At 59.9% G+C, this 113,432-nt stretch carries 100 protein-coding genes and 1 tRNA gene (2 of these 101 only partly in view); 50 read left to right on the top strand and 51 right to left on the bottom strand.

Annotation, left to right across the window (positions count from 1 at the left end; all coding sequences use genetic code 11):
- Window positions 1–618, top strand: partial view of a nucleoid-associated protein YejK gene (yejK, locus tag ACJ8KE_RS01390; protein WP_004935779.1) — the 3' portion only. The gene continues 390 nt to the left of window position 1, outside the view; only the last 618 of its 1,008 coding nucleotides appear in the window; its start codon lies off the left edge, out of view; it ends in the stop codon at window positions 616–618.
- Between the two features lie 84 nt (window positions 619–702).
- Here the strand turns inward: yejK and rplY are convergent, their stop codons facing one another.
- Window positions 703–987 (bottom strand): 50S ribosomal protein L25, encoded by a 285-nt coding sequence (rplY, locus tag ACJ8KE_RS01395; protein ID WP_004935776.1) that lies wholly within the window; start codon window positions 985–987, stop codon window positions 703–705.
- A 162-nt stretch (window positions 988–1,149) separates the two neighbouring features.
- Window positions 1,150–2,907 carry a DEAD/DEAH box helicase gene (locus ACJ8KE_RS01400; protein WP_049300470.1) on the bottom strand — a complete coding sequence of 586 codons (1,758 nt, stop codon included), beginning with the start codon at window positions 2,905–2,907 and terminating at the stop codon, window positions 1,150–1,152.
- 319 nt (window positions 2,908–3,226) lie between these two features.
- Between ACJ8KE_RS01400 and rsuA the strand changes: the two genes are divergently transcribed.
- The 3 genes from rsuA (at window position 3,227) to ACJ8KE_RS01415 (ending at window position 6,117) form a co-directional block, all read left to right on the top strand.
- Window positions 3,227–3,940: a 16S rRNA pseudouridine(516) synthase RsuA gene (rsuA, locus tag ACJ8KE_RS01405; protein WP_016926969.1), complete on the top strand. Its 714-nt coding sequence runs from the start codon at window positions 3,227–3,229 to the stop codon at window positions 3,938–3,940.
- 41 nt (window positions 3,941–3,981) lie between these two features.
- Window positions 3,982–5,178: a Bcr/CflA family multidrug efflux MFS transporter gene (locus ACJ8KE_RS01410; protein ID WP_015378537.1), complete on the top strand. Its 1,197-nt coding sequence runs from the start codon at window positions 3,982–3,984 to the stop codon at window positions 5,176–5,178.
- A gap of 594 nt (window positions 5,179–5,772) precedes the next feature.
- A complete protein-coding gene (locus tag ACJ8KE_RS01415; RefSeq protein WP_004935763.1) occupies window positions 5,773–6,117 on the top strand; it encodes a YejG family protein in 345 nt (114 codons plus the stop codon).
- 8 nt (window positions 6,118–6,125) lie between these two features.
- Here ACJ8KE_RS01415 and yejF read toward each other — a convergent pair whose 3' ends face one another.
- From yejF to ACJ8KE_RS01455, 8 genes are all read right to left on the bottom strand, one after another.
- Window positions 6,126–7,736, bottom strand: coding sequence for a microcin C ABC transporter ATP-binding protein YejF (yejF, locus tag ACJ8KE_RS01420; RefSeq protein ID WP_016926971.1), 1,611 nt, complete (start codon window positions 7,734–7,736; stop codon window positions 6,126–6,128).
- Window position 7,737: 1 nt separating this feature from the next.
- Window positions 7,738–8,763 carry an ABC transporter permease gene (locus tag ACJ8KE_RS01425; protein ID WP_123867389.1) on the bottom strand — a complete coding sequence of 342 codons (1,026 nt, stop codon included), beginning with the start codon at window positions 8,761–8,763 and terminating at the stop codon, window positions 7,738–7,740.
- Window positions 8,760–9,851 carry a microcin C ABC transporter permease YejB gene (locus ACJ8KE_RS01430; RefSeq protein WP_016926973.1) on the bottom strand — a complete coding sequence of 364 codons (1,092 nt, stop codon included), beginning with the start codon at window positions 9,849–9,851 and terminating at the stop codon, window positions 8,760–8,762. The genes ACJ8KE_RS01425 and ACJ8KE_RS01430 overlap by 4 nt, the downstream gene beginning before the upstream one ends.
- Window positions 9,852–9,860: 9 nt before the next feature.
- The gene (locus tag ACJ8KE_RS01435) at window positions 9,861–11,669 is read right to left on the bottom strand and encodes an extracellular solute-binding protein (protein ID WP_123867391.1); all 1,809 of its coding nucleotides are present in this window, start codon (window positions 11,667–11,669) and stop codon (window positions 9,861–9,863) included.
- Between the two features lie 89 nt (window positions 11,670–11,758).
- Window positions 11,759–13,345 carry a cyclic di-GMP phosphodiesterase gene (locus tag ACJ8KE_RS01440; RefSeq protein ID WP_016926975.1) on the bottom strand — a complete coding sequence of 529 codons (1,587 nt, stop codon included), beginning with the start codon at window positions 13,343–13,345 and terminating at the stop codon, window positions 11,759–11,761.
- Between the two features lie 413 nt (window positions 13,346–13,758).
- Window positions 13,759–14,334, bottom strand: coding sequence for a bifunctional murein DD-endopeptidase/murein LD-carboxypeptidase (mepS, locus tag ACJ8KE_RS01445; protein WP_025303553.1), 576 nt, complete (start codon window positions 14,332–14,334; stop codon window positions 13,759–13,761).
- 410 nt (window positions 14,335–14,744) lie between these two features.
- Complete coding sequence (locus ACJ8KE_RS01450) at window positions 14,745–15,455, bottom strand: phosphatase PAP2 family protein (RefSeq protein ID WP_049300473.1); 711 nt, start codon at window positions 15,453–15,455, stop codon at window positions 14,745–14,747.
- A 77-nt stretch (window positions 15,456–15,532) separates the two neighbouring features.
- On the bottom strand, window positions 15,533–16,507 hold the full coding sequence (locus tag ACJ8KE_RS01455) for a CobW family GTP-binding protein (RefSeq protein WP_079452213.1): 975 nt from the start codon (window positions 16,505–16,507) through the stop codon (window positions 15,533–15,535).
- Window positions 16,508–16,825: 318 nt separating this feature from the next.
- Here ACJ8KE_RS01455 and ACJ8KE_RS01460 point away from each other — a divergent pair, with 318 nt between their 5' ends.
- Window positions 16,826–17,134, top strand: coding sequence for a type 1 fimbrial protein (locus ACJ8KE_RS01460; RefSeq protein WP_033635274.1), 309 nt, complete (start codon window positions 16,826–16,828; stop codon window positions 17,132–17,134).
- Between the two features lie 62 nt (window positions 17,135–17,196).
- Here ACJ8KE_RS01460 and ACJ8KE_RS01465 read toward each other — a convergent pair whose 3' ends face one another.
- Window positions 17,197–18,669, bottom strand: a complete 1,473-nt coding sequence (locus tag ACJ8KE_RS01465; RefSeq protein ID WP_079452214.1) for a mannitol dehydrogenase family protein — start codon at window positions 18,667–18,669, stop codon at window positions 17,197–17,199.
- Between the two features lie 293 nt (window positions 18,670–18,962).
- Between ACJ8KE_RS01465 and uxuA the strand changes: the two genes are divergently transcribed.
- Window positions 18,963–20,153 carry a mannonate dehydratase gene (gene uxuA, locus ACJ8KE_RS01470; RefSeq protein WP_079452215.1) on the top strand — a complete coding sequence of 397 codons (1,191 nt, stop codon included), beginning with the start codon at window positions 18,963–18,965 and terminating at the stop codon, window positions 20,151–20,153.
- A gap of 42 nt (window positions 20,154–20,195) precedes the next feature.
- On the opposite strand, the gene yeiP is transcribed toward uxuA, so the two are convergent.
- Window positions 20,196–20,768: an elongation factor P-like protein YeiP gene (yeiP, locus tag ACJ8KE_RS01475; RefSeq protein ID WP_004935725.1), complete on the bottom strand. Its 573-nt coding sequence runs from the start codon at window positions 20,766–20,768 to the stop codon at window positions 20,196–20,198.
- Between the two features lie 126 nt (window positions 20,769–20,894).
- Window positions 20,895–22,139 (bottom strand): tryptophan permease, encoded by a 1,245-nt coding sequence (gene mtr / locus ACJ8KE_RS01480; protein ID WP_097101656.1) that lies wholly within the window; start codon window positions 22,137–22,139, stop codon window positions 20,895–20,897.
- A gap of 263 nt (window positions 22,140–22,402) precedes the next feature.
- Between mtr and ACJ8KE_RS01485 the strand changes: the two genes are divergently transcribed.
- Window positions 22,403–22,657 (top strand): YkgJ family cysteine cluster protein, encoded by a 255-nt coding sequence (locus tag ACJ8KE_RS01485; protein WP_015378527.1) that lies wholly within the window; start codon window positions 22,403–22,405, stop codon window positions 22,655–22,657.
- Here ACJ8KE_RS01485 and ACJ8KE_RS01490 read toward each other — a convergent pair.
- The 4 genes from ACJ8KE_RS01490 to ACJ8KE_RS01505 form a co-directional block, all read right to left on the bottom strand.
- Complete coding sequence (locus ACJ8KE_RS01490) at window positions 22,654–23,829, bottom strand: sugar efflux transporter (protein WP_442517063.1); 1,176 nt, start codon at window positions 23,827–23,829, stop codon at window positions 22,654–22,656. The genes ACJ8KE_RS01485 and ACJ8KE_RS01490 overlap by 4 nt on opposite strands.
- A 155-nt stretch (window positions 23,830–23,984) precedes the next feature.
- Window positions 23,985–26,459: a trimethylamine-N-oxide reductase TorA gene (gene torA, locus ACJ8KE_RS01495; protein WP_442517064.1), complete on the bottom strand. Its 2,475-nt coding sequence runs from the start codon at window positions 26,457–26,459 to the stop codon at window positions 23,985–23,987.
- A 12-nt stretch (window positions 26,460–26,471) separates the two neighbouring features.
- A complete protein-coding gene (locus tag ACJ8KE_RS01500) occupies window positions 26,472–27,632 on the bottom strand; it encodes a NapC/NirT family cytochrome c (RefSeq protein ID WP_016926984.1) in 1,161 nt (386 codons plus the stop codon).
- Between the two features lie 214 nt (window positions 27,633–27,846).
- On the bottom strand, window positions 27,847–28,269 hold the full coding sequence (locus ACJ8KE_RS01505) for a nucleotide triphosphate diphosphatase NUDT15 (RefSeq protein WP_097101659.1): 423 nt from the start codon (window positions 28,267–28,269) through the stop codon (window positions 27,847–27,849).
- 247 nt (window positions 28,270–28,516) lie between these two features.
- On the opposite strand from ACJ8KE_RS01505, the gene fruB reads away from it, so the two are divergent.
- Genes fruB through fruA form a run of 3 tightly spaced genes read left to right on the top strand, consistent with a single transcriptional unit; the run spans window position 28,517 to window position 32,285 of the window.
- Window positions 28,517–29,650: a fused PTS fructose transporter subunit IIA/HPr protein gene (fruB, locus tag ACJ8KE_RS01510; RefSeq protein ID WP_033639846.1), complete on the top strand. Its 1,134-nt coding sequence runs from the start codon at window positions 28,517–28,519 to the stop codon at window positions 29,648–29,650.
- Window positions 29,647–30,588: a 1-phosphofructokinase gene (gene fruK, locus ACJ8KE_RS01515; RefSeq protein ID WP_015378523.1), complete on the top strand. Its 942-nt coding sequence runs from the start codon at window positions 29,647–29,649 to the stop codon at window positions 30,586–30,588. Before fruB ends, fruK begins: the two co-directional genes overlap by 4 nt.
- Window positions 30,589–30,599: 11 nt before the next feature.
- Window positions 30,600–32,285: a PTS fructose transporter subunit IIBC gene (gene fruA, locus ACJ8KE_RS01520; protein ID WP_033639847.1), complete on the top strand. Its 1,686-nt coding sequence runs from the start codon at window positions 30,600–30,602 to the stop codon at window positions 32,283–32,285.
- A gap of 61 nt (window positions 32,286–32,346) precedes the next feature.
- Here the strand turns inward: fruA and nfo are convergent, their stop codons facing one another.
- Entirely contained in the window at window positions 32,347–33,186 is an 840-nt protein-coding gene (gene nfo, locus ACJ8KE_RS01525) for a deoxyribonuclease IV (protein ID WP_049205268.1), read from the bottom strand.
- 98 nt (window positions 33,187–33,284) lie between these two features.
- Entirely contained in the window at window positions 33,285–34,358 is a 1,074-nt protein-coding gene (locus ACJ8KE_RS01530) for a YeiH family putative sulfate export transporter (RefSeq protein ID WP_016926989.1), read from the bottom strand.
- 193 nt (window positions 34,359–34,551) lie between these two features.
- On the opposite strand from ACJ8KE_RS01530, the gene ACJ8KE_RS01535 reads away from it, so the two are divergent.
- The 3 genes from ACJ8KE_RS01535 to ACJ8KE_RS01545 all read left to right on the top strand — a co-directional run bounded on the left by ACJ8KE_RS01535 (window position 34,552) and on the right by ACJ8KE_RS01545 (window position 37,423).
- Window positions 34,552–34,749 (top strand): hypothetical protein, encoded by a 198-nt coding sequence (locus ACJ8KE_RS01535; RefSeq protein ID WP_016926990.1) that lies wholly within the window; start codon window positions 34,552–34,554, stop codon window positions 34,747–34,749.
- 107 nt (window positions 34,750–34,856) lie between these two features.
- Window positions 34,857–35,723, top strand: coding sequence for a DNA-binding transcriptional regulator YeiE (gene yieE, locus ACJ8KE_RS01540; RefSeq protein ID WP_016926991.1), 867 nt, complete (start codon window positions 34,857–34,859; stop codon window positions 35,721–35,723).
- 221 nt (window positions 35,724–35,944) lie between these two features.
- The gene (locus tag ACJ8KE_RS01545; protein WP_028127733.1) at window positions 35,945–37,423 is read left to right on the top strand and encodes an amino acid permease; all 1,479 of its coding nucleotides are present in this window, start codon (window positions 35,945–35,947) and stop codon (window positions 37,421–37,423) included.
- 45 nt (window positions 37,424–37,468) lie between these two features.
- Here ACJ8KE_RS01545 and ACJ8KE_RS01550 read toward each other — a convergent pair whose 3' ends face one another.
- On the bottom strand, window positions 37,469–38,569 hold the full coding sequence (locus ACJ8KE_RS01550; protein ID WP_097101662.1) for a GGDEF domain-containing protein: 1,101 nt from the start codon (window positions 38,567–38,569) through the stop codon (window positions 37,469–37,471).
- A gap of 364 nt (window positions 38,570–38,933) precedes the next feature.
- Here ACJ8KE_RS01550 and ACJ8KE_RS01555 point away from each other — a divergent pair, with 364 nt between their 5' ends.
- Together ACJ8KE_RS01555 and ACJ8KE_RS01560 are read left to right on the top strand one after the other, a co-directional pair.
- On the top strand, window positions 38,934–40,016 hold the full coding sequence (locus ACJ8KE_RS01555; RefSeq protein ID WP_004935667.1) for a FecCD family ABC transporter permease: 1,083 nt from the start codon (window positions 38,934–38,936) through the stop codon (window positions 40,014–40,016).
- Entirely contained in the window at window positions 40,013–40,801 is a 789-nt protein-coding gene (locus tag ACJ8KE_RS01560) for an ABC transporter ATP-binding protein (protein WP_016926995.1), read from the top strand. Before ACJ8KE_RS01555 ends, ACJ8KE_RS01560 begins: the two co-directional genes overlap by 4 nt.
- Window positions 40,802–40,834: 33 nt before the next feature.
- Here ACJ8KE_RS01560 and ACJ8KE_RS01565 read toward each other — a convergent pair whose 3' ends face one another.
- From ACJ8KE_RS01565 to puuR, 5 genes are all read right to left on the bottom strand, one after another.
- Complete coding sequence (locus ACJ8KE_RS01565; RefSeq protein ID WP_016926996.1) at window positions 40,835–41,788, bottom strand: siderophore ABC transporter substrate-binding protein; 954 nt, start codon at window positions 41,786–41,788, stop codon at window positions 40,835–40,837.
- Window positions 41,789–41,843: 55 nt separating this feature from the next.
- On the bottom strand, window positions 41,844–43,832 hold the full coding sequence (locus tag ACJ8KE_RS01570) for a ligand-gated channel protein (RefSeq protein ID WP_016926997.1): 1,989 nt from the start codon (window positions 43,830–43,832) through the stop codon (window positions 41,844–41,846).
- Window positions 43,833–44,075: 243 nt separating this feature from the next.
- A complete protein-coding gene (locus tag ACJ8KE_RS01575) occupies window positions 44,076–45,071 on the bottom strand; it encodes an ABC transporter permease (RefSeq protein WP_016926998.1) in 996 nt (331 codons plus the stop codon).
- The gene (locus ACJ8KE_RS01580; protein ID WP_028128354.1) at window positions 45,068–46,579 is read right to left on the bottom strand and encodes a sugar ABC transporter ATP-binding protein; all 1,512 of its coding nucleotides are present in this window, start codon (window positions 46,577–46,579) and stop codon (window positions 45,068–45,070) included. Before ACJ8KE_RS01580 ends, ACJ8KE_RS01575 begins: the two co-directional genes overlap by 4 nt.
- Window positions 46,580–46,734: 155 nt before the next feature.
- Window positions 46,735–47,292, bottom strand: a complete 558-nt coding sequence (gene puuR / locus ACJ8KE_RS01585; protein ID WP_016927000.1) for an HTH-type transcriptional regulator PuuR — start codon at window positions 47,290–47,292, stop codon at window positions 46,735–46,737.
- Between the two features lie 395 nt (window positions 47,293–47,687).
- Here puuR and ACJ8KE_RS01590 point away from each other — a divergent pair, with 395 nt between their 5' ends.
- Together ACJ8KE_RS01590 and ACJ8KE_RS01595 are read left to right on the top strand one after the other, a co-directional pair.
- On the top strand, window positions 47,688–49,106 hold the full coding sequence (locus ACJ8KE_RS01590) for a glutamine synthetase family protein (protein WP_097101668.1): 1,419 nt from the start codon (window positions 47,688–47,690) through the stop codon (window positions 49,104–49,106).
- A 535-nt stretch (window positions 49,107–49,641) separates the two neighbouring features.
- Window positions 49,642–51,009 (top strand): APC family permease, encoded by a 1,368-nt coding sequence (locus ACJ8KE_RS01595; protein ID WP_004935642.1) that lies wholly within the window; start codon window positions 49,642–49,644, stop codon window positions 51,007–51,009.
- 72 nt (window positions 51,010–51,081) lie between these two features.
- Here ACJ8KE_RS01595 and sbcB read toward each other — a convergent pair whose 3' ends face one another.
- From sbcB to ACJ8KE_RS01610, 3 genes are all read right to left on the bottom strand, one after another.
- Entirely contained in the window at window positions 51,082–52,509 is a 1,428-nt protein-coding gene (gene sbcB / locus ACJ8KE_RS01600; protein WP_016927002.1) for an exodeoxyribonuclease I, read from the bottom strand.
- Window positions 52,510–52,599: 90 nt separating this feature from the next.
- On the bottom strand, window positions 52,600–52,788 hold the full coding sequence (locus tag ACJ8KE_RS01605; protein WP_016927003.1) for a DNA polymerase III subunit theta: 189 nt from the start codon (window positions 52,786–52,788) through the stop codon (window positions 52,600–52,602).
- Window positions 52,789–52,842: 54 nt separating this feature from the next.
- Window positions 52,843–53,049, bottom strand: a complete 207-nt coding sequence (locus tag ACJ8KE_RS01610) for a hypothetical protein (protein ID WP_016927004.1) — start codon at window positions 53,047–53,049, stop codon at window positions 52,843–52,845.
- 258 nt (window positions 53,050–53,307) lie between these two features.
- Between ACJ8KE_RS01610 and ACJ8KE_RS01615 the strand changes: the two genes are divergently transcribed.
- On the top strand, window positions 53,308–54,417 hold the full coding sequence (locus tag ACJ8KE_RS01615; protein ID WP_033641387.1) for an SDR family oxidoreductase: 1,110 nt from the start codon (window positions 53,308–53,310) through the stop codon (window positions 54,415–54,417).
- 34 nt (window positions 54,418–54,451) lie between these two features.
- Here ACJ8KE_RS01615 and ACJ8KE_RS01620 read toward each other — a convergent pair whose 3' ends face one another.
- Window positions 54,452–55,198, bottom strand: coding sequence for a S24 family peptidase (locus ACJ8KE_RS01620; RefSeq protein ID WP_019453597.1), 747 nt, complete (start codon window positions 55,196–55,198; stop codon window positions 54,452–54,454).
- Window positions 55,199–55,373: 175 nt separating this feature from the next.
- On the opposite strand from ACJ8KE_RS01620, the gene ACJ8KE_RS01625 reads away from it, so the two are divergent.
- The 10 genes from ACJ8KE_RS01625 to araD all read left to right on the top strand — a co-directional run bounded on the left by ACJ8KE_RS01625 (window position 55,374) and on the right by araD (window position 65,825).
- Window positions 55,374–56,141: an N-acetylmuramoyl-L-alanine amidase gene (locus ACJ8KE_RS01625; RefSeq protein ID WP_048796451.1), complete on the top strand. Its 768-nt coding sequence runs from the start codon at window positions 55,374–55,376 to the stop codon at window positions 56,139–56,141.
- 94 nt (window positions 56,142–56,235) lie between these two features.
- Window positions 56,236–57,303 (top strand): FUSC family protein, encoded by a 1,068-nt coding sequence (locus tag ACJ8KE_RS01630; protein WP_016927008.1) that lies wholly within the window; start codon window positions 56,236–56,238, stop codon window positions 57,301–57,303.
- 160 nt (window positions 57,304–57,463) lie between these two features.
- Entirely contained in the window at window positions 57,464–57,781 is a 318-nt protein-coding gene (gene tmaR / locus ACJ8KE_RS01635) for a PTS system regulator TmaR (RefSeq protein ID WP_004935612.1), read from the top strand.
- 354 nt (window positions 57,782–58,135) lie between these two features.
- On the top strand, window positions 58,136–59,203 hold the full coding sequence (locus ACJ8KE_RS01640; RefSeq protein ID WP_016927009.1) for an erythritol/L-threitol dehydrogenase: 1,068 nt from the start codon (window positions 58,136–58,138) through the stop codon (window positions 59,201–59,203).
- Between the two features lie 135 nt (window positions 59,204–59,338).
- Window positions 59,339–60,256, top strand: a complete 918-nt coding sequence (locus tag ACJ8KE_RS01645; protein WP_016927010.1) for an ABC transporter substrate-binding protein — start codon at window positions 59,339–59,341, stop codon at window positions 60,254–60,256.
- 54 nt (window positions 60,257–60,310) lie between these two features.
- Window positions 60,311–61,801, top strand: coding sequence for a sugar ABC transporter ATP-binding protein (locus ACJ8KE_RS01650; protein WP_028128353.1), 1,491 nt, complete (start codon window positions 60,311–60,313; stop codon window positions 61,799–61,801).
- On the top strand, window positions 61,798–62,787 hold the full coding sequence (locus ACJ8KE_RS01655; RefSeq protein ID WP_097101671.1) for an ABC transporter permease: 990 nt from the start codon (window positions 61,798–61,800) through the stop codon (window positions 62,785–62,787). Before ACJ8KE_RS01650 ends, ACJ8KE_RS01655 begins: the two co-directional genes overlap by 4 nt.
- Before the next feature lie 8 nt (window positions 62,788–62,795).
- Window positions 62,796–64,283, top strand: coding sequence for an FGGY-family carbohydrate kinase (locus ACJ8KE_RS01660; RefSeq protein WP_442517065.1), 1,488 nt, complete (start codon window positions 62,796–62,798; stop codon window positions 64,281–64,283).
- The gene (locus ACJ8KE_RS01665; RefSeq protein ID WP_282676989.1) at window positions 64,270–65,139 is read left to right on the top strand and encodes an L-ribulose-5-phosphate 3-epimerase; all 870 of its coding nucleotides are present in this window, start codon (window positions 64,270–64,272) and stop codon (window positions 65,137–65,139) included. The genes ACJ8KE_RS01660 and ACJ8KE_RS01665 overlap by 14 nt, the downstream gene beginning before the upstream one ends.
- Window positions 65,133–65,825 (top strand): L-ribulose-5-phosphate 4-epimerase, encoded by a 693-nt coding sequence (gene araD / locus ACJ8KE_RS01670; protein WP_079452226.1) that lies wholly within the window; start codon window positions 65,133–65,135, stop codon window positions 65,823–65,825. The genes ACJ8KE_RS01665 and araD overlap by 7 nt, the downstream gene beginning before the upstream one ends.
- A gap of 6 nt (window positions 65,826–65,831) precedes the next feature.
- Here araD and ACJ8KE_RS01675 read toward each other — a convergent pair whose 3' ends face one another.
- Window positions 65,832–66,836, bottom strand: coding sequence for a LacI family DNA-binding transcriptional regulator (locus ACJ8KE_RS01675; protein WP_318669799.1), 1,005 nt, complete (start codon window positions 66,834–66,836; stop codon window positions 65,832–65,834).
- A gap of 377 nt (window positions 66,837–67,213) precedes the next feature.
- Between ACJ8KE_RS01675 and ACJ8KE_RS01680 the strand changes: the two genes are divergently transcribed.
- Window positions 67,214–69,481 carry a hypothetical protein gene (locus tag ACJ8KE_RS01680; RefSeq protein WP_261419412.1) on the top strand — a complete coding sequence of 756 codons (2,268 nt, stop codon included), beginning with the start codon at window positions 67,214–67,216 and terminating at the stop codon, window positions 69,479–69,481.
- A gap of 329 nt (window positions 69,482–69,810) precedes the next feature.
- The gene (locus ACJ8KE_RS01685; RefSeq protein WP_442517066.1) at window positions 69,811–70,848 is read left to right on the top strand and encodes a hypothetical protein; all 1,038 of its coding nucleotides are present in this window, start codon (window positions 69,811–69,813) and stop codon (window positions 70,846–70,848) included.
- A 344-nt stretch (window positions 70,849–71,192) separates the two neighbouring features.
- On the opposite strand, the gene ACJ8KE_RS01690 is transcribed toward ACJ8KE_RS01685, so the two are convergent.
- Window positions 71,193–72,086 (bottom strand): LysR family transcriptional regulator, encoded by an 894-nt coding sequence (locus ACJ8KE_RS01690; protein ID WP_442517067.1) that lies wholly within the window; start codon window positions 72,084–72,086, stop codon window positions 71,193–71,195.
- A gap of 107 nt (window positions 72,087–72,193) precedes the next feature.
- Here ACJ8KE_RS01690 and ACJ8KE_RS01695 point away from each other — a divergent pair, with 107 nt between their 5' ends.
- Window positions 72,194–73,501 (top strand): serine hydrolase domain-containing protein, encoded by a 1,308-nt coding sequence (locus tag ACJ8KE_RS01695; RefSeq protein ID WP_442517068.1) that lies wholly within the window; start codon window positions 72,194–72,196, stop codon window positions 73,499–73,501.
- A 67-nt stretch (window positions 73,502–73,568) separates the two neighbouring features.
- Here the strand turns inward: ACJ8KE_RS01695 and ACJ8KE_RS01700 are convergent, their stop codons facing one another.
- The 8 genes from ACJ8KE_RS01700 to ACJ8KE_RS01735 form a co-directional block, all read right to left on the bottom strand.
- The gene (locus ACJ8KE_RS01700; protein ID WP_234212978.1) at window positions 73,569–74,318 is read right to left on the bottom strand and encodes a glycosyltransferase family 2 protein; all 750 of its coding nucleotides are present in this window, start codon (window positions 74,316–74,318) and stop codon (window positions 73,569–73,571) included.
- A gap of 103 nt (window positions 74,319–74,421) precedes the next feature.
- Window positions 74,422–75,501, bottom strand: coding sequence for an LPS export ABC transporter permease LptG (lptG, locus tag ACJ8KE_RS01705; RefSeq protein WP_234212977.1), 1,080 nt, complete (start codon window positions 75,499–75,501; stop codon window positions 74,422–74,424).
- A complete protein-coding gene (gene lptF / locus ACJ8KE_RS01710) occupies window positions 75,498–76,568 on the bottom strand; it encodes an LPS export ABC transporter permease LptF (RefSeq protein WP_116403500.1) in 1,071 nt (356 codons plus the stop codon). The genes lptG and lptF overlap by 4 nt, the downstream gene beginning before the upstream one ends.
- A 28-nt stretch (window positions 76,569–76,596) precedes the next feature.
- Window positions 76,597–77,163, bottom strand: coding sequence for a YtfJ family protein (locus ACJ8KE_RS01715; RefSeq protein WP_028127727.1), 567 nt, complete (start codon window positions 77,161–77,163; stop codon window positions 76,597–76,599).
- Between the two features lie 20 nt (window positions 77,164–77,183).
- Window positions 77,184–78,053, bottom strand: a complete 870-nt coding sequence (locus ACJ8KE_RS01720; RefSeq protein WP_016927024.1) for a hypothetical protein — start codon at window positions 78,051–78,053, stop codon at window positions 77,184–77,186.
- On the bottom strand, window positions 78,050–79,387 hold the full coding sequence (locus ACJ8KE_RS01725; RefSeq protein ID WP_004935553.1) for a lipopolysaccharide biosynthesis protein: 1,338 nt from the start codon (window positions 79,385–79,387) through the stop codon (window positions 78,050–78,052). Before ACJ8KE_RS01725 ends, ACJ8KE_RS01720 begins: the two co-directional genes overlap by 4 nt.
- Window positions 79,388–79,459: 72 nt before the next feature.
- Window positions 79,460–80,254, bottom strand: coding sequence for a hypothetical protein (locus tag ACJ8KE_RS01730; RefSeq protein ID WP_049298861.1), 795 nt, complete (start codon window positions 80,252–80,254; stop codon window positions 79,460–79,462).
- Window positions 80,255–80,284: 30 nt separating this feature from the next.
- On the bottom strand, window positions 80,285–81,010 hold the full coding sequence (locus tag ACJ8KE_RS01735) for a lipoprotein (RefSeq protein WP_033632594.1): 726 nt from the start codon (window positions 81,008–81,010) through the stop codon (window positions 80,285–80,287).
- 372 nt (window positions 81,011–81,382) lie between these two features.
- On the opposite strand from ACJ8KE_RS01735, the gene ACJ8KE_RS01740 reads away from it, so the two are divergent.
- Window positions 81,383–82,114 carry an ATP-binding protein gene (locus tag ACJ8KE_RS01740; protein WP_015378484.1) on the top strand — a complete coding sequence of 244 codons (732 nt, stop codon included), beginning with the start codon at window positions 81,383–81,385 and terminating at the stop codon, window positions 82,112–82,114.
- Window positions 82,115–82,184: 70 nt separating this feature from the next.
- On the opposite strand, the gene spt is transcribed toward ACJ8KE_RS01740, so the two are convergent.
- Genes spt through ACJ8KE_RS01760 form a run of 4 tightly spaced genes read right to left on the bottom strand, consistent with a single transcriptional unit; the run spans window position 82,185 to window position 86,286 of the window.
- Entirely contained in the window at window positions 82,185–83,357 is a 1,173-nt protein-coding gene (gene spt / locus ACJ8KE_RS01745) for a serine palmitoyltransferase (RefSeq protein WP_016927027.1), read from the bottom strand.
- Window positions 83,344–83,604, bottom strand: a complete 261-nt coding sequence (locus tag ACJ8KE_RS01750) for an acyl carrier protein (protein WP_016927028.1) — start codon at window positions 83,602–83,604, stop codon at window positions 83,344–83,346. The genes spt and ACJ8KE_RS01750 overlap by 14 nt, the downstream gene beginning before the upstream one ends.
- 31 nt (window positions 83,605–83,635) lie before the next feature.
- Window positions 83,636–84,550: an NAD-dependent epimerase/dehydratase family protein gene (locus ACJ8KE_RS01755; protein ID WP_016927029.1), complete on the bottom strand. Its 915-nt coding sequence runs from the start codon at window positions 84,548–84,550 to the stop codon at window positions 83,636–83,638.
- Window positions 84,547–86,286 (bottom strand): fatty acyl-AMP ligase, encoded by a 1,740-nt coding sequence (locus ACJ8KE_RS01760; protein ID WP_306376875.1) that lies wholly within the window; start codon window positions 86,284–86,286, stop codon window positions 84,547–84,549. Before ACJ8KE_RS01760 ends, ACJ8KE_RS01755 begins: the two co-directional genes overlap by 4 nt.
- Window positions 86,287–87,021: 735 nt before the next feature.
- On the opposite strand from ACJ8KE_RS01760, the gene ACJ8KE_RS01765 reads away from it, so the two are divergent.
- The 3 genes from ACJ8KE_RS01765 (at window position 87,022) to ACJ8KE_RS01775 (ending at window position 89,735) form a co-directional block, all read left to right on the top strand.
- On the top strand, window positions 87,022–88,146 hold the full coding sequence (locus tag ACJ8KE_RS01765; RefSeq protein WP_442517069.1) for an N-acetyltransferase: 1,125 nt from the start codon (window positions 87,022–87,024) through the stop codon (window positions 88,144–88,146).
- A 219-nt stretch (window positions 88,147–88,365) separates the two neighbouring features.
- Window positions 88,366–88,731 carry a diacylglycerol kinase gene (locus tag ACJ8KE_RS01770; protein ID WP_306376874.1) on the top strand — a complete coding sequence of 122 codons (366 nt, stop codon included), beginning with the start codon at window positions 88,366–88,368 and terminating at the stop codon, window positions 88,729–88,731.
- Between the two features lie 104 nt (window positions 88,732–88,835).
- The gene (locus ACJ8KE_RS01775) at window positions 88,836–89,735 is read left to right on the top strand and encodes a LysR family transcriptional regulator (protein WP_049298857.1); all 900 of its coding nucleotides are present in this window, start codon (window positions 88,836–88,838) and stop codon (window positions 89,733–89,735) included.
- On the opposite strand, the gene ACJ8KE_RS01780 is transcribed toward ACJ8KE_RS01775, so the two are convergent.
- Window positions 89,710–90,516: a substrate-binding domain-containing protein gene (locus ACJ8KE_RS01780; protein ID WP_048796852.1), complete on the bottom strand. Its 807-nt coding sequence runs from the start codon at window positions 90,514–90,516 to the stop codon at window positions 89,710–89,712. The genes ACJ8KE_RS01775 and ACJ8KE_RS01780 overlap by 26 nt on opposite strands.
- A gap of 27 nt (window positions 90,517–90,543) precedes the next feature.
- A complete protein-coding gene (locus ACJ8KE_RS01785) occupies window positions 90,544–91,839 on the bottom strand; it encodes an MFS transporter (protein ID WP_028127724.1) in 1,296 nt (431 codons plus the stop codon).
- Window positions 91,840–92,274: 435 nt separating this feature from the next.
- Between ACJ8KE_RS01785 and ACJ8KE_RS01790 the strand changes: the two genes are divergently transcribed.
- The 3 genes from ACJ8KE_RS01790 to ACJ8KE_RS01800 all read left to right on the top strand — a co-directional run bounded on the left by ACJ8KE_RS01790 (window position 92,275) and on the right by ACJ8KE_RS01800 (window position 94,558).
- Entirely contained in the window at window positions 92,275–92,628 is a 354-nt protein-coding gene (locus ACJ8KE_RS01790; protein WP_049298854.1) for a type II toxin-antitoxin system RelE/ParE family toxin, read from the top strand.
- A 4-nt stretch (window positions 92,629–92,632) separates the two neighbouring features.
- Window positions 92,633–92,935: an XRE family transcriptional regulator gene (locus ACJ8KE_RS01795; protein ID WP_016927038.1), complete on the top strand. Its 303-nt coding sequence runs from the start codon at window positions 92,633–92,635 to the stop codon at window positions 92,933–92,935.
- A 414-nt stretch (window positions 92,936–93,349) separates the two neighbouring features.
- Entirely contained in the window at window positions 93,350–94,558 is a 1,209-nt protein-coding gene (locus ACJ8KE_RS01800) for an aldose 1-epimerase family protein (protein WP_079449935.1), read from the top strand.
- Between the two features lie 73 nt (window positions 94,559–94,631).
- Here ACJ8KE_RS01800 and ACJ8KE_RS01805 read toward each other — a convergent pair.
- Window positions 94,632–94,707 (bottom strand) — tRNA-Asn (locus tag ACJ8KE_RS01805).
- Between the two features lie 455 nt (window positions 94,708–95,162).
- Between ACJ8KE_RS01805 and ACJ8KE_RS01810 the strand changes: the two genes are divergently transcribed.
- The 5 genes from ACJ8KE_RS01810 (at window position 95,163) to ACJ8KE_RS01830 (ending at window position 100,201) form a co-directional block, all read left to right on the top strand.
- On the top strand, window positions 95,163–96,281 hold the full coding sequence (locus ACJ8KE_RS01810; RefSeq protein WP_016927040.1) for a branched-chain amino acid ABC transporter substrate-binding protein: 1,119 nt from the start codon (window positions 95,163–95,165) through the stop codon (window positions 96,279–96,281).
- A 123-nt stretch (window positions 96,282–96,404) separates the two neighbouring features.
- Entirely contained in the window at window positions 96,405–97,319 is a 915-nt protein-coding gene (locus ACJ8KE_RS01815) for an ABC transporter permease subunit (protein WP_016927041.1), read from the top strand.
- Window positions 97,320–97,329: 10 nt separating this feature from the next.
- Window positions 97,330–98,616 carry a high-affinity branched-chain amino acid ABC transporter permease LivM gene (livM, locus tag ACJ8KE_RS01820; RefSeq protein WP_016927042.1) on the top strand — a complete coding sequence of 429 codons (1,287 nt, stop codon included), beginning with the start codon at window positions 97,330–97,332 and terminating at the stop codon, window positions 98,614–98,616.
- Entirely contained in the window at window positions 98,613–99,488 is an 876-nt protein-coding gene (locus tag ACJ8KE_RS01825; RefSeq protein ID WP_016927043.1) for an ABC transporter ATP-binding protein, read from the top strand. The genes livM and ACJ8KE_RS01825 overlap by 4 nt, the downstream gene beginning before the upstream one ends.
- The gene (locus ACJ8KE_RS01830) at window positions 99,485–100,201 is read left to right on the top strand and encodes an ABC transporter ATP-binding protein (protein WP_004928599.1); all 717 of its coding nucleotides are present in this window, start codon (window positions 99,485–99,487) and stop codon (window positions 100,199–100,201) included. Before ACJ8KE_RS01825 ends, ACJ8KE_RS01830 begins: the two co-directional genes overlap by 4 nt.
- 30 nt (window positions 100,202–100,231) lie before the next feature.
- Here ACJ8KE_RS01830 and ACJ8KE_RS01835 read toward each other — a convergent pair whose 3' ends face one another.
- Window positions 100,232–100,654: a winged helix-turn-helix transcriptional regulator gene (locus tag ACJ8KE_RS01835; RefSeq protein WP_016927044.1), complete on the bottom strand. Its 423-nt coding sequence runs from the start codon at window positions 100,652–100,654 to the stop codon at window positions 100,232–100,234.
- Between the two features lie 86 nt (window positions 100,655–100,740).
- On the opposite strand from ACJ8KE_RS01835, the gene ACJ8KE_RS01840 reads away from it, so the two are divergent.
- Window positions 100,741–101,688, top strand: coding sequence for an aromatic alcohol reductase (locus ACJ8KE_RS01840; protein ID WP_016927045.1), 948 nt, complete (start codon window positions 100,741–100,743; stop codon window positions 101,686–101,688).
- A 17-nt stretch (window positions 101,689–101,705) separates the two neighbouring features.
- On the opposite strand, the gene ACJ8KE_RS01845 is transcribed toward ACJ8KE_RS01840, so the two are convergent.
- The gene (locus tag ACJ8KE_RS01845) at window positions 101,706–102,392 is read right to left on the bottom strand and encodes an aspartyl/asparaginyl beta-hydroxylase domain-containing protein (RefSeq protein WP_442517273.1); all 687 of its coding nucleotides are present in this window, start codon (window positions 102,390–102,392) and stop codon (window positions 101,706–101,708) included.
- A gap of 260 nt (window positions 102,393–102,652) precedes the next feature.
- Between ACJ8KE_RS01845 and ACJ8KE_RS01850 the strand changes: the two genes are divergently transcribed.
- From ACJ8KE_RS01850 to ACJ8KE_RS01875, 6 genes are all read left to right on the top strand, one after another.
- Window positions 102,653–103,843 carry a sugar transporter gene (locus ACJ8KE_RS01850; protein ID WP_306376873.1) on the top strand — a complete coding sequence of 397 codons (1,191 nt, stop codon included), beginning with the start codon at window positions 102,653–102,655 and terminating at the stop codon, window positions 103,841–103,843.
- A 174-nt stretch (window positions 103,844–104,017) separates the two neighbouring features.
- Window positions 104,018–105,412, top strand: a complete 1,395-nt coding sequence (locus ACJ8KE_RS01855) for an MFS transporter (RefSeq protein WP_015378463.1) — start codon at window positions 104,018–104,020, stop codon at window positions 105,410–105,412.
- Between the two features lie 142 nt (window positions 105,413–105,554).
- Window positions 105,555–106,385 carry an alpha/beta fold hydrolase gene (locus tag ACJ8KE_RS01860; RefSeq protein WP_016927049.1) on the top strand — a complete coding sequence of 277 codons (831 nt, stop codon included), beginning with the start codon at window positions 105,555–105,557 and terminating at the stop codon, window positions 106,383–106,385.
- Window positions 106,386–106,394: 9 nt separating this feature from the next.
- A complete protein-coding gene (locus ACJ8KE_RS01865) occupies window positions 106,395–106,820 on the top strand; it encodes a DoxX family protein (RefSeq protein ID WP_016927050.1) in 426 nt (141 codons plus the stop codon).
- On the top strand, window positions 106,813–108,423 hold the full coding sequence (locus ACJ8KE_RS01870) for an MFS transporter (RefSeq protein WP_016927051.1): 1,611 nt from the start codon (window positions 106,813–106,815) through the stop codon (window positions 108,421–108,423). The genes ACJ8KE_RS01865 and ACJ8KE_RS01870 overlap by 8 nt, the downstream gene beginning before the upstream one ends.
- 96 nt (window positions 108,424–108,519) lie before the next feature.
- Window positions 108,520–109,572, top strand: coding sequence for an NAD(P)H-dependent flavin oxidoreductase (locus ACJ8KE_RS01875; RefSeq protein ID WP_049299779.1), 1,053 nt, complete (start codon window positions 108,520–108,522; stop codon window positions 109,570–109,572).
- A 107-nt stretch (window positions 109,573–109,679) separates the two neighbouring features.
- Here the strand turns inward: ACJ8KE_RS01875 and ACJ8KE_RS01880 are convergent, their stop codons facing one another.
- The 3 genes from ACJ8KE_RS01880 to ACJ8KE_RS01890 form a co-directional block, all read right to left on the bottom strand.
- Complete coding sequence (locus tag ACJ8KE_RS01880; RefSeq protein WP_049299778.1) at window positions 109,680–111,062, bottom strand: serralysin family metalloprotease; 1,383 nt, start codon at window positions 111,060–111,062, stop codon at window positions 109,680–109,682.
- A gap of 502 nt (window positions 111,063–111,564) precedes the next feature.
- The gene (locus tag ACJ8KE_RS01885; protein WP_306376872.1) at window positions 111,565–112,854 is read right to left on the bottom strand and encodes an alginate export family protein; all 1,290 of its coding nucleotides are present in this window, start codon (window positions 112,852–112,854) and stop codon (window positions 111,565–111,567) included.
- 40 nt (window positions 112,855–112,894) lie between these two features.
- A protein-coding gene (locus tag ACJ8KE_RS01890) for a VOC family protein (RefSeq protein WP_162835078.1) crosses the window boundary here: on the bottom strand, window positions 112,895–113,432 show its 3' portion. 260 nt of this gene lie beyond the right edge of the window; the window shows 538 of its 798 coding nt (coding positions 261–798); the start codon falls outside the window, past its right edge; it ends in the stop codon at window positions 112,895–112,897.

Below are 113,432 nucleotides of genomic sequence, written 5' to 3' on the forward strand. Positions count from 1 at the left end.
GAAGAGCTGGATATCAACACCACGCACTATCTGGACATCAACAACGCCGATATCGTCGCGCGCATCGATCTGACCGAATGGGAAACCAACCCGGAATCGACCCGCTATCTGACCTTCCTGCGCGGGCGCGTAGGCCGCAAGGTCGCCGACTTCTTCATGGATTTCCTGGCGGCGTCCGAAGGGTTGGACACCAAGGCGCAAAACCGTGGGCTGCTGCAGGCGGTGGACGACTACTGCGCCGATGCGCAGTTGGACAAGAACGAGCGCCAGTCGGTGCGCCAACAGGTGTACAGCTACTGCAACGAACAGCTGCAGGCGGGCGAAGAGATTGAACTGCAGGCCCTGTCGCAGGAGCTGTCGCCGGTCGGCGAGAAAGACTTCATGCAGTTCTCGAGCGAGCAAGGGTATGAGTTGGAGGAAAGCTTCCCGGCGGATCGCGGCACGCTGCGCCAACTGACCAAATTTGCCGGCAGCGGCGGCGGCATCAGCCTGAATTTCGACGCCATGCTGCTGGGCGAGCGCATTTTCTGGGATGCGGCCACCGACACGCTGACCATCAGAGGCACGCCGCCGAACCTGCGCGATCAGCTGCAACGCCGGACCGGCAGCGGCAAGTAAGCGTGCCGAATCGCAGACAATAAAAAACGCCGCAATTGCGGCGTTCTTTATTTCGGCGTCCCGAAAGGTTCGAAAACGTAGCGATTAAACGCGAACGAAGTCGATGTGAGCCAGTTTTGGCTTGAACGGGTGACGCTGTACAGCCTGAACCTTAACTTTGGTTTCTTTACCGTCGATAACCAGAGTTACTGCTTCGCTGTAGAATTCTGGTTTAGCTTCCATGTTCTTAACAGAATCATGGTCCAATTCGATGGAAACTGCAGCTTCTTTGCCACCGTAAACGATAGCTGGGAATTTGTTTGCTGCACGCAGGCGGCGGCTCGCACCTTTACCCTGGTCTTTACGTACTTCTGCATTGATAGTGAACATTTTTTTTTCTCTTAAAAGAAAATTTACCCTGCTACAGGCGACCCAAGTAGCAAGTTCGGAATTCCGCTTTAACGCTGGGCAGGCCCAGGTAAAGCGCGCGGCATTTTAACGGAAAGCCGCCCGCAGGGCAACGAAAACCTGCCCAGATTGAGGGCCGTTCGCTCAGGCCAACTGATTGGCGCGGCGGAAACGGCCTTGATAATCGAACACTTTCTCGCGCACCTGCCAAAACTGGCCGCGTTTGCGCGCCACCACGAAATCCGGATGGCGCAGCGCCTGCTGTTGCGCCAGCACATCGGCGGCGGTGTGCCAGGCGAACGGCACGCCCGGCGCGCGCTGGTGCGGGCGCAGGAACAGCATCTCGAACGCTTTGCGCTGCGCCGGCGTCTGCAGGCGGAAACGCTCGCTGGTGCTGGTGCCGTCCTCGTCGTAATAGGTGGCCTTCAGCCATTCGCCCTTGTCATCGCGGCCGCTCTGCAGCTCCATGCCGCCGCAGCGCAGCACCAACGCGTCTTTCAGCTTCAGCGCCGCCTTCAGCATGTCGTCGGGATCGACCAGCACCTCCTGACACTGATGGCAGCGGCGTGCGGCGATGTCGTTCTCCGCGCCGCAGTGCGGGCAGCTCTTGAACCGGAAGCGGTAATCGCACTGTTCGCGGTGGCCGTCGTCGTCTTCCAGCCACCCCTGGCAGCGGCGGCCGTAGTGCTCGATAATGTCGCCGTTCTCGGTGCACTTGCCCCAGAACAGATTGGCGAAGCCGCAGGCCGGGCAGAACACCTGCACCGGCTGGCTGTCGCCGTGCGGCTTGCTGACGCCGACCTCCGGCGTAAACAGATCGTGCGGGTTGCCGGCGTAGTCGAGGATCAGACAATCTTCCTTGCCGGGCGCCAGCCGCAGCCCGCGGCCGACGATCTGCTGATACAGACTGACGGACTCGGTCGGGCGCAGGATCGCGATCAGATCGACGTGCGGCGCGTCGAAACCGGTGGTCAATACCGCGACGTTGACCAGATAGCGCAGCCGCTGCTGTTTGAACGCCTCGATCAGCGCATCGCGCTCGGCGGGGGGCGTTTCGGCGCTGACCAGCGCGGCTTCGCCGTTCGGCAGCAGGCCGTGGATCTCGCGGGCGTGTTCGACGGTGGCGGCGAAGATCATCACGCCTTTGCGATCCTCTGCGTATTCCACAATCTGGCTGATGATGTGCGGCGTGACGCGGTTTTGCCGCTTCAGCTCGCGGTTCAGATCCGCTTCGCTGAACAGGCCGTTGCTTCTGGCCTCCAGCCGGCTGAAATCGTACTGCACAATCGGCATGTCCAGCCGCTCAGGCGGCACCAGGAAGCCGTTCTTAATCATATAGCGCAGCGGCAGCTCATAGATGCAGTCGCGAAACAGGCTGGCGCCGTCGCCACGGGTGAAACCGTGGTAGTGATACTGGTAAATCCAGCCCTTGCCCAGACGATAGGGCGTGGCGGTCAACCCCAGCAGCCGCAGCTGCGGGTTGGTTTTCTGCAAATGCTGGATGATTTGTTGGTACTGGCTGTCGTCGTCATCGCTGATGCGGTGGCATTCATCGACGATCAGCAGCGAAAAGGCGCCGTTGAACAGCGGCAGGTTGCGCGCCACCGACTGCACGCTGCCGAACACCACTTTGCCGGCGCTTTCTTTTTGTTGCAGGCCGGCGGCGAAGATGTCCGCCTCCAGGCCGTAGGCGCAGTATTTGGCGTGGTTTTGCGCCACCAGTTCCTTGACGTGCGCCAACACCAGCACCCGCCCACGGGCGCGCTTCGCCAGTTCGGCGATCACCAGGCTTTTGCCGGCGCCGGTCGGCAGCACGATCAGCGCCGGTTCGGGACGCTGCCGGAAATGGTTGATGGTGGCTTCGACCGCTTCCAGTTGGTAGGGGCGTAGGGTAAAGGCCATAAAATGAACGCCGTAGAGTGGAATGGGCCGCCGGGTACAGATCTTGTCGCCTCCGTTCCCACAGAAACAGCGACATTTTACGCCCCGGGCGGCCGAAAAATTTCTACTATTATGCCTTCTGCGCACGCGCGGTGCGAGAAGCGTGAAAATTACCTCTGTCGGGCAACGCGTAGTGTCGCTATACTTGTGTGACAGCAATCGCTGTTCCCCCACGCGATTTCCCCCCTGAACCTGCTATTTGCACCCGGTGCAACGGCGGGCGTCATATTTTGGCAATACGATCAATGCGATCATAACAACGACAGGCAAAGCAGATCCCATGCGATTGGACAAGTTTTTATCTCAGCAGTTAGGCATCAGCCGTGCGCTGGTCGCGCGCGAACTTCGGGCTAAACGCGTCACCGTGGACGGTGAGGTGGTGAAGAGCGGGGCGATTAAACTGACCCCGGAGCAAGAAGTGGCGTTCGACGGCAATCCGCTGCAGCAGCAGAACGGCCCGCGCTATTTCATGCTCAACAAACCGCAGGGCTACGTCTGCTCTACCGACGATCCCGATCATCCGACGGTGCTGTATTTCCTCGATGAGCCGGTCGCGTACAAGCTGCACGCCGCCGGGCGGCTGGATATCGACACCACCGGGCTGGTGCTGATGACCGACGACGGTCAATGGTCGCACCGCGTCACGTCGCCGCGCCACCACTGCGAGAAAACCTATTTGGTCACGCTGGAGCACCCGTTGGCGGAAGACACTGCGCAGCGTTTCGCTGAAGGGGTGCAACTGCACAACGAGAAAGATCTGACGCGGCCGGCGACGCTGGAGCAGGTCGACGAGCACGTGGTGCGCCTGACCATCAGCGAAGGGCGCTACCACCAGGTGAAGCGGATGTTCGCCGCCGTCGGCAACCGGGTGATCGCGTTGCACCGCGAGCGCATCGGCGCCATCGCGCTGGATGACGATCTGGCGCCGGGCGAATACCGCCCATTGACGGAAGAAGAGATCGCCAGCGTGGGCGCGCCGCACCTGCAGGACTGATAACCGATCATTGATTGCGGCCGATTAAGGAGTCGTGGAACGTGCAACAGAACCGAACCTCTCATCTCGGTTTGATTTTCATTCTGGGCCTGTTGTCCATGTTGATGCCGTTGGCCATCGACATGTACCTGCCCAGCATGCCGGTGATCGCCGCCCAGTTTGGCGTCGAGTCCGGCAGCGTGCAGATGACGCTCAGCGCCTATATGCTCGGCTTCGCCTTCGGGCAGCTGTTCTATGGGCCGATGTCGGACAGCATCGGCCGCAAGCCGGTGATCCTGTGGGGAACGCTGATCTTCGCCATCGCCGGCTGCGCCTGTGCCATGGCGCAGTCTATCGATCAGTTGATCGGGCTGCGTTTCCTGCACGGTTTGGCGGCGGCGGCCGCCAGCGTGGTGATCAACGCCCTGATGCGCGATATGTTCACCAAGGATGAGTTCTCGCGCATGATGTCGTTCGTCATTCTGGTGATGACCATTGCGCCGCTGCTGGCGCCGATGATCGGCGGTGCGCTGTTGCTGTGGTTCAGCTGGCACGCCATCTTCTGGACCATGGGCGCCGCGGCGCTGATCGGTTCGCTGCTGGTAGCCTTGTTCATCAAGGAGACGTTGCCGAAAGAGCGGCGACAACGGTTCCACCTGCGCACCACGCTGGGCAACTTCGGTTCGCTGTTCCGCCATAAGCGGGTGCTGAGTTATATGTTGGCCAGCGCCTTCTCGTTTGCGGGCATGTTCTCGTTCCTCAGCGCCGGGCCGTTCGTCTACATCGAACTGAACCACGTTTCGCCGCAGCATTTCGGTTACTATTTTGCGCTGAACATCGTCTTCCTGTTCCTGACGACGCTGATCAACAGCCGCAACGTGCGGCGCTTCGGTGCGGTCAAGATGTTCAAGCTGGGGCTGCTGGTACAGCTGGCGATGGGGCTGTGGCTGATGGCGGTGAGCACCGTGGGCCTGGGATTCTGGGCGCTGGTGATCGGCGTTGCGGTCTATCTGGGGTGCATCGCGATGATCTCCTCCAACGCCATGGCGGTGATCCTGGATGATTTTCCGCATATGGCGGGCACCGCTTCTTCCCTGGCCGGCACGTTGCGCTTCAGCATCGGTGCGCTGGTGGGGGCGGTGCTGTCGATGGCGCCGGGCAAAAGCGCTTGGCCAATGGTCACCTCGATGGCGCTGTGCAGCATCGTGGCGGTGCTGTTCTATGTTTACGCCAGCCGGCCGCGCGATCGCGCAGCCTGATGTTCTCCCGATGCGGGGCGTGTCGCTCCGCATCGTCACGGGGTTGCGCCCTGCCATTTCAGGGAGCAACCGGCAATGAAAAATTTGTTGCTAAATATACGCAAGCTAATTAATTGGCCGTTTTCCCATCTGTGTGCTTTTTGTTAAAAAAATCCGCCAGCGTGCCGCCCAATATTCCCCGAGTAGCGCGGCGCGCTGTTGGCTGAGCAGCGCGGGGGGTTTGTATTAGGGTTGATGTAAATCAAGGTATTAGCAACAGTGCCTGCGCTAACGTGACGGGTAAGATGTTTCTTCATTGTAAAAATATGGCGACGAAAAAGTAGTCGCATTGCAAGAAAAAAGAGTTGAGATCGCTGCGGGAAAGGGTTACATATAACGCAAAAATGCGAGCTGAGTCGCAAAATGCCGTGAAATAACACCGCACGGCGCGCCAAAAAGTGGCACGGCATCGGCAAGCACGGGGTCAGGTTAATGGCTTGCGGCAAAATTTACATTTAAATAACATTTGTGCGCGGCAGAGTCGGGAGTCAACGGCTATAACTTAGTAACCCTGTCAGGTAAAAGTGTTTCACCTTTTCAAACTAGGGATTTCATGTGGAGAGTATCCAACTTTCGGTAGTGCATCGCTTGCCGCAAAGTTATCGTTGGCTATCCGGTTTCACCGGCGTGAAGGTCGAACCGATTCCGTTTAACGGAATAGACGAAGATAACAACCTGATTGGGCTGAAGTTGCTCAGCCATGAAGGGGCCGAGGCCTGGCAGGTCATGCAACAGCTCAATCTGTCGTTGCAGGAGATTCAGGTCGACTGTGCGATCGTCGAATGGGAAGGGGAACCTTGCCTGTTCGTGCAGCGCAGCGACGAGAGCGCCACCATGTGCCGCCTGAAAAACGTCGGTGCCGCGATCGCCGAACCGCTCAGCGCGCAATACCCCTTCTGAATTCGCCGCTAATCCGCCAACTGCAGCAGTTGACGGGTATAGTCGGCCGCGGGCGCCGCGAAAATCGCCCGGCAGTCTCCCTGTTCAACCACTTCCCCCTGTCGCAGTACGATGACCTGGTGACATAGCGAACGCACCACCTGCAGGTCATGGCTGATGAACAGATATGCCAACCGATGGCGTTGCTGCAGCGATTTCAGCAGCGTCAGGATCTGCGCCTGCACCGATTTATCCAGTGAAGAGGTCGGCTCGTCGAGGATCAGCAGCTGCGGCTGCAGGATCAGCGCGCGCGCGATGGCGATGCGCTGGCGTTGGCCGCCGGAGAACTCGGTGGGATAGCGGTGGCGAAGCTGAGGATCCAGGCCGACTTCCCGCAACACCTCGATCACGCGTTGTTCCCGCTGCTCGGGGCTAAGTCGCTGGTGCACCTCCAGCCCCTCGGCGATGATCTGCTGCACGCTCAGGCGCGGATTCAGTGCGGAATAAGGATCCTGGAAGACGATTTGCATTCGGCTGCGGTAGGGCAGCATCTGTTTCATCGTGAGCGGGTGCAGCGGTTCGCCGTCGAACCAGATGGCGCCCTGCGAGGCCAGCAGACGCAATAGCGCAAGCCCGGTGGTGCTTTTACCCGAGCCGGATTCTCCCACCAGCCCGACGCTTTCCCCGGCGCGCAGCTCGAAACTCAATGATTTCAATGCATAATGATAATCCACCGTGCGGCGCAGCAGGCCACGCCGAATGGGGAAGCGCACCTGCAGATCTTCCACCTTGAGCAGCGGCCGCTCGTCACCGGAGCGCGCGTTGGCCGCGGCAGGCAACGGCAGCGGCTCACCGACGTCTTCGGCGGCCAGCAGCTGCTGCGTGTAGGGATGCTGCGGCCGGCTGAACAGCTGCGCGCGGCCGTTTTGCTCTACGCAGCGCCCCTGGCGCATCACCGCCACGTTGTCCGCCAGGCGGCGCACGATATTCAGATTATGGGTGATGAACAGCAACCCCATGCCCATCTCTTGCTTCAGCTCTTGCAGCAGCGTCAGGATCTGCGCCTGGATAGTCACGTCGAGCGCGGTGGTGGGCTCGTCGGCGATCAGCAGTTTCGGGCGGGTCAACACCGCCATGGCGATCATCACCCGCTGGCGTTCGCCGCCGGACAGCTGATGCGGGTAATCCTGCAGCCGGCTCTTGGCCTGACGGATGCCGACGCGCTCCAGGCATTCGACGATCTCTGCGCGCGCGGCTTCGCGCCGCAGGCCGCGGTGCAGCATCAGCACTTCCGCCAGTTGCTTCTCGATGGTGTGCAGCGGATTGAGCGACACCATCGGTTCCTGAAAGATCATCGCGATCTGATTGCCGCGCACCTTGCGCAGTGCCGCTTCCGGCGCATGCAACAACGACTCGCCGTTGAACAGAATATCGCCGGCAGGGTAAACCACCGGCGGCGCGGGCAGCAGACGCAGTATCGACAGGGCGGTGACGCTTTTGCCGGAGCCGGATTCCCCTACCAGCGCCAGCGTTTCCGCCGGCGCTATTTGCAGCGAGAGTTCGTTGACCACCGGCGTGACGGTGTCGCCCTGGCGGAAGGCGATGCTGAGATCCTGAATAGCGAGCAAAGGAGTGGCCATATCAATGCGCCTTGCTGGGGTCAAAGGCGTCGCGCACCGCTTCGCCGATAAAGATTAATAACGACAGCAGCACTGCCAATACCAGGAAGGCGGTGATGCCGAGCCACGGCGCCTGCAGATTGTTTTTGCCTTGCAGCAGCAATTCGCCGAGCGACGGCGAGCCTATCGGCAGACCGAAACCGAGGAAATCGAGCGACGTCAGGGTGGTGATCGAGCCGCAGAGGATAAACGGCAGGAAGGTCAGCATCGCCACCATGGCGTTGGGCAGCATATGGCGGGACATGATTACCCGATCCGGCACGCCCATGGCGCGCGCGGCGCGGATATAGTCAAAATTGCGGGTGCGCAGGAATTCGGCGCGCACCACGCCCACCAGGCTCATCCAGCCGAACAGGATGGTGATGCCGAGCAGCCACCAGAAATTGGGCTGGACGATGCTCGACAGCAGAATGATCAGAAACAGCGTCGGCATGCCCGACCACACTTCGATAAAGCGTTGCCCCCACAGATCGAAACGCCCGCCGTAATACCCCTGCGTCGCGCCGACGCACACGCCGATCAGGCTGGAAAACAGCGTCAGCGCCAGGCCGAAAAGCATCGAAATGCGAAAACCGTACAGTACCCGGGCCAGCACGTCGCCGCCGTTACTGTCGGTGCCCAGCAGGTTGTGCCGCGAAGGCGGCGAAGGGAAGGGCACCTCGGTGGCGAAGTTGATGGTGTCGTAACTGAAGCGGATCGGTGCCCAGACCGCCCAGCCGTGCCGTTCGATCTGCCGCTGCACGAACGGATCCTGATAGTCGGCTTCGGTATTCAGTTCGCCGCCGAAGGCGGTTTCGCTGTAGCTAATCATAAACGGCAGGTACAACCGGCCTTCATAACGCACCAACAGCGGTTTGTCGTTGGCGATCAGATCGGCGGCCAGGCTCAGGGTGAATAGCACCAAAAAGATCCACAGCGACCAGTAGCCGCGGCGGTTGCGGCGAAAACGCGCCCAGCGCGCCTGGTTGATCGGGCTAAGGCGGCTCATTGGCGGGCCTCGAAGTCAATGCGCGGATCGACCAGGGTGTAGGTGATATCGCTGAGGATATTCAACAGCAGGCCGATCAGGGTGAAGATATACAGCGTGCCGAACATCACCGGGTAGTCGCGCTGCAGCGTGGCGTCGTAACCCAGCAGCCCCAGGCCGTTGAGCGAGAACATCACCTCAATCAGCAGTGAGCCGGTGAAGAACATGCTGATAAAGGTGGCTGGAAAACCGGCGATCACCAGCAGCATGGCGTTGCGGAACACGTGGCGGTACAAGATTTTTTTCTCGTCCAGCCCTTTGGCACGGGCGGTGGTGACGTACTGTTTGCGGATCTCGTCGAGGAACGCGTTTTTGGTCAGCATGGTCAGGGTGGCGAAGCCGCCGATCACCGTCGCCAGCACCGGCAGGGTGATATGCCACAGATAGTCGGCGATCTTCGCCGGCCATGAGAGGGTGTCGAAGTTGCTCGATACCAGGCCGCGCAGCGGGAACCAGTCCAGGTAGCTGCCGCCGGCGAACAGCACGATCATCAGAATGGCGAACAGAAAAGCCGGAATGGCGTAGCCGATGATAATCAGCGTGCTGCTCCAGGTATCGAACGCGCTGCCGTTGTGGACGGCCTTGCGGATGCCGAGCGGGATCGACACCAGATAGATGATCAGCGTGCTCCAGAGTCCCAACGTGATGGAGACCGGCAGGCTCTGGCCGATCAGCTGCATCACCGAAGCGCCGCGAAACAGGCTGTCGCCGAAGTCGAAGCGCATATAGTTCCACAGCATGGTGAAGTAGCGCTCGTGCAGCGGTTTGTCGAAACCGTAACGTTGGGTGATCTCGGCGATCACCTCCGGATCCAGGCCGCGCGAACCGCGATATTGGCCGTCGCCAGCCGCGATGCCCGTCCGGGCGTGGCCCAGGCCTTCGCCGACACCGCCGCTGCCAAACCCGCTGCCGTGCCCGAGCTCGATGGCGGCGATGGCCTGATCGACCGGACCGCCGGGGGCGATTTGCACGATAAAAAAGTTGATGGTGATGATCGCCCACAGCGTGGGGATCACCAATAACAGTCTGCGTATCAGATAGGCCGCCATTCCGACTCCTTATTGCCGCTGAGCCGGTAAGCGCGCCGCCTTGTTGACGTCGTACCACCAGTTGTCGAAGCCGATCGCATAGGCCGGGCGAATCGACGGCGTGGAGAATTTGTCCCAATAGGCGTAGCGGTCGTGGTTGGAGTACCACATCGGCAGCATGTAGTTGTTCCAGGTCAGCACCCGGTCTAGCGCGCGGCCGAGCGGCAAGAGGGCTTTTTCGTCGCCCTGATGGGCGGCGATTTGCCTGACCAGGCTGTCGACCGCCGGATCTTTGACGCCGGGGGTGTTATAGCTGGAATCAATGTACTGCGAATCCCACAGAATTTGCAGATCGGCGCTGGGGAACGGCATCGCCATATACACCGTCGACATCATGTCGAAATCGCGCTCGCGCATGCGGCGGGTGTACTGAGAGGCGTCAATCTCGCGGATTTGCATATCGATGCCCAACCGTTGCAGGTTGTGGCGGAACGGCAGCACGTACTGGAAGTTGCTGCCGCTCAGCAACATCAGTTCAAAGGTGAACGGCTGGCCGGTTTTGGCGTTGACCAGCTTTTGATTTTTGACCACCCAACCGGCTTCTTTCAGCAGTTGGGTCGCCTTCAGCAGGTTTTGTCGATCGTTGCCGCTACCGTCGGAGGCGGGCGGTTGGTAGATGCTGGTAAATACCTCCGGCGGTATCTGGCCCTTGAGCGGTGCCAGCAAGGCCAGTTCAGCGGCGTCCGGGTAGCCGCGGGCGGCGTAGGCGGTGTTTTGGAAATAGCTGTCGGCGCGCTGATAGGCGTTGTAATACAGCGCCTTGTTCATCCAGTTAAAATCGAAAGCCAGGCCGATCGCTTCCCGTATCCGACGATCGGCGAACAGCGGTTTTTGCAGATTGAACGCCAGCCAGCGGGTATTCTGCGCCGCCTGGTTGGTCTCGTCTTGCTTGATGATGTAGTTGCGCGCGAAGTTGCCGCCCTGATATTGGGTGGCCCAGCTTTTGGGCGACGGCTCGATGCGGAAATCGTAAGCGCCGGCCTTGAAGGCTTCCAGCGATACCTTATCGTCCAGGTAATAATCGTAACGAATGCTGTCGAAGTTGTAGCGGCCGCGGTTCACCGGCAGATTGGCGGCCCAGTAGTCGCGCACCCGCTGATAGATGATGTACTGGCCGAGGCGGTAATCGCCGATTTTATACGGGCCGCTGGCGAGCGGCGGGGTGCTGAGCGGTTCATTGAGCTTATGGTTTTTCCAGAAGCTTTCCGGCAATACGCGCAGGCTGAGCAGACTGAGGATTTGCTCACGGTTCGCTTTAGGCAGCTCGATGCGCACCGTCAGCCGGGAAATGGCCTTGACCGTGACGCCTTTGTAATAGGAGCGAAACTGCGGCACGCCTTCGGCCATGAATTTATTGAAGGTAAAGGCCACGTCGGCGGCGGTGATCGGGCTGCCGTCCTGGAAGCGGGCGCGGGCGTTGATATCCAATTCCATCCAGCGCATGTCGGCCGGGAAACGGGCCGATTCGGCAATCAGCGGGTAATAGCTGCCGGGTTCGTCGTCGGAGTTGGTGAACAGCGTATCGTACAGCTCCATCGTGCGCTCGCCGGGCACGCCGCGGGTAGCGAAGCGGTTGAAGTTGTCGTAGGTGCCGATGGCCGCCAGCCGCACGTCGCCGCCCTTGGGCGCCGCCGGGTTGACGTAGTCGAAATGGCTGAAGTCGGTGGCGTATTTCGGTTCACCGAGAAGGGCGAAAGCGTAGCTTTCGTTGAGGGCTTCGGCCCGCAGACCGAAGCTCAGTGCCGAGAGCACCAGAGCAGCGAAAATGCGCACGGACATCAGACGGTAAGCTCCTGCTGTGGAATAAAGTACAGCCTGCGCCCAGCATAACATTCTTCGGGCGGGCGCAGGGTAAAGATGCTTAAAGATTAACTATTTTTTTCCTGATAATCAAAGACCTGATGAGCATTGCAGTAAGCGACGAAATCATCGATGCTCAGCGGCTTGCTGAAGTAGTACCCCTGCATGAAGTTGACGCCGTGCTCTTGCAGGAACTGCATCTGCTCGGCGGTTTCCACGCCCTCGGCCACCGTCAGCATTTTCAGCTTTTTCGCCAGCGAGATCACCGCATCCAGCACCGGCGCGGTGACCGTATCCTGGCCGATGGTGTTGACGAAACCACGGTCAATCTTCAGATAATCCATGGTGAAGCGCTCAAGATAGATCAACGCGCTGTGCCCGGTGCCAAAATCGTCCACTGCGATCTCGATGCCCTGTTTGTGCAGCCAGTCAAACTCCGCCAGCGCGCTCTCTTCTTCCACCATGCCGCGTTCGGTGATTTCAAACACCAGCGTAAAGTAATCGCCCGGCAGCTGCGTCAACAGTTCATACACGTCCTGGTGGAACGACGGCGCGCTGAGGTGGGCGGGGGAAATGTTGAGGCCAACTTTACCTCCCCGTGGCAGCGCTTTGGCGAGCTGTGGCACATCTTCGGCGATCAGCCTGAACAGGTGGCGGGTAAGCGGCACGATCAGCCCGTTGCTTTCGGCGTAGGGGATAAAGACATCGGGCGGAATACGGCCCTCGATCGGATGCTGCCAGCGGATCAGCGCTTCCAGCCCGCCGATGCTGTTGCTGTCGGTGTGGAACACCGGCTGGTATTCGATAAAGAACTCGTTGCGCTTGATGCCGCGCAGCAGCGCGCGTTCCGGGCTTTGCCGCAGCAGCAGCATGTAGTAGCAGAGTACGCCGGTCATCAATGACAGCACCAAGCTGCCCAGCAGCGTCAGGCGAATGTCGTTGGGGGTCAGTTTCTCGTTGTAGAACAGGATGGTCAGCGGCAGATTGGGCAGCGTCAGGTTATCCGCCTTGCCCTTCGGCAGCTGATTGACCGGCATCAGGTTCGGGCTGAAAGTGGTCAGCGCGCGGTTGCCCATCACGATGGCGATGCCCGGCGCCTGTTCGTCGTGCGAGGTGAACAGCAGGTAGGGCATCAGATCGATGTCCAGCGTAGCGAGGATGCCGGTGGCCTTTTCGCCGGGATGCCGCAGCCAAACCGCAACCGCCGGTTTGTTTGGCACCATCGGCGTACCTTGCTGCAGCTTGAGATCCAGAGGCAGATCCCAGTCGATATCCTGGTAGATATTTTTCATCGGCAACATCATGTCGCCCGTGGCGGAGGAGCAATAGGCGTAGCCGTCCTTCACCAACAGGAAGGTGCGCACGCCGCTGGTAAAGGCCGCCTGGTAGGTAATGTCCGACTGGCTGGAGAGGCAAGGCTTATCCAGCAGCGGCATCATTTGCCGCATCACCGCCGTCAGATGCGAGATATAACCCAGCGTGAACTTTTGCGTGCGCGCTTCGACCTTATGTTGATATTGCGTGCGCTGGTGATTGATCAAAGAAAGCGTGACCGCGGTGAATAGCGTAAAAAATACCAGGGCGGCGACACCGCTTTTGGCCAGGCTGCGTTGTCGGTGAGACACGCTGCGGGCGAAAGCTCTTTTCAAGCCCATAACCGAGCCCTCTGCAACAGGGCGTCAGGCGTGTCGCGCAGCCAGTTAATGGATTGTGCCAGCGGCTTTTTTTTCATTTTTGCCTTTTTATCCCGTACCAACCGGCGGCGCCGTTTAAATATGCGGCGTCGCCGACAGAAATATCATGCGCATAATATCAGCGGAAACGTTTTAAATAACGCCGGGGCGCCGTTGCCGTCATCTGACGATAATAGGCGAGTTTTTCCTCGACGGCGCGATTTCCTGCCAACAGTTTATCAAAATAACGACGTGCGGCAGTGTTAAGTGGGGAACGGTGACGATAAGGCAGGGATCAATCTTGATGATACCCGCTCGACAGCCCAAAAAAAACGCCGCCCGTGGGCGGCGCTTATCGCTCGTTTGGTATTCAGGATCTTCAGGGCGTTGCGCCGTCAGCCGTTGGTCAGCACCCGGCGCGCTTCTCGATAACGTTTATTCCAATAGTTATCGGTCAGCTTGGAAATCATGACCCCACTGCTGGTGGAGGCGTGAACGAACTGATCGTTGCCTAAATAGATGCCGACATGGCGCCCGGTAGAACCGGCGCGGAACAGCACCAAATCGCCGGCGCGCAGCTTGGTGCGCTGGATTTTCTTGCCGAGATCTTCCTGTTCATAGGTTGAACGCGGTAAATCCATGCCGAACTGTTCGCGGAAGGTGCGCTGCACAAACGCCGAGCAATCGATGCCGCGCTTGGTGTCACCGCCTAAGCGGTAGCGAACGCCTTTCCAGTCCGCGTACTGATCCATAATCTTTGACTTGACGTCAACGTTGCGGACCATCGCTTCGAATTCATCCTGAGAGGCTTGCAGTAAAAGACCGTCTTTGTCATTAACTGCACGCATCTCAGTTTGTGCGTTATTCAAGTTCGAAGTGTGAGTCGAGCTGCACGCTGACAGCATAACCGCAGCGGCAATTGCAGGGACTACCCGCAAAAAATATCTCAGAAACGGTTGAGATTTGACCATTGTTGTTGTTTTCCCTTGAAGTCCTTAACGACGAAAGTCGCTACCTGAAAAATGCCAAACGAAACGAGCCTAGTCCGCACCTGTTGCATCGACAACCAGTTACCGTTGAAAACGTGCGAGAACGCACATTTTTATCGGATTTCATACTGATTCGACTTAAACCAGGCACAAACGCATCTGAGATTACCGGAACCAATAGGGGATTGCGAGCCTTTTTCCCGTCTTTTTTATATGAATTTGTGATGTAACATAATGTAAATCTTCATATAAAAAACGCCAATTGTCCGATGTATGAATCTGGCGTGAAATCAGGTTGCAAAAGCGTTAACGAACGGCGGGGAAATTTTTGCGCGCGGCGAGGGGGAGAGGACGGGAGGCGGGCGCCTCCCGGAATGAGTCATAGACACAAATTATGGTTGGCCGGGGCGGTGCTTGCCGGGCAACAGGCGATTCAACCGATCGACGATCCAGTCGCTGCAAGGCGTCATCAGCACCCAGCTGGCGCCAACCAGCACTACGGACAATGAGCCGACGGCAATATCGGTAAACCAGTGGGCGCCAATCATCACGCGCGGCAATGAGAAGACCACCGTAATCAGCAGGGCGACGGCGAAGGCGCCGCGGCCGAAATAGCGCAGCATAAAGCAGGAAAAAATAATCAGCATCATGCCGTGGTCGCCGGGGAAGCTGTCGCCGGAAGCGTCCTTGGTGGGGATGCCGGTCAGCTCGCTGACGCGATGGATATTGTCAAAGGTCAGGGTGGGGCTTGGATGTTTCACCGGCAGCAGGTGGCCAAGCTGGTTCAGCACCACGGCGGTCAGCAGCATCACCACGCCGGTGATCACCAGGCGGCGGCGGCCGGCGGCGTCCTGCTTCAGATAAAAGTACAGATACAGCAGCCCCATGGCGAGCAGCGAGATCGCGTCGAACGCGCGGTTGTTGGTGATGGCGACCAGATGCAAAAACGCCGGGTCGGTGGCCAGATGGCGGTTAAAGAAGAAGAAGATCGCCGAATCCAGGGTAAACCAGCCGCCGTGATTGGCCGGCAGGAACCAGGACAGAAACAGCGCAACGCCCAGTAAATTGAAGAAGAGAATGAAGGGTAAATTGCGGCGTGTCATGACATAACCTGTTGGAAAAATGAAAACGAAATAAAACCCGGCTACCCTGCGGCAACCGGGGGGCAACGGTACGGGGTCTAACTTAAACGAATCTTAAACAAGGCGGATTGCAGGGCATTCCAATCGGCATTTTCGCTGTGGATAAGCTCAATTCGGCTGTCGAGCGGCGCGACCGGGCGGGTTTCGATGTTGAGATCCTGCCCCTGACGATTGATCAGCAATGTGCCTTCGGGGATGCGCACCACGCCTTTGGCGCGTTCGACCGGCGCGAGTCGCACCCATTCCATGAAACCGACGGTGTCGAACCGGGTATCGCCGTCAAAAATCCAGCCGCAGCTGGTGAAGCCTTGCCCTTCATTCAACGCTCGCCGCCAGCGGGCGTGCTCCGGCAGCCGCAGCGCCGCCAGCCCCTGCTTTTTCGCCTGACCATGATGATGCTGCGCGTCCGGCAATTCTGTACGATTCGTGCGCGGAAGTGACAACAGCGCGACATCCGCTTCGCCTTGCGCGATGGCGTAGCAGGGCCGCTGCAGCGGGTCTTGCGCCCTCCAGGCCTCCAGCGCCCGCCTGTCTTCCGGCTGATAGGTGTCGCTTTTGCTGGCCAAAATAACGTCGGCCGCGGCCAGCTGATCGCGGAAGTTTTCGTTGTCGCGGTAGCGGGGCTGGCTGAGCTGGCGGGCATCCAGCAGGCACAGGGTGGCCTGCAGATCGATCCAGCCGGCATAACTCTCCTGGGTCAGCAGCGACAGGATTTGTTTCGGATGCCCGAGCCCGGTCGGCTCGATCAGCAACCGGTCCGGTTTGGCCTGCTGCAACAGCATATTCAAGCCCACCTGCATCGGCAGGCCGTTGACGCAGCACATGCAGCCACCGGGGATCTCTTTGAGCACCGCGCCGCTGTCCGCCAGCAGCGCGCCGTCGATGCCAATCTCGCCGAATTCATTGACCAATACCGCCCAGCGTTCATGTTCGGGTTTATGAGCCAGCAAATGGCGGATAGTGGTGGTTTTACCGCTGCCGAGGAAACCGGTAATCAAATTGGTTTTGGTCATTAATCATTCCTGGCGCAAAAATTAACCTGCTTAATAAATGAGTTACGCAGCCGTATCGGTGAAACGACCGCGATTTAATTTGTGCTCTATCTCGCAAATTTTGCACGTCACCCTGCGCTTTTCAACCGATAAAATCCACCTTTCTTTGCAAGAAAATTCTTAGATAAAACCCTGTATTAGATACGGTTAACTTTTGTTAGTAGCTTGTTTTTACATTGTTAATGACGCGATTAACGATCAAATCCTGTCCCTTTCCTTGCGATTATTCCTAACAAGATCCTCTATGGTTAAATTGGCTTAACTAAAAATGAGGTTGCCATGAATACCTTTCGGTTATTTTTGATCGTAGGAATGTTGTTTTCATGGACGGCAGTGAGTCATGCAGGCGTGGCCGGCGGGGTAATTCGCTTCGTCGGTTCTATCGTTGAAAGTCCTTGCACGGTCAATATTGCAGATTCTAAGGCGAATACGCAATGTTACCGCAACGGCCAGCGTTATCAGGCCCAGCAAGCGTTGTCAGGTTTTGATACTACACGCAAAGAACTTCCGCTAAATCTAGGCACAACCGAAATGAAGTGGGTGGACCAACAGAAGAAACTTGCTGTTATGACGGTCGTTTATCGTTAAGTCGTTCCGCCATGCCGGCGTAACGTTACGCCGGCATGGTTATTCTCGGCCCTGCAGGCTCCTCACCGCATCACCCACTCCTTCACCGTTTCACGCGCGCCGCGATCGCGCAGCGATAAATAGGCTTGCGTCACCGCTTCGGTAAATGCCGCATGCGCCGCCAGCGCTTCGCCGAATACCGATTTCAACGCCAACAGCGCCGCTACGCGCCGCCGATCGTCCGGCGTTGCGGCGATCGTCTGCTTCAGCACGTCTGCCAGCGGATCGCGAATGTCGATCGGCTCACCGGCGTCATCGACGCCGCCGACGTAACGCATCCAGCCCGCCACGCCCAGCGCCAGCCCGCTATAGTCGCCACCGTGCCGCAGATGCCAGCGCACGGCGTCCAGCAGGCGCTGCGGCAGCTTTTGCGTGCCGTCCATGGCGATCTGCCAGGTGAGGTGTTGCAGCGCCGGATTGCTGAAGCGCGCGATAAGCTGCGCGGCGTAGTCGGGCAGGCTGATGCCGGTGACGCTCAGCGTCGGCGCCTGTTCGTCCAGCATCAACCGCAGGGCGGCGCGACGGTAGTGCTCATCCGCCATGCACTCGTTGATATAGCGGTAGCCGCCCAGGTAGCCTAAGTAAGCCAGGAACGAGTGGCTGCCGTTCAGCATGCGCAGTTTCATGTGTTCAAACGGCAGCACATCGCTGACCAACTGGGCGCCGGCCAGCTCCCACGCCGGGCGTCCGGCGGTGAAGTTGTCTTCCACTACCCATTGAATGAAGGGCTCGCAGGCGATGGCGCATTCGTCGCGCACGCCGCCCAGCGCGGCGGCGATCTCATCCAGCGTGGCCGGCGTGGCGGCCGGCACGATGCGATCCACCATGGTGCAGGGGAAGGTGGCGGCGGTGGCGATCCAGTCGGCGAGCGACGGATCCCGCGCCTGCGCCAGATCGAGCACCGCCCGGCGCAACACGTGGCCGTTCTCCGGAATATTGTCGCAGGAAAGCAGGGAGAAGGCGGGCAGGCCGCGTTCGCGCCGCAACCGCAGCGCTTCCACCAAAATGCCGGGCGCGGTCTGCGGCTGATGCGGCCACGCCAGATCGGCGACGATCCCCGAATGCTGTCGATCCAACCGTCCGCTGCCGGGTTCGATGCAGTAGCCTTTTTCGGTGATGGTCATCGAGACGATCGCCACCTGCGGTTCGGCCAGCTTCTCCAGCACCGCGGCGATGCCCTCCAGCTTGCGGTGCAGGCTCTCATGCACCGCGCCGACCACGATGGCCTGATGGCCGTCCGCGCCTTTCTCCAGCACGCTGTACAGATGATCCTGTTGCCGCAGTGCCTCAAACAGCGGCACGCCGCCGGAAAGACTGATCTCGCAAATGCCCCAGTCGCCGCCGTGGGCGTTCAGCACCCGATCGGTCAGCAGCGCCTGATGCGCGCGGTGGAACGCGCCGAAGCCAAGGTGCACGATGCGGCTGCGCAGGGCCCGGCGGTCATAGCCCGGCTGCCGGACGGCGCCGGGCAGCGGAGTGTTGGCGATCGTTTTCATCTCATCTCCAAAGCGTGTAAGACAGCTGGCGGGCCACTTGCGCCAAGTTAGCAGACCAGTTTTCTGCTACATAGACAGGGTGGCGCCGGCGATAAAAAACTGCGACCAGTGTAAGGATGTCGGCCGGTTAAAGGAATTGGTCAGTCCAAAATAAGCCAGAAGCGTGAAGTGGATCAACCAATGAGGGGTTCGGTTTTGACAGCGCGTGGCGAAAGAGTAAGTTAAAGATAACTGACATCTAAATTAAACTGGTATAACAGCATTGCGGTGCGAGACAGGCATAAGGACAATACATGGAACAAACATGGCGTTGGTATGGCCCGAACGATCCGGTTTCTTTGGACGACGTGCGTCAGGCCGGGGCGACCGGGGTGGTGACGGCGCTGCATCATATCGCGAACGGCGAAGTCTGGCCGATCGACGAGATCCGCGCGCGACAGGCGCTGTTGGCGGAAAAGGGGCTGGTGTGGTCGGTGGTGGAGAGCGTGCCGGTACATGAGGAAATCAAAACTCACAGCGGTGACTGGCAGCGGCATATCGCCCATTACCAGCAGACGCTGCGCAACCTGGCGGCCTGCGGCATCGATACCGTCTGCTACAACTTCATGCCGATCCTCGATTGGACGCGCACCGATCTGGCCTATTCGCTGCCGGACGGCGCCAAAGCGCTGCGTTTCGATCAGATCGCCTTCGCCGCGTTCGAGCTGCATATCCTGCAGCGCGCCGGCGCCGAGGCCGACTATACGCCGCAAGAGCGCAGTCAGGCGGCAGCCTATTTCGCCGCCATGAGCGAGGAGGAGAAAGCCACGCTGACGGGCAATATCATCGCCGGGCTGCCTGGGGCGGAAGAAGGTTATACGCTGGAGCAGTTCCGCCGCCGCCTGGCGGAATACGACGGCATCGACAAGGCGCAGCTGCGCGAAAACATGGCGGTCTTTCTGCGCGCCATCGTGCCGGTGGCGGAAGAGGCCGGCATCCGGCTGGCGGTGCATCCCGACGATCCGCCGCGGCCGATCCTCGGCCTGCCGCGCATCGTCTCCACGATTGAAGACATGCAATGGCTGAAGCAGACCGTCGACAGCATTCATAACGGCTTCACCCTGTGCACCGGTTCCTACGGCGTGCGCGCCGACAACGATCTGGTGCGGATGATTGAAACCTTCGGCGATCGCATTCACTTTACCCACCTGCGCGCCACCTGCCGCGAGGAAAACCCGAAAAGCTTCCACGAGGGGGCGCATCTGCAGGGCGATGTGGACATGGTGGCGGTGATCGAAGCGATCCTGAACGAAGAACTGCGTCGGCAGCGGGCGGGCGATCGGCGGCCGATCCCGATGCGCCCCGATCATGGGCATCAGATGCTGGACGATTTGAAAAAGAAAACCAATCCGGGCTATTCGGCCATCGGGCGGTTGAAAGGGCTGGCGGAGCTGCGCGGCGTCGAGCTGGCGCTCAAGCGGCGCTTTTTCCCGGAATTGCCGTAGCGGAAAATGAAACGGGGCCGAGCATCGGCCCCGCTGGCGCGACTAGTCGGCGCGGCTCATGTAGCGGCGTTCGGCGATATGAATGCGGATCTTGTCGCCGGCGCTGAGGTATTCCGGCACATGGATCACCAGACCGGTCGCCATGGTGGCCGGTTTGTTGCGGGCGCTGGCGGAAGCGCCTTTGATGCCCGGCGCGGTCTCGACGATTTCCATATCCACGGTCTGCGGCAGCTCCAGCGCCAGCACCTGGCCATCCAGCGTCAGCACCTGCATGCCCGGCAGGCCGCCTTCCGGAATGAACAGCAGCTCGTCTTCGATCTGGTCTTTCTTGAAGATGTACGGCGTGTAATCTTCGTCATCCATGAACACGTATTCTTCGCCGTCGATATAGGAGAAGTTCACCTTGCGGCGCGACAGGGAAATGGTGTCCAGGATATCGTCGCCCTTGAAGCGTTCTTCCACTTTCAGGCCGGTGCGCACGTCGGAGAAGCGCATTTTGTACAGGGTGCTGGCGCCGCGGGCGCTCGGGCTCTGCACGTCGATATCTTTTACCAGCAGCAGCTTGCCGTTGTAGCTGATCGCCATGCCGCGCTTAATTTCGTTAGCTCTTGCCATTTCAATTCATCCGCAATGAAGAGTATTAGAGAAGTTGCGACAAGGTACTCGCGCCGCCGATTTCAGGCAATAGCCCGGCGCAAAAACAGTGCGGGAAAGGGAGGGCGGCCGCCCTCCCGTCGGGGATTAGTGGAAGACCGGCAGCAGGCCGAACAGCGACAGAATATGCGCGGCGGCGTTGATCAAGCCGAACAGGATGACGAACAGGATCACGCCGTTGCCGCCCGGTGCGCGGTAACCGGCCTGCGGATAGCGGCGGCGGCTGGCGCGCGCCATCAGCGCCGGCACGATCACCGCCCAGATGGTGGCCGCCAGCCCGGCGAAGCCGATGGCGTACAGGAAACCGTTCGGGAACAGCAGCGCGGCCAGGGTCGGCGGCACAAAGGTCACCAGCGCGGTCTTGCTGCGCCCGACGGCGTCGTCCTTGAACTTGCAGAAGTCCGCCAGGTAGTCGAACAGGCCCAGCGACACGCCGAGGAACGAGCTGGCCAGCGCCATATAAGAGAAGGCGTTCAGCAGTTGGCTGACGGTCTGGCTGCTGGAGACGTTGCCCATTTGCTTGAGCAGGCTGCCGATATTGCCGCCCTCGGCGATCACCTGCTTAAAGGCGTCGCGTGCGATATTGCCCTGAATCACATACTGCCACAGGATGTAAATCGCCAATGCCAGCAGGGTGCCGTACACCAGGCTGCGCACCACGGAGCCGCTGTCCTTGTGGTAGTACTTCACCAGCCCGGGAATGTTGCCGTGGTAGCCGAACGAGGTCAGCAGGTAAGGCAACGCCGCCAGGGCGTAAGGCAGATAGCTGGCCTGGTTATCGCCGGTATTGAACAGCACCGCAGGCTGCACGTGGGTGAACATGTCGCCCACCGACATCACGAAGGTGATCACCATGCCGCCGATCAGAATGGTGCTCAGGCGGTCGACCGCGCGGGTGGAGAGCCAGACGATAAACGCCACCACCAGCGCGAACACCAAACCGGCGGTGGTCTGGCCGACGCCGACGATGCCCTCCAGCGTGTGCGCGATGATCGAACCACCGGCGGAGATATAGGCGTAGGTCAGGATGTACAGCACGAACGCCACCGACAGGCCGTTCACGGCGTTCCAGCCCTTACCCAGCAGATCCTTGACCATGGTGTTGAAGCTGGCGCCGCTCGGGTAGTGCAGCGTGGCTTCGAGGATCATCAGGCCGGAAAGCAGCATGCAGGCCCAGGTATACACCAGCAGCGCGACGGAGCCGCTGAACCAGACACCGGAAGTGACGATCGGAATGGAAAACATGCCGGCGCCAACGGCGGTTCCGGCAATGATCATCGCGCCGCCGAGGACGGAAGGGCGGGCCAGCTTCTGGATGGTGTCCGTAGACATGTGTGCTCCTGATGGAAGAGGTTCTTTTGTACTAGCTCAATGGTACATGGGTGCATGGCGCATGTAAAGCGGGGGAATTGCACGTTTCACGCACTTTCGCGTTTAAATAAAGGTTTGTTGAGCGTTTATTCGCTATGGGATGAGCCGGCCGGCGCAGGGCGATGAGTGTAAAGATCGCAGGGGCGCAGGGATTCTGCTGGCGGCCACCGCACGCGGCTGCTATTGTCGCGCTTCTTTTCCCCAGCCCGCCAGGAGTAGCGCTGATGGACTGTCGCAGCGACTGCGGCGCCTGCTGTATCGCGCCGTCAATATCCAGCCCGATCCCCGGCATGCCGAACGGCAAGCCCGCCAATACCCGCTGCATTCATCTGGATGAACGGCTGCGCTGCGGCCTGTTTCATTCGCCGTTGCGGCCGAAGGTGTGCGGCAGCCTGCAGCCGAGCCGCGACATGTGCCACGATCACCGCGATCAGGCGCTGATTTATCTCGCCAGGCTGGAAGCGGACACCGCGCCTTAAGCGTCTTTCAACCGCCACAGACACAGCGTCGCGCCTGCCGCCATCGCCAGCGCGGCGTAAAACACCGCATGGTAGCTCCAGATTTCCGCCACCGCGCCGGCGAGGGCGCCGGCGATGATCCAACCCACCCGAATGGTATTGGTGAACAGCGTGGTGGCCGTGCCGGCCTGACCGGGCATCAAATCCTGGAAATAGAGCATGCCTATCCCCGCCAGCACGCCGATAAACGCCGCATTCAGCAGCTGCAGAGCGATGAGTTGCCCACTGCCGGTGATAAGCAGCAGACCAGCGTAGAACATCACGCCGGCGGCCGCCGCCACGCGCATCAGGAAACGCTTGCCGCAGCGTTTCGCCGCCAGCCCGGCGAGCAGCATGATGGGGATCTCCAGCCCGGCGGCGGCGCCCATCAATATCCCGGCCAGCCGCTCCGGCAGCCGCAGTTCGTGCACTACATACAGCGGCATAGTGATCAGGTACATGCTGTTGGCGGTCCACATCAGGGTGCAGGCGGCGAACAGCAGCAGCGCATCGCGGCGATGCTGCCGCGGCGCGGCCAGCGGGGCGCCCGTCGCCACGGCTTTCGGCATCGAAGGCAACCGCTGCCACACCAGCAGGCCGCACAACACAAAGGCCGCCGCGCCCGCCAGATACAGGGTCTTGAAGCCGAATCCCAGCGCCAGCGCGAAGGCGATCGGCGGGCCGATTACCCAGGCGAGCGAGACCTGGGCGCGCATGATAGAGGTGAACATCACCGCCTCGCGCCCGGTGCGATCGGCGTGTTCGCGCGCCAGCGCGAACATTTGCGGGTTAGCGGTGGAGCCGAAGCTGGTGAGCAGCACACCGACGAGCAGCAGCAGGTAATAGTTGCGGCTCCAGGCGAACAGGGTGAACCCCAACGCGCCCAGCATGCAGCAGAGGAAGATCAGTGATTTTCGGTCGCCTTTTTTATCCGAACGGCCGGCGAGAAACTGGCTGACCAGAATGCCGATCACCGCGCTGCCGGTAAAGAATAGCCCGACCAGCGCCGGCCGCACCTTGACTTCGGTTTCCAGAAACAGGCTCAGCGTCGGGGTTTGCAACGCGCCGGCGATGCCGGTCAGGAAGGCCACCGCCAAAAAGGCCAGCGAAGTGAGATCGGGCGTGCGTCGCGTTACTGCGGATGAAGTCGGCATGGCGGTTGATAATTCGTCGAAAAAGGGAGCTCGCGCGCATCATACGCCCGTTGAAAAGAAACGCAAACCGCTATCCCTCGGCGCAGAGTCAGCGACTCTGTCGCGCGGCGACGAGGAAAACAGGGGCGCGCCGCGCCCCCTTGCTTGCCGGTAAATCAGGCGCCTTGCGGCACCGCGTGTGCGGTATTTTTCAGCGCCGGCCCCTGATATTTCTCGATCTGCAGCTGCGCCATCTGCCCGCAGTTGCCCTGCGCCAGGCTGGAAGAGCCGATGTCGAAGGTCAGGCAGTTGACGTTGCCGTTCTTGCACAGCGAGCCGGACTGCGCCGGATCGGCCGGATCGAACCAGGCGCCTTCGCTGATGCGCACCACGCCGGGCCGCACGTCTTCGCTGACCACCGCCCCCACCAGGATCTGGCCGCGATCGTTAAACGCCCGCACCAGATCGCCGCCGGTGATGCCGCGCGGCTGCGCGTCCTGCGGGTGGATCAGGATCGCCTCACGATCCGCCACCGCGTATTTCTTGCGCAGCGGCGTATTGTCGAGCTGGGAATGCAGCCGATTGGTCGGGTGCGCGGTATTGAGCGACAGCGGATACTTGGCCGCTTCCGGCCCGCGATACCACTCGTGCGGCGGCATCCAGGTCGGGATGCCGGGGCAATCCGCATAATGCATTTTGGCGATGGCGTCGGAGTAGATTTCGATCTTGCCCGACGGCGTGCCCAGCGGGTTAAGCAGCGGGTTGTCGCGATAGTCGGCAAAGCGCACCCACTGCTTATTGGCCTCCGGCACCGGGAAACGCACGTAGTTGTTGGATTGCCAGAACATGTCGAACGGCGGCAGCGCCACCCGCGCGGCGCGCGCCTGGTTTTTCATGTCGTCGTACATGCCTTTCAGCCACTGGGTTTCGTCCTTGCCTTCGGTAAAGGCTTCCTGCACGCCCAGCCTGGCCGCCATCGCCGAGAAGATGTCGAAGTCGCTGCGCGATTCGTGCTGCGGCGGCACGCATTGATGCATCGGGAACACGTAGAGCTGCGAATAGTCGCCGCCCATTTCCAGATCGTTGCGCTCGTAGCTGGTGGTGGCCGGCAGCACGATATCGGCATGCTTGGCGGTGGCGGTCCAGTAAGGCTCGTTGACCACGATGGTGTCCGGCCGCTGCCAGGCTCTGACCAGGTTATTGGTGTCCTGATGCTGGTGGAAGGTGTTGCCGCCCGCCACATACACCATTTTCACCTCGGGGTAGGTGACCTTGGCGCCGTTGAAGTCGATGGTTTTGCCCGGATTGCTCAGGCATTCGGCGATGCGCGCCACCGGGATCGGCGCCGGCGAGTTCTTCGGCGCATTGCCGGCGGAGATGCCGGCGATGATGCCGCCCTTGGCGGTCGGGCTGCCGCCGGACGAATAGTGGTAGCTGAAGCCGAAGCCGCCGCCCGGCAGGCCGATTTGGCCGAGCATCGCCGCCACCGTCACCAACAGCCAGTGCTGCTGTTCGCCGTGGTGCTGACGCTGAATGCCCCAGCCGCCCATGATCATGGTGCGGCTCTTCGCCATCTCGCGCGCCAACGCGCGCAGCGTGTCGGCATCGACGCCGCTGATGTCGGCCGCCCATTCGGCGGTTTTCGCTACGCCGTCGTTCTCGCCCAGCAGGTAGGCCTGGAACTTGTCGAAGCCGACGGTATAGGTTTTCAGGAAGTCCGGGTTATGCAGCTTCTCGGTCAGCAGCGTGTGGGCGATGCCGATCAGCATGGCGCCGTCGGTGTAAGGGCGCGGGGCGATCCACTGCGCATTGACGAACTTGGCGCTGTCATTGTGCACCGGATCGATGCTGATCACCCGGGTGCCTTTCTTCTTCAGCGCTTCGAAGCCGGTCTGGCCGACGTGATCCGGCACGTTCCAGCTGTTCTTCAGCGTGACCATCGGGTTGCAGCCCCACAGGATCACCAACTCGCTGTTCTCGATCACGTTCGGCCAGGCGGTCTGCTGTTCGTAGACCTCCATCGAACCGACCACGTGCGACATGATCACCTGCGCCGCGCCGGTGGAGTAGTCGCCGGCGTAGCCGAGGAAACCACCGGTCAGGTTCATCAGGCGCTGCAGCAGCGTACGGCTGTTGTGCAGCATGCCGACGCTTTTCCAGCCGTAGGAACCGGCGTAGATCGACTGTGGGCCGTGATCTTTCTGCAGGCGAACGATCTCATTGCACACCAGCTCGGTCGCTTTGTCCCAGCTGACGCGCACCCACTCATCGCGGCCGCGCAGCTCGGTGCGGCTGCCGGGGCCGCCTTCCAGCCAGCTTTTGCGCACCATCGGGTATTTAATGCGGTTCTCGGCGTGCACCTGATAAGGCGCCATGGTGATCAGCTCATTGGGATACGGATCGTCCTGCACCGGCTGCACGCCGACCATCTTGCCGTCCTGCACGATGGCCTCAAACGCGCCCCAGTGGGCGCCGGTCAGGATGCCTTTTTGCGCCTGACGCAAGACGATGAACTGCGGCAGCGCTTCGCTGATGGCCTGCGCCAGTGCCGCTTTGGGCCATAAGCCCGCCAGCAGCGGGGCGGCGGTCAGCGCGGCGGCGCCGGTCAGGAAGCGGCGGCGGCTCATTTTTAACGGTTGTTGGTTGCTCATTGCGCTTCTCCCTTAAAGCTTGGCCGGTGCGGCAGGTGGCATGTCGCTGGCGTGTTTTTGTACGTATTGCGTCAGCACGCGCAGCTGTTCCTGCGTCAGCGAGGTGCGCGGCGCCATGCCTTTGATGACGCCGATCCATTGGTTGGCGTTGAAGCGATCGAGCGCGGTCAGCCCGTGGCAGCCGGTGCAGTTGGCCGACATCATGTCCGCGGCGTAACGCCAGATTTTTTGCTGATCGTCGATCAGCTGCTTGCGCGGCAGCCAAACCTGCAAAGAAACCTGATGCCAGACCAGGCCGGTTTCCGCATCGGTCTGAGTCGACGCGGTCTTCAGCTGTTGGCGCGCGTCCTCACCCAGCAGCACGCTGAGGATGCGCTTGCCCTGCGCGGCGTAAAACACTTCGCTGACGCCGTCTTGCTGCCAGCCGCTCACGGTGGCCAGCACCTTGTCGCCCTCCTGTTTCACCACCTGCACTTCGGTGGACGGCATCAGGTTGCCGGCGTTATGGCTGTCGTCCGCGCCGAGGAAGAACGGTTCGGTGGCGATGGTGTAGAGGGTGGTGGCGCCCGGGGCGGTCAACGCCGCGGCCTTCGCCAGCTCGGCGGCGCCGGCCTGGGTTTCGCCGCTCATGTCCGGCAGGATGTGGGCCACGCCCTTGTGGCAGTCGATGCAGGTTTCGCCCTGTTTGATCGCCACCGGGTGTTGCAGGCGCGCCTCAGGGCGCTGGGCGGTGATGTCCATGGCGTCGTAGCTGTGGCAGGAACGGCAGGTGGCCGAGTCGTTCTCTTTCAGCGTTTTCCAGACCGACTGCGCCATCGCCAGCTTGTGCGCTTCGTATTTTTCCGGCGTATCGATGGTGCCGACCATCTCGCCGTAAATGTCTTTCACCGCGCGGATCTTGGTCCACAGGTAGTCGATCGGCTGGTGCGGCACGTGGCAGTCGGCGCACTCGGCGCGGATGCCCTTGGTGTTTTGGAAGTGGACGCTGCCCTGATATTCGGCCAGCGGCTGTTGCATGGTGTGGCAGGAAACGCAGAAGGTGGTATCGCTGGTTTTATGGAAGACGGTGGCGGTCCCGGCCAACAGCGCCGCGCCGAGGATAATCCCCAGCAGCAAAAGCCATAGCCATCCCCACCGGCGCTTTTTTTCAAAGCCAGTCAGTTTTTTGCTCATGGTAAACCCGCTTATAATTATGAATTTAAAATAAAATCTTGCCAAAAGGCCACCGACCGGCGGTCAGAATGCCACGTCGATTGCAGGGGTAATGATAGAAGAGGTTTAACCCTATAGGGTTATCCGTAGTCAAAAAAATGGCATATATCGCAAAAAATAGCGTTATATTCTATTTTATATAGCGGTGGGCGGCGCAGCGCGCGCTCGCGATGGGTCAGGCCGTGGGCAGATAGGCCTGGCCGCTCAACCACAGGCGGATCGCCGTGCGGCTGGCTTCGAAATGGGGTTCCGGCAGGGCGTCCGGCGCGCACCAGCGCCATTCGGCGCATTTCTCGGGCTCTTTCAGCTCGGCGTTGCCGCCGGGGTGATCCACCTGCAGGCAGATAGACACGGTGTGTTTGCCTTCGGCGCGCCAGGTTTGCAGATTGTTGCTGACGCCAATGAAGCGCGGCGGATCGATAAGCAACCCGGTTTCTTCGGCGATTTCGCGCTGGGCGCACTGCTCGAAGGTTTCACCGGCATCCAGATGCCCGCCGGGGATCGACCAAAAGGGCGCGTGGGAGCCGCAGCGTTTACCCAACAAAATCTCGCCTTGAGGGTTGACGATGATCACCCCGACGCCCGTCACTACGTTCATGCTTTTCTCCGTCAGCAAAGTTTCAGCACAGTATGTCATTTTGCTCCGGCGCTGACCAATGAGCCGATGAAAGTGTGCGTAAGCTCAAAAATCTGCAATGGCGAAAGGGAGAAAGCTTGCTTTCGTCTTGTGCAGCTCACACACTCCTTGAAACGTTTCAGCGTTGTCCGGCCGCTTGTGGCGAACGGGTAACGCTCCTTTTTCTCAATGAAGCTGAAACGATTCAATTCAGCAGGGGAGGAGAATCATGTTCCAGTTGTCACCGCAAGACATTCATCTGGGCGCCGTTGCCGACGGTAAGCAAGAGGCCATCCGCCTGGTGGCCGCCGCCCTGACCGACGCCGGCTGCGTCAGCGCCGGTTACGTGGACGGCATGCTGCAGCGCGAACTGCAGACGTCCACCTATCTGGGTAACGGCATCGCCATTCCGCACGGCACCACCGATACTCGCGATCTGGTGTTGAAAACCGGCGTGCAGGTGTTCCAGTTCCCGCAGGGCATTGCGTGGGGCGAAGGCCAGACCGCCTATGTGGCGATCGGCATCGCCGCCCGCTCCGACGAGCATTTGGCGCTGCTGCGCCAGCTCACTCACGTCCTGAGCGATGACAGCGTGGCGGAGCGGCTGGCGCAAACCACCTCTGCGGAGGAACTGCGCAGCCTGCTGATGGGCGAACAGCAGAGCGCCGAATTCCAGTTCGACGTCTCGCTGATTGCGCTCGACGTCGCCGCCGACAGCCTGATGACGCTGCAGGCGCTGAACGCCGGCCGGCTGCAAAAGGCCGGCGCGGTCAACGCGCAGTTCGTCAGTGATGTCATCACCCGCAAGCCGCTGAACCTGGGGCAGGGCATCTGGCTGAGCGACAGCGTCGAAGGCAACCTGGCCAGCGCGGCCACCGTCAGCCGCCCGGCGCAGGCTTTCGTGGAAGACGGCGAGCCGGTGGCGCTGCTGCTGACGGTGTCGGTCGCCGACGCGCAGCCGCTGGCGGTGCTCAACTACCTCAGCGATCTGCTGCTGGCCAGTAAAGCTGAACGTTTGCTGAAGGCGGATGCCGCCGGGGTGCTGGCGCTGCTGACCAGTGAAGTGGCTGAGGAAAGCAGCGTGCTGAGCGCCGAATTCGTGATCCGCAACGAGCATGGTCTGCACGCGCGGCCGGGCACGGCGCTGGTCAACGTGATCAAAAGTTTCAACAGTGACATCACCGTCACCAACCTGGACGGCAGCGGCAAGCCGGCCAACGGGCGCAGCCTGATGAAGGTGGTGGCGCTGGGCGTGAAGAAAGGGCATCACCTGCGCTTTACCGCCAATGGAGAAGATGCTGAAGCCGCGCTGAAGGCGATAGGCGAAGCGATTAATGAAGGACTGGGCGAGGGCGCAGCATGAGCAGAAGAGTAGCAACGATCACCCTGAACCCGGCGTACGATCTGGTGGGTTTCTGCCCGCAGATCGAGCGCGGGGAAGTCAACCGGGTAAAAACCGCCGGCCTGCACGCCGCCGGTAAGGGCATCAACGTCGCCAAGGTGTTGAAGGATTTGGGCATCGACGTCACCGTCGGCGGCTTCCTGGGCAAAGACAATCAGGACGGTTTCCAGCTGCTGTTCAGCGATCTGGGGATCGCCAACCGCTTTCAGGTGGTGCCGGGGCGCACCCGCATCAACGTCAAGCTGACGGAAAAAGACGGCGAAGTGACCGATTTCAACTTCTCCGGCTTCGAAGTGACGCCGCAGGACTGGGATCGCTTCGTCAGCGACTCGCTGAGCTGGCTGGGCCAATTTGACATGGTGGCGGTGAGCGGCAGCCTGCCGGCCGGCGTCGATCCCGACGCCTTTACCGACTGGATGACCCAGCTGCGCGCCAAGTGCCCGTGCATCATTTTCGACAGCAGCCGCGAAGCGCTGGTCGCCGGGCTGAAGGCCTCGCCGTGGCTGGTCAAACCGAACCGCCGCGAGCTGGAAATCTGGGCCGGTCGCCCGCTGCCGACGCTGGCGGACGTGGTCGAGGCCGCGCATGCGCTGCGCGAGCAGGGCATCGCCCACGTGGTTATCTCCCTTGGCGCGGAAGGCGCGCTGTGGGTTAACGCATCCGGCGCCTGGATCGCCAAACCGCCGTCCTGTGAGGTGGTCAGCACCGTGGGCGCCGGCGATTCGATGGTAGGCGGTCTGATTTACGGCCTGCTGATGCGCGAATCCAGCGAACACACTCTGCGTCTGGCCACGGCGGTAGCGGCGCTGGCGGTCAGCCAGAGCAACGTCGGCGTGACCGATCGTCCCCAGTTGGCCGCGATGATGGCGCGCGTCGATCTGAAACCTTTCAATCAATAGCAGGAGGCAGAATGAAAACGCTGCTGATGGTAGACAGTTCGCTGGGGCAGGCCCGTGGCCACCTGGCGAAACGCATGCTGGAGGCCGCCGCGGCCAAAACCGGCCTGACGCTGGTCGAGTCGCTGCAGGACGCCGAACTGGTGGCGGTGGCGGGGCAGGCTGCCCCTGCTGACGCCGGGCTGAACGGCAAATTGGTGTATGTGGGCGATGTAGAACAGGCGGTGCGTGAACCGGACGCTTTTCTGGCGCGCGCCAGGGCCGAAGCTGAAACCTATCAGGCACCGCAGGCGGCGGCGCCGGTGAAAGCCGATGGGCAAAAACGCATCGTGGCGATCACCGCTTGCCCAACCGGCGTGGCGCACACCTTTATGGCGGCCGAAGCCATTGAAAGTGAAGCGAAGAAACGCGGCTGGTGGGTGAAAGTGGAAACGCGCGGCTCCGTGGGCGCCGGTAACGCCATCACCCCGGAAGAAGTGGCGGCGGCGGATCTGGTGATCGTCGCGGCGGACATCGAGGTGGATCTGGACAAGTTTGCCGGTAAACCGATGTATCGTACTTCCACCGGTCTGGCGCTGAAGAAAACCGCGCAGGAACTGGACAAGGCGCTGGCCGAAGCTGAAGTGTTCCAGCCGCAGCAGCGCGGCGGCGCGGCGCCGGCGGCGAAGAAGAAAGAGGGCAACGGCCCGTATCGTCACCTGCTGACCGGCGTGTCCTACATGCTGCCGATGGTGGTGGCCGGCGGCCTGTGTATCGCGCTGTCTTTCGTGTTCGGCATCAAGGCGTTTGAAGTCAAAGGCACGTTGGCGGCGGCGCTGATGCAGATCGGCGGCGGCTCCGCCTTCGCGCTGATGGTGCCGGTATTGGCCGGTTTCATCGCCTTTTCCATCGCGGATCGTCCGGGCCTGACGCCGGGCCTGATCGGCGGCATGCTGGCGGTGAGCACCGGCGCCGGGTTCCTCGGTGGCATCATCGCCGGTTTCCTGGCGGGTTACGTCGCCAAGGCGATCAGCAGCAAGCTGCGTCTGCCGCAGAGTATGGAAGCGCTGAAGCCCATCTTGATCATTCCGCTGGTGGCCAGCCTGATCACCGGTCTCATCATGATTTACGTGGTCGGCACGCCGGTGGCGAAAATCATGGAAGGCCTGACCCATTGGCTGCAATCGCTGGGCACCGCCAACGCCGTACTGCTGGGGGCAATCCTCGGCGGCATGATGTGCACCGACATGGGCGGCCCGGTGAACAAAGCGGCCTATGCATTCGGCGTGGCGCTGCTCAGTTCCTCGGTGTATGCGCCGATGGCGGCAATCATGGCGGCGGGCATGGTGCCACCGCTGGCGATGGGTCTGGCGACGCTGCTGGCGCGCCGCAAGTTCCCGAAATCCGAACAGGAAGGCGGCAAGGCGGCGTTGGTGCTGGGGCTGTGCTTCATCACCGAAGGGGCGATTCCGTTCGCCGCCCGCGATCCGATGCGCGTGCTGCCGTGCTGCATCGCCGGCGGGGCGCTGACCGGCGCGCTGTCGATGGCGTTCGGCGCCAAACTGATGGCGCCGCACGGCGGGCTGTTCGTGCTGCTGATCCCGGGCGCGATTTCGCCGGTGCTGCTGTACCTGGTGGCGATCGCCGCCGGCACGCTGTTGGCCGGGGTGGCTTATGCCCTGCTGAAACGTGCTGAAGTACCGGCGGCCAGCGTGGCGTAACGGCGATCCAGCCATAAAAAAACCGGAGCCCAGGCTCCGGTTTTGTCGTTTGGGCGCCGCGTTACTGCTGCGCCTTCAGCCAGGCGATCTCTTCCGCCCAGATGTCCGGGTTTACCGTTTCCAGAATCAGCGGGATATTGTCGAAACGCGGATCGCGCATGATGTAGCTGAACACCGTTTTGCCGATGTTGCCTTCCCCCAGGCTGTGGTGGCGGTCGACGCGGCTGTTGAACTCGCTCTTGGCATCGTTCAGGTGCATGCCGCGCAGGTAGTTGAAGCCGACGATGTCGCCCAACTGCTTGAAGGTATGCTCGCAGTCTTCTTCGGTACGCAGATCGTACCCGGCGGCGAAGGCGTGGCAGGTGTCGATGCAGACGCCGACGCGGCTTTTGTCTTCCACGCCGTCGATGATCGCCGCCAGGTGTTCGAATTTGAAGCCCAGGTTGCTGCCCTGGCCGGCGGTGTTCTCGATCACGGCCGTCACGCCGGCGGTTTTGTCCAGCGCGATATTGATCGATTCGGCGATGCGCGCCAGGCACTTGTCTTCATCGATTTGCAGCAGGTGGCTGCCGGGGTGGAAGTTCAGCAGCGTCAGCCCCAGCTGTTCGCAGCGCTGCAGCTCGTCGATAAACGCCTCGCGCGATTTTTCCAACGCCTCGGCTACCGGGTGCCCCAGGTTGATCAGGTAGCTGTCGTGCGGCAGGATCTGCCCCGGCCCGAAGCCGTACTGGGCGCAGGCGCTCTTGAACTTATCGATAACGTCGGCGGCCAGCGGCGCGGCCTTCCATTGACGCTGATTTTTGGTGAACAGGGCGAACGCGGTCGCCTCCAATTCGTGCGCGCGGATAACCGCCTGATCCACGCCGCCTGACGCGCTGACATGTGCACCGACAAACTTCATCTTCATTCTCCTGTGTTATCGGTGACATTATGGCATTGATGGCGGGCGGATTGAATGGCGAAAAGCGGCGGCCCGCCGAAGCGGGCCGCCGAGGGCGATTACAGCAGGTGTTGCACCAGTTGGTTTATCGCGCCGCCGCCGACCAGCAGCCAGACGAACAGCAGCGTCGCCAACAGAATCGGTTTCACCCCGGCCTGGCGCACGGCGCTGATGTGGGTGGTCAACCCCAGCGCCGCCATCGCCATCGCCAGCATCCAGGTGTCGGCGGTGATCAGATGGCGCACCAGCGTGGCCGGCAGCAGGTTGAAGGAGTTCAGCCCGGCGACGGCGATAAACAGCACGGCGAACCACGGAATGGTGATGGCGGATTTTTCCGCCTTGCCTGCGCTGCCGCGGCTGATGTAGCCCGACAGCAGCAGCAGGAACGGCGCCAGCATCATCACGCGGATCATCTTGGCGATCACCGCCGCATTTTCGGCGTCCGGCCCGATGGCGTGCCCGGCGGCGACCACCTGAGCCACTTCGTGAATGGTGGAGCCGGCGTAGATGCCGAAGGTTTCCTGGCTGAACGGCAGCCACTGGAAGTGTTCATTCAACTGATACAGCCACGGGTAAACGAAGATAGCCAGGGTGCCGAACACCACCACGGTCGAGACCGCTACCGCCACTTTGCTGGAATCGGCCTTCAGCACCGGCTCGGTGGCCATCACCGCCGCCGCGCCGCAAATGCTGCTGCCGGCGCCGATCAGTATCGCGGTCTGGCTGTCGATGCCGAACACTTTCTTGCCGAGCCAGCAGGCCAGCAGGAAAGTGGTGATCAGGGTCAGCGCATCGATGATGATGCCGCTGGCGCCCACGTCGGCGATCTGCTGAAAGGTCAGCCGGAAGCCGTAAAGGATAATGCCCAGACGCAGCAGGCGCTGTTTGGCCAGCTGCACGCCGCCGTGACAAACGGTTTGCCAGCGGGGGTACAGCGTGTTGCCCACCAGAATGCCGAGCAGGATCGCCAGCGTCAACGCCCCCAGCCCCAGCTCCGCCACCCAGGGAATATCGCCGGCCCAGACGGCCAGCGCGGTGAGCGCGCCGGTCAGCGCCAGCCCCGGCACCAGCCGCGGCAGGCCGAACAGCGGAAAGCGTCGCTCGGGGTAAGTGTGAGTGGTATCAGTCGCCATAAAAGTCAGTCCTTCAGTCTGTTTCTTGCTGCTAAGAGTACGTTTGGGCTGAATAAAAGAGAAATTGATTATATATTTATAACCTATCTGAATAAGTGGTATTGCGTCAGGCATTGGCATAAAGTCGCATTGCGGCTAGGGTGAGGTGGAGCGGCAAGCCGCCGTCAACTTTCCAACTGAACAGGAGCAGGCGATGGATACCGACGATCAACGCAGAGAGCAGGTAGATCAGGAAGTGGGGCGCGCGGTGCGGCGGTTGATTGAAGAAAACAAGGCGATCGACCGCGACCATCTCGTGGCGATGCTGCAATTGATACAGCGGGACGAAGCCGGCACGCCGCGCGAGGCGGCGCTGGCCGCGGCGGCGCAGCTGGTCGCCTTGGGCAAGTAGCGCGCCGAACTGGCCGCAAACGGGGTAGCCTGGCCGGGCTACCCACATCATGTTGACATTAATTTTGCGGTTCTCTGGCAGAACCCTTTTTCAATACCGGGACGGCTATGCATATCACGTTGCGTCAACTGGAAGTCTTCACCGAAGTGCTGAAAAGCGGTTCGACCACTCAGGCCTCGGTGGTGCTGGCGCTGTCGCAGTCGGCGGTCAGCGCGGCGCTGGCGGATCTGGAGGGGCAACTGGGCGTGCAGCTGTTCGATCGCGTCGGCAAACGGCTGGTGATCAACGAACACGGCCGGTTGCTGTATCCCAAGGCGCTGGCGCTGCTGGAGCAGGCGGGGGAGATCGAGCAGCTGTTTCGCCATGATGGGGGGGCGTTGCGCATCGCCGCCAGCAGCACCATCGGCAACTACATGCTGCCGGAGATGATCGCCCGTTACCGCCGGGACTTTCCGGCCACGCCGCTGGAGCTGAACGTTGGCAACAGCCAGGACGTGATCGTGGCGGTGGCGGATTTCCGCGTCGATCTGGGGCTGATCGAAGGGCCTTGCCATATGCCGGAGCTGGTGACGCAGCCGTGGCTGGAGGATGAGCTGGTGGTGTTCGCCGCGCCGGACAATCCCTTGACCCGCCAGCCGCCGACGCTGGAGGCGCTGGCGAATGCGCCTTGGATCCTGCGCGAGCGCGGTTCGGGCACCCGCGAGGTACTGGATCATCTGCTGCTGGCGCACCTGCCGCACTTCCAGCTGGTGATGGAGCTCGGCAACTCGGAGGCGATCAAGCATGCGGTGCGGCACGGTATTGGCATCAGTTGCCTGTCACGGCGCGTGGTGGCGGAGCAGTTGGCCAGCGGCGCGCTGGTGGAACTGCCGGTGCCGCTGCCGCCGCTGCGGCGCACCCTGTACCTGATCCGCCATCGGCAAAAGCACATTTCCAACGCCTTGCAGCGTTTTCTCAGCTATTGCGCGTTGTAATCGACAGCGCGTCACGTCTTCTATCGCCGCGCAGGCAAAAGAAAGCATAAAAACCTGCGCGCGCTCACATTAATGAGAGTAAGTAAGGCCATAAGGGCCGCGGCTAATAATTGCCTCTGAATTATGAAGCTATCTTATATCGGTGCAATGTTGCTAGTTCACCGGCGGGTATTTGTTACAATCCGCCCTCATTTTTCGAAGAGCAGATAGATAGGGAACGAATGGCTCAGCAGGATATAAAAACATCGGGGCAGCAAGCTCCCGGATTGCGCCGCGAGCTGAAAGCCCGGCATTTGACCATGATCGCCATCGGCGGCTCCATCGGCACCGGCCTGTTCGTCGCCTCGGGCGCCACGGTTTCTCAGGCCGGCCCCGGCGGGGCGCTGCTGTCTTACGCTCTGATCGGTTTGATGGTGTACTTCCTGATGACCAGTCTGGGCGAACTGGCGGCCTTTATGCCGGTCTCCGGTTCATTCTCCACCTACGGCGCCAAATACGTGGAAGAAGGCTTTGGCTTCGCACTGGGCTGGAACTACTGGTACAACTGGGCGGTGACCATCGCCGTTGACCTGGTGGCTTCGCAATTGGTGATGAGCTACTGGTTCCCGGACACTCCCGGCTGGGTTTGGAGCGCGCTGTTCCTCGGCCTGATGTTCCTGCTGAACTACATTTCGGTGAAAGGGTTCGGCGAGGCGGAATACTGGTTCGCGCTGATCAAGGTCAGCACCGTGATTATTTTCATCGCCGTCGGCGTGCTGATGATTGTCGGCATTCTGAAAGGCGGCGAGCATGCCGGCTGGCAGAACTGGACCATTGGGGATGCGCCGTTCGCCGGCGGCTTCTCGGCGATGATCGGCGTGGCCATGATCGTCGGCTTCTCGTTCCAGGGCACAGAACTTATCGGCATCGCGGCCGGCGAATCGGAAAATCCGGGTAAAAACATCCCGCGCGCGGTGCGTCAGGTGTTTTGGCGTATCCTGCTGTTCTATATCTTCGCCATTCTGATCATCAGCCTGATCATTCCGTATACCGATCCGAGCCTGCTGCGCAATGATGTGAAAGACATCAGCGTCAGCCCGTTCACCCTGGTGTTCCAGCATGCCGGCCTGCTGTCGGCGGCGGCGGTGATGAACGCGGTGATCCTGACGGCGGTGTTGTCCGCCGGTAACTCGGGCATGTACGCATCGACCCGCATGCTGTTCACCCTGGCGTCCGAAGGCAAAGCGCCGCGCATCTTCGCCAAGCTGTCGAAAGGCGGCGTGCCGCGCAACGCGCTGTACGCGACCTGCGTGGTGGCCGGGCTGTGCTTCCTGACCTCGATGTTCGGCAACCAGTCGGTTTACCTGTGGCTGCTGAATACCTCGGGCATGACCGGCTTCATCGCCTGGTTGGGCATCGCCATCAGCCACTACCGTTTCCGCCGCGGTTACATGCTGCAGGGGCGCGATCTCAACGACTTACCGTACCGTTCCGGGTTCTTCCCGCTGGGGCCGATCTTCGCCTTCGTGCTGTGCCTGATCATTACCCTGGGCCAGAATTACCAGGCTTTCCTGCAAGACAAGATTGACTGGTACGGCGTGACCGCGACCTACATCGGCATTCCGCTGTTCCTGCTGATTTGGTTCGGTTACAAGCTGTCGCAAGGCACCCGTGTCGTGAAGTACAGCGAAATGGAATTCCCGAAGATGGACGTGAAGTAATCTTCGGTGAGTGACACGCGGCGGGAGTTCCCGCCGCGTTTGGGTTTACTTTTTCCCGCCTTTGGCTTCCGCCAGCGCCTGCTGCGCCGAGCTCATCAAACTCTCTACCGTCGCGTAATTCTGCGTCAGCGCCAAAATGCCGGCGTTAAGCCGCATGTTCACCTCGCCGAACGCGCCAAAATCGTAGGGCGCCTCCAGCGGCGGCACAATGCGCGCCAGAAACTCGCTTTCCGCGCCGTAGGGCAGATCGTGCACCAGAATCAGAAACAGACCGCCGGTATAGCGGCAGACGTAGTCGCTCGGGCGGATCAGCGTCTTGAGGCGCTCGCCGACGGTGCGCAGCACGTCGTCGCCGATCTGGACGCCGTGACTTTGGTAGAGCGCCGCCAGCGGGCCGAATTCGAGAATGAACAGGTGGGAGATCGGCTGCGCCGCTGCGGGGCGGCAGATGCTGCGCATCACTACCTCGCCGCCCGCGCGGTTGAGAAAGCCGGTCAGGCGATCGCGGTGCGATGCCTGCTGCTTCTCCCAGGCCAGCGTGACGTGCTGCACCAATTGGCGATGGTAGCGCGCGATCATGCCATGGGCCAGCACCAGCCACAGCGGCGCGAGATCCGCCAGGACAAACAGATTTTGCACGCGCGACAGCGGCGCCGCCAGCAGGTAGGGCAGCGTCAGCGCGCTCACCTCAAGCAGCGCGAAGCGCGGCGCGGCGGCATGGCGCTGCATCAGCCAGCAGGCCAGGGCGGTAATGGTCAGGCCGGCGAACAGGATCAGCACGAAGCGGCCCGACAGCATCGCCAGCGCGGCGCTGGCGCCAACCAGCAGCGCCCACAACAACACTGTCACCAGCATGGCGTTCGGCCAGGCGGGTTGGCGTCTTTGCGCCAACCTGGCGCGCCCGGCGGTCAACAGCAGCAACAGCAGCAACAGGCCGATACCGACCAGCGGTTGGTTCAGCCAGGCGTACCCCGCCAACAGCGCGGCCGGCCCCACGGCATTCAGCCAGGGGGTGAGAGGAGAGGGCGTCAGCGTGAGACGCAGCTGGCGTTGAAACGGTTCGTCATCGGCGTGCAGCGGGCTGTGCAACAGCCAGTTCAGCAGCGCCGGGCGTTTGGGCGTTACCGCCGGAGATGGACTTCTCATTACAGCCTCGTCAATAAGGCCGCTCTTGCGGCGGCCTGAAAGTTTTTTGCACGCGCGGTGCTGTGGTTTTGGATTCTATGTGGTTTTGCCGCTATTTGTCAGAGTCTGGTCGGATCAGGAATAATTTTCAGAATAATTAACCTACTGGCCGTTGGCGGGGGAAAGCGTGGTGGTTTGAAAAATGGCGAGAAAAAACAAATTATTACATTTCGACAACGCTGTTTTCACCTATTGATATGATTGATAAGTATTATCGTTTGCTTTATTGTGGGCGGCTGCGCGCAGGCGGTCGCCGCGCGCTTTCCGGTTTACGGCGGACGCCTTCGCGCCGCTGTCATGATGGTTGTAACAGGTATCTTAACGAATGAGCGTATCCACCGATCCCATGACTGACGCCAAGGGGCAACCCAACGCCGGCGTGATGGGGCGTTATCAGCATATTCTTCGCCATCGCCTGTTGATGATGGGCGTGTTGGCACTGGCGATCCTGGGCTCGCTGCTGCTGGATTTCACCATGGGGCCGTCCGGCCTGTCGCTGTCCTCCTTATGGCAAACGCTGCTTGACCCCGCCGCGGCCGATGCCGGCACGCGGGTGATCGTCTGGGACATACGCTTGCCCTATGCGCTGATGGCGGTGGTGGTGGGCTTTGCGCTCGGCCTGGCCGGGGCGGAAATGCAGACCATCCTGAATAACCCGCTGGCCAGTCCCTTCACCCTCGGGGTGTCTTCTGCCGCGGCCTTTGGCGCCGCGCTGGCGATCGTGCTCGGCATCGGCATTCCGGGCATTCCCGATCAGTGGTTCATCTCCGCCAACGCTTTTATCTTCGCGCTGTTCGCCGCGCTGATGCTCGACGGCATCACGCGCTGGACGCGGGTCGCCACCTCCGGCGTAGTGCTGTTCGGCATCGCGCTGGTGTTTACCTTCAACGCGCTGGTCTCGATGATGCAATTCATCGCCAGCGAGGACACGCTGCAGGGGCTGGTGTTCTGGACCATGGGCAGCCTGGCGCGCGCCTCGTGGGACAAGCTGGGCATTCTGTTCGGGGTGTTCGCCGTGCTGCTGCCGCTGTCGATGATGAGCTCGTGGAAACTGACCGCGCTGCGTCTGGGCGAAGACCGGGCGGTGAGCTTCGGCATCGACGTGCGTCGTCTGCGGCTGACCACGCTGCTGCGCATCAGCATGCTCTCGGCGCTGGCGGTGGCTTTCGTCGGGCCGATCGGCTTTATCGGCCTGGTGGCGCCGCACATCGCCCGCATGATCTTCGGCGAAGATCACCGTTTCTACCTGCCGGCCAGCGCGCTGATTGGCGCGCTGGTGCTGTCGATGGCCTCGGTGGCGTCGAAAAATCTGGTGCCCGGCGTGATCATTCCGGTGGGCATCGTCACCTCGCTGGTCGGGGTGCCGTTCTTCCTGAGCATTATTCTGCGCCATCGGGGGAACGTATGAACCAGGGCTTGCGCATAGAACACTTCTCGGCGGGCTACCCGAAACGTCAGGTGATCGACGATCTCTCGGTGCCGATGCTGCCGCGCGGGCAAATCACCGTGCTGCTGGGGCCGAACGGCAGCGGCAAATCGACGCTGCTGCGCTCGCTGGCCGGGCTGAACCCGGCGCAGGGCAAGCTGTGGCTGGACGACGGCGATCTGATGCAGATGCCGTTCGCCCGTCGCGCGGAGAAAGTGGTGTATCTGCCGCAGTCGCTGCCCGCCGGGGTGCACCTGCACGTGCTGGAGTCGATCATCGTGGCGCAGCGCGCCTCGGGCGGCCGCAGCAACGCCGGCAGCGAAGCGGAGGTGATGGCCCTGCTGGAGCAACTGGGCATCGCCCATCTGGCGTTGAGTTATCTCGATCAGCTGTCCGGCGGGCAGAAACAGCTGGTGGGGTTGGCGCAGTCGCTGATCCGTCAGCCGTCGCTGCTGCTGCTGGATGAGCCGCTGAGCGCGCTCGATCTCAACTATCAGTTCCACGTGATGGATTTGGTGCGCCGTGAAACCCGCAAGCGCAATATCGTGACGGTGGTGGTGGTGCATGACATCAACATCGCGCTGCGTCACGGCGACCACGTGCTGATGCTGCAGGATGGCGATCTGATCGCCGATGGCGCGCCGGATCAGGTGATTACGCCGCAGAGCCTGGCGCGGGTCTACGGCGTGCGCGGGCGCATCGAACGTTGCTCGCAGGGCACGCCGCAGGTGCTGATAGACGGTTTGGTAAACCAGCCGACGATTTAACCCAAGAAAAAGCCCGGCATCGCCGGGCTTTCTTTATCGCGCAGTGTGATTCAGCGCCTCGCTCACGCGTTCGACGACGTGTTGGGCGGTGACGATGCCGCCGGACAGATAGACCTCGGCCGCCGGCAGGTAAACCACCTGGCCTTTTTTCACCGCCGTGGTTTTCTTCAGTGCGGTGCCGGTGAGGATTTTCTGCGGCGCCACCGCGTTCGGCCGCCCGGTCGCGGCGTCTCTATCGATGACGAACAGCCAGTCCGGATTCAGCTTGGCCACCTGCTCAGGCGTCAGCTTGTTGCCGCGCACGTCTTTTTCATCGGACTGCAACGCGGACGCGAAGCCGAGGGCGTCATAGACGAAGCTGAAACGGCTCTTGGGGGCGTAAGCGCTGATCTTGCCGCCGGAGAACAGCACCACCAGCCCGCGTCCGGCCTGGGCGGCCTGCGGTTTGACCGCCGCGATCTGCGCATCCAGCTTGTCGATCGCCGCCTGCGCCTGTTGCTGCTTATCGAACAGCTCGCCCAGCTGCAGGGTGCGCTGTTTCAGGCTGCCCAACTGATCCTGCTGATCGACGGACATGTTCAACGTCGGCGCCAGCGTGTTCAGCTCGTCATAGGCTTTGGACGCCCGGCCGGCGATCAGGATAAGATCCGGTTTGGCGGCGCGCAGCACGGCCATATCCGGTTGGAACAGGGTGCCGGCATTGAGGTATTTGTCGTCCTGATAGCGCTTCAGGCTATCCGGCAAGTTCTTGCGGTTGCCGGGCAGCGCCAGCGGCTCGACGTCCAGCAGCTGCAGCGTTTCCAGCGAGGCGTAATCCAGCACCACGATGCGCTGCGGGTGCTTCTTCACCTCGGTGCTGCCGTTCAGGTGCTGGACGTTGACGGTGGCCGGGGTAGCGGCTACCTGCGTATCGGTTTTGCTGTGGCAACCTGCCAGCGCCATCGCGGCCAGCAGGGCGATCATCAGGGGGGAGCGGCGTAATTTCATGGAGCTTCCTCACGGTGATGGAATGAAAAGGGCGCGCGGCGCGCGCCCAGGGGCATCAGAAGTTGTAGGTCATGCCGACGGTGTATCGGCGGCCGTCCAGCGTGGTGTTGTAGTGATCGTAATCCACGGTCTTGTCGAGGATGTTGTAGACCCCGCCGGTCAGCTGCAGGTTTTTCGCCGCCTGGTAGCTCAGGCCCGCATCGACGAAGGTGTAGGACGGCGTGCTCTTGGCCATCGAGGTACGGCTCAGATACTCAGACGTTTTGCTGCGGAAATTAACGCGCGACCACAGGCTGAGGTCCTGTGTGGCGCGCCAATCCAGCACGGTGTTAACCATGTGCTTCGGCATCTGGTTGAGCGCCTTGCCCTGGAACTCGCCGCTCTTCTGCTCGGAAGAGGTGTAGGTGTAGTTAGTGTTCCACTTCCAGTCTTTGTTGATCTGCCAGCCGAAGGTGGCTTCTACGCCGCGCATATTGGCTTTGTCGACGTTGACGCGATCGCTGATAAAGTCGTAGACGTCATTGCCGATCTTACAGTCTGGCGTGTCTTCGCAGCGGCGCACTTCGGTGATCTTGTTCTTGAAGTCGGTGTTGAAGACGGTGACCCCGGCGTTGACGCCTTTCAGGCTATCCCACATCAGGCCGATCTCTTCGCTCAGGCTCTTCTCCGGCTGCAGATCCGGGTTGCCGACGATGATGCCTTTACGCACGCCGCCGCCGGTGACCTGGCCCCAGTTGGCGGAGGATTGGCGCAGATCCGGCGAACGGTAGCCGGCGGAAACGCCGCCTTTCAGCGTCCACTGCTCGGTCAGGTGCCAAACGCCGTACATGCGCGGCGACCAGTGGCTGCCGAAGTTCTGATCGCGGTCCATACGGATGCCGCTGGTCAGGCTAAAGTCATTGGTCAGCGCCCATTCGTCTTCGGCGAACAGCGCCCAGCTCCAGCGCGTCAGTTGATTGACGTCTTGCGCCGAGCTTAGCTGGTTGCCACTGTCGCCCAGTTTCTCATAGCGGTATTGGCCGCCGAGGTTCAGCATGTGGGAACCCAGCTCGAACTGGTTCTGGGTGTTGAAGATGGTGTTGTACATCTTCATTTTGCGGCCCGGGTTGTTGGTCTCTTCCCGCTGAACGTAGCTGGTGGAGTTGCCGAAGTCGTAATAACCGTTGTGGGTCAGCGAGTAGTTGGTGCGGGTGTAGAGATCTTCGCTGCGGGAAGTTGGGGTGCATTTGCCTTTGCTGCAGCGCTCCGCCACCACCGATTTGCCCGGCGTGCTGTTGCGATCCTGCAGCGAGCGGCCGATTTCGAAGTCGAATTCGTTTTTCTCGTCCGGGGTCAGGGTGAACACCGCAGTGCCGCTGCGCATGCGCTGTTCATTGTAACCGTTGACGATTTTATCTTCCGCGCGGCGTGAGAGCAGGCCGTTGACCCGCAGGCCGAGCAGGCCTTCAACCAGCGGGCCGGACGCGTAGGCGTTGGTCTGGAACAGGTCGCCGGAATCGCGGTTTTCCTGAAGGGTGGCATCGCCGTGCAGCGAGCCTTTCCACTCGGTGCGTGAGGTTTTGCGGGTGATGACGTTGATCACGCCGCCCATGGCGTCGGAACCGTACAGTGAAGACATCGGCCCGCGCACCACTTCGATGCGCTCAATGGCTTCCAGCGGCGGCAGCCAGCCTTGTTCGATGCCGGCGTTGTCGCTGTTCGGGCGGGTACCGCGGGTATCGACGCGCTTGCCGTCCACCAGGATCAGGGTGTACTTGGAAGACATGCCGCGGATGCTGATGTCGCTTTTGCTGCCGCCGTCGGTGACCACCACGCCCGGCACGTCTTTCAGCGCGTCGGTGATGTCGCGGTAAGCCTTGTCTTCGATTTGCTGGCGCGGGATCACCGAGATGGAAGCGGCGGAGTCCTGAATTTTTTGCTGGAAGCCGGAGGCGGTGACGACCATGGTGTCCTGGGTGTCGTCCTGCGGCGCGGCCAGTGCGGCGGTGGCGCTGAGTGAGGCAATCACCAGAGCGGCGAGCTTGCTGTAACGTGGCGTTTCCATGAGGTGAACCTTTCCTGGATTGAAGTGAAAGTAATTAACCAATTGAATTTCTAATGAAATTATTCATCGTTCGCTGAGAAATACTTCGCTTCGTCAGCGTTGCGTGAGGGTATTGTAAGGATTTTTTACTGAATGTAAACGCTAATGATAATTCATATCATTTGTATGCTTGTTATGCTGGCGGGAAAGGGTAACCGGGTGAATTAAAGGGAAAAGCGGCGCAGCGGGCGTGCGCCGGGGGGATCAGCGTTTCTGGATGTAGGTGATGGCCAGCGCCAGCGCCAGCACCAGGCCTTTGATAATGTCCATGGCGTAGTAGGGCACCGACAGCATCACCAGGCCGTTTTGCAGCACGCCGAGGATCACCGCGCCGATCAGAGTGCCGAGCGCATTGGGTTTGCCGGAGCCCGCCAGCGAGAAGCCGATATAGGCCGCCGCCACCGCGTCCATCAGATAGCCGCCGCCGGCATTGACCTGCGAAGAGCCGATACGTGACGCCAGCAAGATGCCGCCAAGCGCCGCCAGCCAAGAGGAAATGACGTAAGCGGCAACCCTGTAACGCACGGTGCGGATGCCCGACAGACGTGCCGCCTCGGGGTTGCCGCCGATGGCGTACATCCGGCGGCCGTGCTTGGTCAACGAGAGGAACAGCTGCACCGCCACGGTGACCGCCAGCATGATCAGCACGATCACCGGCACCTGGCCGAGGGCGGAAAACACCTCCGGGATCAGGCCTTCCGCCATGTCGCCATTCGGCAGCACCATGTTTTGGGTGATGGAACCGCCGTAGCTGTAGGTCATCGCCACGCCCTGGATCACGAACAGGCTGGCCAGCGTCGCCAGCATATCGGGAATTCTGAACACCACGATCAGCAGGGCGTTGAACAGGCCGACCAGTGTGCACAGCAGCAGCGTCACCACGATGGCGCCGGTGGTGCCGAACCCGTGCCAGACGAACAGCGAAATCACCAGCGCGTTGGCCAGTGAGGCGGTTGAGCCGACCGACAGATCGAAACCGCCGACCGACAGCGAGATAGAGACGCCGATGGCGATCACTGTCACGATGGCGATCGAACGCAGGATATTGATGATGTTGTTGGCATCGAGAAAATTGTCCGACGCCAGGCCAAACAGGGCGATCAGCGCCGCCACGGTCAGCAGCATGCCCCACTTGTAGAGGAAATCGAACAGCTGTTGGCGCCAGGGCAGCGCCGGCCGCAAGGCAAATTCTTTACTCACGCAGGGGTTCCTCCGGTGGAATAGAGCAATAAGGTTTCTTCGTCGATGTCGGCGGCGTTCAACTCCGCCACAATGCGGCCGTCCCACAGCACGCAGATGCGATCGCACAGGCCAATCAGCTCGGCGAACTCGCCGGAGGCGTAAATCACGCCTTTGCCGGCGCGGGCCAGGCCGTCGATCAGGCTGAACAGCTCCTGTTTGGCCTTGATGTCCACGCCCTTGGTCGGCTCATCGAAGATCAGCACCTCGGCGTCGCCGCGCAGCCATTTGCCGATCGCCACTTTTTGCTGGTTGCCGCCTGACAGGCGCGCCAGCCGCTGTTGCGGGCCGGAGGCGCGAATGTTCAGACGCTGCATGATCTCGCGCGCCCAGCGCAGTTCTTGCCGCCGGTTGAACAGGCTCCAGCGCGAGAAGCTGTCGTCGGCGCTGACGCTCAGGTTCATAGGGATCGCCTCGTCGATGAAAATGCCTTCTTTGCGGCGTTCTTCCGGCACCAGCGCCAATCCTTGTTCGACCGACAGGTGCGGCGCGCGTGGCGCCCAGGGCTGCCCGCGCAGTTCGCCGCGCTCAAGCTGTACGGCGCCGGCGCCGAACAATGCCTTGCACAGTTCGGTTTTGCCCGCCCCGGCCAGCCCGGCGATGCCGAGGATCTCGCCCTCATGCAACCGCAGCGAAACGTCGCGCAGCTTATGGCGATCGCGCAAGCCCTCCACCTGCAGCAGCGTTCGCTCTGGGTGCGGCGGGCGCGGCGGCGGGAAAATGTCGTCCAGCCGATGGCCGAGCATCTTCTCGACGACCTGTTCGCCGCTCAGCCCGCGCATGGCGTCTTCGCTGACGCGCCGGCCGTCGCGCAGCACCGTCAGCCGATCGCAAATGTCGCTCAGTTCGTGGATGCGGTGGGAAATAAACACGATGCCGATGCCTTCGGATTGCAGGCGGCGCACCACGTTAAACAGGCGCTCGCTCTCGGCGCGATCGAGCGGCGCGGTCGGCTCGTCGAGCACCAGAAAACGGCAGCGGTGCGACAGCGCGCGCGCCAGCAGCACCTGCTGTTTTTCCGCCAGCGTGCAGTCCGCCAGGCGTCTGCGCGGGTTGAGCGGCAGCGCCCATTGCTGCAGCAGCTGCGCGGCGCGGCGGTGCAGCTCCGCCCAGTTCAGCCAGTGGCCCGGCTCGTTCAGCCAGTCAAGCATGATGTTTTCCGCTACCGACAGCGTGGGGATCAGCGCGACGTCGACCTCTTGCTGCACCACGTGAATACCGTGACGGCGCGCCTGCAGCGGGGAGTGGATCGCCACCGGCTGGCCGTCGATCAGGATCTCGCCGCGATAATGATCGTGGGCGCCGGAGAGGATCGCCATCAGCGTCGACTTGCCCGCGCCGTTGGCGCCGACCAGCGCATGGATTGATCCGCCCTGCAGCGTGAAGTCCACGTCCTGCAGCGCGTTGAAGCCGGCGAAGGCGATCGAGATATTGCGCATCTCGAGGCGTGAAGGCGTTGCGGTTGACATAGGGTAGCAAGGCCGTTTAGATGTTTAGATGGCTGTTTTGCTCTGTTGTAACACAGATTGCGCCGTTGGCAACCAACAAAATGGCATAACGGCGATGAAAAACGTGGAGAGGCAGGGGCGCAACCCGCGTCAGGCTGCGCCGGTGCGAGAAGCGGTCAGAAGGTGGTAGGGGTGTGTGCGCTGACGATGCGGCAAATGCGCGCCGACGTATTGCTGAAGCTGTGCGGAATGCCGGTGTTGATGGCGTAACTCTGACCGGCGGTCAGGCAATAGCTCTGGCCGTTGATGGTCAGCACGATCTCGCCCTCCAGCAGGGTGCCGATCTCTTCGCCCTGATGCTTGATCTTTTCGCCGGTGGTGGTGCCGGGCTGGTAGGTTTCCAGCATCATCGCCAGGTTGCGCGTCGGGCTGCCGTTGTGCACCAGCTTCATCGACACCCCCTGGCTGCCGATCTCAATCAGATCTTCGGCGTCGATCACCACGCGCGGTTCGTCGACGGCCTCCGGTTCGGCAAAGAATTCAGACAGCGACAGGCCATACACCTTCAGCAGCTTTTGCAGCGTGCTGATGGCCGGGCTGACCTTGTCCTGTTCGATGGTGCTGATCGCACTGTGGGTTAACCCGGACAGTTCGGCGACCCGGCGCTGCGACAAACCCAATTGCTGACGGATCTGTGACAGGCGTTTGCCCGGTGCCAAGCTGGCTTCGCTCATAGCGGTACTTCCTTCTGGTAAGGGCGACAGGTAGAAATGAAGATCGCTATCGGGTGCCTGTCTGGTCGATAACGATGCTGCATGATATCGGTAGTTAGGGTGGGTTTGGAAAATATATTGCCCATATTCACTCTCGGTGCGTTGGACGAAATAGTTGACGTAAAAATGGCAGCAAGGCCTTTTCGGTCAATATTTTATCAATTTAGCAGTCGGTGATGAATAATCAAACAGGATTGTAACATTTGCAAACCCATTCTGTTAATACTATGTTTCATATTGTGGATGTTATTTTGAGCGCCCGGCAGCGGCGCGACCTGGCGAGAAATCCAATCATGTGTTGAATCGAACGGCGGACGGGCGCTAACGCGCCTTAAGAGCATAATGGCGGGTGACGTATGCAAACCAATAGCGCAGCAGTTGAACATTTTGCACAGCATCATGAAGAGAGGCGAAGTAGCGCGTTCCAAAATGAGGTTGCTCATTATTTGGAACGCTATCCCGCCACGCAGTATGTCGATATCCTTCTCACCGATCTCAATGGTTCCTTCCGCGGCAAGCGCATACCCGTCTCAGGGTTGAAAAAACTGGAAAAAGGCAGCTACTTCCCCGCGTCGGTGTTCGCCATGGACATCCTCGGCAACGTGGTGGAGGAGACCGGCCTTGGGCAGGAGCTCGGCGAGCCTGATCGCATTTGTCTGCCGGTGCCCGGCTCGCTGACGCCGTCGGCCGCCGATCCGGAGCATATCGGCCAGGTGTTGCTGACCATGCTGGATGAAGATGGCACTCCCTTTGACGTTGAACCCCGTAATGTGCTGAACCGCGTGTGGCAGGCGCTGCGACAGCGCGGCTTGTTCCCGGTGGCAGCGGTAGAGCTGGAGTTTTATCTCATTGATAGGCTGCGCGACGCGGAAGGCGATTTGCAGCCGCCGTGTGCGCCCGGCACCCAGGAGCGCAACACCCAAAGCCAGGTGTATTCCGTCGATAACCTGAACCATTTCGCTGAGGTGCTGAACGATATCGACGCGCTGGCGAAGCTGCAGGGGCTGCCGGCGGACGGCGCGGTGGCGGAGGCGTCGCCGGGGCAGTTCGAGGTCAACCTGCGTCATACCGACGATATTTTGCTGGCCTGCGATCACGCGCTGGCGCTGAAGCGGCTGGTGCGGCTGGTGGCCGAGAACCACGGTATGCACGCCACCTTTATGGCCAAACCCTATGAGGATTACGCCGGCAGCGGCATGCACGTGCATGTCAGCATGCAGGACGGGGCGGGCAACAACCTGTTCGCCGACGGCGAAGGCGAGGATTCATCGTTGCTGAAACAGGCGCTGGCCGGAATGATCACCCTGATGCCGGCGTCGATGGCGCTGCTGGCGCCGAACGTCAATGCCTATCGGCGTTTCCAGCCGGGGATGTATGTGCCGATCCAGGCCGCCTGGGGCCACAACAATCGCACCGTGGCGCTGCGCATCCCCTGCGGCGAACCGGAGAATCATCGGGTGGAGTACCGCGTGGCCGGCGCCGACGCCAATCCGTATCTGGTGATGGCGGCGATCCTGGCCGGCATGCTGTACGGGTTGGACAACGCGCTGCCGTTGCCTGAGCCGGTGACTGGCAACGGGCTGGAGCAGGAGGGGCTGCCGCTGCCGATCCGCCAGAGCGATGCGCTGTACGAGTTTGAACATCAGCACGCGTTGACCCACTATCTGGGCGAGCGTTTCACCCAGGTTTATCACGCCTGCAAGACGGACGAATTGCTGCAGTTTGAACGGCGGGTGACGGAAACCGAGATCGACTGGATGTTGAAAAATGCCTGAATGGGCGTATAAAGTAAGAAGTATGTGCGGGCGACCGGCCTGCCGGTAGCGGATTAATTCGCCTGCCGGGCTGGTTTTCCGTTCGATCGACAAAAAGAATTTGTATTTGAGGGCTTCCGGATCTTGTCATCCGGAGGCATTCTGGTGCAAAATATCTCAAATGCAGATAGCCGACGTTTTGAAAGCGTCGGTTATTTTTTTTGCATTTAGTTTTACCAACGTAGCGTTTCATACACCAAGCGAGGCCGGACACCGATCCGGATAGATAAATAGTTTCGTGCACGATCAAACAAAACTTTATGGTCGTGACTCATGAGGATTAGAAAGATGGGGCAATTTTTCACTTTAGCGCCGGTGCCCGCCGGTTTCCGCTGTGGCCGCAGCGACTATGGAGCAGCCGAGGTTACCTCGACCCGTTATCCAGCTTACAATCCCCTTCTTTTAGAATTAAGTCGCTCGTTGCGAAGTTTCCCCGCAACCTTAAGTCTTGGCGTGTCCGCCATCCGCAAGGCTCAAGGTAAGGGGGGGCTGAACAATGTCCGATAACACCCTTAACGCCGCTCCGGCTCAGCGCACTCAGCTGCGTAAAACCCTGACATTGGTTCCGGTAGTGATGATGGGTCTGGCTTATCTGCAGCCAATGACCATCTTCGATACCTTCGGCATCGTATCCGGCCTGACCGATGGTCACGTCGCGACCGCGTACGCCTTCGCTCTGCTGGCGATCCTGTTTACCGCCCTGAGCTACGGCAAGCTGGTGAAGAAGTTCCCTTCCGCCGGTTCCGCCTACACCTACGCCCAGAAAGCCATCAGTCCGCACGTCGGCTTTATGGTGGGCTGGTCATCGCTGCTGGACTACCTGTTCATGCCGATGATCAACATTTTGCTGGCCAAGATTTACCTGGAAGCGATCTTCCCGGGCGTCCCGTCCTGGATCTTCGTGGCGGTGCTGGTCGGGTTGATGACGATTTTCAACCTGCGCGGCATCAAGCTGGTGGCTAACCTGAACTCCATCATCGTGGTGGTGCAGGTGGCGATCATGATCGTATTCCTGGGCCTGGTGATCAACGGCGTTTACCACGGCGAAGGCGCCGGTACGCTGGTCAGCAGCCGCCCGTTCTGGTCCGATAACGCTCACGTGGTGCCGATGATTACCGGCGCGACCATCCTGTGCTTCTCGTTCCTGGGCTTCGACGGCATCAGCTCGCTGTCCGAAGAAACCAAAGACGCAGAGAAAGTGATCCCGAAAGCCATCTTCCTGACGGCGCTGATCGGCGGCATCATCTTTATCGTGGTGTCTTACTTCGTGCAGTTGTATTTCCCGGACATCTCGCGCTTCAAGGATCCTGACGCGTCGCAGCCTGAAATCATGCTGTACGTGGCGGGCAAGTTCTTCCAGTCGGTGATCCTGGTGTTCTCCTGCGTGACGGTATTGGCGTCAGGCATGGCGGCGCACGCGGGCGTTTCGCGTCTGATGTACGTGATGGGCCGCGACGGCGTGTTCCCGACTCGCTTCTTCGGCTATGTGCATCCGAAGTGGCGTACTCCGGCGCTGAACGTGCTGCTGGTTGGCGCCATCGCGCTGTCCGCAGTGTCGTTTGACCTGGTGACGGCGACTGCGCTGATCAACTTCGGTGCGCTGGTGGCCTTCACCTTCGTCAACCTGTCGGTGATCTCGCAGTTCTATATTCGCGACAAGATGAACCGTACCGTGAAGGACACGTTCAACTACCTGATCTTGCCGGTGATGGGCGCACTGACCGTCGGCGCGCTGTGGATCAACCTGGAAGCCAGCTCGATGACGCTGGGCCTGGTCTGGGCGGCCATCGGCCTGATCTACCTGGCCTTCGTCACCCGTAGCTTCCGTCTGCCGGTGCCGCAAGCGAGCGAAGACGCCGCCTAAGCGCGAGCCGTCTCCTCAGCCACAAAAAAGGCCGCTTTCGCGGCCTTTTCCTTTTCTGCTTGCTGCGGGTTTTTATCCCACCAACTCTTTGCCGTAATCGAACAGCGCTTTCAGCAGGGCGGTTTTCTCTTTGTCGCCTTCGTGCAGGTTATACAGCGATTCGAGCTGCAGCAGATAGCTCTGCACGCGCTCCGCGCTCAAGGCTTCCTGACGGTGTTGCAGCCAGCGGCGCTGCTCGGCGTCGTCCAGCGTATTCGGGTAGTTGCGCGCGCGGAAGCGGAACAGCAGCTCTTTCATGCGGCCGTCGCTGAAGGCCAGATCCAGCGCCGGCAGGTTCTGCGGCTTGGTCTGCTGGATAATCCTCATCGCCGCCTTGTCGGCGTCGCTGAAGAAACCGTCGTACAAGCGGGCGTCGACGTCGTCGGCGCCTTTGAACGGCTCGGCTTCGGCGAACAGCGCGACCACTTTCTCGCGCACTTCCGGATGCTGTTTCAGCAGCTGCAGATTTTGCAGACACGCCTGACGATCGATGCCCAGCCGCTCGGCGTTCTCCGGCAGCAAGGTTTTGGCCGGCGCCAGCACCGGACATTTGTTGATGTGCACCAGCTTGATCGGCACCGGCGCCTGATCCGGCGCCAGATCGTCGCGGCGGGTGTACAGCCGTTCACGCAGTTGCTCGGCGCTCAGCGTCAACAGCGGCGTCATGTCGCCGGCCAGATCGCACATGATCACCGCGTTCTTGTTGTCCGGGTGCCAGGCCAACGGCGACACCCAGCTGGTGTTGCCGCGCGCCGCGCCGAACATGCCGGAGACGTGCACCAGCGGCGTCATGTCGGCGACGTCGATCAGGGCGTTCAGCTTGTGCTTGTTGCGGTGCTGCAGCAGGAAATCGAACAGCCGCGGCTGCGCCTGCTTGACCAGCTTGGCCATCGCGATGGTGGCGTAAACGTCCGACATCGCATCGTGAGCCTGCGTGTGTTCGACGCCGTTGGCGCGCGTGAGGTGTTCGAGGCGGAAGCTGGGGAAACCGTCTTCGTTTTCCGGCCAGACGATGCCGTCCGGACGCAGGGCGTAGCAGGCGCGCATCACATCCAGCAGATCCCAACGCGAGTTGCCGTTTTGCCAGCTGTAGGCATAGGGATCGTAGAAGTTGCGATAGAAGATATTGCGGCTCACTTCGTCATCGAAACGGATGTTGTTGTAACCGAGAATGCAGGTGCCGGCCACGCTGAAGGCCTGATGGATTTGGCGGGTGAACTCGGCCTCGTTAACGCCTTTGGCTCGCGCCACCTGCGGCGTGATGCCGGTGATCATCACCGCTTCGGGTTCCGGCAGGTAGTCGTCGGCCGGGGCGCAGTAGATGACCAGCGGCTCTTCGATAATGTTGAAATCCATATCGGTGCGCACGCCGGCGAACTGCGCCGGGCGGTCCAGCGACGGGCTCTTGCCGAAGGTCTCATAGTCGTGAATGTAAAATGTGGCCGTTGCCTTGCTGCTCAAAATCGCGTCTCTTCAGTGGCGGATACAATATGCCCCTATTGTAACGGCGTGGGGAGCGATGCCAAGCGGCGGTTAGCGAAATGCGCGCAATTACGCACGGCGATAGAAATCCAGCCGCTGATGAAAGTAGGGGAGCAGGTGGTCGGGGATCTGTCGTTCTGTTTCCGCCTGGGTCGAGGCGATGCCGTAGCGCTCGTTGTAGATCACGCTGATGGCCAGCAAATCGGTTTCTATTTTCTCGCGTTGCGCCTGCGGTAAGCTATCCAGCTTTCGAACCATCGTTATCTCCCTGTTAACCTTAGGGTATAATAGGATCGTTAGCGGGTCTTGTCCCTACCCATTCCGAGGGGAGGTGGACGCCTGAGCGCTTTGCTGTGAGCTGGAAGTCAGACTGTGACGCGCGGCAAACTCGCTCTGCGCCTGGTGCGCATTGAGGCGATCCGCCCGGTTATACAGCGAACAGGCGCCGCTTATCACCGCTCCCCAAAACAGGGTGCACAGCAGTAAAACCCCCAACCAGATTTTTTGGTTATAGGTCATAAGTCCTCCACGGACGAAAAGAGAAATAACATTGACCGTTAAATTAAATCAGGCACTACATCAATGGTATTTAAACGGCGGAGATTAATCATGGAATCTACGCGGTTCTTTTGTTACTAAACCCAGGGTGGATGTTTCAAAAGATTCCTTAAGATAATATTAAGAAAAGTGAGTCTGGGCGCCGTAATTCTATTTAATATTTGTTTAAATATCCGCAGATACAATCTCCCACATTCAATGCCAATGTGGGTGACAATGATGAAAACGCTACTGTTGACCGGCGCTACCGGCTTTCTCGGTGGTGCAGTTCTTGAAAAATTATTGATTGAAAATCAGTCTATTAATTATCTTTTGCTGGTGCGCGCCGATGATGCGCAGCAAGGGCTGGCCCGTATTCGTGCGAATATGGAAAAGTTTAATATCGACGCGAATCTGCTGTCTAAAATTACGATGGAAAATATATTGTTGGGCGATCTTTCCGAGCCGGCCGACTTTTTAACTGACGCACGTATTAACAATGTCACGCACGTGATTAACTGCGCGGCCGTTGCTTCATTTGGTAATAACCCGCTCATTTGGAAGGTAAACGTAGAAGGCACTCTGGCCTTTGCTGAAAGAATGGCGCAGGTGCCGGGATTAAAACGCTTCCTGCACGTTGGCACCGCCATGTCCTGTTCGCCGGAGCCGGGTTCGCTGGTGGCAGAGAGCGGCGAGTTTGAGGAGGACGCCGAGCACCTGGTGGAATATACCCGTTCCAAATCCACCATCGAACAGCTGATGCGCCAGCGCTGCCCGCAAATGCCGTTGACCATCGCTCGTCCGTCGATTGTGGTGGGGCACACCCGCCTGGGCTGCCAGCCTTCCAGCAGCATTTTCTGGGTGTTTGGCATGGCGCTGATGCTGCGCAAGTTCATGTGCTCGCTGCAGGACAATATCGACGTGATCCCGGCGGACTACTGCGCGGATGCGCTGGTGATGCTGATGAACAGCGAAACGCTGGAGAACGACGTTTATCACATCTCCGCCGGTGAGGAGAGCAGCGTCAGCTTTGCTGAAATTGACAACGCCATGGCGGCGGCCCTGGAAAAAGCGCCGGTGGGCGATGAGTATGCGCAGGTGACCTATGACGCGCTGGTGAAAATGCGCCGTCAGCTGAAAGACATTTTCGGCCCGTGCAACGAGCGGCTGATGCTCAAAGCGATGCGCCTGTACGGCTCGTTCGCCATGCTCAACGTGCGTTTCAGCAACGAGAAGATCCTCAAGCTGGGCATGCCGAAACCGCCGCGTTTCACCGACTACATCGCCGGCTGCGTGCAGTCGACGCGCGGGCTGTCTATCCAGCAGCAGATGGTGGTGGACTTCAAATAACCGCCGGGCGCAACGGGCGCCCGAGGTTGCTCTGCTACCAGGACGAAGACGACCAGAAGACGCGGCCGAGCACCACCAGTTGCTCCTTGCGCTGCTGATAGCTGAGATGCTCGTCCTGGTACTCTTCCCGGTTGAGGGAGCGGATGATGACGCCGCCGTCCGGCTGCTCGATCAGCACCTTCACCCGCAGCAAATTGCCGTGGCGGATGGCGTAGGTCTTGCCCTCGCGGATGCGCGTGTCGTCGGTGTTGATGCCGACCACGTCGCCGTCCTGCAGGCGCGGTTCCATGCTGGAGCCGGAGATGCGGATAATGCGCGCGGCGTTGACCGCTACCCCCATCTTGTGCAGATAGTAACGGCGGAAGATCAGCGAAAACTCCTCGCGATCGACGATTTCGTAGCAGCCGTCGCCGGCGGAAAAATCAATATCCAGCAGCGGGATCTCCACAAACTCTTCCTTGTCTTGTTCGGTATCTTCCCATACCACCGGTTTCAAACGGGCGGGCTGGAAGTCCGACTCCGCCGCCACGTTGTCAAACGGGCGCACCAGCTGCTTTTCGTGAAACACGTCGAACCAGCCCTTGGGCAAATTCAGCCTGGCCTCGATCCGCCTGGCCAGATTGTCGCCAAGATTGCGGGAGGATTTTTCCCCGATGATTTGGCTCAGCGTCGGCGCGGAAGACTCAACCAGCGTGGCGAACTCATTCTGGTTGACGCCTTGCCGGGCGTAGCGGGCCATCAATTCGCGCAGATTGTTGCGCCTGATTTCTTTAGTTTCCATCGTGCAATGATCGCACTCTTTAGCAAAAAGGTAAATAACGATTTTGCTAAAAAACACTTGCGCATAATTTAGCAATTAGCTAAAACAAAAGGGTGGGCCAAGGGTTCACCCGTGCGGGGCGGCCTGTCATGATGAGGAGCCGCTCAGTGAAATCAAACGAGAGAGGGACTTTACGATGTACAAGATTGATTACAATAGCTACCGATCGGTCGCCAGCTTCGGCCACCGCGTGCGTTTTCTGGTGCTGCACTACACGGCGCAAAACTTCGCCGACTCGGTGACGTCGTTGACCGGAAAATCGGTCAGCGCGCACTACCTGGTGCCGGATCCGACCGAGGCGACCTATCAGGCGGCCGGCTTCAGCGGCGTGCGCATCTTCAACCTGGTGGACGAGAACGAGCGCGCCTGGCATGCCGGCACCAGCCAGTGGGGCACCCGCAGCAATATCAACGACACCTCGATCGGCATCGAGATCGTCAATCTGGCGAGCGGCGACGGTGAAAACATCACCTTCCCGCCGTTCAATCCGCAGCAGATTGAGGCGGTCACCCAGTTGGCGCAGAACATCCTGCAGCGTTATCCGGACATCTCGCCGGTGAACGTGGTGGCGCACTCCGACATCGCGCCGGGCCGCAAGAGCGATCCGGGCCCGCAGTTCCCGTGGCAGCAGCTGTATCAGGCCGGCGTCGGCGCCTGGTATGACGAAGCGACCAAGCAGCAGCGCCAGCAGGAATACTGCAGCCAGGGCCTGCCGGCGCAGGCCGATCTGCTGAAACTGTTCGCCCAATACGGCTATGACACCTCGGCGGCGAACACCGCAGAAGGCTATCGCCAGCTGGTGCGCGCGTTCCAGCTGCACTTCCGTCCGCAGAAGTATGACGGCGTGATGGATGTCGAAACCGCCGCCGTTCTGCGCGCGCTGGTCGACAAGTACGCCGCCTGAGCCTGACCGCGAATGGGGGACGCCTCATTCGCCTTTTCCTCGCCGGGCTTCCTCCGCTAAAATAGCGGCCTGGCTGGTCTTTATCGGAGGCATCGTGCGCCTCGATCGAAAAATCTCTCCCCTTGAACTGCTGACCTATCGCCACTATCGCGTCGTTCACGGCGTGCGCATCGGGCTGGCGTTTATCCTGACCTTTCTGCTGATCCGCCTGCTGGCGGTGCCCGAAGGCACCTGGCCGCTGATCACCCTGGTGGTGGTGATGGGGCCGATCTCGTTTTGGGGCAACGTGCTGCAGCGGGCGCTGCAACGCATTGCCGGCACGGTGTTTGGCGCCGCGTCCGGCCTGATCGCCCTGTATCTGGAACTCTATTCGCTGCCGCTGATGCTGGTCTGGTGCGGCGTGGTGATGTTCGTCTGCGGTTACCTGACGCTCGGCAAACGGCCGTATATGGCGCTGCTGGTGGGGATCACGCTGGCGGTGGTGTGCGGCGCGGGCGCCGGCGACATGCACACTGCGCTTTGGCGCAGCGGCGACGTGATCTTCGGCTCGCTGCTGGCGCTGCTGTTCACCAGCATCTACCCGCAGCGCGCCTACATTCTGTGGCGCATGCAAATGGCGGACTGCCTGCAAACCGCCGCCCGAATTTACGGCGCCTACTTTTCGCCGAACGTCATTGAGCGGCCGCGGCTGGAGCCGCAGCTCAAGGATCTGTTGAATCAGGTGGTGAAGCTGCGCAGCCTGATCGTGCCCGCCAGCAAGGAAACCCGCATCCCCAAAGCGGTGTTCGAGGCGGTGCAAACCCTCAGCCGCAATCTGGTGTGCACGCTGGAACTGATGGCCGACGCCTACTGGGCTTCGCGCGAAACGCACTTCATCATGCTAAACGCCCGCACGCTGCGCAGCACCCAACTGCTGACGCTGAGCTCGCTGGAATCGCTGGCGCTGCTGATGCGCGAAGGGCCACAGGCGCAGCGGCAGGCGGCGGCGGGGCAGCTGGCGGAGATCGCGGGCGAGCTGAAAACGCTGATGCAGGAGGTCAGCCTCGGCCAGCACGGCGAAGCGCCGATTTACGGCTATGTCTGGCTCAGCATGGAGCTGGCGCAACAGCTGGAGGAGTTGGGGGATTTGCTCCAGGTTTGCACCGCCGCCGGGCGTGAATAAGGGGTCAGATCATGAAGGCGGCGCTTTGGGTTTTGGCCGCCGGGGCAAAGTGGGTAAGATAAGGCAATCACTGTTGTGCCGGACCGCCACAAACCTGTATCTTGGTGCCATGTGGCCGTAAGCAAATGAATCTGTGTATTACTAAAGCAAGGGTATAAAGATGGATAATGCAAATAAGCCAAGTTTCCAGGACGTGCTGGAGTTTGTGCGTATGTTCCGCCGCAAAAACAAACTGCAACGCGAGATCGTCGACAACGAAAAGAAAATTCGTGATAACCAGAAGCGCGTGCTGCTGCTCGACAACCTGAGCGAGTACATCAAGCCCGGCATGAGCATTGAAGACATTCAGGGCATCATCGCCAACATGCGCAGCGACTATGAAGATCGCGTTGATGACTACATCATCAAAAATGCCGATCTGTCCAAAGAGCGCCGCGAGCTGTCCAAAAAGCTGAAAGCGATGGGTGAAGTGAAGTAACCCGCTTTATCGGGCTGGGCGCGATGCCTGGCCCGCATTCCTGCCAATCATCTTCTTCCCGCCGTTTTGATCATCTCCCGATCCTCATCGATCCCGTAAATGGGATCGCGATCCGCATTTGTAGCATTTTTAGCCGCAATGTTAACGAACTGTGATTTTGCTCAAACAATTATTTTTGCAGCTTTGGTTATATGTCGATCAATGTTCACGTTGTCATTTTGAGTTTTCGAGATGTTTTATGATTAATTTATTGAAATTTAACATGTTGTTTCGTTTCTCGTTTTTTGTTGAATAAAAATGACAACGTCAACATTTAGAATTTTCAAGCGTTTAACGAGTGTATTGGAGGAAGAGATGAGCCAGTTGCCGGAAAAAATGCGCGCGGTCGTTTGCCACGGCCCGCAGGACTACCGTTTCGAACAGGTGCCCACGCCGCTGCCGAAGGCGCGCGAGCTGGTGATCAAGGTGGAAGGCTGCGGCATCTGCGCCGGCGACTGCAAGTGCAAGAACGGCGCGCAGATGTTTTGGGGGGAGAACCCGTGGGTCAAACCGCCGGTGGTGCCGGGGCATGAGTTCTACGGCCGCATCGCCGCGCTGGGCGAGGGCGCGGAAGGCAAATACCGGATCGGTGAGCGGGTGATCGCCGAGCAGATCGTGCCGTGCTGGGAGTGCCGTTACTGCAAATCCGGCAGTTACTGGATGTGTGAGACGCATAACATTTACGGCTTCCAGAAAGACGTGGCGGAGGGCGGCATGGCGGAATACATGCGCTTTTCCGAGAACGCTATCGTGCACAAGATCCCGGAAAGCCTGAGCCATGAAGACGCGGTGCTGATCGAACCGATGGCCTGCGCCATCCACACCGTGGCGCGCGGCGACATCCAACTGGACGACGTGGTGGTACTAGCCGGCGCCGGGCCGCTCGGGCTGTGCATGGTGCAGGTGGCGCGCCTGAAGACGCCGAAGAAACTGATCGTGATCGACGCCATCGACGAGCGGCTGGCGCTGGCGAAGGAATTCGGCGCCGACGTGGTGATCAACCCGCTGAAGGAAGACGCCGACCAGATTGTCAAATCGCTGACCGGCGGCTACGGCTGCGACGTGTATATCGAGGCCACCGGCGCGCCGATCGGCGTCACCCAGGGGCTGCAGATGATCCGCAAGCTGGGCCGCTTCGTGGAGTTCAGCGTATTTGGCAAGGAAACCACCGTCGACTGGTCCATCATCGGCGATCGCAAAGAGCTGGACATTCGCGGCGCGCACCTGGCGCCCTACAGCTATGAAATCGCCATCGATCTGTTCGAGCGCGGGCTGGTGACCTCAAACGGCGTGGTCACCCACAGCTATTCATTGAACGACTGGGACGAAGCCTTCGCCCTGGCGGACTCGACCGATTCCATCAAGGTGATCCTGGTTCCCTGATTTTCCCGCCGTACCGCTGTTGCAGTCACGACCGCCGGCCCATCCGCAATGGGGGGCCGGCCGGTCGGCCAAACGTAAAGACATGCTGTTGCTCTGATAACCACAACAAGAAGCTTCCCTACAGGAGAATTGGCTATGTTTTCATTATTCAAAAAGACCCTGCCTTTTATCGTCGCCGGTGGAATGTTGGCGGCCAGCCAGGTGGCGCTGGCCAAGCAAATAACGATCGGTATGTCGTTCCAGGAAATGAACAACGACTACTTTGTCACCATGAAACAGGCGCTGGATCAGGCTGCGGCGGATATCGGCGCCAAGGTGTACGTGGCCGATGCGCGCCATGACGTTGCCAAACAGATCGGCGACGTGGAAGACATGCTGCAGAAGAAGGTGGATATCCTGCTGATCAACCCGACCGATTCGGTGGGGGTGCAGTCGGCGGTGATCTCCGCCCATAAGGCCGGCGCGGTGGTGGTGGCGATCGACGCGCAGGCGGAAGGGCCGCTGGACTCGTTCGTCGGATCGGAAAACTACGACGCCGGCTTCCAGGCGGGCGAGTACCTGGCGAAAGCGCTGGGCGGCAAAGGCAAGGTGGCGATCCTCGACGGTATCCCGGTGGTGCCGATCCTGGAGCGCGTGCGCGGCTTTGAAGCGGCGATGAAAAAATACCCCGACATCAAGATCGTCACCAAGCAAAACGGCAAGCAGGAACGTGACACCGCGCTGACGGTGACCGAAAACATGCTGCAGTCGGCGCCGGATCTGGCGGGCATCTTCAGCGTCAACGACGTCGGCGCACTCGGCGCCCTGGCGGCGATCGAAAGCAACGGCGCCAAGGTCAAGCTGGTGAGCGTCGACGGCCAGCCGGAAGCCATCAAAGAGATCCTCAAGCCGAATTCGCCGTTTATCGCCACCTCGGCGCAGTTCCCGCGCGACCAGCTGCGCATTGCGCTCGGCATTGCGCTGGCCCGCTACTGGGGCGCCACGGTGCCGAAAACCGTGCCGGTCAAAGTGAAGCTGATCGACCGCAGCAATGCGGCCGGCTTTAGCTGGTAACAGCGGCCAGGTTCGCCCCGCTGCGGCGGGGCGTTCGGCGCGGAGGGCAATGCGGTGACACCTTTACTGGAACTGAAGCGAATCAAGAAAAGCTTTCCCGGCGTGAAGGCGCTGGACGGCATCGATCTGGCCATTCAACGCGGCGAGGTGCACGCCCTGCTGGGCGAAAACGGCGCCGGCAAATCGACGCTGGTGAAAATCATGTGCGGCATCTATCAGCCGGACGAGGGCGATATTTTTATCGACGGCGAGCAGCGCCGCTTTAACAACTATCGCCAGGCGATCGAGGCCGGGGTCGGCATTATTTTTCAGGAATTCTCGTTGATTCCCTATATGAGCGCCATCGACAACATCTTCCTCAACCGGGAGATCAGGAACCGCTGGGGCCTGCTGGATCGGCGGGCGATGCGGCGCAAGGCCGAGGCGATCTTCAAGCGGCTGACGGTGACTATCGATCTCGATTGCCCGGTGGAGCAGCTGAGCGTGGCACAGCAGCAGTTCGTTGAGATCGCCAAGGCGCTGTCGCTGGAGGCGCGGGTGCTGGTGCTGGATGAACCGACCGCCACGCTGACGCCGGGCGAGGCCGAGCACCTGTTCAGCGTGATGAACGATCTGCGGCTGCTGGGCGTCGGCATGGTGTTTATCTCGCACCACCTGGACGAGATCTTCACCATCTGCGATCGCATCACCGTACTGCGCGACGGCGCCTACATCGAAACGCTGGCCACCGGCGACACCAACGTGGAAGAACTGGTGCGGCTGATGGTCGGGCGCAAAATCGAGAACGCTTTCCCGGCGAAGCAGCACCCGGTCGATACCGCGACGGTGCTGCTGGAGGCGGAGATCCAGCGCGAGAAGCACGGCGCGACCGACCGTTTCCACCTGCACAAAGGCGAGATCCTCGGCTTCGCCGGGCTGGTGGGCTCCGGGCGCACCGAGACCGTCTCGGCGCTGATCGGCGCCAGCCGCTGCCACCGCAAACGCGTCAGCCTCGGCGGCCAACCGGCGGCGCTGCGCTCCCCGGCGCAGGCGCTGGCGCAGGGCATCGGCCTGCTGCCGGAGAGCCGCAAAACCGAGGGCCTGGTGCTGCCGTTCTCGGTGGCGCAGAACATCACCCTCAACCGGCACCACCGGCGCGGCAAGATCTTTGTCAGCGCCCGCAAGGATCGCGACGTGGTGCAGCGGCTGATCCGCGCCGTGGGCGTGAAAACCCCAGACGCCGAGACCGCCGTCAGCACCCTGAGCGGCGGCAACCAGCAGAAGGTGGTGATCGCCCGCTGGCTCAACAATGACTGCAACATCCTGATCTTCGACGAGCCGACGCGCGGCATCGACGTGGGCGCCAAGGCCGAGATCTACCAGCTGATGCAGCAACTGACCCAGCAGGGCATCTCCATCATCATGATTTCCTCCGAACTGCCGGAGATCATCGGCGTGTGCGACCGCGTGCTGGTGTTTCGCGGCGGCCACATCGTCGCCGAGCTGACCGGCGACGACATCGAATCCAACCACATCATGCTTCACGCGACCGGGAGTGCCTTATGATCGGAATTGAACAACCCGCCGTGGCGCGCCGCGCCGCCGGCCCCAGCCTCGGCAAGCGCTGGGAAAAACTGCTGCATCACCCGGCGGTCTTGCCGTTTATCGGCTTTGTGATCCTGTTCGTGCTGATGAGCCTGTTGAACGACAGCTTCCTCAGCGTCAACAACCTGACCAACGTGGCGCGCCAGGTGTCGATCAACGCCATCATCGCGGTGGGCATGACCTGCGCCATCCTGACCGGCGGCATCGATCTCTCGGTGGGGCCGGTGATGGCGCTGGCCGGTTCGGTCGCCGCCGGGCTGATGCTGGCGGCGGTGCCCATCCCGCTGGCGATGGTGGCGGCGCTGGCGGTCGGCGCGCTGTTCGGCCTGGCCAACGGCGCCTGCATCGCCTACCTGCGCATGCCGCCGATCATCGTCACCCTGGCGTCGATGGGCATCGCCCGCGGCCTGGCGCTGCTCTATACCGGCGGCTACCCGATCTCCGGTCTGCCCGACGTTTTCTCCTTCTTCGGCCGCGGCACGCTGCTGGGCATTCAGGTGCCGATCCTGATCATGCTCGGCGTGTACGTGCTGGCCTGGCTGATGCTCAATCAGCTGCCGTTCGGCCGCTACGTCTACGCGATGGGCGGCAACGAAGAGGCGGCGCGCCTGAGCGGCATCCGTGTGCCGCGTTACAAGATGCTGGTGTACGTGATCAGCGGCCTGACCGCCGCGCTGGCCGGGCTGGTGCTGACCTCGCGCCTGATGAGCGGGCAGCCCAACGCCGGCGAAGGCTTCGAGCTGGACGCCATCGCCGCCGTAGTGCTGGGCGGGGCGGCGATCTCCGGCGGGCGCGGCGCCATCGTCGGCACGCTGGTGGGGGCGATGATGCTCGGGGTGCTCAACAACGGCCTCAATCTGATGAACGTATCGCCGTATATCCAGAACGTGGTGAAGGGCGGCATCATCCTGGCCGCCATCTACCTCAGCTCCGTGCGGCGCAAATAGGAGGCGCGATGTCAGTCTTTCTTGGCGTAGACGTCGGCGGCACGGTGATCAAGGCCGGGCTGTACCGGGCAAGCGGCGAAGAACTGGCGATCGCCGAGCGCGACGGCGCGGCGATTGCCGCCCAGCCGGGCTTCAGCGAGCGCAATATGGACGCGCTGTGGGATGACGTTTGCGCGGCGATCCGCCAAACGCTGCACGCGGCGGGGCTGGAGGCCGGCCAGGTGCGCGGCGTCAGCTTTTCGGCGCACGGCAAAGGGCTGTACGCCATCGACCGCCACGGCAAACCGGTCGGCAACGGCATTCTCTCTTCGGACAACCGCGCGGCGGCCACGGCGGCTGAGCTGCGCCGCGCCGGGGTGGACGCGCAGACCTACCCGCGCAGCCTGCAGCCGCTGTGGCCCAGCCACCCGGCGCTGCTGCTGCGCTGGCTGAAGCAGCGGCAACCGGCGCAGTACGCCGCCGTCGATCGCATCCTGATGGCGCACGACTACCTGCGCTTTCGCCTCACCGGCGAGGCGGCGGCCGAGGTGACCAACATCTCCGGCAGCAACCTGTTTAACCAGCACAGCGGCGCTTACGATCCGGCGCTGATGGCGGCCTTCGGCATCGAAGAGGCGCAGGAGAAGACCGCGCCGGTGATCGGCTCGGCGCAGCTGGCCGGGCGGGTGACGGCCGCGGCGGCGGCGCAGTGCGGCCTGCGAACGGGTACCGCGGTGTACGGTGGCCTGTTCGACGTGGTGGGCGCGGCGCTCAGCTCCGGCGTGGCCGACGATCGCACGCTCAGCGCGGTGGCGGGCACCTGGTCGATCGCCACCTGCGTGACCGAGCGCATCATTCCTGCCGACTATCCCTATGCCTGGGGGCGCTACTGCATCGACGGCCGCTATTTCGCGCACGAAGGCAGCCCGACCTCGGCCGGTAACCTGGCCTGGTTCCTGCGCCAGTTCTGCGCCGGCGACCGGCAGCGCTATGCCCAGTTCAACGCCTGGGTGGCCGAGCGCCGCGAGCAGCCGAGCGGGCTGCTGTTCCTGCCTTATCTGTACGGCTCCAACCTCGGCGGCAACACGCCGGGCGGGCTGATCGGCCTGAGCGCCCACCACGAGATGGCGGACGTGGTGCAGGCGATCTACCAGGGCATCGTGTTCTCGCACCTGATCCATCAGGAGCGCATGGTGCAGTTGAACCCGCGCATCGAACGGGTGCGCATGACCGGTGGGCCGACGCAGTCTGAGGTCTGGATGCAGATGTACGCCGACGCCGGCAACCTGCCGCTTGAGGTGGTGGAAACCCGCCAAAGCGGCTGCCGCGCCGCCGCCCTATGCGCCGCCGTCGGCGCCGGGGAGTATGCCGGGTTCGCCGAAGCGATCGCCGCCGCGCCGCCCAAATTGCGCTGTTATTATCCCGCGACCGCCGCCCACCGGCGCCTGCGCGCCCAGCAGGCGCGCTATCTGGCGGTCGCTCTGGCTTTGAGTGAGGTGACTGATGCAAACGAGTAACGCCGCCTGTCTGGGGCTGTATGAAAAGGCGCTGCCTGCCGATCTGAGCTGGCCGCAGCGGCTGGCCACCGCCGCCGAGCTGGGCTTTGAATTTGTGGAGATGTCGATCGACGAGCAGCCGGCGCGCCAGCAGCGGCTGGACTGGGATCGCCGCCAGCGGCTGGCGTTTATCCAGGCGCGGCTCGACAGCGGGGTGACGGTGCCGAGCCTGTGCCTGTCGGCGCACCGGCGCGATCCGTTCGGCAGCGCCGACGCCGCCACCCGTGAGCGGGCTCGGGTGCTGATGAGCAAGGCGCTGGAACTGGCGACGGATCTCGGCATCCGTAACATCCAGCTGGCGGGCTACGACGTCTATTACGAACCCGCCGATCGCCACAGCCGCGAACGCTTTATCGAGGGCATGCAGTGGGCGGCGACGCAGGCCGCCAGGGCGCAGGTGATGCTGTCGGTGGAGGTGATGGACACGCCGTTCATCAACAGCATCAGCAAATGGCGCGACATCGCCCGCCACGTCAACAGCCCGTGGTTCACAGTGTATCCCGATCTCGGCAACCTCAGCGCCTGGGGCAACGACGTCGCCGCCGAGCTGGCGCTGGGCATCGGCAGCATCACCGCCATACACCTCAAAGACACCGTCGCGGTGGGGCCGGGCAGCGCCGGGCAGTTCCGCGACGTGCCGTTCGGCGAAGGCTGCGTGGATTTCGCCCACGCCTTTTCCGTGCTCAACGCGCTCGGCTATCGCGGCCCCTATCTGCTGGAGATGTGGGCGCGCGAAGACGGGCAGGATAAGCAACGCATCGCCCAGGCCAAGGCCTGGGTCGAACAACAGATGAATGAGGGAGGCATCGTATGCTGAACGAACTCAAGCGGCAGGTGCTGGCCGCCAACCTCAGCCTGCCGGCATACGGGCTGGTGACCTTTACCTGGGGCAACGTCTCGGCGATCGACCGCCAGAGCGGGCTGGTGGTGATCAAGCCTTCGGGCATCGCCTACGAGGCGATGACGCTGGCGGATCTGGTGGTGGTGGATCTGGAGGGCAAGGTGCGCGAGGGGCACCGCAAACCCTCGTCCGACACTGCCACCCACCTGGCGCTGTACCGCGCCTTCGCAGATATCGGCGGCGTGGTGCACACCCACAGCCGCAACGCCACCATCTGGGCGCAGGCCGGGCAGCCGATCCCGGCGCTGGGCACCACCCACGCCGACTACTTTTACGGCGACATTCCCTGCACCCGGCCGATGAACGAGGCGGAGATCGCCGGGGATTATGAGGGGGAAACCGGCAAGGTGATTATCGAGACCTTCAGTCAGGCGGGGCGCGATCCGCAGCAGGTGCCGGGAGTGTTGGTTTACTCCCACGGCCCGTTCGCCTGGGGCAAGGACGCGGCGGATGCGGTGCACAACGCGGTGGTGCTGGAGGAGGTGGCGATCATGGCGATGGCGACGCGCCAGCTGGCGCCGGCCATCGCCCCGATGCAGCCGGAGCTGCTGGACAAACATTTCCTGCGCAAGCACGGCAAACACGCCTACTACGGGCAATAGTGCCCGTCAGCGATTCAACAGTGAGCCGGTGAAGAACTCTCTGCGCACCGGCAGTTCGCCGCGCGGGCTGTTAATGGCGCTGAACAACAGCTCCGCGGCGATCTCCCCCAGTTTCTGCGTATCGTGATACACCCCCGGAATGTGCAGGCCGTAAGCGCCGGCGCGCGGCGGCTCGTCTATCGAGAAGAACTTCACCTGCTGATAAAGTCCCATCTCGTGGCAGATGGCGATGGCGCCCAGCGTGATGATGCCGTTCAGGCCGATGATGTAATCCGGGCGGTTCTCCTGCTGCGCCAGATAGGCGCGCACCTCGCTTTCCTGCGAGGTGAAATCGTAGTCGCCGTTGATGATATGAATCTCACGCCCGCTGCCCTGTAGCGCCGCGATGATACCGGCGGTGCGCGTTAGCGTAATCTCCGAATCCGCCGGGCCGCCGATAATCAAAAGCTTCTGCTCCGGCTGCTCCGCCAGATAGCGCCCGGCCAGCACGCCGATCTCGCGGTTATCGAGGAACACGCCGCTCAGCTGCTGATCGTAGAGATCGCGGTCGATAAGGATCAGCGGCACGCCGTACACCTCGGCCAGCTCGAGATAGGCGGGGCGGTAGCGCTTGTCGTCGCGCACCGCCGACAGCAGGATGCCGCGCGCCTTATAGCCGAACAGCGCCTGAATGGCGCGCATTTCCGCTTCTTCGCTGCCGTCGGTGTCGAACAGCATGATCTGGTAGCCCTGCTGGCGCGCAATGCGCGACACGGTCTTGATCAGGCCGGAATAGAACGGGTTGTACATGCTGCTGGTAACGATGCCGATAATCTGGCTGCTGCTGCTTTTCAGCCCCTGCGCGAACGCGTTGGGCACATAGTTCAGCTCTTTGGCGATGGCGTGAATGCGCTCGCGGGTTTCCGGCTTGACCAGCTCGGGCTTATTGAAGGCGCGGGAAACGGTGATATTGGTCACCCTGGCGCGGCGGGCGATATCCACGATAGTGGCATTGGGATTGGCTTTCGACACCGTCTTTCCTTGCGTTATGCCTCAACAGATCCCTTATTGTAGGGAAAGGGCGGGGGCGGTGCTAGGGGGGAGCTGGGTAAGGAGTTTTCTACGGGAGAAGTCGAGCATGGAGTCCGCTTTGTGCCAAGAGCAGACATTGCGAACACCATTGGGACATCAATGGCAAGCAAGTAAGGCTCTTTTACTGGGATAGCCTTAATTAACAACTGACTAATTGATAATCTAGATTAAAATCTGGATAGGAAAGACTATCTAAAACCAGAAATTTTATCTGGTGTTCCATCCTGAGTTTAAGTTGAGTAGTATGGAATCATGCCAGAATACAAAGCAGAAGATCGTACCAAGCATCCCTGTACCCTCAAAGAATGGTATGAAAAATGTACAATTTGCATAAACTTGGATGGAACAGCTTTCAGCAACTTTGTCTTACTATAGCTCGAGAAGTTCTGGGGCAGACAGTACAGTCATTCTTAGATTCAAATGACGCAGGACAAGATGGCGCTTTTTCTGGTAATTGGAGCCCGGTCAATGGACAGAACCTGAGTGGAAGATTTGTAATTCAGTGCAAGTTTACAAACAGGGCAGATTATTGTCTTACCCCATCTGACGTAAAAGGTGAAATACCTAAGATTAGAAAACTGGTTAATGATGGGGTTTGTGATGTCTATATACTGATGACCAATGCTGGAATTTCAGGGAAACAAGCAAATACGATTAGTTTGTTGATCAAGGATGCAGGAGTTAAAGATGTATTGATACTCGGCTCTACTTGGATAGAGGACCAAATTAAAGAAAAAACGAAGCTTCGGATGCTTGTACCTCGCTTATATGGTCTTGGTGACCTAAGCCAAATCTTAGATGAACGGGCCTATGCACAAGCAAGAGCTGTACTTGACTCATTACGTGAAGACTTGGCAAAAGTTGTAATAACTAGTGCCTACCGCAAAGCGGTAAAGGCTTTAGATGAGCATGGTTTTGTTTTACTAATTGGTGAGCCTGCTGCAGGAAAAACGACAATTGCTTCAATGCTGGCAATGGCTGCTGCCGATAAATGGGGATCATCAGTAGTTAAACTGGCCGATCCGGAGCAAGTCGCTGAACGGTGGAACCCCGATGAATCTTCACAATTTTTTTGGGTTGATGATGCATTTGGAGTAACACAGTACGAATCATCATTAGTTTACGGCTGGAATCATTCGCTTGTTCAGATTAAGGCGATGCTGCAACGTGGCGTAAAAATCGTCATGACATCCCGAGACTACATTTACAATCGTGCCCGCAATGACCTGAAGGAGAGTGCTTTTCCTCTGCTTAGCGAAAGCCAAGTGGTGATTGATGTCCACGAATTGTCTGATCTTGAAAAGCAACAGATCCTTTATAACCATTTAAAACTTGGGCACCAGCCTATGGCGTTTCGTTCCAGAATTAAGTCGTATCTAGAAGATATAGCTGCTCATTCACGTTTTATTCCCGAGACAGCACGCCGTATTGCAGATCCATTTTTCACTAAAGATATCTATATAAGTAAATATCACCTTGAGCAATTTGTAGATAAGCGTGAGCAATTTCTACTTGAGGTAATTACTGGATTGGATGCGAATAGTAAAGCGGCACTTGGCATGATCTATATGAGAAAGGATCATCTTGAAAGTCCTATTACACTTCAGGGAAATGAAGTTCTGGCATTAGACAGGCTTGGTTGTACATTAGGGGAGTGTATTTCAGCACTAAATGCTCTTAACGGTAGCCTTGTGACGTTAGTGAATGTTGATGACATATTTGCCTGGCGTTTTAAGCACCCAACTATTGGTGATGCCTATGCAATGACTTTAATTTCTAGCCCTGACTTACTTGGTATTTTCTTAAGCGGTAGCTCAATAGAAAATATGATGCAGCAAATTACATGTGGGAATGTTGGCTTAGAAAAAGCAATTATTGTACCCAAATCACTTTTCCCTATGATAGCTGCACGTTTATCTGAATTCTCTACCAGCGATAGATATAAGGTACGGTGGATGTCTATATGGGGAGCGAAAAGATCTCTTTATCTATTTTTAGCCTATCGCTGTTCAAAAGAATTTCTTGAACAATACATTGAAGTTACACCTGAAATATTATCGCGCATATGTGAACCAGGCTTACGTTTAAGTGTGGCTCCTGAGGTTAGTCTTGTTGTAACATTGTATAATCACAATCTTCTACCCGAGAAGAATCGAAAGCGTTTCGTTGAAATAGTGAGTCGTTATGCCATTGACGGAGAAGATATTTATGCATTGAGCGATAGGCGGATTCGTTGCGTTTTTACCGAAGGAGAGTATAGAGAGCTTATAAATTCGGTACGTACTGAGCTAATACCAACATTATCAAAAGTCAGAGAAAACATGCAATTTAATTATATTCAATCTGAATCTCCAGAAGAATATATGCAGGACATAATTGAAATGTTTGACGTACTAAAGGAGCAATTCAATGATGACCCAACAGTAATTGACATAATTGAACATGAACTAGAAGTTGTGAACCAGTGGATCGTGGAAGCAGATTTTCCTGAACCTGATATTAGTCCTCGTGAATTAGGTGTATTAGGGCCAACTGATGAAAAGCACAGTGTACGAAGCATCTTTGATGATATTGATGCCGATTAATACCTTATTGATTTATCGTCAATAATTCATGACTAGTTCCTCATAGATTAGATGCATTAACTCGTCTTGGTTTTAGTCATGGTCAATTGCACCTGCAGACTGGTTGTCAGTAGTCCGGTTCTCGCTCACGGCAGGCCTTCTACTTAGTTAGCAGGTCCCGCTTCGTGCTAGGAGCGGAAATGCTATAAGTCTTTTTGATACGTGCAGTAGGTGCATACCACGCCCAACTAGAACTCAAGCGGCATCCATGATTTTTTTCTTCGATATTAAGGAAGAAGAAATTATGATATCCTTTATATAAAACACCAATATTAACAAGGGTAAACAGTATGAAACTTAAAAAAATGATGGAAATGGATTTCATCAGGGATTTTCGTACTCATCTTGAAACACCTTTTGAACATCAGTTATTTGACGCCAGCCTTCGGAACTATTGTTCACACGGAAACCCTCTTCGATTTAATAATTTCGCATTTGCTATGCGAGAATTGGTAACCAATATTCTTAACCGGAAAGCACCAGAACAGGATGTCATTTCTGCTCCTTGGTACATTCAAGAATCCCCAGATAGAAAAGTTACACGAAAACAGCAACTGAAGTACTGCGCTCAAAAACACATTCCAGATATTTTGATTTCAGTTGAAACGTTAGAAAAAATAAACGAAAAAACAAAAAGATATAATAAAGAGTATAGTATTTTTAATAAATACACTCATATTACAGAAAAGTACTTTAACAATGAATCTAAAGCTGTTTTTGATGAAGTGAAACAACTCATCGAACTCACCTCGAAGGCATATGATATATTTGATGATCTCGAAAATGTGATGTCTGAAGAGGTACTGGAATCGATTAGTGCTGAAATCCGTGAAGTAACAAGAGATAACATCCCTGGTGAAGTTGATATTCTTTCTTCATCCACTCTTGTAGATGATAGTGAAGTCACAGACATTCGGTTAATAACCATGACAAATGAGTTCATTTGTTTTTTAATTAAAGGAACGATTTATATAACTCGGCAATATGGAAAAGGTGAGGATTTTTATGCATCTGGTGACCATTACCCCTTCTGGTTCGCCGTTTCTGTAAGTGCACAGAATTTCAATTCAGTTAACCCATTGAATGTTAATATTATGGTTGATACATCTGAATGGTATGCTGAAAGTAAAGAAGATCAGGCATATCAGTCTCTGATAAACAGTGCAGAATTCCTGAGCAGAATAGATTACATCAATATTTCTACTCGTGAGAAAGAAAAACTTTTCCCTGGTGTAAGTAAATTACTTACATCGTCTGACACAAACAGCAAAGCTATATACGAATCTTGTACTATTGAATATGGTTCTGACGACGACTTACCTTTTTAAGCACAAGGCTTTGTGATGAACTTTCACATTTCTATCGATGATTGGCATGTGAATACTTAGAGCTTCCGGACAGTTACTTTTATCTTCTGAATATGTTTCGACAACAGTTCTGCATGCTAGTGACCTGATCCCTGTTGATTCGTACAGAATAGTATTAGCAAAGTCCGCTTCTCGCTCAAAGCCGCCCCTCAAAGCAATAAACCAGCGCAGCGGTGGAGTGAAGACGCGAGGGGCTCATAGGCAGAAAATTGCTATCCCTGCTTAAGAACGATCGAAAAGCAACGCGGACGATGAGTTCTACGATCGACTACCGGTAACACCACCACTAATTTAGTAGCGATTTTTCACCCCCCAACTTCCCGCCACAACTCCGGCAACAACGCCAACGTCTCATCAATCAGCGCCCGCCGGTCATTGCCCGGCTTCCAGATGGTCACCATGGTTTGGCTGATCCCCTGGCTGCCGACTTCGGTGCGCAGCGTGTTGACGTTTTTCCACTGTTCGGCATGCATGTGCGTCGGCAGGAATCCCCAGCCGCAGCCCTGTTCGAGCAGGGCGCGCAGCATCTCCAGTTCGTTGGTGAAAATGGTATGCCCTGAAATTTGCAGGCGGCGCGCCACGGGTTCGTCAGAATCCGGGTGCATGATCACCTGCGGCGTGAGCGAGAGTTCCAGCAGCGAGAGCGGCTGTTCCGCGCCGGGGAAAAGCGTTTCGGCGGCATAGAAATCCATCTCTATCGCCCCTAAGGCGCGCCACTCCATGGCGTCGCCCACGCTGCGGTTGCGCGCCTGGCAGATGCCCAAATCGGCCTGGCCGTTTGCCAGCAGGCTTTCCGCTTCGTCGCGCGAGGCGTTAATCAGGCTCAGGCGCGTGTTGCGTTGGGCCATGGCGGCAATCAGCGCTTGCAGCAATGCGCGGGGGGTAAAGGGATCGTAGACCAGCGAGATTTCCTGCGCCGCGCTCTTCGGCACGTCTTTAGCAAATGCCTCAAACGCTTTCACCTGGCGCATCAGCAGGTGTGCCTGGCGCTGCAGCTGTTCGCCCTCCGGCGTCAGGTGCAGGCTGCGCCCCTCGCGCAGGAACAGCGCATAGCCCAAGCCATCCTCGAGAAAATCAATCAAATCACGCAGCGTCGTGCGGTCTTTGCCCAGCTTGAGCGCGGCTTTCGCCAGGCTGCCGTGCTCGGCCACGGCGGTGAAGGCTTCCAGTTGGGCAAAGGAATAAATCAGGCTCGGCACGCGGTTCCCCCGTCGATTTTTCGGGGGATTTTCCCCCATCAGGCGTTTTTTATTATAGGCCGCGTTTTTTTAAGCTGAACGCCTTCCTGAGCTAAGCGAGAAAAAATATGAAAAGCAAAGTGTTTAACCGCAGCCTGCTGGCGGGCGTTGTCATCAGTCTCTGCAGCAGTCTGTTGGCGCCCGCTGCGCTGGCCGCCTGTGCGGGCACCGAACTCAGCGCCTGTCCCGCGCCTTTCGATACGCAATTGCCGGACACGCACAAGATGCTCACCTGGAGCCAGAGCGACCGGGTGATCGGTTTTCGTAACGACTACCGCAACTATGCGGGGGATGTGTTTCACCACGGCAATGCCACGCCGCTGCGGGCTGCCGCTAAACCGTTAACGGATGCCAGCTATCGGGTGAATGGCAAAACCTACAGCCTGCAGGATTACCTGCAGCGCCAGAATGTCAGCGGCATGCTGGTATTGAAGAACGGCAAAATCGCCTGGAAATATCTGGGGCAGGGCAATACCGACGCCACGCTGTGGACGTCGCGCTCGGTGGGCAAATCCGTGGTCGCCACGCTGGTGGGTGTGGCGATTAAACAGGGCAAGATTCGCTCGCTCGACGATCTCATCACGCAATACGAACCCGATCTGAAAGGCACCGCGTGGGACGGCGTGACCCTCAGGCAGCTGATCACCCACACCTCCGGCGTGGCGTGGAATGAGGATTACACCAACCCGAAATCGGACTTCGCGCAGCTGACCGAGTGTGAGGCCAGGCCCGGCGCCTATGCCTGCGTGCGCAAGCTGGTGGCCGGTTTGCACCGCGCGCATCCGGCCGGGCAGAACTGGTCTTACTCCTCCGGCGGCGCGTGGCTGCTGGGCGACGTGCTGGAACGCGCCACCGGCATGCCGCTGGCGGCCTATCTTGAGCAAAGCATCTGGCAGCCCTACGGCATGGCGAGCGACGGCGTGTGGCATGCCTACGCCAAAGGCCAGCACGACGTGGGTGCGCACGGCTTCAACGCCACGCTGGAAGACTGGGGGCGCTTCGGTGAGTTCATTCTGCATAACGGGACGCTGCCGAACGGCAAACAGATCTTGCCGGCTGATTGGGTAGCCCAGTCGGCCAACTGGACGCGGGCGGCGGGCTCGGTGTCGGCGGCGCATCCCAACGGCATTTACGGCTACCAGTGGTGGAACAACGAAGTGCCAATGAATGCGACTAACGTAGAACCCGCTCCGCAGGCGTCCCTCAAGCATTCCCTGTGGGCGCTGGGGATCTTCGGCCAGATGATCATGGTCAATCAGGCGGAGAATCTGGTGATCGTCCAGTGGTCTACCTGGCCGCAGGCGGAGCCTTCTTTCAGCGCGCAACCGTTGGAGGCATCGCTGATGTTTAGCGCGATAGCGAAGGAACTGCGTTAACGTCGGCTGGGTAAGCAGGGGCTGGATGGCGGTTGCCATTCAGCCCCTGTTTCTGTCCTTAACGTTATCAATCTTTGCCATACCAGGATTTAAAATACTTCAGGAAACTGTAGGCGATGGCATAGAAGCCAGTGACGGCGCCGACTTTGCCTTCTTTCCATGCGCCGCTCAGTACGTACCATTTAAAAAATGCGCCGATCGCGCTAACGACGCCACGAAATATTGAGGGCCTAATGTCTCTGTATTTTACTACCCTTGTCGTATAGCTATTGAGCTTATTGAGTATTTCATGGAGAGAATAAAAAGTATCGTGCTTAACATTGCCGGGAATGACCGACGTCTGAATATAGCCTTCAGCGGCATCATCTACCGGAGCATCATTGAACCTGACCTGTGTTCTATTGAACAGTCGAACGGGGTAGTCCGGTGAGGAGATGGGATAAATCGTTCTGACTGGCTGTCCGAGTACAAACCAATTCCTTTTTATTCTATAGGCTTGCTGTGGTGGCGGGTTTGCCTGCGATTTGAATGTTAAAATGGACGCCATGGTTTCGGCATCAAGGATTTCGTCGCTGTCCAGGCACAGTACCCAATCATGGTGAGATTGAGAAATCGCAAAGTTCATTTGCCGTCCATGCGTTTCGAAACGATGGTAAATAGGGTTTATTCCAAAGCTTTGGCAAATAGACAGCGTTTTATCCGTACTGCCGGAGTCCACCACAATCCACTCGTCCGCAATGCCCATGAGTGGAGAAAGCACCTCGTGCAATAAACGAGAGGAGTTAAAGGTCAGTATACAAACAGCTATCTTTGCCATTAACTAACATCCTTAAAAATCGCTGATCAGGTGAGCGCGTGATGTTTTCTCTGGAATGGAGATTGCGATTCTCTTCTTATCCCTTATCAACCTCGGAAAATGCCTAACCCCGCCGATCAAACCGATAAACCAGCGCCAGCGCCAACGCCAGGAGCAACAGCGGCGGGGCAAGGGCGGTGAAGGGCGCGTTGAGGGCGAACAGCAACCCCAGGTTGAGGACGATCTGGTAAGCGATGTAGGTCAGCAGCCCGATGATGACGCCGAGCGCTAATCGGCTGCCCATGCCGGGCGCACGTGGGGCGGTGAAGGTAAACGGGATGGCCAGCAAAATCATCGCCAGCACCAGCAGAGGCTGGCCGAGTTTTTTCCACAGCGCCAGGCGGTATTCGGTGCTGGGTTGCCCAGAGCCCTGCAGATAATCGATATAGCGATCCAGCTGTTGGAGCGAGAAACTGCCCGCCGGCAGGGTCAGCTCTTTCAGGCTCGGCACCGCGAACAGCGAGCGCCAGAGCAGGCTGTCTTGCCGCGTAATCGTCTCCTTTCTGCCTTGCCAGCTTTTCTGCATCACGTTGTGCAGCAGCCAGTTGCCGTCGGCGGCGGTGCTGGCGCTGTCGGCGTAAATGTAAGATTCCAGCGCGCGGTTGGCTTGATAACGGAAGATCTCTATGCCGTGGGGTTGGTCGTTCTCATCGACGGTCTTCACTGTCACAAACTCGTTGCCGCGCCGCGCCCACAGCGGGTTCACGGTGACGTCGTTACTGTTCGACTGCGCCAGGGCGTTATTCTTCATTTGCAGCGCGCGTTGCTGCAGCGGCGAGGCGGCCCATTCATCGAGGGCGCCGAGCGAGAGGTTCATCAGCAGCCCGGCGGCGAGCATCACCAGTGCGATGCGGAATATCGACATCCCGGCGGAACGGATCGCCGTCAGCTCCAGGCTCTTGGAGAGCTGCCCCAGCCCGACGATGCCGCCGAGCAGCGCGATAAACGGCCCCAGATCGACCAGGCTGCGGGGCAGGGTCATCACGGTCACCAGCAGCGCCTGCTGCCAGCGGTAGCCGCCCGGAGTGACGTCCTCCAGCTCGTTGATCAGCGTAAAGGTGGTGAACAGCGGGATGAGCAGCCCGGCCGCGGCGGCGAAGCCGATGAACACGTTGCGGATCAGGTAACGGCTAAAAATAGTCATCGGGAGGGTTTCCGCAGCAGGGATAAGTCGCGCGCCAGCAGCAGGGCGATGCCGACAGCCATCGCCAGCGGCACCAGCCAAACGCCGGGGATCGTCGGCAGAGAGCCGTTGGCCACCAGCGTGCGGCAAATGTTGCCGCCATAGAAAATCACGGTAAACAGCACCGTCAGGGGCAGCAGCGCGGCGTAGCGCCCCTGCCGCGGCTTGATGCGGCTAAAGGGGATCGCCAGCAGCACCATCAGCACGGTGGTCAGCCCACGGCTCTCGCGCCATTGCAGTTCGGCGGCGTCGCCCGGATCGGCGGAGCGCGCCAGTTCCGCCGGCGAGGCCGACTTGTGCCGGCTCTCGGCGCTGGGCACGAACGGTTTGAGCGCGATGTCAAAGTTGTCGTAATTCTGGCCGTTGTCGTCGGCGCCCTCACGATCCAGCACATAGGCGGTGCCGGTTTTCAGCCGCACGGCGGGGCTGGCGGGAGAGGCGTCGAGCACTTCCACCGACTGCGCGCGGTACAGGTTGGTGTGATGGCCGCCGCGCACATAAATCAGGGCGTCCGTCAGGTGGTTGGCCGTTTTGTCGACGTGATTGGCGAGGATCATGCGGCCGTTGCCGCTGACGTTGAATTTGTCGGCCTGCAGGTGGCTCACGTCCAGCACCGATTGCGACTGTTGCTGCAGCTGATAAATATTGGCGTACGCCCAGGGCCTGCCATACAGCGACAGCAGCGTGACCGCGATCGCCAGCGGCACGGCGAGCAGCAGCACCGCCTTGTACAGCCGCAGCGGGCTGGCGCCGGCGGCCAGCATGGCGGTGATCTCCGCATCGCTGTACATCTGGCTCAGCGCGACCGCTACCGAGACATACAGCGCGACGGGCAATATCATCTCCAGCGCGATCAGCGATTTATAGAAAACCACGTCGGCCACCACCCGCAGCGCCAGCGTGCCGTTGGCGGCGTCGGTCAGGTAGCGCTGGGCGGAGTAGCTGGCGAACATGAAGATCAGAAACCCGGCGATCATCATCACCAGGCGGCGGATCTCAACCGTGATATAGCGTTCAATCAAAGACATGCGTTATCGGTTCCCGGCGGCGTGCGCTTCATGGCGTCTCCTGCGCGATCAGCGCGCGCAGCAGGGCGATCACCTGGTCAACTTCCTGCGGGGTGAGTGCGCCGTCCTTCGCCCACTGCACGCGCCCGGCCTTGTCCAGCACTACGATGGTGGAGCTTTCCTCCGGCAGCCGCCAGGCCATGCGCCCCAGCCCGTCGCTGTCGACGATGAATTGCGCCCAGGGATAATGCCGCTTGTTTTTCTCGATCTTGCCGCGCACGAAGAAGCCGGAGCCCGGTATCGCATCGTCGGTGTTGACGATGGTGGTCGGCTGGAAGCGATCGCCCGGCAGGTTCGCGTCCTTAACGGCGTTGATCAGCAACGAGTTCTTCTTTTTGGCGGAGGTGCGCCCGGCGATGTACTGGATCACCCGCACCTTGCCCGCCAGTTTTGCGCTGTTCCACGGCCGGTAACTGAAATCGCCGTTGCGCAGCAGCAGCTCGCCGCGATCGGCGATGGCGATCGGCGCCACCGGCCGGCCATGCACGAAGTTATGCGCGGATGCCGCCAGCGGCGTCAGCAGCAGGGCGAGGGCCAGCAAGCGAGGTAACGTCATCATGGCTACGGGCAATGCGCTTATCTGCCCGCCGCGATGGCCGGCTGGGAAAACGACAGGGGAAAGCGCGCCAGCAGCAGCTCCAGGCGCTGGCGGATGTCGATATCCAGGATCGCCGGCCGATCATAGATATCGCCGCCGGCCAGCTTGTCCGCCACCATCACGTCATGCCGGTCACCCATCAGGCCGTTAATCGCCGCCAGGAAGCGCGAGATCTGCCGGGCCTCGCGGTTGTCGGGATCGATCGATCTCAGCGTGTCGTAGAACGAGACCTGGCGGCTGACGATTTTGCGCACGTCATGGAACTGATGCCCGGTCAGCGCCGGGCCGGCGATCAGCGTTTGCAGCTGGCGCATTTGCTCCTGACGGTAGGTGATAAAGCCCTGTGCGCTTTCCAGCCGGGTGTGGCGCAGCGCATAGCGCACGTAAGACCACACCGGCTTGCTGAGCAGCAGCCGCAGCAGGTTGCCGTACAGCGTCAGGTTCTTCTGGTTGCCGTTGCGAAACGCGTCCTGAAAATGGCCGAGCACCACGGTGGTGGTGTGGAACAGGCGGTTGGCGCGGTGGGGGGCGCCGTACAGCTGCTGGGCGAAGCGCAGGTGCTTATAGCGGGCGCGGATATATTTGTAGCGCATGCGGGTCGCCGCCGCCAACTGCGGGTCTTGCAGGAAACCGTTCACCAATTGCAGCAGCTCGCGGCGGGAAAAGCCGTCTTCCCAAAACTGCAGGCACAGCGCGTAGTTGTCCCGAATGCTTTCGGGGGAGCATTCCAGATCGATCTGCTGCGGCAGGCTGATATTCGCCTCAACCAGGTCGTCCTCTTCCACCGCGACAAACAGCGCCTGGGTGGTTTCGGCGGAGAACTTTTTCCAATTATTGCTAGCGGTCATTGATTACTCTCTTTGGGCACATTCAGCCCCAACATAAAGCGATTGCGGTAGGCGCCGATCGTCGGTATCAGGGATAACAGAACGTCTAAACATTGCCCAAGTAAATAAGCGAAGGCGGCGCCCTGCACGCCGAAGGCGTACGCCATCGACACCAGCAGCGCAATGTAGGCCGCCGAGGCCGTCGCCTGCGCGATCAGGAAAGCGCGCTGCTTGCCCGCCATAAACAGTAAGGATTCCTGCGGGAAGCCCATCATGGAGACGATGATCGCGCCCAGCATGATTTGAATCAGGTCATAGGCTTCCAGGTATTGCTGCCCGAAGACCGCGGAAATAAGCGGCTTGCCCACCAGCAACATCAACACCGCGACGGCCAGGCCGATGCCGCCGGCCAGCAGCGAGGAGCGCAGGCCGAGCAGCCACGGGGTCTTGGTGCGCGGATCCAGGCGCATGATCTCGGGATAGAAGCTTTTCTCCAGCAGCTTGGCCGGGGTGCCCGTCGCATCGAAGAAGGTCATGGCGATCTTGAACAGCCCGGCGGCGGCCGGCCCGAGCACCACGCCCACCAGCACGGTGGTGCAGGAGTTGCGAGCGGCCCAGATGGTATGGGCGATGTTGGTGGTCCAGACGAAGTTCCAGGCGCCCTCGATGCGGCGCGCGACGTTGAACAGGCGCGGCCTCAGCGCGCCGTGGATATCGCGGCGGCGCAGTTCGCGCGCAGTGAACCACCAAAACAGCGTGCCGCCGATCAGGTTCGAGGCGTACCAGGTGACGATAAAGCCGGGGAACCCCAGATCAAAATAATAGGAGATGACGCTGCCCACCGCCTGCAGGAACGGCTTGATCGCCTGCTGGATGGCGATGAGATCGAAGCGGTTGAAGGCGCGCAGCACGCCGGTCGGCGTGGACGAGGTCATCGATGGGATCAGGGTGCAGTACAGCATGGCGAGCCAGAAGCTTTCGCTGTCCAGCCCCAGGGCGTGAGACAAGAACGGCAGCATGATCATGCCGCCCAGCACGGCGATGACGCCGCTGGCGATATCCAGGCCGAAGGAGAAGGCGACGACGTCGCGGAAGCGCCCGGTATTTTGATGCTCCAGCGCCGGAGTGCCGAATTGCACCACAAACTGCCAGGTCTGGAATTTGATGAAATCGCTGACCGCTTTGGTATAGGCCTGGATCACCACCAGCACGCCGAACATTTCAGGCGACATGCCTTTACCGGCGCAGGAGAGCGCCAGCAGGCCGAGCAGCGCGCTGGCGACGCTGCCGGAGCCCAGGTAGGCGGCATTACGTAAAATGGAACGAAACGCGCCGTCGGAAAACCACCGTTTCATAGCCCAAACCAGCCGTTATCGTTGTTTTGCTGCATTTTGTGTTCCGCAGTCATGCGCTTGCCCTGTATTCGTTTAATAAACCTGAGTTTCTTTACCGGCGTTCTCGCCGGGTTGCCCGAGATCGCTCTGCGGGCGCTTCGCGGGGTTCACCACGGCGGAAATGGCGTTGAGCGCATTGCTCAGCACCTCGTCGTAAGGGGCTCTGGCGTCCAGCTCGATGATGCGCGAGCCGTTGTATTGCAGGCGCACCATGGCGGCGATCTTGTCTTTCAGCTCTTCGTAACTGTGATCGGGCTTGCGGGAAAAGGCCGTATCGACGTCGATATCGAGGCGAATGATCAGCGCCGGCCGATAGACGGCCATGCGTTGATATAAACGGCGTTCGCGCGCCGCCAGGCGGCTCAATAGCCACCCTTTTGCGCGTTCCACGCCGATGCCGGGCCCATCGTAGTAAAAACCTGAGATTTCCGCCTGCGGGTAGCGATCGCTTATCACCAGAACGCCGCTCTGCGCCAGCCGCCGCACCTTGCGCAGGTTGGATGCGCGCCACAGCGAAAAACCGTACATGATCAGCGCCGCCCACAGCGCCGGCGGCCTGTTGCTCATGCGCTGGGTTTTGTCGGATTTCGCCGCCAGGCGCCGTTCCAGCCACACGCCGATGAACGGCAACTTTTTGATTTTGTCGCCGTCTTCGCCGGAGATCAGCCCCAAATAGCGCCGCTCCGTGGGGCGATGTTGCTGCAGGTTTTTCACCAGGTCGGCGGTCAGCGTGGACTTGCCCGTGCCGTCGCTGCCCACCACGGCAATCAGCCCGGTGATGCAGGCGGGAGAGGTATCCTGTTCGGCGGTGAGTTTATTTTTTTTCATCTGTTTCGGTACGAAAAGGTTATTTGTCGGCTAGGCATTGGCGGCCCTCAGCGATATTTTAACGGCGCGCAGCGATGCGTCGAAAATACGGTCGGCGGGTTCGCGGCCGTCTAAATCCAATATGTTAGCGCCGTTAAACGTCAGGTGCGGGATGACGGCGATCTTTTCACGCAACGCCGCCAGCGAGTGATCGGGTTTGCGTGAATAGGCCGTTTGTTCGTCAATATCCAGCCGAATTAATAATAAGGGCTGATAAGACGCCATCCATTGGTACAGGTTTTGTTCGCGCTTTCTCAACCAGCGGATCCAGCGATTGCCGCCAGCGGTTTTCGCCAACTGCGGGCCATCGAAACGAAACCCCGCCACTTCGGCCTGCGGATAACGATCGGTGATCAGTAATGCGCCGCTGCGGCTTTTCTTCAGCATGCGACGGAATTTATAAACGCGCCAATAGGAGAGTAAAAATATCACCAGCGCCGTGGCATTATCCGGCGGTGTGGAAGGGCGTTCATGCACGCGTTCCGATTTCTTCAGCAAATAACGCCCGAAGGGCGCGCCAATAATCGGCAGCGAACTGATCCATTCGCCGATGCGCCCGGAAGACTGGCCGAGATACAGCAGTTCGGCAGGTTCTTGTGCCGATAACGCGTTGACCAGGCTGGCGGCTAATGTGGATTTTCCCGAGCCGTCACAGCCGGTTATCGCTATTACGCGCACGGGCGAGCGATCAGATGAAGGTCTTATCTGCTGACTCACAATAATTGATCCAATGCGAAAAAAACTATTGTATTCCAATACGCCTTGGGTTCAAGATATTTATTGTGCTTTGCTGCGATAAAATAATGATATCGGCATTCTTCTTCGTTATTTGAATTGATATTCATGGCGTTTGTTCTTGTTATTTTGTGCTAATTGTTCGTGCGTGGGCCGGTTTCGCTTTTTATGTTAATTTTCGGCATGGCTCACGGCGAAAAAAGAGCAGAGGTTTTCAATTTTCGCTTAATATTTTGTGCTTTTTGGCGCTGCGTATGGCAAATTTTTTTTCACGCAGCCGCCGCGGCAATGATAAGCGAACGTTCGCTTCAAATATGGCACGCCGTTTCTGGTGTATTGAAAGAGAGTCTTATTATGAGTGCAAAATTTCCGCCGCTGATTGCGGTTATCGGCAGCGACGGATCGGGTAAGTCCACCGTTTGTGAACATCTGATCGAGTATGTGAAACATTATGGCCCGGCGGTGCAGGTGCATCTGGGCAAACAGGCAGGCAACGTCGGGCGCGCGGCGGCGAAATTGCCGCTGCTCGGGCGCTCGGTGGGCAAGGCTATCGAGAGCAATACCAAAAAAGTCAAAACGAAAAAATCCCGGATTGGCCTGTTGCCGTCGGCGGTGATCATCGCTTTCGTGGGGCGGCGGCTGCTGCGTTTTCGCCGCATGCTGGCGTATCGCCGGCAAGGGTTCATCGTGTTGACCGACCGTTTTCCGCAGGCGCAGATCCCTGGCGCTTACGATGGCACGGTTTTTCCCGTCGACGTTGAAGGCAGCCGTTTCGTCCGTTGGCTGGCGGCGCGTGAACGGGCGGCGTTTCAATGGATGGCGGGGCAAAAACCGGATCTGGTGCTCAAGCTGAATGTCAGTCTGGACGTGGCCTGTGCGCGCAAACCCGATCACCGCAAAGCGGCGCTGGAGAAGAAGATCGCCGTCACGCCTTTATTGACGTTCGAAGGCGCCGACATCGTGGATCTCGATGCCGATCGGCCGATCGAGGAGGTGCTTTCGGCGGCGGAAAAAGCCATCGCGGAATTTATGGCGGCGCAGGGGTATCGCTATTCGGCTGATGGGGTATCAACGGCTGCGCACTGAGGCGCGCATCGGTTCGGCAGGGCGGCGAGGCCATTTTCGGCACCGCCGCCGCGGCCGAGAGGGAAAGGCTTTATTTTTTCAGCGCCGCAAAGGCGCGCACGATGGCGTCGATTTCTTCATCACTGTGCGCGGCATTGACGCTGCAGCGCAGCAGGGTCACGCCCGCCGGCGCGGCCGGTGGCAGCACCAGGTTCACATAGACGCCGTGGGCGATCAGCTCGCGCCAGAAACGCAACCCTTCTTCCTTTGAACCGATCATGACCGGTACCACCGGGCTGATGCGCGGCCCCAGGGTATAGCCCAGCTCGGCGAGGCCGTGGTACAGACGGTGCGCATTGCTCCACAGTTTTTCCCGCAGCTCGGGATGGCGGGCGATTTTTTGCAGCGCCGTGCGCACCGAAGCGATGCTGGACGGCGACGGCGAAGCGGTAAAAATATACGGCCGGCTGCTGTAGCGCAGCACGTCCATCCCCTTGCCGCCGACGGCGAAACCGCCGATCGAAGCCAGGCTTTTGCTGAAGGTGCCCAGGATGATATCCACATCTTGCTCGACGCCCAGCGCTTCGGCCAGGCCGCGGCCGCGCTCGCCCATTACGCCGAAGGAGTGCGCTTCGTCCACCAGCAGATACCCGCCCAATCGCCGTTTGATGTCGACGATTTCCACCAGCGGGGCGACGTCGCCCAGCATGCTGTAGATGCCTTCCACGATAATGATCGCTTCGCGGGCGCGTTCGCCCAGGCGCACCATGCGGCGCTCCAGATCGGCGGCGTCATTGTGGCGGAAGCGAATAATTTCCGCGCCGCCGAGGGCGCAGGCGTCGTAAATGCTCGCGTGGCTGTCCGCGTCGATCAGCACCACGGCGCCCGGCCCCGCCAGCGTGCTGATAACGCCCAGGTTGGCGGTATAGCCGGTGGAGAACACGATGGCGCTTGGGCGATCGAAGAATTCCGCCAGCTCCCGTTCCAGCGTCAGGTGCGATCCGTAACTGCCGTTCGCCATGCGCGAGCCGGTGGTGCCGGTGCCGAGCGCGGCCAGAGCCGCCTGGCCGGCGGCGATCGCCTGCGCATCGAACGTCAGGCCAAGGTAATTATTGGTGCCGGCGAGGACAATCTTTTGAGCGCCGATGCGCCCCTGGGTGGCGGAATACACTTCGTCGATACAGGTGCCGAACGGATTCAGACCGGACGTTTGAAATTGTTCACGGTCATTGGCGAGCCGCGCAAACTTATCATACAGACCCATGGTTTTTCTCCAGATAAGGGCGCAGCGCGTCAAGCAGTTGCTCAGGCGTTCTGACATCAAGCAATATATTGATAGGAATGGAGATATCTAATTCATCTTCCAGCATCATCAGCAGATCCAAGACTCTGATGGATTCCAGGCCAAGATCATTGACGAGATCGCTATCAGGTTTTATTTCCACTCCGCCTTCGACGATACCTTGCAAACACGTCAGGATATAATCCATTACAGCATCGCGATTTAGCATAAGAACGTTGACACACCTCTACTTGGAATAATTAAAACAGCCCTTCACGCAGCGCGCGTTCCAAACTCACCTGTGGAAACCAATTAATCTGTTGCGACAGCGCCTGATTATTGGCGGACCAGTCGCGATGCGTTAATTCGCGTATTTTGCTGCGCGTCAGCATCGGCTCTTGTTTTACCAGGCGGTTCCACAACACGCTGATATCCGCCAGGGCTTTCAGCAGCGGCAGCGGAATGCCCACCAGACGCACCGGCCCGTGACGCACGGCGGCGCCGATGTCCCGCAGGCGCAGCCAGTTATAGCCTTCGGCCACGCCGTCGCACAGTTCGTAAATATTCGGCTGCGCGGGTTCGGTCTGCACCCATTGGCTGACCGCCTTTGCCAAATCGCTCACGTGCAGAAAAGAGAGCCTGGCGTCAGGCGCGCCCAGCCGGGGCAGCACGCCGCGCAGCAGGCCGTTGAACAGCGGTTTCAGCTCTTTATCGCCGGGCCCGTAAACCGCCGTCGGGCGGAAAATCCCCAGCGCGATATCGCCCGTGGCGGCGATGAGTTGCTGCTCGGCGGCCTGTTTTGAATGGGCGTACCAGGACAGCGCCGGATGGCGGGCCGCCAGCGACGACATGAACAAGAAGCGATTGCAGCGGCCGTTCTGTTTGGCCGCCTGCATCAAATTCAGACTGCCGGTGACGTTGCAGCGGGTGAACACCGCTTCCGCATGCCCGCGCACCTGGCCCGCACAATGCACGACGCACTCCGCGCCGCGCACCAGTTCGGTGAGCGAGGGCCGATCTTCCAGCGCGCCGGGGATCCACTGCAGGTTGTCTACGGCGGCTTTTCCGGCTTGCCGCGTCAGGGCGCGCACGCTAAACCCTTGCGCCAGCAGTTCCTGGACGATATGCCGGCCGATAAAGCCGGTCGCGCCCGTCACTGCCACGGTGCCGCTCATTGCGCGAAACCGGCCAGCTGCGGCATTTGCGGGTAGAGCGAAGTGCTCAGCCAGCGTTTCTTGGCCTCCGCGCGCGCGGGTTTGCCCGACGACGTGCGGGGAATGCTGTGCGGCGGCAGCAGCTCGATGTCCACCGCGATGCCGAACTCGCTTTGAATGCGCGCGCTCAGCGAATGCACGATTTGTTCACGGCGCTCTTCCGAACTGACTCGGCACTGGATCTGCAAAATGATCCTGGCCGCTTCGTCGTGTTCTTCGGTCACGAAGGCAATCGCATCGCCGGAACGGATTTCCGGTTCGGATTCCGCGACGTACTCAATATCCTGCGGCCAGATATTGCGGCCGCGAATGATGATCAAATCCTTCTTGCGGCCGGTGACGTACAGATAGCCGTCCAGCAGATAGCCGAGATCGCCGGTGTCCATCCAGCCGGTCACCTGGATCTGCTGCTGGGATTCATCGTCGCAGAAATAGCCGTTCATCAGGCTGGGGCCGGATATTGTGATATGGCCGACCTGGCGCTCCGGCAGCGGTTGCCCGGTTTCGCTGCGGATCTCGATGCGATGGCCGGGCAGCGCACGGCCGCAGTTGACGAAGGTCGAGACGGCGCGGGTCTTCTTGCCCGGCGCGACCGCTTTACCCTCGTACTCCAAAATATCGCGGTCGACCGCGTTGGTTTGCGGGCCGGAGCAGGGGTCGGAAAAACTCACCGCCAGGGTGTTCTCGGCTAGGCCGTAGCACGGCATGAAGGCTTTGCTGTCGAAGTTGATGCTGCTGAAGTGTTCGCCAAACTGGGCGAGCAGCTCGGCCGGGATCGGCTCGGCGCCCACGCCTGCAACCCGCCAGCTGGAAAGATCCAGATCGGCCAGCTCTTTGGCGTTGCTGCGGCGCAGACACAGATCGTAGCCGAACGGCGGGGCGACGGACACCGTGCCGCGATTCTTGGCGATCAGTTTCAGCCACTGCATCGGGCGCATGGCGAAATCTTGCGTGCGCAGGTAGTCGACGGACAGCTGGGTCGCCACCGGCGTAAGCAGGAAACCGACCAGGCCCATATCGTGATAGAAGGGCAGCCACGAAACGCAGCGGTCGCCGGCGCGCAACTTGATCCCGTCGCGACTGATCGCGTTCAGGTTCGCCATGGCCGCCCGCTGGGTAATGATCACGCCGCGCGGAAAACGGGTGCTGCCCGAGGTGTATTGGAGATAGGCGATATCGTCGGGCGAAGGCGCCGGCAACGCGATCTCCGGCTCTGGCAAGGCGTTAAAGTCCGCGTCGCTGAGGATGTGCATCGCCGACGTGTTTTCCGTGGCCGACGCGATGAGCGGCGTCCATTCTTCGCTGCTGACGATCGCCGCGGGGTTGCAGCTGGCGATCAGCCCTTTCAGTTTGACGGTGTAGGAGTCGCGCTGGCCAACGCCCATCGGGATCGCCAACGGCACCGCTACCAGGCCGGCATATTGGCAAGCGAAAAAGGCTTCGACGAAGCCCGGGCTGGTTTCGGCGATAAGCGCCACGCGATCGCCTTTCTTGAGCTTTAGGGACAATAAACGCCGCGCGCCCGCGATCGCTTTTTGCTGCAGCGTGCGATAGTCGAGAACGGTCACGAGTTGATTGCGACGGTCGTAAAAATTCATTCCCGTATTACCGAGCGCCGCGTAATCCAACGCGTCCACTAACGTGGGGAAGTCCGCATAGCGCATGGGAAGAGAATGAACGGAACTTGTTTCAGACATAGACAAACTTAGCCATAGATTAAAAATCACCAAAAGAGAGAGCACTCTTGGCGAGGTAATTGATGTTTTACTATGAATAGGTTTTGAATAAGTTTGTTATTCAACCATCTTCATTCCGCGAACAGCGTATATTGCCGTGCTTGAGCGGCATGCCGGTTATTAACCGGGCAGCGCGTGAATAGCCCGAATCATCTGCCTTGAGCGGCACCCTGGCGATATACGAGAGACTATTGTAATATCCGGGCTTCGCCGTTCTTTAGTCTGTATCTGTCGGGCAGGAAATAACTGTCGGCTCATAGGTTATGACCTCATGCATGGCTATCTTAGAACTTAAACACTTCCTAAACAGTATGCCGCAAGAAATTCAAAAGTGAACGATTCATTTAAGGCTAATCTTAAAAATAGCATTAAGTGGTAAAAATGGCGGCACACCTCCTGATTAAAGTCGGTACACTAAAAGCGGCGAGTTTCTTTTACCATAACAGCACGAAATAATAAAAGAGCACTATTAGCGTAGCCTGGCTGCGCCGCTTTCTGTTTCCTTTTTTTATCAATTATGGACATCACAGGGTGAATGTCAGGCAACACGTTGCTGATTCGCCGGGGGAAATATTCGGTTTTTCTTATCATTGAGCCGGGGGCAATACACAATTCAATAAAAGGGAACCGCATAAAAAATGCTAAAGGCGTTGTCGCGTGCTTATTTAATTATTTTATTAAAACGTAAGGCTATTTATGATCCGTATTGAGAAAGTTCTGGATAAACGCGAACTTAAAGAATTTATTGCTTTCCCCTCGCAACTGTTTCGCGATGATCCGAACTGGATTGAGCCGCTGCATGTCGAGCGCGAAGAGCACCTGTCAAAGAAAAATCCCGGAACCGACCATATTGAATGGCAGGCATGGGTGGCCAAAAAACAGGGCAAAGTGGTTGGGCGCATCACGGCGCAAATCGATTCTCTGCACCGGGAACTGCATGGCGAGGATACCGGCCACTTCGGCATGATTGACGCCGTTGACGATCCCGCCGTGTTCAGCACCTTATTCACGGTAGCGGAGGAGTGGCTGAGGTCGAAAGGCGCGCGTAAAATCACCGGGCCATTCAGCCTTAATATCAATCAGGAAAGCGGCCTGTTGGTCGAAGGGTTCGATACCCCGCCTTCCGCCCTGATGACGCACGCGAAACCCTACTACGCGGCCCAGATAGCGCAGCAGGGCTACAGCGAGGGGATTGATTTGCTGGCCTATTGGATGAAAAGAACCGACCTGCATTTTTCGCCGTCATTAACCCGGATGATGGATCAGGTGCGTAAAAAGGTGACCGTCCGCCGTCTCAATCGCAAGCGCTTTCGCGAGGAGATGCAGGTGCTGCGCGAGGTGTTCAACTCCGGATGGCAACATAACTGGGGGTTTGTCCCGTTCACCGAGCACGAGTTCGCCACCATGGGGGATCAGCTGAAGTTCCTGGTGCCCGACGATACGATCCATATCGCCGAGGTGGATGGCGCGCCCTGCGCCTTTATCGTCGGTCTGCCGAACATTAACGAAGCGATTGCCGATCTGCAGGGGCGCTTATTGCCATTCGGCTGGGCGAAGCTATTGTGGCGCCTGAAAGTCAGCGGCGTGCGCACCGCGCGCGTGCCGTTGATGGGCGTACGCCAGGAATATCAATTCAGCCGCATCGGGCCCATTATTGCGCTGCTGCTGATTGAAGCGCTGCGCGAGCCTTTCGCCAAGCGCAATATCGACGCGCTGGAAATGTCGTGGATCCTGGAAACCAATACCGGCATGCGGACGATTTTAGAACGCATCGGCGCGGTGCCGTACAAGCGCTATCGCTTGTACGAGAAAACGCTTTAAGCGGCTGATATCGCCTCCTCTTTTTACGCTCCCAGAATAATAACCGCGCCAGGGCATTTTCGGGCGGTGCTGTTTCAGGAGCAGGGTGACGGCGAGTGAGCGAATGCATCGTCTCCGGAAAGAGAACGGTTAAGGTTTTTAATTAATAAACTCAAGATAAATTCACGCTGCGTGATTTATTTGCGAGTGACTGTCGCAGTTTTGACGAGAGCTGATTGTATGCCTGTGGAAAAGAAAAAAGGAATAAGCCGATTAACCTACAGCATTAGGAATTCCTGGGCCGGGTTTATTGATGCCGTGCTTACCGAAGATGCGTTCCGCCAATTATTGGTTATTAATGCTATATTACTGGTTGTTACATTTGGTTTAGATATTACAAATATGGAAAGGCTGTTATTAATCACCTGCAGTTTTCTGCTATTGGTGGTTGAGCTGCTTAATACGGCGATTGAAACCGTGGTCGATCGCATTTCGCTGGAATTACATCCGTTATCCAAACGCGCCAAAGATTTGGGCGGCGCAGCGCAGCTGGTTGCCGTGGTGATGACTATCATTATTTGGGGAATGGTGCTGCTGGGGCGATAGGGGCCTTGGTGGTTCAACCACCAAAGCCGGTGAGCGTGGCGATATAAGCGGTTATCATCGTTGGTTTGCGTTTTATGCCATTTCAGCAAGGAGAGTTGGCCGTTATGCCCGTAAATTTTGATCTCAACGATCTCTATGCGTTTCGCGCGCTGGTGGAGTACGGCAATTTTCGGCTGGCCGCAGAGTCTATCTGCCTGTCGCAGTCGGCATTGAGCCGCAGGATTGAGAAACTGGAAAACGCGCTGGGCATCAAACTGTTCGATCGCACCACCCGGCGCGTGACCTTGACGCTGTACGGGCAGGCCTTTGCCGAACGTTCTGAGCAGTTGCTGATGAACGTCGAAGCGGTGATGGCCGATATCGATAAGGTCAGTCAAGAGCGGGTGGGGCTGGTTACCGTCGCCACGGTGCCCTCGGCGGCCTACTATTTCATGCCCGACGTGATACGCCGTTTCCGGCTGCGCTATCCGCGCGTGCGCGTCAAGCTGATCGACGGCAGCGCAGGCAATGTGATTGAGGCGGTCACCGGCGGCCAGGCCGATTTCGGCATCTGCTTTGCCGGGCGGTTGCAGCCTAATCTTGAATTTGTGCCGCTGGTGGGGGACGTCTACGTGGCCGCCTGCCGACGTGACCATCCGCTCGCCGGTAAAAAGAGCCTCACCTGGCGGGAATTTTATCAGCAGGATTACGTCTCGCTGGATAAAACCTCCGGCAATCGCAATCTGCTCGATCAGCGCCTGGAACACCTCGTGCCGGAACGCCCCAGCGTGTGTGAAACTCGCCATGTGACAACCATGCTGGGTATGGTTGAGGCGGGCATCGGCATTGCCGCCGTGCCCGCCATGTCGATGCCCGCTTCAGAACATTCGGTGTTGACGTCGGTGTCGCTGGTTGATCCGGTGGTGAAACGCACCGTCGGTCTGATCCGGCGCCGCGGCCGCATGCAGTCTTTCGTCGCCGCCGAGCTGGAAAAGCTGATTACTGAACAGTATCACTCTGCCTGACTGGCTGCTGCGCCGGCACGGTTCGCATGCCGGTCGCGCGAATGGTCGGCTGCGCCTGAGAGGAGGCGAGGAAGTTCAGCAGCGCTTTGCCTTCGCGGCGGTGCTCCGCTTTAGCGGTCACCGCGCCGGCGAAGCGGGTGATGTACTGTACGTTTTCCGGCAGCTCGCCGATAAAGGTGACGCCCGCCACGGGCAGCAATTCGCTGACCTGCTGGAAGCCCAGCGCGTATTTCCCTTGCGCCACTTCAGAGGCCACCGGGATGCGCTCAACCTTATGCGCCTTTCCTTTCACCTGTTCCTCGATGCCGAGCTTTTTGAACAGTTGGCCGCTGACGTAGCGGCCGCTGGCGCTGTCGGAATAGGCGAAAGAGTCAGCTTGCAGCAAGACATTGCGCAGCTCGGCATCCGTTTTTATCGCCGGTTTGGGCGCGCCCTGTTTCACCACCATGCCGATCGGCGAGTCGGCCAGCTCCACGCGCGAACCCGGCTGGATCCAGCCGCCTTTGTCCAGTTGGGCCAGCGCGTCGCCCACCATGATTACCACATCGGCTTGCTCTCCACGCGCCAGCCGCGCGGGGATCGCCTGCGGCGTTTTACCCATCGAGGGGCCGGACACCAGAATGATTTTGTCGCCGCTTTGGGCTTCATATTCCGGAGCCAGTTTTTCCAGCGCGGCTTTGAAGCCGCCGGAGATCATCACGGTCACGTCTTTGGCCAGCGCCGCCGTACTGCAGGAGGCGCACACCAGCGCGGCGAGGATCGAACGAGTGAGTTTCTGCATGACATGATTCCCTGTTGCGATTGCGGGTTAGCGTGCGGTTTGCAGCGGCATGGCGATGCGGCGATACAGATACAGCGTCGCCAGCAAGGCGCACAGCGCGGCGAAGCTCATCCAATAGCCCGGTGAAGCCTTATCGCCGGTGTATTCGATCAGGGCGGTGGAGATCACCGGCGTAAAGCCGCCGAACACCGCCGTCGCCAGGCTGTAGGCCAGCGAGAACCCGGCCACCCGCACTTCCGTTGGCATGATCTCCGTCAGGGCCGGGATCATGGCGCCGTTATAGAGGCCGTAAATGAAGGACAGCCACAGCAGCACGGCCAGCATCATGCCGAAGCTGGGGGCGGCGGCGAGCAGGCTCAGCGCCGGGTAGGCGGTGGCCAGCGTCAGCAGCGTCATGGCGACCAGCACCGGTTTGCGGCCGAAGCGGTCCGACAGCGCGCCGCCGATGGGCAGCCAGATGAAGTTGGAGATCGCCACCAGCAGGGTGACCAGCAAACTGTCGGAAGCGCTGAGCAGCAGCACCTTTTTGCCGAAGGTCGGCGCATAGACGGTGATCAGATAAAACGCGGTGGTGGTCATGGCGACCATCAGCATGCCGGCGATCACCACCGGCCAATTTTTCAGCAGGGTTTTAAACACGTCGCGCATCGCCAGGTGGTGACGGCGGGCGGTAAACTCCTGCGTTTCTTCCAGCTTGCGGCGCAGGAGGAAGATGAAGGGAACGATCAGGCAGCCGAACAGGAAAGGAATGCGCCAGCCCCATTCGCGAATGGCGCTTTCTTCCAACGCCGCATTGAGCGCGAAGCCCATGGCCGCCGCCACCATAATCGCCACCTGCTGGCTGCCGGACTGCCAACTGGTGTAGAAGCCTTTACGGCCCGGCGTGGCGATTTCGGCCAGATAGACGGACACGCCGCCCAGCTCCGCACCCGCCGAGAAGCCTTGCAACAGGCGCCCGCACAGCACCAGCAGCGGCGCCCAAAGCCCGATGCTGTGGTAAGAGGGGATCAGCACAATCAGGAAGGTGCCCGCGGCCATGATCGACAGGGTCACGATCAGCCCTTTGCGGCGGCCGACTTTATCGATGTAAGCGCCCAGCACGATGGCGCCGATCGGGCGCATCAAAAAGCCCGCGCCGAACACCGCAAAGGTCATCATCAGTGAGGCGAACTCGCTGCTGGCCGGAAAAAAGGTGTGTGCGATGTAGGTGGCGTAAAAGCCGAACAGGAAAAAATCGAACTGCTCTAAAAAGTTGCCGGAGGTGACGCGCAATATCGCGCCGGCTCTGGCCCGGGGAGTCATGGGTGAGGTAGAGGAATGCATCTTTATCTCCAGTTTGTTATTGGCGCCTGACGCCGCGCCTGTTGCTGAAGACTCGCTCAGGAAAATAAAGTAAATAAGCGCAATAAACGCATGGCGCGATGCGTTTGGCGCATCAATCGGCGTTAACAATGTTGCCTAACCCGATGTAACGTGGCGTTAACAAGTTTGCCGCTCACCGCCCGCTGCGTAGAACGTCGAAAACGTTATGCGCTTTTTGTGACAGGGTTCATAAAGGGGCGGCGGGGAAACGTTCCGTGTCTCTGAACGATTGTTCGATACCGCGCGTAAAAAGCTGAATGCCTCGCACTGCGTTTGCAAAATGCGTGGATGTACGTTCAGCCTTGCAGTATCCACGCATGCCTTTGCATGCTATCCCAGCGCCTCTCTGCTATAGTTTTACATCTATATAGTTAATGATCTATATTTTAGGGGCCCGTGTGGGAAATTAAAACAACGGATGCATTTGATCATTGGTTCAGATCACTCAGCGATGCCGATCGGGCCGGCGTACTTGCCGCATTGATGGTCCTGCGGGAAAAGGGGCCGGGGCTGCCCAGACCATATGCCGATACGGTTAAAGGCTCACGTTACAGCAATATGAAAGAGTTGCGCATTCAGCGCCGAGGCGAACCGTTGCGGGCATTCTTCGCTTTCGATCCGTACCGTATTGGCATTGTGCTTTGCGCGGGCAATAAAGCCGGTAATGAAAAGCGTTTTTACGATGGGATGATCCAGGTTGCCGATCGGGAATTCACGAACTGGCTGAACACATTAAACGAGAAGGAGTGACGCGATGGGCAGAACGTTGGAACAGCTTATTGCGGATGAAAAGCCCGAGGTCGTGGCCAAAGCGCAGGCGCTGGCGGCGGACATCATGCTGAACATTCACCTTGCCGAGCTGCGTGAAAAAGTACAGAAAACGCAGGTTGAAATGGCGCAGGCGCTGGGGATCAGGCAGCCGACCGTTGCCGTGATGGAAAAACCTGGCCGCGATCTGAAACTGTCTTCGCTTAAACGCTATGTTGAGGCGGCCGGCGGCAAACTGCGCCTGGACATTGAACTGCCGGACGGCTCTCACTACGAGTTTGTGCTGTAAGCGCTAACGGCAGAAAGGCACAAAGCACGCTCAGATTCCCCGGTGCGGGCTTTGTGCTTTGACACAAGCAGGCGGCCGTGAAAGCAACGAGGCTCAAGACGGGCAGGCTGTCTGAGCACTTTCGTTTGGGCCGGATAGCGTTAAACAAGCCACCCGCACTCCCTTCGGGATGTCTTGCTTGCCCGGAGCCGTCTCCTTGCCTTTTAGCTGAAACGATACAAATTATGTTGATAAATAGCTCATTTCTCATGCAATAACTCAATATATTTCATTAAAACTGGGATGAAATTCGTATTTTTATCGCACTATTTCTTCAAATACTCACCCGGTGAAGCTCATCACATTTCTTTAACCTGCTTAACAGTAGATTTTCCCTTGTTTATAAAAAATCGATTCAGCTAAAGGGGAAGGGAAATGAAAAAGACATGGGTGATGGCGGTGTTTTCGGCCCTGATTTCAGGGCAGGCGGCGGCGCAGAGTTGGGTGCTGACCAGCGCTGAAGATGGCGTGGAGAAAGGAAACTGGAAGATTTCGAGCGAGGCGCTGAAGATTAAGGATAAAACGTTCAGCATTGAGCAGAAGGTATTGCACGGCGGTAAGCAAGAAGGCAGCAAAGTCGTGATTATCCGCAGCGAGGATGGCCTGACCATCACGCTGAGTCCCACCCGCGGCATGAACCTCCTGCGGGCAGAAGGATTTGGCGCGAAAATGGGATGGGATTCCCCGGTCAAAGAGGTGGTCAACCCCGCCTTTATCAACCTGGAAAGCCGCAATGGGCTCGGCTGGCTGGAAGGTTTCAATGAGATGATGGTGCGTTGTGGCTATGAGTGGACCGGTCATCCAGTGACCGAAGGAGGGCAAATTTACACGTTGCACGGCAAAGCGGGCAATACGCCGGCCTCGCGGGTTGAGGTTGAGGTCGCGGATACGGCGCCGTATGAAATTCGTGTTCGCGGCCTGATCAAAGAGAGCACATTCAAAAAAGCCGATCTGCAAACCCTGACCGAATTGCGCTATGTGCCCGGCAGCAACAGTTTCCGCCTGCATGATGTGTTAACCAACCGGGCGGATTATCCCCATGACTACCAGATTATTTATCACAGCAATTTCGGCGCGCCGATTCTGGAAAATGGCGCTCGCTTCCTGGCGCCGATGGCCAGCATCAGTCCGTTTAACGACTATGCCAAAGCCGGGCTGAAGACCTGGGGAACCTATGCCGGTCCAACCAAAGGGTTCGATGAAATGGTCTTTAACATTAAGCCATTATCGGATCCGAATCATCAGACACTGGCGGCGCTGGTCAATAACGCGGGCGACAAAGGGGTGGCGATTCAGTTCGATACCCGCCAGTTGCCCGTCCTGACGCTGTGGAAGAATACCGATACGTTAAAACAGGGGTATGTAACGGGGATTGAGCCGGGCACCAGCTATGCCTACCCGGTCACTGTCGAGCGCGAACAAAAACGCGTTAAGCAGTTGCAGCCTGGCGCCAGTGCGCAGTTTGATCTGACCTATACCTTGCTGCACAGCAAAGCGCAGGTAGCGGGTCTGGCGCAGAAGATTGCGGATATTCAGGGCAAGGTAAAAATTGATGAGAATGACGCGCCGATAGCCACAGAGTAACGCTGCCTGTCGATGCATTTAGCGTTAAAGCAAAAAGCCCGCTTAAGTTTCCTTAAGCGGGCTTCTCTAAATATGGCTCCTCTGACTGGACTCGAACCAGTGACATACGGATTAACAGTCCGCCGTTCTACCGACTGAACTACAGAGGAATCGTGTGAACGGGGCGAATAATAGCGGGGCGCCTGGGGTTTGTCAAAGCGCTAAACTGCAAAAAAAGCGCGTTTGCTGAGGGAATGAGCACCTTGCGCTGTTTTTCGGCATTTTCCATCGCGATGCGTTGATTTTTGCATCCCAAATCGTTTTGACGCCGCTTGCACACGCCTTTGCACGGCGATGGTGCAGGGTCACTCTCGCTATCCTGCACCTTCCCATCTTGGCCGTACGGCCCAGCCCCTGTTATCCCCGCCACACGCCGCGCCGCAACTGATATGTAGGATGAATAAGCAAACAATATGTATTCGTCGTCACAATGGCTGGATTTTTGCTTACCCATTTTTGGGGAATGCGACTGCGCTCTCAAGAAAATTATTTTCCCCGTCTACACATAAAGTGACTGATCCGCGCCCCAGGGCGTTTCGCTACAACAGTGCTGAGGAAGATAACAATGTCATCGAAATTGATAAAAAGTCCGCTCGCTGCTTTGCTCATCGGTTGTTTAGGTACGGCGTTTTCCGCGCAGGCCGATATCGTCATCGGCGTCGCCGGGCCGTTCTCCGGGCCGAACGCCACTTACGGCGATCAGTATTGGCGCGGGGCTTCGCAGGCGGCGGCGGACATCAACGCCGCCGGCGGCATCAAAGGGGAAAAAATCAAACTGGTGCAGGGGGATGACGCCTGCGAACCGAAACAGGCGGTCGCGGTCGCCAACCGGCTGGTGGATCAGGACAAGGTCTCGGCGGTGGTCGGCCACTTCTGTTCCTCATCCACCATGCCCGCCTCCGAGGTGTATGACGAGGCCGGCATCATCGCCATTACCCCCGGCTCCACCAACCCGCAGATCACCGAGCGCGGCATGAAGACCATGTTCCGCATGTGCGGGCGCGACGATCAGCAGGGCGTCATCGCCACCAACTACATGCTGGATACCCTGAAGGCCAAACGCATCGCGGTGATCCACGATAAAGACACCTACGGCCAGGGGCTGGCGGACGCCGCCAAGGCGGCGATGAACAAGCGCGGGGTTAAAGAGGTGCTGTATGAGGGGTTGTCGCGCGGCGAGAAAGACTTCAACGCGCTGGTGACCAAGATCGCCTCGGTCAAACCTGACGTGGTCTACTTCGGCGGCTGCCATCCGGAAGCCGGGCCGCTGGTGCGCCAGATGCGCGAGCAGGGCGTGACCGCCAAGTTCTTCTCCGGCGACTGCGTGGTGACCGAAGAGCTGGTGACCGCCGCCGGCGGGCCGCAGTACACCAACGGCGTGCTGATGACCTTCGGCAACGATCCGCGCCAGATCGCGGAAGGCAAGGCGGTGATCGCCAAGTTCCGCGCCAGCGGCTTTGAGCCGGAAGGCTACACCCTTTACTCCTACGCTTCGATCCAGGCGATCGCCGCCGCCTTCAACGCCACCGGCGGCAAAGACAGCGCCAAGGCCGCCGAATGGCTGAAGTCGCACGACGTGGACACGGTGATGGGCAAAAAAGCCTGGGATCAGAAGGGCGATCTGAAGGTCTCGGACTACGTGGTCTATCAATGGGATGACAAGGGCAAATATCACCAGCTGTAAACGGCCGAACCGTGAAGTTATGACCCTATGACCGACGGGCCGCCGCCCTGGCGCGCCCGTTCCGCGACTACCTTTGGCCGCGTCGGACTGCGTTGGCGGCCTTACCAGGCGAGACTGCTCATTATGGATGTATTCTTTCTGCAACAGCTGATCAACGGCCTGACCCTCGGCGCGGTGTATGGCCTGATCGCCATCGGCTACACCATGGTTTACGGCATCATCGGCATGATCAACTTCGCCCACGGCGAGGTGTACATGATCTCCGCTTACCTGTGCGCCATCGGTCTGGCGCTGCTGTCGTTCTTCGGGCTGCACTCGTTCCCGCTGCTGATCCTCGGCACGCTGGTATTCACCATCGTCATCACCGGGGTGTACGGCTGGGTGATCGAGCGCATCGCCTACAGGCCGCTGCGCAACTCCACCCGCTTGGCGCCGCTGATCTCCGCCATCGGCATGTCGTTAATCCTGCAAAACTATGCGCAGATCAGCCAGGGGCCGCGCCAGCAGGGCATCCCGACGCTGCTGAGCGGCGTGTTCCGCCTGGAGTTCGACGGCGGCGTGGTGCAGATCACCTACACCAAGGTGTTCATTCTGGTGGCGTCGCTGCTCGGCATGGCGATCCTCACCTACATCATTCAGCGCACCCGGCTGGGGCGCATCTGCCGCGCCACCCAGCAGGATCGCAAAATGGCCTCGATTCTCGGCATCAATACCGATCGGGTGATCTCGCTGGTGTTCGTGATCGGCGCCGCCATGGCCGGGCTGGCCGGGGTGCTGATCACCATGAACTACGGCACCTTCGATTTTTACGTCGGCTTTATCATCGGCATCAAGGCCTTCACCGCCGCGGTGCTGGGCGGCATCGGTTCGCTGCCGGGCGCGATGCTCGGCGGGCTGCTGCTCGGGGTCGCGGAGGCGCAGTTCGCCGGCATGGTGAATTCGGATTACAAGGACGTGTTCTCCTTCGGGTTGCTGGTGGCGATCCTGATCTTCCGCCCGCAGGGCCTGCTCGGCCGGCCGCTGGTCGCCAAGGTTTAAGGAGAACGCCATGTCGCAATCCGTAATCAACGGCGGGCTGGACGTTAAACGCAGCCTGCTGGATGCCGTTTTGGCCGGGCTGATCGCCCTGATCGTGTTCGGGCCGATCGTCGGCATCGTGCTGAACGGCTACAGCTTTAACTTCGAGCCGCACCGGCTGGTGTGGATCATCGTTGCGGTGATGGCCGGGCGGCTGCTGCTGAGCCTGTTCCTGCAAACCGCGCCGGGCCGCAAGGTGCTGGCGCGCTTCGACGGCGGCAACGACGGCGTTTACGTGCGCCCGTTGGGCTATAAATCCAATCTGCGCTGGTTCCTGCCGCTGATGGCGGCGATCGCGCTGTTGTTCCCGTTCGTCGCCACCAAGTACCTGCTGACGGTGGCGATCCTCGGCCTGATCTATGTGCTGCTCGGGCTGGGGCTGAATATCGTGGTCGGGTTGGCGGGGCTGCTGGATCTGGGATACGTGGCGTTTTACGCCATCGGCGCCTACGGGCTGGCATTGGGCTACCAGTATCTCGGGCTCGGTTTTTGGGCGATGCTGCCGCTCGGGGCGCTGATGGCGGCGCTGGCCGGCGCGCTGCTGGGCTTTCCGGTGCTGCGTATGCACGGCGACTATCTCGCCATCGTCACGCTCGGGTTCGGCGAGATCATCCGGCTGGTGCTGAACAACTGGATGTCGCTCACCGGCGGGCCGAACGGCATTTCGGTGCCGGCGCCGACGGTGTTCGGTCTGGAGTTCGGCCGGCGCGCCAAGGACGGCGGGGTGCCGATCCACGAGTTTCTTGGCATTGATTACAATCCCAACCTCAAGTTCATCTTCATCTACGCGATGCTGTTTTTGGTGGTGCTGCTGGTGCTGTACATCAAGCACCGGCTGACGCGCATGCCGATTGGCCGCGCCTGGGAGGCGCTGCGCGAGGACGAGATCGCCTGCCGTTCTTTGGGGCTGAATCACGTGCTGGTGAAGCTGTCGGCGTTTATGCTCGGCGCCTCCACCGCCGGGCTGGCGGGGGTGTTTTTCGCCACTTACCAGGGGTTCGTCAACCCGACGTCGTTCACCTTCTTCGAGTCGGCCCTGATCCTGGCGATCGTGGTGCTGGGCGGCATGGGCTCCACCCTCGGCGTGGTGCTGGCGGCCTTCGTGCTGACGGTGGCGCCGGAGCTGCTGCGCAGCTTCGCCGAATACCGGGTGCTGCTGTTTGGCGTGCTGATGGTGGCGATGATGATCTGGCGGCCGCGCGGGCTGGTGCGCATCAGCCGATCCAGCTTTGCGGAACGCAAGGGGGTGGCGCCATGAGCGACGCCATTTTGCGGGTGGAACACCTGATGATGCGCTTTGGCGGCATCAAGGCGCTGAACGACGTCAATCTGGAGGTGGAGCGCGGTTCCATCACCGCCCTGATCGGCCCCAACGGCGCCGGCAAGACCACGGTGTTCAATTGCCTGACCGGCTTTTACCGCGCCAGCGGCGGTGCGATCCTGCTCAATACCCACAAGCGGCCGACCGACGTGATCCAGGTGCTGGGGCAGAAGTTCCGCGCCGGCGACTGGATACGCCCGAAGCGGCTCGGTTCGCGCCTCTATTACAAGATGTTCGGCGGCACCCACCTGGTCAACCGCGCCGGGCTGGCGCGCACCTTCCAGAATATCCGCCTGTTCCGCGAAATGTCGGTGGTGGAGAACCTGCTGGTGGCGCAGCACATGCAGAGCAACCGCAACCTGATCGCCGGGGTGCTGAATACGCCGGGCTATCGCCGGGCGGAAAGCGCCGCGCTCGATCACGCCTTCTATTGGTTGGAGGTGGTGGATCTGGCGGACTGCGCCAACCGGCTGGCGGGGGAGATGTCCTACGGCCAGCAGCGGCGGCTGGAGATCGCGCGCGCCATGTGCACCGCGCCGGAGATGATCTGCCTCGACGAACCGGCCGCCGGGCTGAACCCGGTGGAGACGGCCGCGCTGAGCCGCATCATCCGCTTCCTGCGCCAGCATCACGGCATCACGGTGCTGCTGATCGAGCATGACATGGGCATGGTAATGGAGATCTCCGATCGGGTGATCGTGCTCGATCACGGCGATGTGATCGCCCGCGGCACGCCGCAAGAGATACAGCACAACGAGGCGGTGATCGCCGCCTACCTGGGCGCGGACGAAGAGGAGCTGGCGGGATGAGCGAAGCGATGTTGGAATTTCGCGAAGTGGACGTGTTTTACGGGCCGATCCAGGCGCTGCGCCAGGTGTCGCTGCAGGTGAACGCCGGGGAGACGGTGGCGCTGATCGGCGCCAACGGCGCGGGCAAGTCCACGCTGTTGATGTCGATCTTCGGCCAGCCGCGCATCGCCGGCGGGCAGATCCTGTTTGGCGGCGAGGACATCAGCCGCCGCTCCACGCACTTTGTTGCCAGCAGCGGCATCGCGCAGGCGCCGGAGGGGCGGCGCATCTTTCCGGACATGAGCGTGGAGGAGAACCTGTTGATGGGCACCATCACCGTCGGCAATCGCTACCTGGAGGAGGATTTGCCGCGCATGTTCGAGCTGTTTCCGCGCCTCAAGGAGCGGCGCAACCAGCGGGCGATGACCATGTCCGGCGGCGAGCAGCAGATGCTGGCGATCGCCCGCGCGCTGATGAGCCGGCCGAAGCTGCTGCTGTTGGACGAGCCGAGCCTGGGGCTGGCGCCGATCGTGGTGCGGCAGATCTTCGGGGTGCTGCGCGAGCTGACCCGCAGCGGCATGACGCTGTTTCTGGTGGAGCAGAACGCCAACCACGCGTTGAAACTGTCCGATCGCGGCTATGTGATGGTCAACGGCCAGATCCGCCTCACCGGCAGCGGCCAGGAACTGTTGAACGATCCGGAGGTGAGAAAGGCCTATCTGGGCGGCGGCTGAACGCCGCCTCACGGGCAGGGATGCCCGCGTTCATCCCTCGATGGCGTTTCGCTCTTGATCATCGTAGTGCGAGCGGGCCGCTCTGAAGGCGTCGGCGGAGGCGATAATCCACGACCAGAGCGGCAGCATGTTGAGCAGCATCTCTTCCCCCGCGTCGGTGATGGTGTAAACCACGCGGGGCAGTTTTTCCTGATAATCGCAGCGCGATATCAACCCATCCCGCTCGAGATGGCGCAGCGTCCGCGTCAGCATTCTCTGCGTCACGCCCGCTAATTGGCGGCTTATTTCGCCGTGGCGCAGCGGCCCGTGGGTGCCCAGGATATGCAAGACCCCCAGCGACCAACGGTTGCCCGCATGTGCGAGGATCTCGCGCTTCAGCCCTTCATCGTCGTTGCTCAATGCTTCACAGAACGCCTGCGAAAATTGCAGCAGCGCTTCCCGATCGCTCGTCATATTCCTCTCCGGTATCACGCGTGTACCTAATTGAACCCGTTTTTGTCAGCTGTCAGGATGACGCAGTGTCAAGACAGGAGGCAAGCATGAAATCCACAAATCCATCCATCAATACCGTGCTCATACTCGGCGCCGGTGAACTGGGGCTGCCGGTATTGCGTGCGATGAGCCGGCAGGCTCGGCTATATCCATCTTTAAAAATCAGCGTGCTGCTCCGGCCGGAGGCCGCCCGCGCCGTCAACGGCCCGCTCCGGGCGCGGCGGGATGCGCTGGCGCGGCTCGGCATCGCCGTGGTGGAAGGCGATCTGCAGCAAAACGGCGTGGAGGCGCTGAGTGCGCTATTCCGTTCCTTCGACGCGGTGATCAACTGCAGCGGCTTTGTCGGCGGGGCGGGCACGCAGATAAAGATCACCCAGGCCGTCTTGCAAGCGGGCGTGGCGCGCTACTTCCCGTGGCAGTTCGGCGTGGACTACGATGTTGTCGGCAAAGGCAGCGGGCAACAGGTGTGGGATGAACAGCTCGAGGTGCGTCACCTGCTGCGTGCGCAGCGTGCGACGGAGTGGGTGATTGTTTCCACGGGCATTTTCACCAGCTACCTGTTTGACCCCGGCTTTGGCGTGGTGGACGCGGCAACCAAAACGGTGCGCGCGCTGGGCGACTGGCGCTACGCGGTGACGCTGACCACCCCCGAGGACATTGGCCGGCTGACGGCCGCGATTTTTTTCCATCGGCCCGCGTTTCGCAACCAGGTGGTCTATATCGCCGGCGACACGCTGACCTACCGCGAGCTTGCCGATGTCATGCAGGCGCGCTGGGGCGTGGAGGTCAACAGGATCCTGTTGGACAAAGAGCGGCTGCGGGAAGATGTGCGGAACCATCCGCGTGACGTCGGCGCCAAATACCGGTTGGCTTTCGCCCGGCCCGACGGCGTGGCGTGGGATAAGGCGAAAACCTTCAATGCGCGCCAGGGCATAGCCACCACCACCGCCGAACAGTGGCTGGCGCAGCAATGGCCGATCCCTCAGGACGGTTAATCGCCTGAGCGCCGCAATCAGAACTGGCGCTGCATCCAGCGCACGTTCAGCCGCACCAGCGCGATGATGGCGCTGGAGAGCAGCCGCAGCCCGCCGGGCATGTCGCGGCGGCGAATGTCCAGCAGCAGCACGGTGCGCACCTGCGGGCTGTCGTTCCATACCTCGTGCTCGAAGGTATCGTCCCAGAGCATGAACTCCCCCTCGTGCAGCCGGTATTCGCGGCCGTCCACCTTCAGCACCGACGCCGGCGCGCCGTCGGCGCGTTTGGGCATGTCCAGCACCAGATAGCCGCGCAGAATGCCGCGGAACGGACCGCGATGGGGCGGCACCTGTTTTCCGGGCGCCAGGAAGGAGAGCGACGCGGACAGCACGTCCGGCGAGGAGGCGATCAGCGCCGCCAGCGTCGGACAGCGCGCCAGGTTGCGGGGGATGGGCTGGCCATAGGCCTTCATGATGAACATGCGCCAGTCGCGCGCGTCGTTGGCGGAGATGGACGCCTGCTGGCTCATGATCTCGTGAAAGCGCGGGATATTGTGCAGATCGTGGGCGACCGTCAGCGCCTCTTCGCGGATCTGCCGCCATTGGGCGGTGAAGCGTTCGGCGTCGGGGAAGAGGGCCGCGCTGTCGAGCACCGGCTGGCCCTGGATGCGGCGATCGTAAACATTGCGCAGGGCAAGTACGGACCAATCATAAATCGCGGACATCATAATGACCTCGCCTCAGGAAACGCCAAAGGGACACTGCGCGCTTCTTCGGCGCGGCGCGTGGACGGCCGGGGAGAAACGGCAGGAAAAATTGGTACGCTTCAATAGATTAGCACAGCATTTGTGCAACCGTGTGTCTGCGAATGTGTCGAAATGCGGCGAAAAAAACCACACAATTAAAGTGTGACGCGTATCGCATTTAGCGGGCCGGTTGGTTAAAATATCGCGACTTGCCCGCACCTGTCCGGATTTCTTTTACCATGGAACACGCTCCCGTTTCGCGCTCAACCGCCTGGTTGCGCGTGGTCATCCTCGCCGTCTCGGCCTTTATTTTCAACACCACCGAGTTTATTCCGGTCGGTCTGCTGAGCGATATCGCCGCCAGCTTCTCGATGCAAACCGAACAGGTCGGCCTGATCATCACCATTTACGGCTGGATCGTCGCCGCCGCCTCGCTGGCGTGCATGCTGCTGACCAGCAAAATTGAGCGCCGCAAACTGTTGATCGGCGTGTTCATGCTGTTTATCGCCAGCCACGTGCTGACCGCCGTGGCCTGGAACTTCACCACGCTGGTTATCTCGCGCGCCGGCGTGGCGCTGGCGCACTCGGTGTTCTGGTCGATCACCGCCTCGCTGGCGATCCGCGTGGCGCCGCCGGGTAAGAAAGCCCAGGCGCTGAGCCTGCTGGCGGGCGGCACCGCGCTGGCGATGGTGCTCGGGTTGCCGCTCGGGCGGGTGGTCGGGCAACTGCTCGGCTGGCGCATGACCTTTATCGGCATCGCGGTGTGCGCCACGCTGGCGCTGGTGCTGCTGTGGCGCCTGCTGCCGGTGCTGAAAAGCGAGCACTCCGGTTCGCTGGCCAGCGTGCCGCTGCTGTTCAAACGCCCGGCGCTGGTGGCGCTGTACATGCTGACCATCATTGTGGTGACGGCGCACTTCACCGCCTACAGCTACATCGAGCCGTTTATCCAGACCGTGGCCGGGCTGTCGGAGAACTTCACCACGCTGATGCTGCTGCTGTTCGGCGCCGCCGGCATCGTCGGCAGCCTGCTGTTCAGCCGCTACAGCGAGCGGTTTCCTTCCAGCTTCTTCATCGGCGCCATCACGCTGCTGGCCTTGAGCCTGCTGCTGCTGTTGCCGGCGGCCGGCAGCGAAAGCCACCTGACGGTGCTGTGCATCTTCTGGGGGATGGCGATCATGGCGATCGGCCTGTCGATGCAGGCCAAAGTGCTGAGTCTGGCGCCGGACGCTACCGACGTGGCGATGGCGATTTTCTCCGGCCTGTACAACTTCGGCATCGGCAGCGGCGCGCTGCTGGGCAACCAGGTGAGTCTGCATCTGGGCATGGGCAACATCGGCTTCGTCGCCGCGCCGCTGGCGCTGATCGCCCTCGGCTGGTGCCTGTTGAGCGTCTACCGCAGCGAACGGCTGCAGCAGCACCACAGCCGTTAACCTGCGGATTCGGGATGCCGCTGCGGCATCCCGCGCTGCATTTTCCTGCTATAAAACAGGCTGCTGCAGCGTTTTATGCTTAACTTTTTTTCATAGTCTGCTAATTAAAAATTTAACTCCGACGCCGCTTCGCTAGCATAGAAAGTCATTAAAAATGTTAATGCGAGGTTAACGGTGAGTGAATCTGTAGCGGCGTCGCCGATCCATGCGCGGGATTTGGCGGCCAGAATCGACGCCTTGCCCGCGTCGGCCGGCCTGTGGCGCTTTATCATTCTGCTGTCGCTGGGCGGCTTTTTCGAACTCTACGATCTGTTCCAGACCGGCTATATCAGCACCGGCCTTATCGCCGACGGCATTTTCCACACCGGCGCGCAGGGCGTCTTCGGCGTGTCGGATCAGGCGGCCTTCGCCTCCGCCACCTTTCTCGGCCTGTTCGTCGGCGCCAGCCTGCTGAGCCCGTACGCCGATCGCTTCGGCCGGCGCGCCACCTTTATGTTCGCCCTGATCTGGTATGGCGCCTTCTCGCTGCTGTTGGCGTTTCAACAGCAGGCGGAATGGGTGATTTTTCTGCGTTTTCTGGTGGGCGTCGGGCTCGGCATCGAGTTGGTGACCATCGATACCTACCTGACGGAGTGGGTGCCCGCGCATCTGCGTACCCGGGCTTTCGCCTTCGCGTTCTTCGTGCAGTTTCTGTCGGTGCCGGCGGTGGCGCTGATGTCCTGGTGGCTGGTGCCGCAGACGATTTGGGGCCTGAGCGGCTGGCGCTATGTGGTGATCGCCGGCGCGCTGGCTTCGCTGGTGATCTGGCTGGTGCGCAAGGGGCTGCCGGAGTCGCCGCGCTGGCTGGTGCAACAGCGGCGCTATGCGCAGGCCCGGCAGGTGATGCGGGACATGGAACGGCGCTGCGGCGTGGCGGCCGCGGACTTCCCGTCGCGCCCGGTTGACGATGCCGAGGGGGCGCCGCTGCGCGGCCGCTTTCGTGACATCTGGGCGCCGCAATATCGCGATCGCACGCTGATGCTGGTAGTGATGAATTTCTTTCAGGCCATCGGCTTCTTCGGCTTCGGCAACTGGTTGCCGGCGCTGCTGTCGGGCAAGGGCGCTTCGGTCACCCACAGCCTGCTGTACGCTTTCTTCATCACGCTGGCCTACCCGCTTGGCTCGCTGCTGTGCAGCTTCTACGCCGACAAGATGGAGAACAAGTGGCAGATCGTGTTGTCCTGCCTGGTGACGGTGATCTTCGGCTCGCTGTTCGCACTGCAGAACAACCCACTGTGGCTGATCCTGTGCGGTTTCTTCATCACCTGGTCCAACGCCTGGCTGACCTACAGCTACCACTCGTATCAATCCGAGATCTTCCCGACCCATATCCGCGCCCGCGCCGTCGGTTTCTGCTACTCCTTCAGCCGCCTGTCGACGGTATTCAGCAGCATCATCATCGGCATTATCTTGCAGTACGGCGGTTCGCTGGGGGTGATCGCGTTTATCGTCGCCAGCATGCTGATCGTGATGCTGGTGATCGGGCTGTTCGGCCCAAAAACGCGCGGTATCGATCTGGAAAACATCTGACGTTTTGCGCCGGCGGCGACGCCGGCTTCTTCAGCAAAAAAACTCGCGATCATGCGAAAATTATTCCGTTATCACTGCCTTTACGCCTGCCGTACTGTTAACCCGTACAAAATCCAATTCGATACCGAGCGGGGAACACGTCATGAGCACCCTTACCGCGCCTGATGGCGCACGCATTTTCTATAAGGATTGGGGCCGCGGCCAGCCGATCCTGTTCTCCCACGGTTGGCCGCTGTCCGCCGACGCCTGGGACAACCAGCTGCTGTTTTTCGGCCAGAGCGGATTCCGCGTGATCGCCCACGATCGCCGCGGCCACGGCCGTTCCGATCAAACCTGGCACGGCAACGACATCAATCAATACGCTGACGATCTGGCCCTGCTGATCGAAACGCTGGATCTGCGCGATCTGATCCTGGTCGGCCATTCCACCGGCGGCGGCGAAGTGGCGCGCTACATCGGCCGTCACGGCAGCGATCGGGTGGCGAAGGTGGTGCTGGTCGGCGCCGTACCGCCGCTGATGCTGCAAACGCCGGTCAACCCAGAGGGTACGCCGATGGCGGCCTTCGACGGCATTCGCAGCGGCGTGGCGGGCAACCGCTCGCAGTTCTTCAAAGATTTGGCGGTGCCGTTCTATGGCCTCCACTGCGACGAGGTGGAGAGCAATGCGGGGCTGATCGACCACTTCTGGCTGATGGGCATGCAGGGCGGCGTGAAAGGGCAGTACGAGTGTGTGCGCGCGTTCTCCGAAGTGGATTACACCGCCGACCTGCTGGCGATCGACAAGCCGACGCTGCTGGTGCACGGCGACGCCGATCAGATCGTGCCGATCGGCGCCTCGGCGCTGAAAGCCGCTAAGCTTATGCAACAGGCGGAGCTGAATGTTTACGCCGGCGGTTCTCACGGTTTGGCGCAGGTCGATCCCGATCGCTTCAACGCCGATCTGCTGGCCTTCATCCAAAATTCGCCGTTTTAAGGGGGCGCGATGAACCTGACTGCTATCGCCGCCCGCTGCGCACAGCGGCTGCATGCGCCCGCGGTGCGCTGGCTGCTGCTGCTCGCCATTTGCGCCGCCTATATTCAGGGCGGGTTGGTCAAAGCGCTGAACGTCGAAGGCGCGATCGCCGAGATGAGCCACTTCGGTCTGCAGCCGTCGGCGCTGTTCGCCGTGCTGGTGACGCTGCTCGAACTGGCGGCGTCGGCGCTGATCCTGAGCGGCTTTTATCGCTGGCTCGGCGCGTTGGCGCTGGCCGGTTTTACCCTGATGGCGACGCTGATGGCTAATCCGTTCTGGCAGTTCGACGGGGCGGAGCGCGGCCAGATGATGAACGGATTTTTTGAACACCTCGGGCTGGCCGGCGCGCTGTTGCTGGTGGCATTTAACGATTTGAAGGAGCGAACGGATGGCTGAACAGACGGAAAACAAGGCGGCGGCGGGCGGCTTCGCGCCGCTGAAAATCCCATTATTTGCGGTGCTGTGGGGCGCCACGGTGCTCGGCAACGTCGGCAGCTTTATGCGCGACGTCGCCAGCTCGTGGCTGATCACTGACCTGTCGAGCAACCCTTCGGCGGTGGCGCTGATGCAAACCGCCGCTACGCTGCCGGTGTTCCTGCTGGCGATCCCGGCCGGGGTGCTGTCGGACATTCTCGATCGGCGGCGCTTTCTGATCTTCGTGCAAATTCTGCTGGCCTGCGTGAGCGGCAGCCTGCTGGTGCTGTCGCAGACCGGTTCGCTGACGGTGGAATATTTGCTGGCGCTGACGTTCGTCGGCGGCATCGGCGCGGCGCTGATGGGGCCGACCTGGCAGGCGATCGTGCCGGAGCTGGTGCCGCGCGCCGAGCTGAAAAACGCCGTGGCGCTGAACTCGCTGGGCATCAACATCGCCCGTTCCATCGGCCCGGCGGCCGGCGGTCTGCTGCTGGCCAGTTTCGGCGCCGGCGCGGCCTACGGCGCGGACGTGATGAGCTATGTGCTGGTGATCGCGGCGCTGCTGTGGTGGAAGCGGCCGAAGGCCGAGGACAGCGGCCTGTCGGAGCACTTTTTCGGCGCCTTCCGCGCCGGCCTGCGCTATGCCCGTTCCAGCCGCGAGCTGCACGTGGTGCTGCTGCGGGCGGCGGTGTTCTTCGCCTTCTCCAGCTCGGTCTGGGCGCTGCTGCCGCTGGTGGCGCGCCGCATGCTGGGCGGCAGCGCCGGTTTCTACGGCGTTCTGCTGGGAGCGGTAGGCGCCGGGGCGATCCTCGGGGCGATTGTGCTGCCGCGCCTGCGCCAGCGGCTGAATGCCGATGGGCTGGTGCTGTTGGCGGCGGTGCTCACCGCCGTGGTGATGGCCGCCCTGTCGCTGGCGCCGCCGCAGTGGCTGGCGGTGGTGCTGCTGTTGGTGCTGGGCGCCGGCTGGATTATCGCGCTGACCACGCTCAACGGCGCGGCGCAGGGCGTGCTGCCCAACTGGGTGCGCGGCCGCGGCCTGGCCATTTACCTGATGGTGTTCAACGGCGCGATGGCGGCGGGCAGCCTGCTGTGGGGGCTGGTGGCGCAGGAGCTGGGCGTGGCCGCCACGCTGCTGGTTGGCGGCGTCGGCCTGTTGGCGGCGGGGCTGCTGTTCCATCGCCTGCGCTTGCCGACCGGCGAGGCCGATCTGCAGCCGTCGAACCATTGGCCGGAGCCGTTGGTCAACACGCCGGTTGAAAACGATCGCGGCCCGGTGATGATTCAGGTGGAGTACCGCATCCGCGAACAGGATCGGCCGCAGTTCTTGCGCACGCTGCTGATGCTGGAGCGGGCGCGCCGCCGCGATGGCGCTTACGCCTGGGGCATCACCGAGCATACCGGCGATCCGGAATGCATCATGGAGTGGTTCCTGGTGGAGTCCTGGGCGGAGCACCTGCGGCAGCACCAGCGGGTGTCGCACGCCGACGCCGACCTGCAGCAGGAGGCGCTGCGCTTCCATATCGGCCCGGAGAAACCGGTGGTGCATCACTTCCTGTCGCTGGACAGGCGGCAGGTGAAGCATTAACTGCACGGCCGGGCGGTGAGAAGGTGCTATGCTTTTGGTCGGTTCGGCGGCGTGGCCGCCGTAAGACGAATGTAGTCAGCACAGGGAGACACATTGATGACGGCACCTTCTGCTTTTGCCCGCGAGCTTGGGCTGCGCTATCCGATCGTTCAGGGGCCGATGAACGGCGCGTCGCCGCCGGCATTGGCGGTGGCGGTGAGCAACGCCGGGGCGCTGGGATCGTGCGCGGCGGCGCTGTTTTCACCGGCGGTGATCCTCGAACGGGTGCAGCAGATCCGCGCGCAGACCGCCGCGCCGTTCAACATCAACCTGTTTCTGCTCGATGAGCAGCACCCGGATCTCGCCGAGCTTAAGCGCGCCCAGCACCTGCTGCGGCCGTTCCGCGAAGCGCTGGGGCTGAGCGAGCCGCCGATCCCCACCCAATTTGCCGAAAACAACCGCGACCAGATCGCGGCCCTGCTGGAGGCTGCGCCGCCGGTGGTCAGCTTCACCTTCGGTGTGCTGCCGCGCGCCACGGTCACGCAGTTCAAGAAGGCTGGCTCGCGGGTGATCGGCACCGCCACCACGGTGGCGGAAGCCCGCGCCTGGGAAGAGGCGGGCGCCGACTTCGTTTGCGTCTCGGGCGCGGAGGCGGGCGGCCACCGCCCGACCTTCCTCGGCGACATCGAGCAATCCTGCGTCGGGCTGATGGCTTTGCTGCCGCAGGTGGCGGCGGCGGTGAAGATCCCGGCGATCGCCGCGGGCGGCATCATGAACGGGCGCGGCATTGCGGCGGCGCAATTGCTGGGCGCGCAGGCGGCGCAGCTGGGCACCGCGTTTCTGTGCAGCCCGGAGTCGGGCATCGCCGAAGCCTGGCGGGCGGCGCTGCGCAACGCCGGCGATGACAGCACGCGCCTGACGCGCGCCTTCAGCGGCCGCCCGGCGCGCGGCATCGTCAATGACTTCATGCGGCAGATGCGCGCGGAAGAGGCGCAGATCCTGCCCTATCCGGTGCAGAACGCGCTCACCGGCGATATCCGCCAGGCGGCGGCCAAGGCCGGGCGCGGGGAGTTTATGTCGCTGTGGGCCGGGCAGGGCGTGGGCCTGGCGCGGCCGATGCCGGCGGCGGAGCTGGTCGCCACCCTGGCGGCGGAGCTGGAAGCGGTGTGAGCTCGTCTGCGCGATTTATTGCTGTGGCAATGTAAAAAGACGCCGGGGTGAGGCCTGAGAAGAGATGAACAGCCCGGCGTTCACGCCGGGCTGCGGGTTTACCCCTGCTAGACGAGAATATCGGCGGAAGCGTCGACATGCCCAACGATTTTGACAAGGAAATCAGGTAATTGATTGCCGGAGAGATTGATGGCCAGATCGGTGACATTCTGCTGCGCGTCATAATTCAGCGCCGCTTCATACAACGAGCCGCTTAAACTATCCACGAAGTGCAGCTCGCTCCCGTCGGCCTTAGCCGTCTGGTTGAGCCACGACAGATCGATTTTATCCACCGCCGTCTGGAAATCGCGGATCCAATCCGGTGCGGCGGCTTGGCTGTCGCCGGCTTCGCGGAAGACGAAGGTGTCCGCGCCTGCATTGCCCCAGAGCTGATCGGCGCCGCCGGCACCGTAAATGATGTCGTTGCCTGCACCGCCTTTTAGCGTATTGTTCAGCGCGTTGCCCACTAAAATGTCTGCGCCGCTGCCGCCGATGATATTTTCAATCTGCGCGCCGTAGGCGATGGCGATATTTGCCTTCAAGCCGCCCACATCAGAGAATGCGCCTTCGTTAATGTTGATGCGCTGATCCTGGCTGTAGCCTGAAAAATCCAGCGTGTCATTGCCGCCGGCATCCCAGATAGCCGCCACGATTTTGTCCGTGGACGCCTTAACGCTCAGAAAGTCTCTGTCCGTATTCGAGTTGAAACCATAGGTGGTATCACCGGTGCGCGTGGTGGTATTCGCGCCGTAAAGCTTCTGTATGGCGGTAATATCATCCAGCTGCGGCCCTGATGGCCAAACGCCTTTATAGTCAGCGCTGGTGTATTGTTCGTTAAAATAGCTCATCAAAGAATATTGATGGTCGTCTTCATAATACTTCGCCGAGTTGGCGTAGGTGGGGTAGGTGGCATTTGACGCATCGTAATTGCCGGGATGAGAAAGCCCTAACGCATGCCCTATTTCATGAGTCAGCGTATCCCTGGCGTAGTTATTGGTTTGCGGATTGGAGGCGTCGTAGCCGTTATTGCCGCTGATCCAAATGGTGCTTTTGAGATTGCTCTGCGTACTTTCATACGAGGTGTAATTGCCCCCGCTGGCCGCCTTATAAAAACCAAACTTTATATCTGCATTTTTCGCGTCGTTGCCTTTAACCTCGGTGAACGTGATGTTGGCCACATCCGACCAGGATTGCAATGAAAGCTTGGTTTGGGCTTGCTGGGCGGCGGTAAGCTGCGCGGCGCCCGTCTTGTCGCTGCCGGTATAGACGGGGAAAGAGTAGGTCAAGGTAGCCGCATGGTCGGTCACGCCTTTGCCATTGGCGGAATAATGGCTCCTCAGCAGCAGATCTGAAACTTCTTGCGTGGTATATGACGGTTTACTGCTCCCCGCGTGATCGCCTCTTTCATAACTGGTTAAATAACCGGAAATCTTATCGGTCGCTAATGACATATCAAACTCCTTTGGACGTTGACAATATTGCACCTAACGCTCTATATGCTCGTACACAGGTTTGAAAATCAGGGGTAATTAATGTGATATCATTGGCTTGCCTCCTTGGTCCGGCTTGAATATTGCGTTCAAGCAGAATATATCCTTATCATTAATCACGGTGAGGAATTAATTGTGCACTGTGATTGCGTTAAAGCAGTATAAACACAATTATTTTATTAATGAGTTATTCTTATATGAATCTTTTACATAAGATATGCGTAAAAGGTGTGCTTAAATAACTAGGTGGAATTAAATATTTATTTAATATTACACTGTAATTGGCTCGCGGAGTTTACGTGATTGATTTATCTTTTTGCTTTTATTTGGCTTTTATCTGTGAATGGCGGCGAGTAGCCGCCATTGCCGCAATGCATATGGGCGGCTACTCGCCGGCGAACGTCATTAATTGAGTACGGGATTATTAAGGGTGCCCACGTACACCGATTAACTTACCTGATACTTAAAAACTGTAGGTGCCCTGCGCCAGCACGAAGTTCATGTTTTTCAGCCCGGCATGTTGCTGCAGGCTGTTGCTGACGTCGAAGTAGACGTAGGCCACCTTGAATTGGAGATCGCTTCTCGGCGTCCAGGTGGTTTCGACCTGGTACTGGTTGCCGATAAAGCGCGAGCCCTGTTCGCTGCCTTTCACCGGGCGCATTGGCCCGAGGTAGAAGGCGTCCTCGCGGCGTTGCCGCCATAAGGCGTCCCAGCTGAAGTCGATGGCCAGGGTTTGCCACGGCGTAATCGTGACCGAAGGATGGATGGCGATCAGGTTAGCCGGCGCCACCAGCCCGTTCTCGGTCAGGTAGGGCAGCTTGGGGTACATGGCGTTAAAGGTGTTAAGCTGCCCATCGTGACCGTTTTTATCGCCGCTGGCGATGCCAATCTTGCCGCCAAAGCGCGGCTGCCAGCGCCAGTCGCTCACCGTATAGCCGGCGTGCGCCGACGCCGACCAGGCGCGGATATCACGCTGCTCTGCGCTGCCGAACTGCCAGGCGGCTTCATTATCCCAGTCGAACCCCTGCGCCGCGCCGAAAATGCGCGCGCCGACGGTATAGCGCCGCTCTTGCCCGCTGAGCTGCGCGTAGTGGGCATCGTTATCCTCAAAGCCAAAGGTGTAGAGATCGAGCGAGGACGCCAGCGGCGTCAGCGGCGTGGTGCCGTACAGCCCCCACATCTTTTGGCTGTTGTCGGTATCGTCGTCGAAACTGCCGGTTTTAAGGGTGACAGGATGGCCGATAAAGGCGTCGAGGCGGTTTTTATCCTTGACCCAGCTGGCGCGGATAGCATCGAAGGAACGGCGCACGTTGGGGCCGTCGCGGGTGCCCAGCAGGTGCAGCGAGCCCAGCGCAATCTCCTGGCGGCCGACCCGCAGGGTGCCGAGGCCGTAGGCAGTGGGCAGTTTCATATCCACATAGCCCTGGCCGAGGTAGGCATGATCTTCGTCGGTCGGCTTGCGCCCGCGATCGCGCGGCGTGGCCAGCGACGATCCCACTTGCACATAGGCGCCGAAATAGTCGCCGTAGTCGAGGCGCGCGCCAACCAGCAAGCGCTGCATGAAAGTGTCGTCGCGTCCGCCATTCAGATCCCGTTGATCCGTCCATTCATAGCGCTCGCGCAGTGAACCGTCGAAAGATAAGGTGGCCGCATCGCCCAACGGGATGTTTTTCCAGGGGGAAGCGGCGGGCTCCGCCGCCAGCGCGGGGAGCGTGGAAAACAGCAACAGTGCGGGTAGCGTGCGTTTCATCATGAATATCCGAAGAAAAAGCGCGCCGCAGCGCGCCTTGGGTTTATTTAGCCGTCTGGTGAATTTCGGCGATGTAGCCGCCGGGGAAACGCACCAGCGCCGAGGCGCGGCGTTCCGCCGCCGTCGAACGCCACAGCACCTGCGCGCCAGTGGCCGTCGCTTTGGCCAGCGTGGCCTGCAAATCCTCGACGCCATAGCCGGTGCGCTCATGGCCGAACGGATAAGGCAGATGCCCATCGGTGACGAAAATGCGCGTTTTGCCAAAGCGCGAGTCCAGTTCGATCTGGCGGATTTTGCCGTTATCGTTGCGGCCGATCGCCGCATCGCTGACCTGTTCGTCGCTCACCACGTTGCCGTGCGAGAACGTCTGATAGCTTTTCAGGAAGTCATCGATGCGGTAAGCGGAGAGGTACAGGCGGTTTTCCGGCAGGCTCAGCAGCGGTTTGTAGTTGGGCGCTTTGGTGTGCCAATAGAGCTGCATGTTGACGCCGCCGGGCCACTGGATCACTGCGTCGCGCCCAATCGGATCGTCGAAGGGTTCGACCAGCACATCGGCGCCGGCGGCCCTGGCCTGCCGGATG

It is taken from the genome of Serratia sp. CY56464 (genome assembly GCF_052168435.1).
GTDB lineage: Bacteria > Pseudomonadota > Gammaproteobacteria > Enterobacterales > Enterobacteriaceae > Serratia > Serratia marcescens.

Excerpts from the sequence above, each read along its gene's own strand:
- rplY (WP_004935776.1), bottom strand. The coding sequence starts at position 987 with ATGTTCACTATCAATGCAGAAGTACGTAAAGACCAGGGTAAAGGTGCG.
- ACJ8KE_RS01400 (WP_049300470.1), bottom strand. The coding sequence starts at position 2,907 with ATGGCCTTTACCCTACGCCCCTACCAACTGGAAGCGGTCGAAGCCACC.
- rsuA (WP_016926969.1), top strand. The coding sequence starts at position 3,227 with ATGCGATTGGACAAGTTTTTATCTCAGCAGTTAGGCATCAGCCGTGCG.
- yejF (WP_016926971.1), bottom strand. The coding sequence starts at position 7,736 with ATGGCCACTCCTTTGCTCGCTATTCAGGATCTCAGCATCGCCTTCCGC.
- ACJ8KE_RS01425 (WP_123867389.1), bottom strand. The coding sequence starts at position 8,763 with ATGAGCCGCCTTAGCCCGATCAACCAGGCGCGCTGGGCGCGTTTTCGC.
- ACJ8KE_RS01430 (WP_016926973.1), bottom strand. The coding sequence starts at position 9,851 with ATGGCGGCCTATCTGATACGCAGACTGTTATTGGTGATCCCCACGCTG.
- ACJ8KE_RS01435 (WP_123867391.1), bottom strand. The coding sequence starts at position 11,669 with ATGTCCGTGCGCATTTTCGCTGCTCTGGTGCTCTCGGCACTGAGCTTC.
- ACJ8KE_RS01440 (WP_016926975.1), bottom strand. The coding sequence starts at position 13,345 with ATGGGCTTGAAAAGAGCTTTCGCCCGCAGCGTGTCTCACCGACAACGC.
- mepS (WP_025303553.1), bottom strand. The coding sequence starts at position 14,334 with ATGGTCAAATCTCAACCGTTTCTGAGATATTTTTTGCGGGTAGTCCCT.
- ACJ8KE_RS01450 (WP_049300473.1), bottom strand. The coding sequence starts at position 15,455 with ATGACACGCCGCAATTTACCCTTCATTCTCTTCTTCAATTTACTGGGC.
- ACJ8KE_RS01455 (WP_079452213.1), bottom strand. The coding sequence starts at position 16,507 with ATGACCAAAACCAATTTGATTACCGGTTTCCTCGGCAGCGGTAAAACC.
- ACJ8KE_RS01460 (WP_033635274.1), top strand. The coding sequence starts at position 16,826 with ATGAATACCTTTCGGTTATTTTTGATCGTAGGAATGTTGTTTTCATGG.
- ACJ8KE_RS01465 (WP_079452214.1), bottom strand. The coding sequence starts at position 18,669 with ATGAAAACGATCGCCAACACTCCGCTGCCCGGCGCCGTCCGGCAGCCG.
- uxuA (WP_079452215.1), top strand. The coding sequence starts at position 18,963 with ATGGAACAAACATGGCGTTGGTATGGCCCGAACGATCCGGTTTCTTTG.
- yeiP (WP_004935725.1), bottom strand. The coding sequence starts at position 20,768 with ATGGCAAGAGCTAACGAAATTAAGCGCGGCATGGCGATCAGCTACAAC.
- mtr (WP_097101656.1), bottom strand. The coding sequence starts at position 22,139 with ATGTCTACGGACACCATCCAGAAGCTGGCCCGCCCTTCCGTCCTCGGC.
- ACJ8KE_RS01485 (WP_015378527.1), top strand. The coding sequence starts at position 22,403 with ATGGACTGTCGCAGCGACTGCGGCGCCTGCTGTATCGCGCCGTCAATA.
- ACJ8KE_RS01490 (WP_442517063.1), bottom strand. The coding sequence starts at position 23,829 with ATGCCGACTTCATCCGCAGTAACGCGACGCACGCCCGATCTCACTTCG.
- torA (WP_442517064.1), bottom strand. The coding sequence starts at position 26,459 with ATGAGCAACCAACAACCGTTAAAAATGAGCCGCCGCCGCTTCCTGACC.
- ACJ8KE_RS01500 (WP_016926984.1), bottom strand. The coding sequence starts at position 27,632 with ATGAGCAAAAAACTGACTGGCTTTGAAAAAAAGCGCCGGTGGGGATGG.
- ACJ8KE_RS01505 (WP_097101659.1), bottom strand. The coding sequence starts at position 28,269 with ATGAACGTAGTGACGGGCGTCGGGGTGATCATCGTCAACCCTCAAGGC.
- fruB (WP_033639846.1), top strand. The coding sequence starts at position 28,517 with ATGTTCCAGTTGTCACCGCAAGACATTCATCTGGGCGCCGTTGCCGAC.
- fruK (WP_015378523.1), top strand. The coding sequence starts at position 29,647 with ATGAGCAGAAGAGTAGCAACGATCACCCTGAACCCGGCGTACGATCTG.
- fruA (WP_033639847.1), top strand. The coding sequence starts at position 30,600 with ATGAAAACGCTGCTGATGGTAGACAGTTCGCTGGGGCAGGCCCGTGGC.
- nfo (WP_049205268.1), bottom strand. The coding sequence starts at position 33,186 with ATGAAGTTTGTCGGTGCACATGTCAGCGCGTCAGGCGGCGTGGATCAG.
- ACJ8KE_RS01530 (WP_016926989.1), bottom strand. The coding sequence starts at position 34,358 with ATGGCGACTGATACCACTCACACTTACCCCGAGCGACGCTTTCCGCTG.
- ACJ8KE_RS01535 (WP_016926990.1), top strand. The coding sequence starts at position 34,552 with ATGGATACCGACGATCAACGCAGAGAGCAGGTAGATCAGGAAGTGGGG.
- yieE (WP_016926991.1), top strand. The coding sequence starts at position 34,857 with ATGCATATCACGTTGCGTCAACTGGAAGTCTTCACCGAAGTGCTGAAA.
- ACJ8KE_RS01545 (WP_028127733.1), top strand. The coding sequence starts at position 35,945 with ATGGCTCAGCAGGATATAAAAACATCGGGGCAGCAAGCTCCCGGATTG.
- ACJ8KE_RS01550 (WP_097101662.1), bottom strand. The coding sequence starts at position 38,569 with ATGAGAAGTCCATCTCCGGCGGTAACGCCCAAACGCCCGGCGCTGCTG.
- ACJ8KE_RS01555 (WP_004935667.1), top strand. The coding sequence starts at position 38,934 with ATGAGCGTATCCACCGATCCCATGACTGACGCCAAGGGGCAACCCAAC.
- ACJ8KE_RS01560 (WP_016926995.1), top strand. The coding sequence starts at position 40,013 with ATGAACCAGGGCTTGCGCATAGAACACTTCTCGGCGGGCTACCCGAAA.
- ACJ8KE_RS01565 (WP_016926996.1), bottom strand. The coding sequence starts at position 41,788 with ATGAAATTACGCCGCTCCCCCCTGATGATCGCCCTGCTGGCCGCGATG.
- ACJ8KE_RS01570 (WP_016926997.1), bottom strand. The coding sequence starts at position 43,832 with ATGGAAACGCCACGTTACAGCAAGCTCGCCGCTCTGGTGATTGCCTCA.
- ACJ8KE_RS01580 (WP_028128354.1), bottom strand. The coding sequence starts at position 46,579 with ATGTCAACCGCAACGCCTTCACGCCTCGAGATGCGCAATATCTCGATC.
- puuR (WP_016927000.1), bottom strand. The coding sequence starts at position 47,292 with ATGAGCGAAGCCAGCTTGGCACCGGGCAAACGCCTGTCACAGATCCGT.
- ACJ8KE_RS01590 (WP_097101668.1), top strand. The coding sequence starts at position 47,688 with ATGCAAACCAATAGCGCAGCAGTTGAACATTTTGCACAGCATCATGAA.
- ACJ8KE_RS01595 (WP_004935642.1), top strand. The coding sequence starts at position 49,642 with ATGTCCGATAACACCCTTAACGCCGCTCCGGCTCAGCGCACTCAGCTG.
- ACJ8KE_RS01605 (WP_016927003.1), bottom strand. The coding sequence starts at position 52,788 with ATGGTTCGAAAGCTGGATAGCTTACCGCAGGCGCAACGCGAGAAAATA.
- ACJ8KE_RS01610 (WP_016927004.1), bottom strand. The coding sequence starts at position 53,049 with ATGACCTATAACCAAAAAATCTGGTTGGGGGTTTTACTGCTGTGCACC.
- ACJ8KE_RS01615 (WP_033641387.1), top strand. The coding sequence starts at position 53,308 with ATGAAAACGCTACTGTTGACCGGCGCTACCGGCTTTCTCGGTGGTGCA.
- ACJ8KE_RS01620 (WP_019453597.1), bottom strand. The coding sequence starts at position 55,198 with ATGGAAACTAAAGAAATCAGGCGCAACAATCTGCGCGAATTGATGGCC.
- ACJ8KE_RS01625 (WP_048796451.1), top strand. The coding sequence starts at position 55,374 with ATGTACAAGATTGATTACAATAGCTACCGATCGGTCGCCAGCTTCGGC.
- tmaR (WP_004935612.1), top strand. The coding sequence starts at position 57,464 with ATGGATAATGCAAATAAGCCAAGTTTCCAGGACGTGCTGGAGTTTGTG.
- ACJ8KE_RS01640 (WP_016927009.1), top strand. The coding sequence starts at position 58,136 with ATGAGCCAGTTGCCGGAAAAAATGCGCGCGGTCGTTTGCCACGGCCCG.
- ACJ8KE_RS01645 (WP_016927010.1), top strand. The coding sequence starts at position 59,339 with ATGTTTTCATTATTCAAAAAGACCCTGCCTTTTATCGTCGCCGGTGGA.
- ACJ8KE_RS01655 (WP_097101671.1), top strand. The coding sequence starts at position 61,798 with ATGATCGGAATTGAACAACCCGCCGTGGCGCGCCGCGCCGCCGGCCCC.
- ACJ8KE_RS01660 (WP_442517065.1), top strand. The coding sequence starts at position 62,796 with ATGTCAGTCTTTCTTGGCGTAGACGTCGGCGGCACGGTGATCAAGGCC.
- ACJ8KE_RS01665 (WP_282676989.1), top strand. The coding sequence starts at position 64,270 with ATGCAAACGAGTAACGCCGCCTGTCTGGGGCTGTATGAAAAGGCGCTG.
- araD (WP_079452226.1), top strand. The coding sequence starts at position 65,133 with ATGCTGAACGAACTCAAGCGGCAGGTGCTGGCCGCCAACCTCAGCCTG.
- ACJ8KE_RS01680 (WP_261419412.1), top strand. The coding sequence starts at position 67,214 with ATGTACAATTTGCATAAACTTGGATGGAACAGCTTTCAGCAACTTTGT.
- ACJ8KE_RS01685 (WP_442517066.1), top strand. The coding sequence starts at position 69,811 with ATGAAACTTAAAAAAATGATGGAAATGGATTTCATCAGGGATTTTCGT.
- ACJ8KE_RS01695 (WP_442517068.1), top strand. The coding sequence starts at position 72,194 with ATGAAAAGCAAAGTGTTTAACCGCAGCCTGCTGGCGGGCGTTGTCATC.
- ACJ8KE_RS01700 (WP_234212978.1), bottom strand. The coding sequence starts at position 74,318 with ATGGCAAAGATAGCTGTTTGTATACTGACCTTTAACTCCTCTCGTTTA.
- lptG (WP_234212977.1), bottom strand. The coding sequence starts at position 75,501 with ATGACTATTTTTAGCCGTTACCTGATCCGCAACGTGTTCATCGGCTTC.
- lptF (WP_116403500.1), bottom strand. The coding sequence starts at position 76,568 with ATGTCTTTGATTGAACGCTATATCACGGTTGAGATCCGCCGCCTGGTG.
- ACJ8KE_RS01715 (WP_028127727.1), bottom strand. The coding sequence starts at position 77,163 with ATGACGTTACCTCGCTTGCTGGCCCTCGCCCTGCTGCTGACGCCGCTG.
- ACJ8KE_RS01720 (WP_016927024.1), bottom strand. The coding sequence starts at position 78,053 with ATGACCGCTAGCAATAATTGGAAAAAGTTCTCCGCCGAAACCACCCAG.
- ACJ8KE_RS01725 (WP_004935553.1), bottom strand. The coding sequence starts at position 79,387 with ATGAAACGGTGGTTTTCCGACGGCGCGTTTCGTTCCATTTTACGTAAT.
- ACJ8KE_RS01730 (WP_049298861.1), bottom strand. The coding sequence starts at position 80,254 with ATGAAAAAAAATAAACTCACCGCCGAACAGGATACCTCTCCCGCCTGC.
- ACJ8KE_RS01740 (WP_015378484.1), top strand. The coding sequence starts at position 81,383 with ATGAGTGCAAAATTTCCGCCGCTGATTGCGGTTATCGGCAGCGACGGA.
- spt (WP_016927027.1), bottom strand. The coding sequence starts at position 83,357 with ATGGGTCTGTATGATAAGTTTGCGCGGCTCGCCAATGACCGTGAACAA.
- ACJ8KE_RS01750 (WP_016927028.1), bottom strand. The coding sequence starts at position 83,604 with ATGCTAAATCGCGATGCTGTAATGGATTATATCCTGACGTGTTTGCAA.
- ACJ8KE_RS01755 (WP_016927029.1), bottom strand. The coding sequence starts at position 84,550 with ATGAGCGGCACCGTGGCAGTGACGGGCGCGACCGGCTTTATCGGCCGG.
- ACJ8KE_RS01760 (WP_306376875.1), bottom strand. The coding sequence starts at position 86,286 with ATGTCTGAAACAAGTTCCGTTCATTCTCTTCCCATGCGCTATGCGGAC.
- ACJ8KE_RS01765 (WP_442517069.1), top strand. The coding sequence starts at position 87,022 with ATGATCCGTATTGAGAAAGTTCTGGATAAACGCGAACTTAAAGAATTT.
- ACJ8KE_RS01770 (WP_306376874.1), top strand. The coding sequence starts at position 88,366 with ATGCCTGTGGAAAAGAAAAAAGGAATAAGCCGATTAACCTACAGCATT.
- ACJ8KE_RS01775 (WP_049298857.1), top strand. The coding sequence starts at position 88,836 with ATGCCCGTAAATTTTGATCTCAACGATCTCTATGCGTTTCGCGCGCTG.
- ACJ8KE_RS01780 (WP_048796852.1), bottom strand. The coding sequence starts at position 90,516 with ATGCAGAAACTCACTCGTTCGATCCTCGCCGCGCTGGTGTGCGCCTCC.
- ACJ8KE_RS01785 (WP_028127724.1), bottom strand. The coding sequence starts at position 91,839 with ATGCATTCCTCTACCTCACCCATGACTCCCCGGGCCAGAGCCGGCGCG.
- ACJ8KE_RS01795 (WP_016927038.1), top strand. The coding sequence starts at position 92,633 with ATGGGCAGAACGTTGGAACAGCTTATTGCGGATGAAAAGCCCGAGGTC.
- ACJ8KE_RS01800 (WP_079449935.1), top strand. The coding sequence starts at position 93,350 with ATGAAAAAGACATGGGTGATGGCGGTGTTTTCGGCCCTGATTTCAGGG.
- ACJ8KE_RS01810 (WP_016927040.1), top strand. The coding sequence starts at position 95,163 with ATGTCATCGAAATTGATAAAAAGTCCGCTCGCTGCTTTGCTCATCGGT.
- ACJ8KE_RS01815 (WP_016927041.1), top strand. The coding sequence starts at position 96,405 with ATGGATGTATTCTTTCTGCAACAGCTGATCAACGGCCTGACCCTCGGC.
- livM (WP_016927042.1), top strand. The coding sequence starts at position 97,330 with ATGTCGCAATCCGTAATCAACGGCGGGCTGGACGTTAAACGCAGCCTG.
- ACJ8KE_RS01825 (WP_016927043.1), top strand. The coding sequence starts at position 98,613 with ATGAGCGACGCCATTTTGCGGGTGGAACACCTGATGATGCGCTTTGGC.
- ACJ8KE_RS01830 (WP_004928599.1), top strand. The coding sequence starts at position 99,485 with ATGAGCGAAGCGATGTTGGAATTTCGCGAAGTGGACGTGTTTTACGGG.
- ACJ8KE_RS01835 (WP_016927044.1), bottom strand. The coding sequence starts at position 100,654 with ATGACGAGCGATCGGGAAGCGCTGCTGCAATTTTCGCAGGCGTTCTGT.
- ACJ8KE_RS01840 (WP_016927045.1), top strand. The coding sequence starts at position 100,741 with ATGAAATCCACAAATCCATCCATCAATACCGTGCTCATACTCGGCGCC.
- ACJ8KE_RS01845 (WP_442517273.1), bottom strand. The coding sequence starts at position 102,392 with ATGTCCGCGATTTATGATTGGTCCGTACTTGCCCTGCGCAATGTTTAC.
- ACJ8KE_RS01850 (WP_306376873.1), top strand. The coding sequence starts at position 102,653 with ATGGAACACGCTCCCGTTTCGCGCTCAACCGCCTGGTTGCGCGTGGTC.
- ACJ8KE_RS01860 (WP_016927049.1), top strand. The coding sequence starts at position 105,555 with ATGAGCACCCTTACCGCGCCTGATGGCGCACGCATTTTCTATAAGGAT.
- ACJ8KE_RS01865 (WP_016927050.1), top strand. The coding sequence starts at position 106,395 with ATGAACCTGACTGCTATCGCCGCCCGCTGCGCACAGCGGCTGCATGCG.
- ACJ8KE_RS01870 (WP_016927051.1), top strand. The coding sequence starts at position 106,813 with ATGGCTGAACAGACGGAAAACAAGGCGGCGGCGGGCGGCTTCGCGCCG.
- ACJ8KE_RS01875 (WP_049299779.1), top strand. The coding sequence starts at position 108,520 with ATGACGGCACCTTCTGCTTTTGCCCGCGAGCTTGGGCTGCGCTATCCG.
- ACJ8KE_RS01880 (WP_049299778.1), bottom strand. The coding sequence starts at position 111,062 with ATGTCATTAGCGACCGATAAGATTTCCGGTTATTTAACCAGTTATGAA.
- ACJ8KE_RS01885 (WP_306376872.1), bottom strand. The coding sequence starts at position 112,854 with ATGATGAAACGCACGCTACCCGCACTGTTGCTGTTTTCCACGCTCCCC.